The organism is Paraburkholderia sp. BR10141, assembly GCF_056155635.1.
This window is the reverse complement of the sequence record NZ_JBMIQH010000001.1, coordinates 444,730-545,733: the sequence shown is the minus strand read 5'-3', so window position 1 is coordinate 545,733 and position 101,004 is coordinate 444,730. Positions and strand designations below refer to the sequence as shown.

The window sequence follows — 101,004 nt, the reverse complement described above, 5'->3', positions numbered from 1 at the left end:
ACACACGACCGGCCAGAGGCAGGCGGTATGCGAACAATATCTGCCCAAGCCCGATGTTCCGGTATTCCGGCCTCGGTTTTTTTGCGGCTTCTGCCATGCTAGACCCCTACTATGTGTTAACACTAATTCGCAATTTTAGCGCCTTTTCATATCGCGCTGCAGCGAAATCGACGTCGGGTACGGCTGGTGGTGCGCGCAAGCAAAGGCACTCTGGGGAAGGCTCCGCGCCTTTTGCGCGGTCGCCCGTCAACTCAAATCGTTCTGATAGTAGTACCCGGTTGTGACATACCATCCGCGGCGCACCTCGACCGGCCGGTCTCCATAGGTATAGGACACGCGCTCGACCGACAGCAAAGGAAAACCTGCGGGCACCTTGAGAAGATCGGCCACCGAGGGCTCCGCGGCCACGGCGCGGATCTTCTCGGTTGCACGAATCATGCGCGTGCCGAATTCCGCTTCGAACATGGCGTAGAGCGGGCCTTTGTACTCGGCGAGGCGCTCGCTCGTGAGCCCGCGGAACACCCCGCCGGGCAGCCAGATTTCGTCGAGCACGGTGCTCTCGCCGTCGAACTGCAAGAGACGCCGGATCAGCACCACCGGGTCCGAGGGCTTGAGGTCGAGCTGCCGCGCGATCTCGGCCGAAGCGCGCAGGCGCCGGCACTCGAGCAGCTTGCTCACGTGCGGGTGCTCCGCGCCGTCATCGGCGAGTAATCTAAGAAAGCGAAACTGGGCGCGCTCTTCGTTGTGCGTTGCAACAAACGTGCCCTTGCCCTGGCGGCGCACCAGCAGATTGTCGGCAGCCAGCTCGTCGATCGCCTTGCGCACGGTCCCCTGGCTCACCTTGTAACGGGCGGCCAGTTCGACTTCGCTGGGGATGATTTCGCCGGGCTTCCATTCGCCGGACTCGAGGCTCTGGGTAATGAGCCCCTTGATCTGCTGGTACAGCGGACTGAAGGTCGGGGACGGCGGAACCGCGGGCGCAGACGCTTGAGCCCCGCTCTCGGGAGCGGTGGAATTCGCGTTACTGGCCGGGTTTGCACTCATGGCGCGCATTTCAACATAAAGCCCCCTACGCATCAAGCATTTTGCCTGCAATAGTTATGTCTTATATAAGACATAAGATACTGTTGACTTTGACCCTGACGACTCCTACACTCCCGATCGAGCAAGGGTTTGCGGGCGGCCTGCATGCTAATTTCAGGAGATGAAAAAGGCATGACGAAGAGGCGCCGCCGGCTGCATCCACCTCGTGGCGAATGCGCCGCGAGCCGCCTTGCACGATGCTGTTCCCTCACGCAGTAAAGGTTTCGATCCGCCCAGCCGGCACGCGTGAGTCGTTGCGCGCCGCGCGTCTGTGGTAGAGCCCGAGCGAGCTGTTGCAGGAGTCGGCACACGCGAAGCGGCCAGCGTCTGGTGTCCCTCGAAGGGCGCCCCGTTCACCTCTTGCCATGTTGCACAGGTTACCGGCACGGCGGTCCGTGCCGGCGGCGCACGCTTCACGGCTTGTCAGTCATGGTCGTTCCAGTGAAGCGCGCACGCCGGCGATCAAGACCGCCTGTTTCACCTACGCTTCGTGTATCGCGCATATAGAATGGCGTTTTACCCTGGCGTCTAACGCATCTTCCTGGAGATTTTCAATGGCTAAGCCCGCAAAGCGCGTTGCCGTCACCGGCGCCGCAGGTCAGATCGCTTACTCCCTGCTGTTCCGCATTGCGAATGGCGACCTGCTCGGCAAGGATCAGCCCGTCATCCTGCAACTGCTCGACCTGCCGCAAGCGCAAGCCGCCGTCAAGGGCGTCGTGATGGAACTGGACGACTGCGCATTCCCGCTGCTCGCGGGCGTGGTCATCACCGACGACCCGAAGGTCGCGTTCAAGGACGCCGACGTCGCCCTGCTGGTTGGCGCACGTCCGCGCTCGAAGGGCATGGAGCGTAAGGACCTGCTCTCGGCCAACGCCGAAATCTTCACGGTTCAAGGCAAGGCGCTGAACGACGTCGCCAGCCGCGACGTGAAGGTGCTGGTCGTCGGCAACCCGGCCAACACGAACGCCTACATCGCCATGAAGTCGGCTCCGGACCTGCCGAAGAAGAACTTCACCGCCATGCTGCGTCTGGACCACAACCGCGCGCTCTCGCAACTGGCCGCCAAGTCGGGCAAGCCGGTAGCTTCGATCGAGAAGCTCGCCGTGTGGGGCAACCACTCGCCGACGATGTACCCCGACTTCCGTGTCGCAACGGCGGAAGGCCAGTCGCTGACCAAGCTGATCAACGACGACGAATGGAACCGCAACACGTTCATCCCGACGGTCGGCAAGCGCGGCGCGGCGATCATCGAAGCGCGCGGCCTCTCGTCGGCAGCTTCGGCCGCCAACGCTGCAATCGACCACGTGCGTGACTGGGTCCTCGGCACGAACGGCAAGTGGGTCACGATGGGTATCCCGTCGGACGGCTCGTACGGCATCCCCGAAGACATCATCTACGGCGTGCCGGTGACCTGCGAAAACGGCGAATACAAGCGCGTGGAAGGCCTCGAAATCGACGCGTTCTCGCGCGAGAAGATGGACGGCACGCTGGCTGAGCTGCTCGAAGAGCGCGAAGGCGTCGCTCACCTGCTCGGCAAGTAAGCCAGCTGGACGAACGGAACGCGCGTTTGACGCCCGTTCCGTTCTGCTTTATGGGCACGCGGGGCAGCCTCCGCGGCCCGCCTCGACCCGATCCGCATGCGCCTTGCCGGCAGGGCGCATGCGAATCCGGTATCTCCTACAAAACTCGACTCCCGACGCCGAAGATGCGCGCCATTCTGCCAGCCGAAGTGCTGTTTGACGGCGAAGCGCCGCCCGCCATCCTGCCCGCATGCGACCACTACGCGGGCAGTGAGAAGCTGATGCTCAAATCGCTCGCGCTGCAGCAGCAGTTGGGCCCGGTATTCGACATCACGCTCGATTGCGAAGACGGCGCGCAGGTCGGCCGCGAAGCCGAACACGCCGAACTCGTGGCGTCGTTCATCGGCGGCGAACACGACCGCTTCGGCCGCATTGGCGTGCGCATCCACGATTTCCATCACCCCCACTGGCGCGACGACGTGCGCATGATCCTGCGCGCCGCGAAGCGCGCGCCGGCCTTCATCACCCTGCCGAAGATCCGCGCCGTGGGCGACGCCGCCGAAATGACGGCGTTCATCGAGGCCACGCGCGTCGAGATGGGCATCGACAAGCCCATTCCCGTTCAATTGCTCGTCGAAACGCATGGCGCACTCGCGCGCGTGTTCGACCTCGCCGCGCTGCGCGGCGTCGAGTCGCTGAGCTTCGGGCTGATGGACTTCGTCTCCGCGCACGACGGCGCGATTCCCGACACGGCGATGCGCTCGCCCGGCCAGTTCGACCACCCGCTCGTGCGCCGCGCGAAGCTCGAAATCGCGGCCGCGTGCCATGCGTTCGGGCGCGTGCCCTCGCACAACGTCAGTACGGAAGTGCGCGACATGGACGTGGTGGCGAACGACGCGCGCCGCGCACGCAACGAGTTCGGCTACACGCGCATGTGGAGCATTCACCCGGCGCAGATTCCCGCAATCGTGGCCGCTTTCGCGCCGCGCGACGAAGAAATCGCGCTGGCCGCCGAAATCCTGCTGGCCGCGCAGCACGCACAATGGGGTCCGACACGCCACGGCGACACGCTGCACGACCGCGCGAGCTATCGCTATTACTGGTCCGTGCTGCGCCGCGCGCGCGCCACGGGCCGCGCCGTGCCGGCCGAAGCGGCGCCGCTGTTCGCGAGCGGGGAGCCGACGCGGGAGTCGGCCTGAAGGCGCGCCGGGAAGACGCAGAAAACGTTTTCAACCTACTGCGCCAAGGCAAACAGGCGCATCGCGCGCCACCTGGCGCAGCGACGGCAGTCACGGACAGTTACAGGCAGTTACTTGCGAACCACGGCGCAAACAACACCGGGCCGGAGAAATTGAAGTTCATGGCGATAAATAGGTGAAAATAGCGTCCGCTGCGCGCTTTCGGGGCGCGCGCAGTGCAAACGGCGGTTGCCTGTTCAACCGCGCACTGATCAACCGCTTTTAGATAGATAAAGGTTTGACACTCATGAAGAAACTGCTGATCGCCGCTGTCATCGGCACGCTGTCCTCGACGCTGATGCTGGCTGCCACCGACGCCGCCGCACAAGGCACGTCGACCACGACCGCCAAGAAGCCGGCTCCGAAGCATCGCATCATCAAGCGCAAGGCCAACCCGGCCAAGGAAGCGAAGATGGATCCGGTCCCGGAAGGCTCGGAGCACTGGAGCTGCGCTGAAGGCGCACAATTCGACCTGAAGGGCGACATGGCGCGTGACCAGATCGTCACCGTTCACTGGGCGAACAAGAACTACAACCTGCCGCGTCAGGTCACGACCACGGGCGCCGACCGCTTCCACGACGCCGCTACCGGCCTCGACCTCGTCGTGATCCCGACGAAGGCCATGCTGTTCTCGGACAAGGACAGCTCGCGTCTGGCCGACGAGTGCAAGACTGTTGCAATGCAGCAAGGCGCAATGGCGCCGACCCAGGCTCAAGCGCTGAACCCGGCTAACCGCGCTCCGGCAGCCGCCAGCGGCGCCGCGGGCCAGTAAGGACCGCAGGATCGCCTCGATGTCCGCCCTGATCTCCAACGTCAGGCCGCAGCCGGACCAGGTACTGGTCGATATCGTCGACTACGTGCTGGGCGGGTTTGCCAAAGACGGGGTTGACAGCGCGCTCGCGCTGACGACGGCCCGGCATTGCCTGATCGATACCCTCGGCTGCGGACTCGAGGCGCTCTCCTACCCCGCCTGCACCAAGTTGCTGGGACCGATCGTGCCGGGCACGATCGTCCCGCACGGTGCGAAAGTGCCGGGCACGCCATTCCAGCTCGATCCGGTTCAGGCCGCGTTCAACATCGGCGCGATGATCCGCTGGCTCGACTTCAACGACACCTGGCTCGCCGCCGAATGGGGCCATCCGTCAGACAACCTGGGCGGCATCCTCGCGACCGCCGACTGGCTCTCGCGCACCGCCGTCGCCCACGGCAAGCCACCACTCACCATGAAGCACGTGCTCGAAGGCATGGTGAAGGCGCACGAGATCCAGGGCTGCATTGCGCTGGAAAACTCGTTCAACCAGGTCGGTCTCGACCATGTGCTACTGGTGAAGCTCGCCTCCACCGCCGTGGTCGGACAAATGCTCGGGCTCACGCGCGACGAGCTGATCAACGCCGTTTCGCTCGCGATGGTCGACGGCCAGTCGCTGCGCACCTACCGCCACGCGCCCAATACGGGCTCGCGCAAGTCGTGGGCCGCAGGCGACGCCACCTCGCGCGCCGTGCGCCTAGCGCTCATGGCGAAAACGGGCGAGATGGGCTATCCCTCGGCGCTCACGGCAAAAACGTGGGGCTTCTACGACGTCTCGTTCAAGGGACAGCCGTTCAGGTTTCAACGCCCCTACGGCACGTATGTCATGGAAAACGTGCTGTTCAAGATTTCGTTCCCCGCCGAATTCCACGCGCAGACCGCTGCCGAAGCCGCGATGACGCTGCACGGCATGCTGGCGCAACGCGGCAAGACGGCTGGGGACATCAAACGCATCACCATCCGCACGCATGAAGCGGCCATCCGCATCATCGACAAGAGCGGCCCGCTTGCCAACCCGGCCGATCGCGACCACTGTATCCAGTACATGGTCGCCGTGCCGCTGATCTTCGGCCGCCTCACCGCCTCCGACTACGAAGACGACGTCGCGAGCGACCCGCGCATCGACGCGCTGCGCGCGAAGACGGTATGCGTGGAAGACCCGCAATTTACGAAGGATTATCACGATCCGGACAAGCGCTCGATCGCGAATGCGCTCACCATAGAGCTCATCGACGGCACGACGCTCGACGAGGTCGTCGTGGAGTATCCGATCGGCCACAAGCGGCGCCGCGAAGAAGGCATTCCGCTGCTGATCGAGAAGTTTCGAATCAACCTCGCGCGCCGCTTCCCCGCGAAGCAGCAGCAGGCGATTCTCGATGTCTCGCTCGACGAGGCGCGGCTTTGCGCCCTGCCCGTCAACGAGTACGTCGACATGTATGTGATCTGAGCAATCAGGCAGGTATCAGTGACAGCAGCAAACGAGCAGTAAGCGTTATTTCCGCGATTAAACGAAGGAAAACACTATGGCCCACAATCTCCACAAAACGCTAAAAGAATTCGACAGCGGTTCCGGCAAAGGCAAGTTCTACTCGCTGCCGCAACTCGGCAAGCAGCTTGGCGTGAAGATCAATCGTCTGCCGGTCTCGATTCGTCTGGTGCTCGAGTCTGTGCTGCGTAACTACGACGGCAAGAAGATCGCGGAAGAGCACATCGAGCAACTCGCGAACTGGAAGCCGAACGCCACGCGCGTCGACGAGATCCCGTTCGTGGTCGCCCGCGTCGTGTTGCAGGACTTCACCGGCGTGCCGCTGCTCGCCGACATCGCCGCCATGCGCGGCGTGGCCAAGCAGGTCGGAAAGGACCCGAAGGTCATCGAGCCGCTCGTGCCGGTGGATCTCGTCGTCGATCACTCGGTCCAGATCGACTACTTCCGCCAGAAAGACGCGCTCGACCTGAACATGAAACTGGAATTCCAGCGCAACAACGAGCGTTACCAGTTCATGAAGTGGGGCATGCAGGCGTTCGACACGTTCAAGGTCGTGCCGCCGGGCATCGGCATCGTCCACCAGGTGAACCTGGAATACCTCGCGCGCGGCGTGCACAAGAAGGCTGAAGGCGGCGATACCGTCTACTACCCGGACACGCTCGTCGGCACCGACAGCCACACCACGATGATCAACGGCATCGGCGTGGTGGGCTGGGGCGTGGGCGGCATCGAAGCGGAAGCCGGCATGCTCGGCCAGCCGGTGTACTTCCTCACGCCTGACGTGGTGGGCGTCGAGCTCAAGGGCAAGCTGCGTGAAGGCTGCACGGCAACCGACCTCGTGCTGACCATCACCGAAATGCTGCGCAAGGAGAAGGTCGTCGGCAAGTTCGTCGAGTTCTTCGGCGAAGGCACGGCGTCGATCGGCGTGCCCGACCGCGCGACGATCGGCAACATGGCGCCGGAATACGGCGCGACGATGGGCTTCTTCCCCGTCGACGAAAAGACGATCGACTACTTCAAGGGCACGGGCCGCACGCAAGCCGAAATCGAGGCGTTCGCGAACTACTTCAAGGCGCAGGACCTCTTCGGCGTGCCGAAGGCCGGCGACATCGACTACACGAAGACGCTCGTCCTCGACCTCGGCACGGTCGCACCGTCGCTGGCCGGTCCGAAGCGCCCGCAAGACCGCATCGAAATCGGCAACGTGAAGTCGACCTTCACGGACCTGTTCTCGAAGCCGGTCGCGGAAAACGGCTTCAACAAGAAGGCCGCCGACCTCTCCGCCGAATACGCGGCGGGCGACAAGGTCAAGCTGCACAACGGCGACGTGCTGATCGCCGCGATCACGTCGTGTACGAACACGTCGAACCCGAGCGTGCTGCTGGCCGCCGGTCTGCTCGCGAAGAAGGCCGTGGAAGCGGGCCTGACGGTCGCGCCGCACATCAAGACGTCGCTCGCGCCGGGATCGCGCATCGTCACCGAATACCTGACGAAAACGGGCCTGCTGCCGTACCTCTCGAAGCTCGGCTTCGAACTCGCGGCATACGGCTGCACGACCTGTATCGGCAACGCCGGCGACCTGACGCCCGAACTGAACGAATCGATCGTCAAGAACGACGTCGTCGCGGCTGCGGTGCTCTCGGGCAACCGCAACTTCGAAGCGCGTATCCACCCGAACATCCGCGCGAACTTCCTGGCCTCGCCGCCGCTGGTGGTCGCATACGCGATCGCGGGCAACATCACGCGCGACCTGATGACGGAACCGGTGGGCAAGGGCAACGGCGGCCGTGACATCTACCTCGGCGACATCTGGCCGACGAGCGACGAAGTCAACGCGCTGCTCAAGTTCGCGCTCGATCCGGACGCGTTCCAGAAGAACTACAGCCAGCTCACGAAGAAGGGCGACCTGTGGAGCAAGATCGAAGGCGAAGAAGGTCAGGTCTACGACTGGCCGAAGTCGACCTACATCGCCGAGCCGCCGTTCTTCGGCAGCGATTTTTCGATGACGCCGTCCTCGGGCGTGCCCGAAATCAAGGGCGCGCGCGCACTGGGCATCTTCGGTGACTCGGTCACGACCGACCACATCAGCCCGGCTGGCTCGATCAAGGAAGACTCGCCCGCAGGCAAGTGGCTGAAGGAAAACGGCGTGCAGAAGGCCGACTTCAACAGCTACGGCTCGCGCCGCGGCAACCACGACGTGATGATGCGCGGCACCTTCGCGAACGTGCGTATCAAGAACCTGATGATCCCGGCGAAGGCCGACGGCACGCGCGTGGAAGGCGGCCTGACGATCCATCAGCCGAGCGGCGAACAGCTCTCGATCTATGACGCAGCGATGAAGTACATCGACGCCGGCACGCCGACCATGGTGTTCGCAGGCGAAGAGTACGGTACCGGTTCGTCGCGTGACTGGGCAGCCAAAGGCACGCAGCTGCTGGGCGTGAAGGCCGTGGTCGCACGCAGCTTCGAGCGTATCCACCGCTCGAACCTCGTTGGCATGGGCGTTCTGCCGCTGCAGTTCAAGGGTTCGGACAGCGTTCAGTCGCTCGGCCTGACCGGCGAAGAAACGTTCGACATCGAAGGCCTGACGGACGACTTCAAGCCGCAACAGGACCTGACGCTCGTGATCCACCACAAGGACGGCAAGGACCAGCGCGTGCAGGTGCTGCTGCGCATCGACACGCCGATCGAAGTCGACTACTACAAGCACGGCGGTATTCTGCCGTTCGTGCTGCGCTCGCTGCTCGCGGCGTAAGTACGCAGTTTTTTGCAGGTGCCGCGCCCGGCAACGGGTGCGGTCACACTTGGAGCCCGACGCAAGTCGGGCTTTTTTTTCGACTGGGCTCCGGGTCGAGCTATTCGATCAGCTTGTTCAACGTCGCAAACTCGATCAGCGCCGCAAGCGACGACACGCCAAGCTTGTCCAGTACGCGGGTCTTGTAGGTGCTGACGGTTTTATCGGAAAGCCCAAGCCGTGCCGCGATACCCTTGTTGCTCAAACCGCGCGCTAGATACTGCAGGACTTCGACTTCGCGAGGCGACAGCCCGTTGAGCGCGACGTCGCGTCCGCCGCCGCAGCTACCCGCCGGGAAGCAGTCGTAGCCGAGCAAGACCGCCTTGACCACACCGCACAGTTCCTCCACACCGCGATTCTTGTTGACATAGCCGTTCGCGCCCGCGACGCGCGTGTGATTGGCCATGACCAGCTCGGGCTTCGCAGAGAGCACGAGAATGCGTGCGCCGGGCTGCGTCGTGCGAACGCCGCGGATCACGGAAAGGCCGTCGAGCTTCGGCAACTCGAGGTCGAGAATGACCAGATCGGGATGCAGTTGCTGGACGAGGCGCAGGCCCGCTTCGCCGTCGCTGCACTCGCCGACCAGTTCGTACTCCGTATTGAGCACGTTGGCGAGCATCTTCAGCACGATCGGATGGTCGTCGATGACGACGACGCGTTTCATTTTTTGTTCCATGGTGGCGTATTTGTTTGACCCTTCAGCGTGAATCTCACAGCCTGAACGACCTGGCGGCAATTGTGTATAGGAAAGTTCTGAAAGAACCCGCAAGAAACTGTCGCAGGGTTAACCCATTGCTCTCATAGTTTGAATTTAACTAACGCGTGAATTAAAGTAGAACGATGATCACGCGCACCCGCACCGCTGCTGCTGCGGCCCGCCCGCGAGGCCGGCGCCCCGCCGCCGCCGACCTCGACATGCGCGAGCGGCTGCTCGCCAGCGCCACGCAACTGTTCGGCGAGCAAGGCATCGCGGCCACCACCATGGCGCAGATCGCCGAGGCCGCCGGCGTGACGTCCGCGATGGTTCACTACTACTTCACGAATCGCGAAAAGCTGCTCGACGCCGTGGTCGAGGAGCGCATCGCGCGCTCCATTGCCTTCGTGTGGGAGAGTGTGGATAGCGCTGACAGTGACCTCGCGCAAGACCCTCACGCGCTCGTGGAAGAACTAGTCGCGCGGCTCTTCGACGTCACCGCGCGCATGCCCTGGCTGCCGCCGCTCTGGCTGCGCGAAATCGTCAACGAAGGCGGCCTGCTGCGCGAGCGCATGCTCAAGCGTCTGCCCACCGAGCAGTTGCAACGTTTTGCCGCGCGCGTCAACGAGGCGCAGCGCGATGGCAGCGTCAACGCCGAACTCGAAGCTCCGCTGCTGTTCATCTCGATTCTCGCGCTCGTCATGCTGCCGCTCGCCACTTCGAAGCTCTGGCAAAGTGTGCGCGGCTTTCCGAAGATCGAGCGCGAGGCACTGCATCGGCATGTGAGCGCGCTGTTGAGCGCGGCCTTGCGGCCCGCGCCGCAGACCACGCGCGCGCGCCGCACGACGGGCTCGACGGGGAGCCGCAAGGGGGACGCGTCATGAAGCGCCTCATTGCCGTCATATGCACCGCGTTGCTCGTGCTCGCCGCGTGTTCCAGGCATGGACCGGCTGGCTGGCAGGGCTATGCCGAAGGCGAGTACGTCTATCTCGCTTCTTCGCAGCCGGGCACGCTCACACACCTCGAAGTGCAACGCGGGCAGACTGTCGCCGCCAATGCGCCCGCCTTCGCGCTCGACTCCGTCGAGGAAGCGGCTGCGCGCGACGAGGCGCAGCATCGGCTGACGGCCGCACAGCAGCAGCTCGCCGACCTCCGGACGGGCAAGCGTCCGCCCGAAGTGCGCGTGACCGAGGCACAGCTCGCGCAGGCCGAGGCGAACGCGCGCAAGGCCGCGCTCCAGCTCACTCGCGACGAAACACAGCTTCGCGCGGGCGGTATTGCGCAGGCACAGCTCGACGATTCGCGCGCGCAGGCTGCCTCCACGGCCGCCCAGGTGCGCGAGTTGCAAAACCAGGTGCGCGTGGCGAATCTGCCGGGACGTAGCGCGCAAATCGCCGCCCAGGCCGCCGACGTCGAGGCCGCGCGCGCCTCGCTCGCACAGGCGCAGTGGCGGCTCGACCAGAAGCGCGTGAGTGTGCCGAGCGGCGGCCTCGTCTACGACACGCTATTTCGTGTAGGCGAGTGGGTGCAGGCGGGCAACCCCGTCGTGCAGATGTTGCCGCCTCAGAACGTGAAGGTGCGCTTCTTCGTGCCGGAAACGATCGTCGGATCGCTCGCGCCCGGTCGCAAGGTGAACGTGCGCTGCGACGGCTGCGCCGCCCTGGTGCCCGCCACCATCACGTGGATTTCGAACGCCGCCGAATATACGCCGCCCGTCATCTACAGCAACGAGAACCGCGCGAAGCTCGTTTTCATGATCGAGGCGCGGCCTTCCGCAGAAGACGCCGTGAAGCTGCATCCGGGCCAGCCGGTCGAGGTGACGCTTCAATGAGCACACCTGATCGATCCGCCGGCGACTACGCCATCGACGTGCGCAATCTCAACAAGCGTTTCGGCAGCAAGCATGTCGTCAACGACGTGTCGCTGCGTGTGGCGCGCGGCGAGATCTTCGGCTTTCTCGGCCCGAACGGCAGCGGCAAAACCACGTCGATCCGGCTCATGTGCGGGCTGCTCACGCCCGACTCGGGTTCGGGCACCTGCCTTGGCTACGACATCCTGCGCGAGAGCGCGCAGATCAAGCGTCACGTCGGCTACATGACGCAGCGTTTCTCGTACTGGGAAGACCTGACGATCCGCGAGAACCTCGACTTCGTCGCGCGCATCTACGAGATGCCGAACCGGCGCGAAGCCGTCGACCGCGCGCTCGAATCGCTCGGGCTCGCCAGCCGCGCGAGCCAGCTCACGGGTGCGCTTTCGGGCGGCTGGAAGCAGCGGCTCGCGCTCGCGGCCTGCATGCTGCACGAGCCCGAATTGCTGCTGCTCGACGAACCGACAGCGGGCGTCGATCCCACCGCACGCCGCGACTTCTGGGAGGAGTTGCACCGGCTCGCCGCGCGGGGCATTTCGGTACTCGTGAGCACGCATTACATGGACGAAGCCGAGCGCTGCCACAAGCTCGCTTATATCGCCTACGGCAAGCTGCTCACGCAGGGCACCGCGGCCGAGGTGATCGCTGAACAGAACCTCGAAACGTGGGCGATTCACGGCGAGCGGCTCAGCGCACTCGCCGCGCAGTTGCGCGACGCGCCGGGCATCGACCAGACGGTGGTGTTCGGCTCCGCGCTGCATGCGAGCGGACGCGATCACGCAGCGCTCGCCAAGGCGGTCGAGCGTGCCGTAGAAGGCCAGCCGCTGCGCGCGGAACGCATCGACACTGGTCTCGAAGATGTCTTCATCTACCTGATGAGCCATGCTCAGGACAATTACGGGGTCACGTCGTGAGCGCCTCGTTCCCGTTTTCCGTGGCGCGCTGGTGGAGCATCGTGCTCAAGGAGTTCCTGCAGCTCAAGCGCGACCGCATCACGTTCGCGATGATCGTGGGCCTGCCGATCATTCAGCTCACGCTGTTCGGCTATGCAATCAACACCGACCCCAAGCACCTGCCCACGGCCATCGTCGTGCGCGAAGACAGCGTGTTCGCGCGCAGCTTCGTCGCGGGCATGCGTAACTCCGCCTATTTCGACGTGATCGAAACGCTGCCTGACGATGCCTCGGCGCGTCATGCGCTCGCGCGCGGCACGGTGCAGTTCGTGCTCAGCATTCCTGTCGATTTCTCGCGGCGCCTGCTGCGCGGCGAGCGCCCTTCGCTGCTCGTCGAAGCCGACGCGAGCGATCCCACCGCCATCACCACCGCGCTCGCGGCGCTGCCCGGGCTTGTCGCGCCGGTGGCCGCGAAGGACCTCACCGGCCCGCTCGCGCATCTGAACGGCACCCCCGCCGCGTTCGACGTGCAGGTGCACCGGCTCTACAACCCCGAGGGCATCACGCAATACAACGTCGTGCCCGGGCTCATGGGCGTGATCCTCACGATGACAATGGTGATGATGACGGGTCTCGCCATCACGCGAGAGCGCGAGCGCGGCACGATGGAGAACCTGCTCGCGACGCCTGTGCTGCCCATCGAGGTGATGACGGGCAAGATCATTCCGTACGTGGCGATCGGGCTGATCCAGGCGACCATCATTGTGCTCGCCGCGCGCTACGTCTTTCACGTGCCGTTCGCGGGCGGTCTCGTCACGCTCTATCTTTCGGCGCTGCTGTTCATTGCCGCGAATCTCACGGTGGGCATCACGCTGTCGTCGCTCGCGCAAAACCAGTTGCAGGCCATGCAGCTGACGATGTTCTATTTCCTGCCGAGCCTGCTGCTCTCCGGCTTCATGTTCCCGTTCGGCGGCATGCCGCGCTGGGCGCAATGGCTCGGCAATCTGCTGCCGCTCACGTATTTCAACCGGCTCGTGCGCGGCATCCTGCTCAAGGGCAACGGCTGGACCGACTTGTGGCCGGCGGTCTGGCCGCTCGCCGTCTTTACGGTCGCGGTCATGGCGATCGCCGTGCGCTTTTACCGGCGCACGCTCGACTAGCGCGAGGCACACGACCATGACGCGCGACGCCACCGTTGCCCTCCTGCTTGTGCTCATGCTCGCGGGCTGCACCGTGGGCCCCGATTTCCACCCGCCTGCCGCGCCCGATGCCACGGGCTGGACGCGCGAGCCCGTGCCGGCATCCACCGCCAGCGCCACCGGCCCCGGCGGCGGCGCGCAGACCTTCACGGCCGCGGAACACGCCTCAAACGATTGGTGGAAACAATATGGCAGCGCGCAGTTGAATGAACTCGTCGATCAGGCCTTGCGCGCGAGTCCCACGCTCGACTCGGCGCGCGCCAGGCTCGTGGAGGCGCGCGAAAACTACAACGCGCAGGCAGGCGCGACGAACTTTCCCTCTGTCGATCTGAAACTTTCCGGCACGCGCCAGAAAGTCGATCTCGCCGCTTTCGGCATTACGCAAGTGCCGAATCCGCCGCCCTTTACGCTCTACAACGCTTCGGTCAGCGTCTCGTACGTATTCGACTTGTTCGGCGCCAACCGTCGCGCGCTGGAATCCACGTTCGCGCAGGTCGATTATCAGGCGTACGAAATGGAGGCGGCGCGACTTTCGGTGGCCGCCAACGTGGTGTCCACCGCCATCCGCCGCGCATCGCTGCAACGCCAGATCGATCTCACCACGCAACTCGCGCAGACGCAGGCGCGCCAGCTCGCGATCATGCAGGCACGCTACGCGGCCGGCGGCGTCGCGCAGATCGACCTGCGCAGCCAGCGCACCCTGCTCGCGCAAACGCGCGCCTCGCTGCCGCCGCTCGAAACGCAGCGCGCGGCTGCCGAGCATCAGCTCGCCACCCTGCTGGGCGTCGCGCCCGCGCGGTTCGCCGCGCCGCTCGATGCCCTTTCTCTCGATACGCTGCATCTTCCCGATACGGTTTCGCTCACTGTGCCTTCCACGCTGGCCCGCGAGCGTCCCGACATACGCGCCGCCGAGGCGCTGCTGCACCAGGCCGGCGCGAACGTGGGCGTAGCGACGGCGAATCTTTTTCCGCAGATCTCGCTCTCGGCAAGTATCGGGTCGGAGCGCACGCGTATCGAGGACGTCATCAGCGGACTGAACATCTGGAACGTCGGGCTCGGCCTCACGCAGCCGCTGTTCCATGGCGGCGAATTGCGCGCGAAGAAACGCGCGTCAGAAGCCGCCTATGAAGCCGCTTTCGCCGACTATCGGCAGACCGTTCTGCAGGCGCTGCAGCAGGTCGCCGACTCGCTGCAGGCGCTCCAGAACGATGCGACCGAACTGCAGGCGCGCGACGACGCCGCTCGCGAGGCCCAGGCCAACGCGGCGATCGCACAAACGCGCTACAACGCAGGCGGCGTGAGCGAGTTTTCGCTGATCGATGCGCAACGCCAGGCACTCCAGACCACGCTCGACCGCTCGCGCGTTCATGCGGATCGCCTGACCGACACCGCGGCGCTCTATCAAGCCCTCGGTGGCGCCCCGCTCCCCGGCACCGCGCCGCCAGGGCAAGGCAACGACACATCGGCGCCTGCCGCGACCGTCCGGTAACCTGGCCGCCCCACGCGGCAACCATCAACTCGCGGCGGCAACCATTCGTTTCCTTTCGCTTGCACCGCGCCTGCGCGACAATGACCCTCCCCCTGCTCCATCCGCAAACGAGAGACACGTATGAACCAGGCATCGCTGTCCCCCGCAAGTCTGTCCCCCAACGATCTCGTCGCGGCCGACGCGCTTGAGCTTTCGGAATGGATACGCCTGCGCAAGGTGTCCTGCCGCGAAGTGATGACGGCGTTTCTCGACCATATCGAGCGCGTGAATACGCCGGCGAACGCCATCGTCTCGCTACGCGAGCGCGCCACATTGCTCTCTGAAGCAGGCGAACGCGACGCCCAGCTCGCGCGAGGCGAGTACCTTGGCTGGATGCACGGCATGCCGCAAGCGCCGAAGGATCTCACGCCTACGGCCGGCATCCCGTACACGCAAGGCTCGCCGTTGTTCCGCAACGAAGTGCCCGCAGCGGATTCCCTGATGGCCGCGCGCATGCGCGCACAGGGCGCAATTTTCATCGGCAAGACGAATACGCCGGAGTTCGGCCTGGGCTCGAACACCTACAACACGGTCTTCGGTGCCACGCGCAACGCTTACGATCCCACGCGCAGCGCGGGCGGCAGCAGCGGCGGCACGGCCGTGGCGTTGGCGCTGCGCATGCTGCCCGTGGCGGACGGCAGCGACATGATGGGGTCGCTGCGCAATCCCGCGGGCTGGAATAACGTGTTCGGCTTTCGTCCGTCGCAGGGCCGCGTGCCCTCCGTGCCGGCGCACGAGCTGTTCTTCCACCAGCTCGGCTACGCGGGACCGATGGCCCGCACTGTGCCCGACCTCGCGATGCTGCTTTCTACCCAGGCGGGCTACGACGCGCGTGCGCCGCTTTCCATTGCCGAAGATCCCGCGCAGTTCGCGGGCTCGCTCGAGCGCGACTTTGGTTGCGCGCGCATCGGTTGGCTCGGCGATTACGACGGCTATCTACCCATGGAAGACGGCGTGCTCGCACTCTGCGAAACGGCGCTCAAGGACTTCGAATCGTTAGGCTGCAAGGTCGAAGCCGCGCGCCCCGACTTCGCCATGGAGCGCGTGTGGCAAACGTGGGTCACGCTGCGCCATTTCTCGTGCGCGGGCACGCTGGGCGCGCTCTATCGCGACCCGGAAAAGCGCGCGCTGCTCAAGCCGGAAGCGCAATGGGAAGTGGAAGGCGGCCTGAAGCTCTCGGGCGAAGACGTGTGGAACGCCTCGGTCACGCGCAGCCAGTGGTACAACGCGCTGCTCGCGCTTTTCGAGCGTTACGACTACCTCGTGCTGCCCAGCGCCCAACTCTTCCCGTTCGACGCGAGCGAGCATTGGCCGAAGTCGATCGCGGGCCGCACGATGGATACCTATCACCGCTGGATGGAAGTCGTAATCGGCGGCAGTCTCGCGGGGCTGCCTGTCATCAGCGTGCCTGCGGGCTTCAATGCGCAAGGCCTGCCGATGGGGCTGCAGGTGATCGGCAAGCCGCAGGCGGACCTCTCGGTGCTGCAACTCGCCCACGCGTACGATCAGGCCACGCAGTGGGTCAAGCGGCGTGTGCCGCCGCTGCTGCAGGCGTAGTGCGCAGAGGCAAAAAAAGGCAGCGCCACGGCGCTGCCTTTTTTTCATCGACATCTCAAGCCATCACGCCTTCACCGCGCGCGCTGCATTCCTGCCGCGCAGCCATTCGAGCGCGAGCAGCAGACACGTGGAGAACACGATCAGGATCGTGGCAAGCGCAGCGATCGTCGGGCTGATGTTCTCGCGGATGCCCGTGAACATCTGACGCGGCAAGGTGGTCTGGTCGGCGCCCGCGAGGAAGAGCGTCACGACGACTTCGTCGAACGACGTGGCGAACGCGAACAGCGCGCCCGAAATTACGCCCGGCGCGATGACGGGCAGCGTGATGCGGAAGAACGTCGTGACCGGATTGGCCCCGAGCGAAAGGCTCGCACGCACGAGATTGTGATTGAACCCCTGCAGCGTTGCCGCCACCGTCGTCACGACGAACGGCACGCCCAGCGACGCGTGCGCGAGGATCAGGCCGAGATACGTATTGGCGAGGCCGAGCGGCGCGAAGAACAGATACATGCCCACGCCCACCACCACCACGGGCACGATCATCGGCGAAATGAGCACGGCCATGAGCAGTGTCTTGCCGCGGAAATCGGCCTTGGTGATGCCGATGGCCGCGAGTGTGCCGAGCACGGTCGCCACGACTGTGGCGGCGGGGCCCACGATGAAGCTGTTTTTCGCGGCCATGCGCCATTCGTCGGACATCACGAGGTTTTCATACCAGCGCAGCGACCAGCCCGGAATCGGATAGACGAGGAACGTGCTCGACGAAAACGACAGCGGCACGATCGCGAGCACGGGCAGGATCAGATACAGCAGCGTGAGCACGACGAGCGCGCGCAGCGCGAAGTACCACACGCGTTCGACGGCCGACGTATGCGGCGCAAAAAGCGGCTTGGCAAATTTCATGATCGCGCCTCCCTTAGCCAAGGCTCAGTTGCGTGCGCGTGAAGCGCCCGTAGACGAAATAGAGCACCGTGGTCGCCGCGAGCAGCAGCGCGCCGAGCGCGCAGGCCATGCCCCAGTTGATCGACACGTTGGTGAAGTACGCCACGTAGTAGCTGACCATCTGGTCGCCCGGGCCGCCGAGCAGCGCCGGCGTGATGTAGTAGCCGATCGAGAGAATGAACACGAGCAGCACGCCCGCGCCCACGCCGGGGTACGTCTGCGGCACATACACGCGCCAGAAGGCCGCGAACGGATGGCTGCCGAGCGACACGGCCGCGCGCTGGTAAGTGGGCGGAATCGACTTCATCACGCTGTAGAGCGGCAGCACCATGAACGGCAGCAGGATGTGCGTCATCGAAATGTAGACGCCCACGCGGTTGAACAGCAGCGCGAGCGGATGCGAGATGAGGCCCGAGCCCATCAGCGCCTTGTTGACGAGGCCCTCGCCCTGCAAGATCACGATCCACGCCGCCACGCGCACGAGAATCGACGTCCAGAACGGAATCAGCACGAGGATCATCACGAGATTCGCGCGGCGCTCGGAGAGCGTCGAGATCCAGTAAGCGAGCGGGTAACCGAGCAGCAGCGCGAACACCGTGACGAACACGCTGATGACGAAGGTGCGCGCGAACACGTCGAGATAGATCTGCTGCTCGGGATCGGCGGCCACGATGCGGCCGAACGCATCCTGACGATGATCGAGCGAGGCGAGCAGATAGAACGGCGAGATGCGCGAGCTGTTCTTCGCAATGGCTTGCCAGTAGGTCACGTCGCCCCAGCGGTCGTCGAGCTCGACAATTTTGGCGCGCGTTTGCGCGGGAGTGAGCGTAAGCGGTTTGCCGTCGTCGTCGGCGAGCGGCATGGCGCGCGCCGTCTTCGCGACGAGCGAGCGGAAGCCCGCGATTTCCACGTTCAGGCGGCGCGCCAGCGCGCCCATCGCATCACCTTCCTTTACGACGGTGAGGTCCTGCGCAAGCGCAGCGTAAGCCGCGTCGGGTGGCGCGCTCTTGCGGTCCCAGCCGCGCAGCGCCGCGATGGTATGCGGCAGCGCTGTCGCCACTTCGGGGTTCTGCACCGCACGCGTGAGCAGTGCCGCGATCGGCACCACGAAAATCAGCAGCAGAAAGATCGCGAGCGGCGCGATCAGCATGAGCGCCATCGTGCGCTTCTTCGCTTGCGCCACGCGCAGTTCGCGCTTCAGCCGCGCGGTCTCCTCGCGTGCCGCGCCGGCAACGTTGGTCACGGTCGTCATCGTAGTCACACCTGGTCTCCCCCTGCCATGCTACAAAACGCTCCGGCGCTCGCACGCCGGAGCGTCTAGCCCACCCTTACTTCGCGGCCCACGAGGAGAAACGCTGCTCCAGTTCGTCGCCGTGGTCGGTCCAGAACGTGAGGTTCTCCTGGATGGCGTTCTTGCCGTTGGCCGGCGAATTCGGCAGGTTGGCAAGCGTCTTCGCATCGAGCGCCTTGATCGCGTTCGCGTTCACCGGGCCATACGCGATGTGCTGCGCATACTCCTGCTGCGGTTTCGGCGAAAGCGTGTAAGCGATGTACTGCTCGGCCAGCGCCTTGTTCGGCGCGCCCTTCGGGATCGCCCAGTAGTCGAGGTCGTAGATGCTGCCGGTCCACACTACCTTGAGGTTCTTGCCTTCGCGCTGCGCGGCGTCGATACGGCCGTTGTACGCCGTGGACATCACCACGTCGCCCGCGACCAGGAACTGCGGCGGCTGCGCGCCGGCTTCCCACCACTGGATGTTCGGCTTCAGCTCATCGAGCTTCTTGAACGCCCGGTCCTGACCGGCCTTCGTCGAGAGCACCTTGTAGACGTCCTGCGGCGCCACGCCGTCGGCCATCAGGGCGAATTCCATGTTGTACCGTGCGCCCTTGCGCATGCCGCGCTTGCCCGGGAATTTCTTCACGTCCCAGAAGTCGGCCCAGTTCGTGGGCGCGGTCTTGAGCTTGTCGGCGTTATAGGCGAGTGCCGTGGACCACACGAAGAAGCCTGCGCCGCAGGGCTGCTGCGCGGCCTTCATGAAGTCGCCCTTGTTGCCGAGCTTGGCCCAGTCGAGCTTCTCGTAGAGACCTTCATCGCAACCGCGCGCGATGTCGCCGGTTTCGACTTCCACCACGTCCCAGTCCACGTGCTTCGCGTCGACCATGGCCTTCACCTTGGCCTGCTCGCCGTTGTATTCGACGGCGGTGATCTTGTTGCCCGTCTGCGACTGGAACGGCTCGTTGAACGCCGCCTTCTGCGCATTGCCATTGGCACCGCCAAAGTTCACGACGGTGAGCTCCGCGGCATTCGCCACGCCGAACGAGAGTGCGAGCGCGGCCGCGACCGCTGCAACGCGCATGTTGCCGATCTGCTTCATGGTTGAGTCCCTTCTCCTTGGTGGTTTGTCTTGCCGGGCCCTTCGATGCGAGAAACGTGGCCCGATCGTCGAGACGCCTGCTTCGCGAGGCGACGGCGCGCGAGATTGCGCGCCGCGCCCGCACGCCTCAAGCGAACACGCGCAGATGCTCCGGCGCGAATTCGAGTGCGACCGGCTGACCGGGCGCGAAACCGTCGAGCGCCTCGGTGCCGAGCGGCACCTTCACGAAGCACTCGTCCTGCTGGGGCAAGCCACAGCGCATGCGCACGTGGTCGCCGAAATAGATCAGGCCGCGCGCTTCGCCCGCCAGCGCGTTCGCATCGTTACCCCTCGAGCCGTTCGCGAGCTTCATGCGCTCGGGGCGAATGCAGGCGATGGCTGAGGCGCCCGCCTGCGCACCCGCCACATTGCGGCCCTTCAGGCGCGTGCCGTCGGCGAGATGCATTTCGCAGTACTCGCCATCCACGGCGGCAATGGTGCCGCGCAGCCGGTTGCTGTCGCCGATGAAGTTAGCCACGAACTCGTTGCACGGCGACTCGTAGAGCCGGTCCACGCTGTCAAGCTGCTGCACGATGCCCTTGTCGAACACCGCCACGCGGTCCGACATCGTGAGCGCCTCGCCCTGATCGTGCGTGACGTAGACGAACGTGACGCCAAGCTTCTCGTGCAGCGACTTCAGTTCGTACTGCATATGTTCACGCAACTGCTTGTCGAGCGCGCCGAGCGGTTCGTCCATCAGCACGAGCTTGGGCTGGAAAACGAGCGCGCGGGCAAGCGCGATGCGCTGCTGCTGGCCGCCCGAGAGCTGCGCGGGATAGCGCCTGGCGAAACCTTCCATGCGCACCATCTTGAGCGCGTCGTTCACGCGCTGCGCCCGCTCGGCGGTCGGCACCTTGCGCACGCCCAGCGGATAGGCCACGTTCTGCTCGACCGTGAGATGCGGGAAGAGCGCGTAGTTCTGGAACACCATGCCGATGTCGCGCTTGTGCGGCGGCACGTTGTTGAGCAGTTTGCCTTCGAGACGGATCTCGCCGCCGGTGGGAAACTCGAAGCCGGCGAGCATCATCAGGCAGGTGGTCTTGCCGGAGCCGGACGGCCCGAGCAGCGTCAGAAACTCTCCCTGGTAGATATCAAGGTCAAGTTGTTTGACGACCAGTGTTTCGCCGTCGTAGGTCTTGCGCACGCCGCGAAAGCTGACGATCACATCCGAGGTCTTCATTCGCCCTGTCTCCTTTGCTTGCTCTTTTCCCGGCCGGCCTTCTGACGCGATTAAATAAATACGTCACAGGCATTAACCGAACCTGACGTGCGAATTACTATAGATGGTCCCGGCTCTATTCAATGGAGCCATTTCATTATTATCGATGGAACCACTTGGCCATGGTCATCCTGTCCGAATGGCTCGCTGCGCAACTCGACAAGGAAAGCGCCGAGCCCGCCTACCGTCAGCTGCTCCAGCTCATGCAGCAGGCCATCTTGACGGGTCGGCTCGCGCCCGGCACCAAGCTGCCCAGCTCGCGCACGCTCGCGGTCGACCTCGGCGTGGCGCGCAACACCGTGCTGCACGTCTACGACCAGCTGAGCGCCGAGGGCTACGTGATCTCGACCACGGGCAGCGGCACCTATGTCGCCGACACGCGCCCCGACTCGGCCGCCGTGAGCACGCCGACGCCAGCGGCCGCCCCCGCCGACGAGGACGACGAGGAGAACGGCGCCTCCCCGCGCGGCGACATGTCGATGCGCGGCCAACGGCTCATCGACGAGGCGGGCGTGTCCGCCAGGCAGTGGGGCGCCTTCATGCCGGGCGTGCCCGACGTGGCCGAGTTTCCGGCGCGCACGTGGAGCCGCCTGCAGGCCCGCCTGTGGAAATCGGCGAATCATGGTTTGCTTACCTACGCTCCCGGCGGCGGCTACCGTCCGCTGCGGCGCGCGCTTTCGGACTACCTGCGCGTGGCACGCTCGGTGCGCTGCACGCCGGACCAGATCATCATCACTACGGGTATTCACCAATCCATCGATCTCGCTGTGAGGCTGCTCGCCGACCACGGCGACACGGCGTGGGTCGAAGAACCGTGCTACTGGGGCGCGCGCAGTGTGCTGCAGTCCTCGGGACTGAAGCTCGCACCGATTCCCGTCGACGACGAAGGGCTCAATCCGCGTGAGCAGGACCTGCGCGACCCGCCGCGCATCGCGCTCGTCACGCCTTCGCATCAATATCCGCTCGGCATGGTCATGAGCCTCGCGCGCCGCCGCACGCTGCTCGAATACGCGCGCCAGCACAAGGTGTGGATCATCGAGGACGACTACGACAGCGAGTTCCGCTACGGCAGCCGGCCGCTCGCCTCGCTGCAGGGTCTCGACGAATCGGACCGCGTGATCTACGTGGGCAGCCTTGGCAAGCTGCTGTTTCCCGGCCTGCGCATCGGCTACATGGTCGTGCCCGAGCGGCTCGCCGCCACATTCCGCACGGGCGTGGCGGAGCTGTATCGCGAAGGCCAGCTCATGCAGCAGGCCGTGCTCGCCGAGTTCATCATGGATGGCTATCTCACTTCGCACGTGCGCCGCATGCGCACGCTCTATGGCGAGCGGCGCCAGTTGCTGATCGACGCGGTCACGCGCCACTTCGGCGATGCGCTGCCCGTTATGGGCGACGAAGCGGGCCTGCACTTCGTGCTCGGCCTGCCCGACCATGCCGACGACCGCGCCGTCGCTGCGGCCGCCTACGACGCAGGCGTGATCGTGCGGCCGCTTGCGGCCTACTATAGCGTGCGCCAGGACCGCAAAGGATTGCTAACGGGTTATGCGTGCGTGCCGCACGAGGAGATCGCGCCGGCCTTTGCGACGCTCGCGCAGGTCATCGAGGAACACGCGTTCGCGAGCCCGAAAAAGCTGCGGCGCGCCGGTTAGACCGAAACGCGCCGCTGCATCGAATTACCAAACCACGGCTTATTTCAGCCCGAAATCCACGCGCGTCGTCGCGCCCTTGTCGTCGATGCCCTTGGCGTCCAGCTTCGGCGCCACGATGAACACGCGGCTCGGATCGACCTTGCCTTCGAAGTACTGCTGCACCGCCTGCGCACGATCCTGAGCGAGATTGCGCAAGGTGGCGTCGTCAACGGGTGCGTGGTCGGCCAGCGCCTGCTTCATGTCGTCCACGGGCAGCGTCTTCGTGAGGCCGATCATGTTGTGCGGCTTCTTGAAGTCCGCATCCTTATAGGCCTTGGTGAGGTACTTCTCGTACTCCTTGTCGTCCACCTTGACCTGCGAGGTATCGACGCTCTCGCCGTTGCCCACCGTGTCCTTCACCTTCTGGAGCCGCACGAGGCGATCCACGTACTGCTCGCGCAGCGCGGGCGTGTCCACGGCCGGATCGACGCGGCCGATCAGATCGATCTTGATCGAAGGCTTGTCGTCGAGCGCCTTCACGATCGTGTCGAGCTTCTTCTGGTCGGCATCGGTGAGCGTTGCCGTGCCGGCCGCGAACTCGACATAGCCCAGGTCTTCGCCGCCACCCCCGAACGCATTGGCGAGCAGCGTGAACGGCGCGGTCACCGCCTTCGCGATGAGGTTGAGCACCGCCTTCCAGATCAGGCCGCCCAGGCTGAACTCAGGGTTGGAGAGCGAGCCTGACACCGGGATGTTCACATCGATTTCGCCCCTGCGGTTCTTGAGCAGCGAAATCGCGAGCCGCACCGGCAGCTTGGTGGCCGTGTCGTTGTCGATGTGATCGCCGAACGTGAGCTGGTCGATGAAGATATGGTTGTTCGCCGTGAGCTCGTCGTTCGCGAGCTGGTAGTGCAGATCGACGTTGAGCTTGCCCTTCGTGATCGGGTAGCCCGCGTACTTCGCCGAATACGGCGTGAGGTTCGTGAGCTCGATATCGTGCGCGCTGGCCGTGAGGTCGAGCGACGGCTTGTCGATGAGCGGATTCACCGTGCCCTTGATCGAGAGCGGACCGTTCGCCGCGAGCTTCGCGGAGACATCCACGGGCGCAGGCGTGGTCGACTGCGTGCCGAACGCGCCCACCGTGCCGTGGATCTGCACGAGATCGGCGGAGTAGTTCGGCTTGATGAAGTTGTCGGTATAGTTCACGCGGCCGTCCTGCAGCACGAGCTCACCGAAGTGCAGGCGCACGGGGTTCTTCGGCGGCTGCGCGGCCACGACCGTTGCCGGCGCGGAAGCCGGCGCCGGTGCGGAAGCCGTCTGCACGGGCGCGCTCGCCGCCTGCGGCGTGAGCGGCACCGGCTCGCGCTCGCCAGGCTTGCCGCTCTTGTCCTGCGTGAGCGACTGCGCGGCGCCCGTTTGATGCGCGACTACGTCCTTGAGATTGAGCTTGCCTTGCGCGTCGAGCAGCACGCGGCCATAGAAGCCTGCGAACGTCACGCGGCTCGCGTCCACGTCGGTGCCGCGCGCGTCGTCGTAGTTCGCCTTCAGGTTCGTGAGCGCGAGCGAGCGCCAGCCCGCGAACGGGCCGGATGTGGCCTTGTCGAGCATGCGCACGTCCACGAGCGCCGCATCGCCGCGATAGTTCGCCTTGAGCGCCTTGCCCTGCTCCACAGAAAGTTGCCCGTTCATGTTGAGCAGCGCGCTCGCGATCACCGCGTTGAGCTGATTGCCGAAATAAGGCTCGAACGCGGCGGCGTCGAGCCGGTTCGCGTCGATTTTCAGCTGCGCCGTGAGCGGCGTCGGGTTGATCTTGCCGCTCAGCGCGAGTGTGCCCTTACGGTTGACGGTCGCCTTCAGGTCGATCGGCAGCGGGTGCCTCAGGTCGTCGCTGATCTGCTGGATCTTCAGGTCGAACGGCGTGATGGCGAGCTTTACCGGCCGCGGCGTCGAAATGTCCGTAAAGTTGATCGTGCCGTTGTTCAGCGTGAAAGCGTCGATCGTGTAGCGCCAGGCCGGCCCTTCCTGCACCGACTTCTGCGCGGCGCGAATCGCCGTGCGCTCGGGCACCGCCTGCTGCGTGGAGGCGAGTTGCGCCAGGTCGACCTTGCCGTCCTTCTGGCGCTCGGCGTTCACCACGAGGCCGGTCACGTCGACCGATGCAATCTGCGCCTTGCGCGCATTGAGGTCGATGCCGCTTACCTGCACCGTGCCGCGGTCGAGCGCGATGGCAGGCGCCTTCGCGCCGCGCGCAGCGAGCTTGAGCGATTCGAGGCCGAGCGTGCTCTGGCCGACCTGCACGACGGCAGGCTGCTGCGCCCAGTCGGCCTTGAGCGTCGACGTGAGATTGAGCCTGCCGTCCAGAATCTGCGCGCTGCTCAGGTTGTCGATATACGGCTGCGCTTGCGGCAGACCCACGCGCTCGAGCGCGATGTTGGCTTCGGCGTTCTTGCCCGCGAGGCTCACCGTGCCCGACGCCTTGATCGTGCCGCCGTCGGTCGCATTCGTCGCAAACGTGAACGGCGCGCCGGCTTTGGCAGTCGTCGAGAAGTTCGTAAGCGTGGTGGAAAGCTGCGTGAGTTCGACGTTCACCGGCCGCGCGGGCAGATCGTCAGCAATGTGCACGGTGCCGTTCGTGAGCGCGAACTGGCGGATCGAGACATCGAGCGGCGCGGGCTTCGCTTCCTCGGGCGCCGCCTGCGCGCTCTGGGCGCCCGAGGCCGGCGCGGCGCTCGCGGCCTTGTTCGCGGCCTCGTTCGCGGCCGGCGCGTTTTGCGCGGCCGGCGCGCCCATCAGCTTCTCGATGCTCAGCACGCCTTGCTTGTCACGTGCGACCCACACGGTGGGCGCGTCGAGATGGATGTCGTCGAAACGATAGACGTTGCTGAACGGTTCGAGCGAGGCTGCCCCCACGTGCAGACTGCGCGCGCCGAAGAACGGCGCATTGGCGTTGTCGGTCGAGTCGAAGTCGTTCAGGTCGGTCGTGCCCGCCACACGCAGCGTGGGCTTCTCGCCCGACATCACGAAATCGAGCTTGAGGTTGGTCGAGAGTTTGCCGCTCTTCACTGTGACAGGCAGCTTCGTCGGCGCGTAGGTGAGGAGCTTCGGCACGTCGAGGTCGGTCAGGCGCAGCTCGACTTCCGACTCGCGTGTCGCGGAAAAGGGCTTGGTCCTGCCGTCGATGGCGAGCGTGCTCGCCCCGTCGATGCGCGCGCGCAGCATCGGCTGAACGAAGATATCGGTCTTGGAAGGCAGCGTGGCGATGAACGGAATGCCGAGCGACCAGCGGTCGATCACGTGCTTTTCGTTGAGCAGGCGATCGTCGAAGGTGATCTGGCCGTTCTCGATGCGGATGTTTGAAACCGAAAACTGCGTCGGCTTGCTGCCGGGTTTCGAGGGCGTCGAGAACTTCTCGATGAGGTCCGAGAAGTTGAAGTGCTGGGCGTCGAGCCGCACGATCGTGGCGCGCGGCGAGTCGAGCCGCAGTTCGTCGACGATGGGAGCCGCGCGAAAGATCGACGACCACGACGCCTGCACGACGGCGCGCGAGACATCGAAGAAGTCGCCGTTGCCGCCGCGCTCGCCGATATGCACACGGTCCGCTTCGAGGCGCAGCGTGTACGGATTGAGCGCGATGCGGCCGATCGTGACGGGCCGGTCGAGCTGCTTGCTCAACTGCTGCTCGGCAACATGGCGAATGATCGGCGGCGCGGCAAAGAAGCCGACCAGACCGAACACAATCAGAAAGATGACGACACCCGTGAGGATGTGCCGGGTGCGGGGCGCACGCGCGACCGCGCGCACCGACTGCAAGGAAGAGTTGAGCGACGCTTTGTTGAGGCTTGCCATGCTTGCTTGCGGATGAGGCGGCAACAGGCCCGCCGCGGGATGTGGGTCTGATGTCGGAAATCCGGGGATGCCGACAGCCGGAAGTATAGGTCCGATAGAAGATCGGACGACGGGAAAACGCCGCCCGCGGCGCAGGTATTGCGCAACAAGAAGTAACAGCGCAAAGGCGATGGCCCGGCGATTGCGTAACGTGCGCCGCGCGTATTGCGCGATGCATGAAAACGCGGGCGGAAAAGCCGGGCGTGGCGCGCTCGAGCGGGCTTATACGGCGCAAAAAAAACGTTGGCGGGACAGCGCCCCGCCAACGCTTCGTTCAGGCCGGTTCAGCGATTACTGCCGCTCGACGGCGGGCGGCTGCCAGCTGCCGTCGGTCGCTTGCGGCTTCGCGGCGTAGAGGCGCATCACGAGCCGGAAGTCGCCGTGCGGCGCCGGCACCCAGTTCGCGCCGCCGCGCGGCCGCTCGGCGCTCACCTGCACGTCGAGCGAGCCGTCGCGGTTGCGCCGTGCGCCGCTGCGGTCGCCGAACGCTACGCGCACGGGCGCGTCGGCGTCGAGCGCGCCGTCGGTGGTATAGGCCGTGATCGACCAGAAGCCGCGCACCGGCGGCAGCTGCTTCGCCGTGAAGTGAATCGTGTAGCGGTTCGCGCCGTTGAGCGCATGCCCGTCGCTGTCCTGGCTCACGCGGGCGCGCACTTCGTCGCGGGTCGTCGGCAGACCCGGCGACGTGTACGCCGCGTAGGCGCGCAGCGAGTAGTCGGGGCCGTAGTTGCCTGCGTCGTCGCCCACCCAGAGCCAGCCGTTGCCCGCCAGCAGGTTGGACGGCGGCGTCGCGGCGCGCGTGCGGCCATCGGCGAGACCCGCCTTGATGACCGCGGCGTCCTTCGCGCCCGAGGGCAGCTGCGCCGGGTCGCCCGGGTGTACGCCAATGTCGCCGAGAATCTTGAGCGCGTGCGCGTCGTCTGCCGTGGGCGGGTTGTCTTCCAGCGCCAGGGCGAGCCGGTCGAAGAAACCGTGCGCGTCGAGCGCCGCGACCTGGGCGGACGGTGTGCCCGGCGCCACCGGATCGCCGCTCTGCGTGGCGCCGGTCGGCTCGTTGCCGCGGCCGCCGCGAGCGCCGGCCTTGCCGCGCGCGCCGCGCTCGTCCCACCCGGACAGCGCTGTGACCTGCAGCCCGTGCTGCAGCCGCCGCACGGCCGCGATGTCGGCGCCGCCGCGTGTCTGGATGCGCGCGAGGAACCACACGTAGCGCGTCGACACGTCGACGCGCTTCACGCGCGCGGGCAGCGTGCCCTTCCAGCCGGCCGGAACAAATGCAATCGTTTGCGCTTTCAGTCCGCTGACACGTTCACCCGACTGCGCGCCGGCGGTCGACCAGACGACGTTCGTCCACATGTCGAGCGCGCGTGCGTCCATGTAGCGGCCGTGCGTGTCGGGCAGCGTGACGAGCACCGGCTCGCTCGATACGTCGAGCCAGCCGCTGGAAGTCAGCGTGTCGAGGTTGGGTTCGAGCGGGCTCGAGGCCCCGACGGGCGGCAGCGACTGCGCGTGGCGCAGCGTGTTCGGCGCGGCCTGGCCGGGCCCGCTGCCGGTGGCGGATTCGCGCGCCACGTCCATCAGCACGAGCGGATAGCCAAACACATAGGAGTCGGAGACTTCGTCCTTCATCCAGCCGTTGCTCTTCGGCGCAACGTCGCCCGGCGCCGAGGCGCATCCGGCAATCAGGGCAAGGCAGGCGAGCGCGGAGCAGCTACGGTACGTAGAGAATGCTCGATGTATTGTTGTCATTTGTTGGTTGTATTCGGTGCGGGCGGTCCATGAAGTGACGTCGACCGGCTGGCCACTCCGCGCGGCCCCCCCAAGGGCCGTAGTGAAATGCACGCGGCAAGGCGCCAATGCCGCCGGTTGGTATCGTATCGCTCGCGCATGGGCCTGAAAAGACTGTGGCGTGGAATATTGCCTTACAGGCGGAGAGCTTGCGCTCAGGACTTCCCTCTGAAACGAAAGGGGCGTAGTGTCGCGCCCCTTGACCTTCCCATGATGGGAACGTAGATACTGCGTAACATCGATGACAGCCAGTGCTCGCACCCCATCATGAATGAACCCCTCGTTGCAGAACGCACCGATACCGCCGTGGCCGAACTCGAAGTCCACGGCATGACGTGCGCCTCGTGCGCCATGCGCGTCGAGAAAGCGCTTGCAAAGGTCCCGGGCGTCACGCGCGCCTCGGTCAACCTCGCCACGGAAAAGGCCACCGTCGAGGCCAGCAGTGGCGTCGCGCCCGCCGCGCTCGTCGCCGCCGTCGAAAAGGCCGGCTATGAAGCCGTGCCCGTCGCCACGGAAGCCACGACGCTCGCCATCGGCGGGATGACTTGCGCGTCGTGCGCGAACCGCGTCGAGAAGGCACTTGCGCGCGTGCCCGGCGTGGCTGGCGTAAGCGTGAACCTCGCCACCGAGCAGGCCACCGTCAACACCCGCTCGCCGCTCACGGGCGAATTGCAGGACCTGCTCGTCGCCGCCGTCAAGAAGGCCGGCTATGAAGCCACGCCACTCGCCGCCGACGAAGGCGCCGCCGCCCCGCAGAAAGGCGCCGCCGCCAGCGACGAAGCGCGCCGCGAATGGCGCGCCGTGCTGATTTCGGCCGTGCTCACGGCCCCGCTCGTGCTGCCGATGTTCGGCCACTGGCTCGGCCTCGACTGGATGCTGCCCGCCGCGGCACAGCTGGCGCTGGCGAGCGTCGTACAGTTCGTGTTCGGCGCACGCTTCTACCGCGCCGCATGGAAGGCCGTGCGCGCCGGCGCGGGCAACATGGATCTGCTGGTCGCGCTCGGCACATCGGCCGCGTATGGCGTGAGCGTCTATGCGATGCTCGCTCACCCCGGCGACATGGCCCATCTGTATTTCGAGGCCTCGGCGGTGGTCATCACGCTGGTGCGCTTCGGCAAGTGGCTCGAAGCGCGCGCGAAGCGCCAGACCACCGACGCAATCCGCGCCCTCAACGCGCTGCGGCCCGATCGCGCGCGCATCCGCGTCGATGGCGCAAATGGCGCCAACGCAGAGGAGCGCGAAGTGCCGCTCGCCCAGGTTCGCGTGGGCACCGTGGTGGTCGTGCGCCCCGGCGAGCGTGTGCCCGTGGACGGGGTCGTGCTCGAAGGCCGCAGCCACATCGACGAATCGCTCATCACGGGCGAAAGCCTGCCCGTGCCGAAAGCGCCCGACGATCCCGTCACAGCCGGCTCGATCAACGGCGAAGGCGCGATGGCCGTGCGCACCACGGCCATCGGCGCGGAAACCACGCTTGCACGCATCATTCGCCTCGTGGAAAGCGCGCAGGCCGAAAAGGCGCCGATCCAGCGTCTCGTCGACCGCGTGAGCGCCGTGTTCGTGCCGGCGATTCTCGTGATCGCGGCCATCACGCTGGGCGGCTGGCTGTTCGCGGGCGCGAGCGCCGAAACGGCGATCCTCAACGCTGTAGCCGTGCTCGTAATCGCCTGCCCGTGCGCGCTCGGCCTCGCCACGCCCGCCGCGATCATGGCCGGGACCGGCGTGGCCGCGCGCCACGGCGTGCTCATCAAGGACGCCGAAGCATTGGAGACCGCCCACAACGTGAGCGTGGTCGCCTTCGACAAGACCGGCACGCTCACGCTCGGCCAGCCCTCGCTCACCGCGTTCGATGCGGCCGAAGGCCTCGAGCATGGCGAGGCGCTCGCGCTCGCCGCCGCCGTGCAGCGGCACAGCGATCACCCGCTCGCGAAGGCCGTGGTGCAGGCGTATGACGCCCAGGCCGAAGCCCAGGCGTCAGCCGCTTTGGCTGTCGCCGCCCATGCGCGCGCGGTGCCGGGGCGCGGCGTGGAGGCCGAAGTGAACGGCCGGCGCCTCGCCATCGGCAGCGGCCGCTGGCTCGACGAACTGGCGCTCGCCGTACCGCCCGCGCTCGCGGACCGCGCGCGTTCGCTCGAAGAGGCGGGCAATACGGTGTCGTGGCTCTTCGAGCCGCACGGCGGGGTCCTCGCCCTGCTCGCTTTCGGCGACACCGTGAAGCCCACGGCGCGCGAAGCCATTGCGAGCCTCGAGGCGATGGGCATCCGCAGCGTGCTCGTGACCGGCGACAACGCGGGCAGCGCGGCGGCCGTGGCCGCGCAGCTCGGTATCCGCGAAGTCCATGCGCAGGTGCTGCCCGACGACAAGGCGCGCACGATCCGCGACCTCAAGATCAGGAGCGGCGGTATCGTCGCGATGGCCGGCGACGGCATCAACGACGCGCCGGCGCTCGCCGCCGCCGACATCGGCATCGCCATGGCCACGGGCACCGACGTCGCCATGCACGCGGCAGGCATCACGCTGATGCGCGGCGACCCCGCGCTCGTTGCCGCCGCAATCGATATTTCGCGGCGCACGTGGCGCAAGATCCAGCAGAACCTGTTCTGGGCGTTCTTCTACAACCTGATCGGGATTCCGCTCGCCGCCTTCGGCCTGCTCAACCCCATGCTCGCGGGCGCGGCCATGGCGTTTTCCAGCGTGAGCGTCGTGACCAACGCGCTCTTGCTCAGAACGTGGCGAGCCCGCCGCTGACGGCCGCGCAGAGGATTGCACAGCGCGAGCGACGTATCGCGCGAAACATAACGAAAGGGCGCTTCATGCGCCCTTTCTTTGTGGCGATGTTATTTTGGGTTCCGAAATATCCCACAATCTGCACACCGAAATGGCGTAATCCATCGGTAATCTTTACGCGATTGTAAGGTTTTTCGGTTCTAGCCCTAAAGGATCGCGCGCGCGCGCCGTAATGCGTCATGCCAGCGCCTCGAAGGCGCAGGTTCCTTCTTTACAAGCTCTTTCCGGAACCGAATCCATGCTTTCACGCTTATCAAGCCGCGCGAGTGTCGGCGTGCGCCTCGCCTTGCTATCGTGCGTGCTCGTCGCAGCCATATTTGCCGCCTTCACGTGGGCGATCACGCATTCGGCGGCGACGCAGGTCGGCCACCAGGTGCGCTCGCGCATTGCCGAAAAGGATCAGGCGGTCGCCTCGTCGATCTCGCTCATCAACGGCGCGCTCGAAACCGAAGTCGACCGTGCCATGCAGCTCTTCGAGAGCTTCCTGCCCGGCGCCTTCACGCTCGACCCCACGCAAACGGTCGACATTGCCGGCAAGGCCACGCCGGTCTTCAAGTCCGGCGATCACGTGCTGAATCTGGACTTCACGATCCCCGACCAGTTTCTCGCGCGCAGCGGCGAAATCGCCACCGTTTTCGCGCGCAGCGGCGACGACTTCGTGCGCGTGACCACGTCGCTCAAGAAGCAGGACGGCTCGCGCGCGATCGGCACGCTGCTCGACCGCAAGGGCCCGGCGTATGGCCCGGTGATGGCCAACCGCACCTTTACCGGCCTCGCCCAATTGTTCGGCAAGCAGTACATCACGCAGTACAAGCCGATTCTCGACGCCAGCGGCCACGTGATCGGCGCGCTGTTCGTCGGCGTGGATGTGGGCGCGCAGATCGATGCGCTCAAGAGCGAGATCGCCAAGCTCAAGATCGGCGAGAGCGGCTACTACTTCGTGATGGACGCTTCGAACGGCCCGACGCGCGGCACCTTCCTCGTCCACCCGAGCGCCGTCGGCAAACACTACGACGACGCCGACGCGCCCTGGTCGCGCATGCTCGAAACGCGCGAAGGCACGCTCGACTACACCTCCGCCGACTCGACGCGAGGTGAAGGCGACGCGCGCGCCAAGTTCGTCTCGTTCGTGAGCGTGCCGCAGTGGCAATGGCTCGTGGGCGGCGTCGCCGTGCGCGACGAAATCATGGCCGACGTGAACGCCACGCGCGACCGCTTCGCGGCCATCGGCCTCGTGCTGGTCGCGCTGTTCGCCGCGCTGTCGATCTACGCGGCGCGCCGCCTCGTGAGCCGGCCGCTCGACGCCGCCGCGCACGCCGCCGGCCAGCTCGCCGCGGGCGACCTCACGGTGCGCATCGGCAACGACAGCCGCAACGGCATCGGACAAGGCGATGCAGCGCACGCGCAAGGCACGGCGGGTGCCGACGAGATCGGCCGCCTCACGCGCGCCATCGACGGCATCGGCGTGGGCCTCGCGCAGATCGTCGCGCAGGTGCGCAGCGCCACCGCGCAGATGAGCGAGGACACCTCGCGCATCGCGCAAGGCAGCGGCGAGATCGCTTCGCGCATCGCGAGCCAGGCGAGCAGCCTGGAGGAGACGGCGGCGAGCATGGAAGAGCTCACGTCCACCGTGCAGCAGAATGCCGATCACGCGACGCGTGCCAACACCGTGGTGACGAGCGCAGCCGAAGCCGCGCTCGACGGCGGGCGCGCCGTGAGCCGCGTCGTGGAAACGATGAACGACATCAGCCGCGCATCGCAGAAGATTGCCGAGATCACGGGTGTGATCGACGGCATCGCGTTCCAGACCAACATCCTCGCGCTCAACGCGGCCGTGGAAGCCGCGCGTGCGGGCGAGCACGGCAAGGGCTTCGCGGTGGTCGCGAGCGAAGTGCGCGCGCTCGCGCAGCGCAGCGCGGCGGCCGCGAAGGAAATTTCGGCGCTGATCACCGAATCGTCGTCGACGGTCGAAACGGGCTACCGGATCGCCGGCGAAGCGAGCACGACCATGCGCGGCATCGTCGCGCGCGTGGATGAAGTGCGCTCGATCATCGGCGAGATCAGCGTGGCCTCTCGCGAACAATCGGGCGGTATCGAGCAGGTCAATATCGCGGTTTCGCAGATCGGCGCGGCGACGCAGCAGAGCGCCGCGCTGGTGGGCGACGCCGAGCGCGCCGCCGCCGCGCTCAACGATCATGCAGCGGCGCTCGCCGAACTCGTCTCCGTGTTCAAGGTGCGCGAGTAACGCACGCGTAGCACCTTCAGAGCATGATTCGCAGTGCCCAACAAATGAAAAAGGCAGCGTCACAAAGACGCTGCCTTTTTTGTTAACGGCGCGACGCCCCGCTCATTGCCCCTGCTGCGGCTGGGCCACGGGCGGCGTGTAGCTCGCGCTCGCGCCCGGCGTGTCAGGGTCCGCCTCGTCGGGCGTCGGGGTCGGTGCGAGCGCCGGCGCCTGCGCCGGATACGAAGGCTGCGGGGCCTGCGCCGCCGGCGCGCTGGACGGCCCGATGATCGGTGGCAGGCCCATGATCGCGCGCGCGGCCGATTCCGCAGCCGCCGCCGAAGCAGCAGACGGCGCCGATGCCTCCGCTGGCACCGATGCCCCCGCCTCGGAAGCCGCAGCCGGCACGGATGCCGGTGCCGGCGCAGTGACGCGCGGCGGCGGCGCATGCCGCACCGGCGGGGCGGGAGGCGGCGCTTCGTGCTTGCCGAACAGTTTGTCCATCCACGCCCGCAGGTTCTCGCGGAAGGTTTCGAACGCGCCCGGCGTCACCTCGGTGTCGAAGCGCGCACGCGGATCGACGAGGCGCGAGCGCAACGCACGCTGGAAGAAGTCGCCGACGATCGGCAGTGCGCTGCGTGCGCCCTGCCCCCAGTAGTCGTCAAGCGTCACGCGGCCGTCGTCGAAGCCCACCCACGCGCCCGCCACGAGTTGCGGGTCCATCAGGATGAACCAGCCGTCCGTGTTGCCCTGGGTCGTGCCGGTCTTGCCTGCCACGTCGCCGCGTATGCCGAAGCGCGTGCGGATGGCCGAGCCCGTGCCGCGGTTCACGACGTCGCGCATCGTGTCGAGCAGCGTGCGGTCCGCCTCTGCCGAAAGCGCCCGCTCGGGCGAAGCGCTCTCGAACTGCGCGAGCACGTTGCCCTTGTGGTCCTCGATACTCGTGACCATGCGCGGTTCGAGGTACTCGCCGTCGTTGGCGATGGTGCTGTACGCGGAGACCATCTCCTTCAACGTGACCGGGCTCGTGCCGAGCGCGAGCGACGGCACCGGGGCGAGCTGGCTGTCGCGCACGCCCATCGCGCGCGCGAGCCGCGCGACCTTGTCCGGGCCCACCGTCTGCATGAGCTGCGCGGTGATGCGGTTGCGCGAGAACGCGATCGCGTCGCGCAGCGTCATCGGGCGATTGCTCGGCGGCACGTCGTCGGTCGGCTTCCAGATTTCGCCTCCCGCCAGCGGGATTTCCACCGGCTGGTCGATGAACGTGTCGCTCGGCTTTGCGCCCGCCGCGTAGGCCGCGCCGTACACGAACGGCTTGAACGTCGAGCCCGGCTGACGGCGTGCCTGCTGCACGTGGTCGAACGGTTCGTCGGTAAAGTCGCGGCTGCCCACCCACGCCTTGATCTGCCCGCTGCGCGGGTCGATGGCGAGGAAGCCCGCCTCCACCGCGGTCTTGCTCTTGCAGAGGTTGCGCATGAAGGTGCGGTCGCCGGCGAGCCGCTTGAGCGCGTCGGCGTCGTTCGCACCGGCGTCGCGTGCGCTCTTGTAGTCCTGCGTTTCGCGCATGAACGTCGCGAACAGGTCGTTGCCGGCCACGCAGCCGTTGCGTCCGCTCCATGCGCCGTTGGCGATGCCCTGGAGCTGGTTCGTGTGCTGGCGCAGCGCGGCGGTGGCCATCTGCTGGAGGCGCGAATCGATCGTGGTGCGCACCACGAGGCCATCCGAATAGATGTTGTAGTCGTTGCGGTCGGCCCACGAAACCAGCCACTTGCGCAGTTGCAGCGCAAAGTGCGGCGCGGGGCCGGGCGGCTCGGTCTGACGCTCGAAGTCGAGGCGCAGCGGCTTCTTCGAAAGCGTGGCGTACTGCGCCTCGCTGAGCTTGCCGTACTTCACCATCTGGCCGAGCACGGTGTTGCGCCGCGCGAGCGCGCGCTCGGGGTTGATCACCGGGTTGTAGTAGGCGTTGCCCTTGAGCATGCCGGTGAGCGTCGCGGCTTGCAGGATGTCGAGCTGATCCGCCGAAACGCCGAAGTAGGTGCGCGCCGCCATCTCGATGCCATAGGCGTTGTAGAGGAACGGCACCGTGTTCAGATACGTCTCGAGAATCTGCTGCTTGCTGTACACCGCCTCGATCTTGAACGCCGTGATCGCTTCCTTGATCTTGCGCGTGAGCGTGGGCGCGCGGCCGATTTCATCGGGATAGAGATTGCGCGCGAGCTGCTGCGTAATGGTCGAGCCGCCCTGGCGCTCGCCCGAGAACGTGTGCAGCGCCGCGCCCGCCGTGCGCTTGAAGTCGATGCCGTGATGCTCGTAGAAGCGGTGATCCTCGGTGGAAATCAGCGCATCGACCATGTGCGGCGAGATCTGCGCGAGCGGCACCCATTCGCGATTCGAGGGCTTGAACTCGGCGAGCACCTTGCCGTCGGCGGACAGAATCTGGGCCGGTTCGTCCACCCGCGCCTTGCGGATGTCGCCAATGCCCGGCGTGAACGGAATCAGCACGAGCACGTAGAGCACGACGAGCGCCGGCAACGCGCCAATCGTCATGAGCACACCGCGCCGCGTGGGATGCCGCACATGGTGGAGCGCACGCGCGAATGCGGGACGGACAAACCCGCCCAGCCGCGCGGCGGCAGGCCTCAGGCGGGACAACGACATCGCGATTCGATCGCGGATCAACGGCACGTAACGCTTCACGCGGCAGGTAGGGTCGGCTGGCAAAGCGTGAATCGTACCAAACTCGCAAGGCCGCTCCTGCTTCGGGCCGGGCGCAAGCCCAGCATCGCCCAAGTCGATGCCCGAGTCGATTTATGACAGAGAGATGAAATCATCCTTCCAGATCGAGGAAGAATCCTCTCCAGTCACAGCCGGTTTTTCCGGCGCCTGTCACTGCCTACACTCCTGTCGCTGTTGCAAACCCGCTTTTGCATACGCCGCGAAACAACAACGCTACAGGAACCTCGAATGAAGAACCCCCTCTCGCTCACCACCGCTGCCGCCGTGATCGGCGCCCTCGGCACGCTCGCCGCGCCCGCCGTCCACGCGCAAAGCTCGGTCACGCTCTACGGCCTGATCGACGCCGGCATCATGTACACGAACAACGTCGCGAGCGGCAAGTCGGGCGGCGCGCTCTGGCAGGCAACGAGCGGCAACGTGAACGGCAGCCGCTTCGGCGTGCGCGGCAGCGAGAACCTGGGCGGCGGCCTGCATGCGGTCTTCGTGCTCGAAAACGGCTTCAACGTGCAGAACGGCAAGCTCGGCCAGGACGGCCGCATGTTCGGCCGTCAGGCCTACGTGGGCCTCGCGAGCGACCAGTTCGGCTCGCTCACGCTCGGCCGCCAGTACGACTCGCTCGTCGACTTCGTCGCGCCGCTCTCGGCCACGGCGGGCACCTTCGGCGACACGGGCTTCGCGCATCCGTTCGACAACGACAACCTGAACCACTCGCTGCGCATGAGCAACGCCGTCAAGTTCACGAGCAACACGTATAGCGGCCTGAAATTCGGCGCGTTGTACGCGTTCTCGAACCAGACCGACTTTGCCGTGAACCGCGCCTACAGCTTCGGCGCCAGCTACACCAACGGGCCGCTCGCCATCGCGGCCGGTTATCTGCAGCTGAACGGCACCCAGGGCGCGACGGCAAGCAGCCCGGGCGCGGTGGATCTCGCGGAATCGACGGCCAACGGCAAGGGCGGCTTCGCGCTCGGCGCCGACCGCCTGCGTTCGTTCGGCGGCGGTATCAACTACACGTTCGGGCCGGCGACGGCGGGCTTCGTCTTCACGCGCAGCGAGTATGCGGGCACCAGCTCGTTCGGCTCGCAGGGCGGCGACATGAGCTTCAACAACTACGAAGTGAACGGGAAGTATCAGTTGAACCCGGCGTGGAGTCTCGGTCTCGCCTACACCTTCACGGACGGCCACGTGAGCAACACGACGACCTACGGCGCCGATCCGAAGTGGAATCAGGTGGACGCACAGGTCGTGTACCGCCTCTCGAAGCGCACCGACCTCTACGGCGAGGCCATGTACCAGCACGCCTCGGGACACAACTATGTGGCGTTCATCAACACGGCGGGCGGCGCGTCGACGACGGCCAATCAAGTGGTGGGCACGGTGGGGTTGCGCGCCCGCTTCTGATCGCGCTTCTCGTCACAACACGAGCGACAGCGCGATCGACACCCACACGGCAGCCGCGCCGCAGAGAAAGGCGCGGCGCGCCATCAGGAAGCGCGACTCGTCGTTGGGCTTCGCGGGCGAGGTGGCGAGCCAGGGCACGCTGCCGAGGCACGCGAAGCCCGCGAGCGCGATGCCGACGACCACCCGGTCGCCGATGCGCCAGGCCGACGGCTCGTGCAGTCCCCAGTAGCCCAGCGCGATCAGGCCGATCGAAAACATCGTCGAGGCGGCAGAACTGAGCGCCACCACCGATCCCGTCGGAGATTGCATGGATTGCCTCCCTGCGCGCTTCGCGCTGTCGGGCCATTATCGGCGGGCGGCCAGCACGCGGCAACGCCGCCGCGATCCGTTCATCCCGATGCGCACGCCCGCAGCGGCTTACGCGCTCGGCCGCACCATCTGGAACATCTCGCCGATCTGCGCGTAGTCGGCGCGATAGCCCGCGCGCATCACGGGCTGGGCCGCTTGCGTATCGAACAGGCCGTCCTTCAGGAATTCCTCGCGAATGTGCACACCCACCACCTGCCCCAGCGCGAGCCAGTTGTCCATGGGCGCGCCGTCCAGCGTGTTGAGCCGCACGACCTTCAGCAGCTTGCATTCGAGCGCGGCCGGCGACTCGGCCACATGCGGCACCGCCACGCTGCGGCCCGGCGCGGCCGTGAGGCCCGCGAGCGCGAATTCGTCGACGTCGGCGGCGACCGGCGCGGAGGTGCGGTTCATCTGCGGCGCCAGCGCCTTCGACGTGAGATTCCAGACGAACTCACCGGTCTCTTCGATGTTGCTGATGCTGTCCTTGCGGCCTTCGCTGCAGAACCCGATGATCGGCGGAAACGTGGCGAACGCGCCGAAGAAGCTGTAGGGCGCGAGATTGAGCGCGCCGCTTTTTGCGCGGCTGGAAATCCAGCCGATCACGCGCGGCGCGACGATCGCCTTGAATGGATCGTGCGGCAGGCCATGGCCCTGGGCGGGGTCGTAGAAGTAGGTATTGGACATGATGAGGCTTAGCGATTTCGAAGCGGCACCACTATGACACGAGCCGCGCGCGGCTGCCGACAAGCCAGTGGCTTGCAGCCGCCCCAAAACGCAGCAAGGCCGGCTCTCTTGCGAGAGCCGGCCTTGCTTGAAGACCTGGCCGTCTGACCGGAGAAACGCGTTGGACGGCGCGCGCCACCCGAAGCGTTTCAGCTTCGATCAGTCACGCGGCATGCCGAACGGCATGTAGTGCGAACGGCGAACGCGCTCGGCTTCGCGGTGGCGCGCTTCGTACGAGTATTCCGAATCCATCGGCAGATACGGCGACGCGAAGAGGTCGCTTACCTTTTGGAACAGGGCAAAGATGAAGCTCATGGCGACTCCCAGTTAGGCTGCGGTTCAGGGTTTTCCCTAAGACACAACGAATTATAGGGTTTTCCCTAGGGCAACGCTAGTGCAGCGCAGCAAAAAACTGCGACGCGCCGTCGCACGGGGTCGAGCGCAATCGATGCGTTGCAGCAATACAACGCATCGAGATTTCGGGTACAGGGGCAGGATCGCAGGGCGAAGCCGGTCAGCGCGTGGCTTTCTGGGCGCTTTTCGCGTGAGCCGCACGCGTGGAATGGGCCGCTGCGCGGTGCGCGGGCGCGGGCGAGGCCTTGGCGGCCACCGCCCTGGACGACACACGTGCGGGCGGCGGCGCCGGGGTTTCCGCGGCGGCGGCCGCAGTGGCCGCAGCAGCCGCGGCGGCGGCGGTTTGCGCGGCCATGCGCTGCGACAGGTCGTCGAGCGTGGACTGCTGCTTCAAGATGAATTGCTCGAGGCGCGCCTCGTCGGCGCGGGATTCGTTTGCGAGGCTGTCGAGCCGCACCGACTGCGCGATCCCGAACCCGACCGATGCGAGCACCGCCACCGACGCGGCGGCGAGCATCCACTTTTGTTGCCGCGACGAGGCGACCGCCATACGGCGCTGCTCGGCGAGCGCGCCCTGGAGCGCGTCGAGGCGCTGCGTCAGCGCGTCCGGCTCAGGGGCCGCGTGAGCCGCTTCGGACGCGAACCCAATGGGCTCCACGCGCTCGGCAGGGCCGGCGGCAAACGACGGCTCGGCGACAAAGGCTGCGGGACCCGGTTCCTGCACCACTCCAATGCCCGGCTCCACCGCTTCGGCCACGGCAGGAGCAGCAACTCGTTTCGCCCGCGGCGCGCGGCGCGCAGTCGTTGCAGCCGCAACAGGGCTCGTCGCACCCGGTTCGTCGGGGGCCGCTGCCACCGCTTGAGCCGACTCGGGGCTTTCGAAGCCGCTCAGCGTGCCCTGACGCACAGGGGCATCCGCTTCGGCAACGGCCGCGGGCCCGTCGACGGCAAGCGCGTGCGGAGCATCGGATTCGACAGCAAGCGGGGATTCAGTCACGTCGGACGGCGCAGACGTCGCGTGGGGCTGCCACGGCGCGTTGCGTTCGGGATGCGAAGAGCTCAAGGATGCGGTATCTGCGTAATCAGCCATGTGTCAGCGATGCGGTTCGCGTCGCGCGCCGGCCGGTCACGGCCGCTTGGCGACGTCCTCGTGTTCTGGTTCGAACGCGCATTGTCGCATGCCGGAACGCACGGCCAGGGGCTCTTCCCCGACTTACCCAGCCGGCATCGACCGACACCCCGCGCAGGTCAGCCAGGTGCGCAGTCGTGGGCGAGCGTGCTGCGCCGCCTGGAATGTCCCGCGCAGTTTGCGAATGCGTACAATCGCCGGCATTGCTCTTTCGATGCGACGCGCTTCGCCGCAACTTTTCGCCATGAACACACCTACGAGCGCAGCCAGCCTGCGCGAGCATTTCGACCGCGTCGTCCTGCCGATGTGGCGCGGCCCCGGCTTCAATGCCGAACTGCGCCTGCCCTACGAGGCACTCGATGCGGCCGGCGCGACCCCGCTGCCCGTCACGCGCTACCGCGCGATGGCATGTGCCCGCCAGCTCTTCGTTTTCTCCCAGGCCGGCGACGCCGCGCACGCGCAAACGCTCTTCGAAACGCTGCGCCACACATATCGGGACCCGCAGCACGGCGGATGGTTCTATAGCGTCGACGCAGCCGGCGCGCCGCTCGACACCACCAAGGACCTCTACACGCACGCCTTCGTGGTGTTCGCCACTGCGGCCTACGGCCAGCGCTTCGGCGCCACCGAGGCGCTCGACGTCGCGCGCGAAACGTCCTCGCTGATCGTCGACCGCTTCGCGGCCCGCGACGGCCTGCTCAACGCGGCGCTCGACGCGTCCTTCGCGAGCGTTACCGGCGGCCCGCTGCAGAATCCGCTCATGCACCTCACCGAGGCCTGGCTCGCGGCGAGCGAGGCGACCGGCGACAGCGCGTTCGACACGACGATCACGCGGCTCGTCGAGGCCCTCGCGCGCGGCTTCCTGCACGCGCCGACGGGCTGCATCGCCGAATTGCCGGTCGGCGCGGCGGACAACCGCCTCGAGCCCGGTCATCAGTTCGAATGGTTCTGGCTGGCTTCGCGTGCGGGCGCCCGGTTGGGCGCGTCGGGACTGGACGAAGCGCTCGCGCGCGCCTTCGTCTTTGCACAGAAGCACGGCGTCGACCCGGAAACGGGCGCCGTGGCGGCCGCGCTCGACGAGCAGGGCCGGGTGATCGATGCGACGCAGCGTATCTGGGCGCAAACGGAATACTTGCGCGCGCTCGCCACGCACGGCGACGCCGCGGTGCGCGCCGCGCTCGCGCCGCAGATCGGCCGCTTCGCGCCGCGCTTTCTCACGCCGCAGGGCTGGGTGGAATGCCGTAGCGCAAACGGTGACGTGGCGCGCGCGGACATGCCGTCCACGACGCCGTATCACCTCTTGACGGCCTATCAGGGCATGGGCGTTTGAGGCACAACCACGCGAAGCGCCGAGGCAGACGGGCGCAAGCCCGCCGCCAAGGCGCCCAGACCGCTCGAGTCGCTTAGGCCGCCAGCACCGCCGGCGAAATCTCGAACGCCGCCACGGCCTCGGAAAGCTGGCGCGTCTGCTGATGCAGCGAAGCCGCGGCAGCCGCGGCCTCCTCGACGAGCGCCGCATTCTGCTGGGTCATCTGGTCCATCTGCGAGACGGCCTGATTCACCTGATCAATGCCCGTGCTCTGCTCGAGCGACGAGGCGCTGATACCCGCCATCATCTGCGTGACGCGCGAAATCGAGTTCGACACCTCGCGCATCGACTCGCCCGCGCGCTCCACCAGCTCCGAGCCGCCGCGGATCTGCGAAACCGACTCGCTGATCAGCGTCTTGATCTCCTTGGCCGACTGCGCGCTGCGCTGCGCGAGCCCGCGCACCTCGCCCGCCACGACCGCGAAACCGCGGCCCTGCTCGCCTGCCCGCGCCGCTTCCACGGCCGCGTTGAGCGCGAGAATGTTGGTCTGGAACGCGATGCCGTCGATCACGCCGATGATTTCCGCGATCTTGTCCGAGCTTTGCGCGATGCCGCGCATGCGCTCGACCACCTCGCCCACCACGGCGCCGCCGCGTGCGGTCGCGTCGAGCGCCGCCTCGGCCAGCGCGTTCGCCTCGCGCGCGTTGTCGGCCGTGTTGCGCACCGTGCCCGTCAGTTCCTCCATGCTCGCCGCCGTCTGCTCCAGCGACGCCGCCTGCGATTCGGTGCGCGCCGAAAGATCGGCGTTGCCGGTGGCGATCTCGTCGGCGCCCACGTTGATCGAGCCCGCCGTTTCGCGCACGGTGTGGACCGTGCGCGCCAGGCTCGACTGCATCAGCGCAAGGCCCTGGAACAGCCGGCCGATCTCGTTCTCGCCGCGCGCGGCGATGCGCTCGTCGAGGCGCCCGCGCGCGATGCGCTCGAAATGGCGGCCCGCTTCCTCGAGCGGCTCCACTACGCCGCGGCGCAGCGCGAGGTGCACGCCGGTCGCGAGTGCGATCAGCAGGACCAGGATGACGATGCCGACGATCTGGAAGAGCGCGAGGCGCGCGTCGATCGAATCGAGCGACGCGCGGCTCGCCGCGGCGTTGAACTGCGTGAAAGCGTGCAGCTCCGCGAGATAGGCGTCCTGGTACGACTGCGTCGGCTGATCGAGGAAGGCCTGCAGATTGTTGCCGTTGAGGTCGTCGATCAGTTCGCCGAGCGCCTTGCGGTACACCTGATAGCGCTCGCCGAGCGCGGCGACCCGCGCGCGATTGTCGTCGTTGATCGGCGGGACGGCCATGAGCGCCGCGAACGTGGTGTCGGCGGCGGCCAGCTGGTCGCGCGCGTGATTGACCATATCGGTCGGCACCGTGCCGCCGCGGACCATGCGCGTGCCCGCGCGCGAGAGATTGATACGGGCGTCCATCAACTGCTGGGTGATGACGTTGGCGGCGCTAGCCTGCCGCAACGCCACCTTCGAGAGGTCGGCCACGTCGTCGTGCGTGCGCGTAAGCGACCAGTAGCCAAGTCCTGCGGTCACGAGCTGTAGTACGCAGAACGCGACGAGGACACACAACAGGCCGGATGCGACCTTGATCTTGCTGAACATCGGGACACCTGGATGGCAGTGAATGAGTGAGGCGCGAGCATGTGATCGCTCGGGCCCGCACTGCGTTTACGGCCACGCAAAGCCGGTTTTTGAGCCCTAAACGGTGAAAAAATGCCCCAAAATGCGCAACGGATCATTTCGGCAATGGTTACACGGTCATTCCATGCATTTCTCGCAACAATAGAATGCCGGCTGGACGCTTACGGCATATCGGATGAGGCCGCCGTGCTGCATGCCGACAAAGCCTGCCCGGCGACAACTTTCAAGGCGCTGAAGCAGATGAAGCCTTCTCGGCAAATGGAGGTTGTCGAGCTCATGTGTGGGCAGGGAAACTTCACGGCGGCCTTGCGCGGGCGATTGTTGCTGCCACTCCGCCGGAGCAACTCGAAATTGATGCTGGTACTCGTGGGAAACTGGGCAACGAAGTGTCAGAGCAGCTCGCTCATCTCGACCGTGAACTCGCAACGCTTCAAACTGGTGTAGCACAGACCGATGAACGCCATGGCATCGAGCAGCTACATCTCACGGTGTCAGCCGCTTATATTGCAACACTCCTCAGCAATGAGCGCGTGAGCCGTTGGCTATATGAGCATCATCGCGACTTTGCTGCGCAATTCGAAACCATCAGCCTGGAAGCTCGGAATGAACGCTTCAGGTCGGATTCGAGTGGACCACGGTCGAAAAATTTTCGCCGTATCGGGGAAAAGCGGCCTGGTGTTTCGTCGCAAAGGTAACTTGCATCGCCGTGTTAGCGCCAGTCGTTCGGCATGAGTCGAGCGACTGGACTACTCTCTGGCCGCAATTGACTTGGGGCAGTGCGAGGCAGGTACCCAGCCAAGTCACCTCTTTGGACGATTAGTACCACGGACGGGCGACGCAACCAGAGAATTATCACGACTCGGAGACGGAGCTGACGTCCTTGACACTTTAACGGTCCGCCCTCGAAGACGCTTTCCCTTGCCCCTCCGTAGAGCACTACAACTGCTTACAAATCTCACACTGGCCCGGTGCACCGCTGTGTCGATTGCGGCGTTCTTGCTGACACACCTCAACGGAGCGCGACATGAGCACCAATCTGAATTCCGGTTCACCGCAGCGTAGTCGCATTCATCCTTTGGTTGCTGGCGCAGCCGTGGCAGTCATCCTGGCCAGCGCTACAGGTATCGCGGCGATGACAGGCGTGCTTCCGACATCCCGAGCTGTGACCGCTCCTCCGACGCAAGCTATTCCGGTCGCTGCACAAGTCGCGAGCACACCGGTCGCTTCACCGCAATCGAGCGCGGAGCAGCGCGTGACCAGGGAGGAAGCGCCCGCCCAGCCGCGCGTCCATCATCACCATAGCGTGCCAGTTGAGCAGCCCCCGCGGTATGCGAACAACGACACATATCAATCGTCGGCACAACCGGCTCCGAGACCAGTCGCCGTTGACCCGAACGCCGGAGAAGTCGTCGCCGTCAATACGGTCCAGGAACCCGAGCCGACAACGGGTCTCGGGGCCGTAGGCGGAGCGGTCGCCGGCGGGCTGTTGGGAAATCAGGTCGGCGGGGGGCGCGGTCGCGTTCTGGCAACGATTGCCGGCGCCGTCGGCGGTGGCCTTGCAGGCAATGGCATTGAGCATGCTGTTCGCAAGGCGACGAGTTACCAGGTGCAGGTCAGAATGCAGGACGGTAGCTACCGGAACTTCAACTATTCAACGCAGCCACCGGTCCAGGTCGGCGAGCGCGTTCATGTCTCAGGTGACTCCCTGAGCGCGTCGTAATCAGCCTGTGTTAGCCTGGCGACCTGCGATTACCTGCTCAAGGATTGCATTCAGGGCGAGCACAACTAGATGGACGAACGCCGGGCGGGCGCAGCCTTCTCGGCCTTCGCCTTAAGCCTTCGAAGCAGGTGCTGCAGCATATGCAATCAAAAACTTGGAGCGGTCTTTCGCACCTGCGAGCCGAGCCGGCGCGCGGCCGCGACCACTCCAGGTCGCCCCACTCTTCGGGTCCTGGTATTTTGGAGCCTGTGGGCCGCGAGCATATTTTCCGGCTTTCGGCACTTTCTGCGTAGTGGCTGCCGACCTCGGTGCAGCGCTAGCGGCCGAGAACTTACTGCGGTCCTTTGCGCTCGTCGTCTTTGAGAATGAATCTGCGCGTCATCTCGTCCCTCCCTAGCCGGCATGCTTCAACAGCCGCCACGTGACCCGATAAACGCGGCGCTCTCCTGTACCTGGCGCCGGAGCAAGAACATCGGGCATGACTTGCCCTTTCGTCACTTCGACAGGCTTCACGTCGAAGCCCCTAGCTTCCCATGTCCCGGATACCGGGCAAATATCACCGGTCCGCACCTCAACACCCACGACAGATTCCTGCTCCGTTACTGCTGCGCCCCGCCTGGGTTCAAGGAAGTATTCCGACTCGTCAGGAATAACGCCGTCCCTGTATCGCGCGTCTTCCCACAACAGGCGCCAATGGGTGCCCACACGCTCTCTGCGAGATTCAGCCTCGTTCCATTGGCCATCGATGTTGGGCGCCTTTGTCTCCTTCACCAGATAGTTAAAGCAACCATTGTTCTCGACACTTTTCACGCCCAAAGGCACCAGGCCGAAGACCTTTTCCCGCTCGACTGTAACCGGCTCCCATATCCCGTCCACCGGTACGCGCTGCCCGGAACTGATGATGAGGTCCGTCGCCGCAGGCACTTCCGGAAGTTCGGCTGGAAAGACAGGATAGGACAATTGGTAAAACCGGTACCTGTAACTCTGGGGGGCTAGCAGCTCTCCCGGGCTCGAGTACCGGGCAGTCATGTGAGGAACGAAGGGCACCTCGAGCGGCGCGTAATCGCACCCATAGCGGGACGCAAGTAGCAGTCGATTGAGTGCCTCGACCTTGTCTGGGTAGGGCGCAGTCTGTGTGCCTCGCTCCCAGTAATCAGGGTGCGTGTACAGAAAGCTGTGGACCATACCGCTTTTGTCCATCACGACGTCAAGGGGTTCGCCGGTTCGCCATACGAATCGACGGCCCTTTCCGAGTTCTTCAACCCCCTTGTTGTAAAGACTTAGCGCTTCGTAGATGCCGGGAAGCAAATCGGCATCCATCCGCTCGGGGTCGCTTTTGGGCCAAGTTCTGACAGCGTTCTCGAATGCCTTGGCGAACACCCCCCATGCATCCCGTTTCTTTGCCCACAGCGAATAGCTCGTCAGTCGCTTCAGCAGCCAGAACACGCGGCGCCGTGTCCCGGAATCCTGCATGTCATAGTCCTTCGTGACGTTCCCCATCAAATCTACTCTTGTACGCTCGCGGCGGTACGAGACGCCGCGACGGTTTTACTGTTCGCTACCTTGGTTTGTATTTCGTCGCTGGCAAGCCGGCGTGTACGAGCCGAACCGGATATGTCATCTGAAAATTTACTGTACCCGTAGACGCCGCTTTGCCTTCACGCTCTCGCCAAGCCGCGTTATTTCGGCGGCGAGGGCGCCCAGGTCGACCACCAGCTGGCGGCCGCCCCCCTCGAGATATTGCGCAGGAATCTTGTCGCCGAACTGCTCTGCAATCTGGCCGGCCCAAGCCTTCGCGGTCGGCACCCGCGTGCCGAAATCTTTGGGCAGGTGTACGACGGCGAGGAAGCCGTTACCGTTCCACTCGTCCAGAACCGCCGACCGGATTCGCCATTCTTGCGCACTGTTCGGCACACTGCCAATTCCCCAAAACGCTGGCTGTCGTCCGCCGCCGGCCTTGCTGCCCCAGGAGGCGTGCTTCGAAGGGTTGCAGAATGCCCGATACAGCGTCTGTCCCGCGAGCTGGTCGGCGTCGAGTGCGGCAAGTTCGCCGTTAAATGTCGCAAGAGTGCTATGGACCATCTTGCCTTCAAACGCGGGGACTTCATCACTGACGGCCGCGAGGATGTCTGGCCAGCCGGCATCAATTTTAGGCTGGTACCTTGCCTTTATGCGTGCGTCGCTAACCGTCAGGCTTTACGTTCGAACTCCCAGACCAACAGGTAGCACAGCCCGATGAGCTGCATCGCGCGCTCATAGTCTTTGAGTTCACCGAGGAGGAAGGGGGGCCAGTTTGTGCTCTCAAATTCCCGGCCCTGGAATTTAGCGTATTCCTCGAAGTCAGCCACGATGTGGTCGAGTTCACTGCGCAATGGTGCGATCGGCTCACCCGCGGTGTAGCGAAGCAGTAGGAGTGCAAATCGGTTATTGGCGCGAAGCGAAGCTGCAATCGCTCGCTTCGAGTCCTCTGTCCCATTGGCTGGCAGATTGTTTGACCACGTGTCAATGGACCCGGTGAGAACACCCGATAACCACTCGAAGTATTGCTCGCTGATGAACCGTTGACGCCTGCGATTCGAAAACTCATCCATACGTGACCACCCTTACGCGCTGCTACCTCAGGCCTTGCGCTCGAACTCCCAAACCGCAGGTTGTGGCCGATATGCTCCGCTGTGGTCGGGAGCGAATACCTCGGGCATGGGCTCGCCCTGCTGCACCAGCACTCCGGGTACATTGTGCCCAACGGCCTTCCACACTCCCGTTTCGGGGCAAGGTTGACCGGTGCGAACCTTCGAGGGCCCGGAAAACTCCGCGGCAGCGCGGTCATCCTTCTTCGAATCGAATTTTCGCGCGAAATCAACCAAATCTTTCGGATAGAGCATGTGGTCTCGGTACGAGTTGTCATCTAATTCAAGCAGGAATGAGACTGCGGCTGCTTCAATCGCCCAGTATCCGACGTACGCGCCGCCTTCGTCAGGATTCGCCTTCAAATGACTGTCATGCCAAGACGCGGAACGCATTGCTCGGTACCACCCGTCCAGATAGGACGTTATCAATGAAATACCTAGCTCGTCGGTATCGCTGTAAAGGCTGTTGATGACATCGCGATATTCCTCGTGGTACCACTTATCCACATCGATGCGACCGTCCATCCCATATGCAAACAGGTCTTCGTAGAGCGTATCCTGGGCCCGATACGACGGGTCGAGCATGGCAGCCAATCGAGGAAGCAGGTCCCGCCGATGAAGAAGGTGGCAGAGCGAGATGAGCTGAATGGCAGCCTCATACTCTTCAATCTCCCCGAACATGAACGGCGGATATGTCCTGTCCTTCTCCGCAACACGCTTCGCAGAGGTGTAGCGTTCAAGGCTGCTAACGACTTCTTCGAACTCGCTTCGCAGCAGGTTCAAGTCGGCGCCGCCCGTGTACCGCACAAGGAACCGCCTAAACGTCTCCCTTGCCACATAGCGAGCGCCAAGCGCGGCCTTGCCCTCCTCGCTGCCGCCGTTTGGAGGCATATGCGAAGACCATTGGGCGATTTCTTCGTCGATGAGGGGCAAAAGCCACTTGTAGTAAGCCTCGCCCAGAAAACGTTGACGGCGGATGAATTCGAAATCTGACATTGGAACCAATCCTGTGCGAGACATTTATCGCAAGCGTGCCTGCTTGCGCTGCACAGCTGCGGCGACCTCGGCATCGCGGTAATGATGGGTCGGCGGCAACTGATGGTCGGTATGGCCGTGTTCGTCGCCGGTCATTAGCGCCGCTTCGTGTCCAGCAGCGGCAGGCAAGTAAAAGGGCACATAAAGAATATGCCGAGAATAGCCGCTTCTTCGGATACTCCGAACGAGGTTGCCGCTTACCGCACCGGCGAGATTCTGGTCAATCCAGTCCTCACTCATTTGAACGACCTTCGCGGACCCAGTGCCGGGCGCCCGGGTGCCTTCGCCAGATGCCGCATCTGGGGAACTCTTGTTCGGCTGCCGACGCCCACCTGCCATTTTGCCACCAGGCGATGAAGCTGGAGGCTGAGTTCCCCCCGAGGACGCTATCGGCGGCTCAAGCAGTTCGTCAGCGGAGGGGCGAACCACATCCTTGATACGAGACGCCAACCCAAGTTTCGGCGACATGTTTCGCTTCGCCTCAGGTGTCGCCATTGGCCTATCGACCTTCGACGACTTTGCTTCAACGATGGCGTACGGCTTACCGTCGTTTGTTCCCGGGTTCGCTCGCCAAACCCCATCAATACCTTGGCCGTGAGCCTGTGGCGCAAAAAGCTTCGCGAGCTTGCCGTTGCCATTGAGCTTACCAAGCACCTCTGCACTTGGTGCCGCCGCCCAGTGTCCCATCACCCCTTGGTCATGAGACGCCCAACCCGAACCCCACCCGAGATGCTCATAGCAGTAATAGTCAGCGATGTGCTCGCCCAGAAGGCCGGTTATGCTGTTCGTGATGTCCGTGACAGCGAGCTTGGCATTCACGACCCCGGTGGACGGCGCAGAATTTGAGCGGTTGTGTCCCTGTTCTGCTTCGACGCCCACCTTACCGGGCTTCTCGGTCTCCTTGCGCAGCGCGACCGAGCCTTCCGCCGCCGAGTTAGGCTGCTTCTTCTTCCAGTGCATGAGCTTGCGCTCAACGAACTGGGTCAACCAGTACGGCAGGTTCGTCTCAACAAAGCCGAGCGCCTCGCCGAACGTGGTCTGAGCCGTCGGCGGCATCTCACGATAGAGCCACGACTTCTCGATGTGCTCGCGAGATTCGGTCAGCAGCTTCTTCAGCCCAGACGCGTCAAAGAGCTTGTCGACCAGTTCTTCCGGGCTCGTCGGGCAGTGCGCGCGTTGAAGCACCATCCGCAGAATGTCGAAGAGCAGCGGCCCGTAGATTTCGGACCTGTGGTTCACAAGCCTGAACGTGCGCTTCACGCCGGCACCGACCACGGGCACCCAGCCCACGACCGCGAACACCAGGTCGATGCCCGTCTCTATCTTCGTCATCTCGTCGGTGGCGCTGCGTGCATTCCACACGTTCCAGACACTCTCCGACGTGTCATAGACGTTCTGCGCGACATAGAAAAGCGGGAACGCGTTTGCCGCCATCGAGATGCCAATCTGCTCGACCGCGTCTTCGACGGCCTGTTGGTCGTTGTCGTTCATTGGATATCCGGGCGGCCCGAGAATTGATTGAAGAGGCTCGCGAGATTTTCCTGGTTGATGCCTACGTGACCACCGGCGCCAAGCTCCTTCAATACGTCAGCCTGGTCGAGCGTTTTCGCTGCAGGCAGCGCCTGTTGCGCGAACGGGCGTGCGTCCTCGCCAAAAAATGCCTTGGCTGTGCCTTCAGGGACGTCACGCAGTACAGCGTGGCCGTTGGCATCCAGCTTGCCTGCCAACGTCGTACCGTTCTCGAACATGACCTTGTACGGCGCGCCGGGTACAGGCTTGAGGTTGCTGTCGGTGAGGTTCAGCTCGAGCTTGTTGTGCAGGTCGCCCTTAGGCAATGTGGGCAGGTCGTAGGGACGGCTCGTGGGGCCGTTGAACGCGTGCTGCGCACCCTTGATGTCTATTTGCCCGGGAGCATGAATCTCGATGTTGCCATCGTGGATGCGGATGTATGCGCCTCCGGCTGTCAGCAGGACGCCCTGGCTCGCAGCCACTTCCACGTTTTCGGAGGCCGACAGCACCTTCACTGTCTTCTGCGCGGTCAGCTCGATGTTGTCCGAGTGCGCGCGAATCTCGACCTTGCCCTTCGCTGCGAAGAGCTTCATCCCTGCGTTCTGGACGAAGAGGCTGATTTTGTCGGTCACGCTCGCAAGCAGCGACTTGCCTGTGGCGATATGCGTGCTTTGACCGCTGACCAGGGTGAGCTGCTCGTCGGCGCTCACGTGCACTGACTGCTGCGTCGAGACGCCGATTCCCGCCGGGCTTGCCGCCAGGAGAATGGGCTCCTTGAACGCATTGGCCGAACCAGTGCCGCCGCCGGCAGTACGCCCCCCGCTCGCCTGGCCCTGGACGCAATCAGTCGACGCTGCGGTGAAGGCTTTGAGCGCGTCCTGGCCTGCTTGCAGGCTTTCGGCCTGATGCGTCGTGCTCGCGCTGCTGAGCGATTCGAGAAGGTTGCCTGCGCCTGACAACTGCCCTCGTGCGGCGCTTACGTCAAGTTGCTGCGCGTTCGTGCCTGCGGCTGTGTGAGTCGAGAGGAACAGCCCGCGGTTCGCGCGCAGCGCGCCGTACGCGTCAGTGCGCAACTCGAATCCGCTGCCGAGATAGCTGCCGCGCGTGTTCCCGTCCTGGGCGATGAGGTAGCCCATGTGGAGCATGGAGTTGCCAGGGGACGACAGCAATTGCAACCGATTCTGTGCTGTCGCGTCGTCCATCACGAGCTGGTTGAAGCCGCCCGCGCCACCGTATTCACGCGACCGAAAGCCGGAGAGGATGCCATTCGAGTGCCAATGCGGCTGCGTCGCGCCGTTATAGACACGCCCTGTCGCGATGGGCCGGTCGCAATCACCGCCGACCCAGTCGATGGTCACTTCTTCGCCGATGCGGGGCACGTGGACGCTACCGTAGCCGCTTCCGGTGTCCGAGAAGGCGGCGCGCACCCAGCATGTCGAGGCGGACGCCTCACGTCGGTCCCAGTGCATGCGCACGAGGATGCGGTTGAGCGAATCGGTGTAGACCTCTTCGTTCTCCGGGCCCGTCACCGTTGCCGTCTGAAGGTGCATGACCGGCTTGCGGTGTTCGAACGGGCTGCGAAACGGAACCTTCAGTCGCTGCGCCTCGACCTCGACGAGAAAGAAGCCATCGCTGCCATCGCCGACGGAATCTTCGACCGAGAACGTAGCTGCGCACTGCTCATAGGTAGCGCGAACCGCCGCCAGACGTTCAGAGAGGCTATGCGGGAACGCGTGAGTCTCGCTAACCGGGATATTGTTCCGGATGTACCACGAGGCTTCGATGACCGCGAACTTCCGGTCCTCGCCGTCGTCCTGCTCGTGCGCGGGATGGTTGTCCAGCGAGAACCAGCGGCCGACGTCGATGCTGCGCAGGCCTCCGACGCCAAAAAAGCGCTTCGCGCGCGACTCCCACTCTTCCAGCTTGAGCTTGGTGAGCTTGTCGCCACGGTCGCTTTCCTGCCAGCTATAGGCGCCTGTGTATTCGTAGACCTCCGCCTGTTCCGGCAGGTCGCCTTGATTCGCGACAGTCGGAAACGAAGTCTCCTTGGTGGTGCCAGGATTCTTGTAGTCAAAGGTGCGCGAGCTGTAGCTCGTGCTTTGCAGCGTACGCGTGCCGGACCACTGCACAAGCGCTTCCGTCTGGCTGGAGGTACCGGCGCGGTAGAAGTCGACCTCCTGGGGCGACATGGCCTTGAGCGAATAGAGGTCATCGGTCACGACAAGCGTGTGCGACTTACCATCGTCGGCATGCTCGAAGTAGTAGAACCAGCCTTCGGACTCGAGCAACCGGTGCACGAAAGTCCAGTCGTCCTCGTACTGAACGCAGAATGACCGAACCGGTGATGCGTTTTGAATGTCAAACCGGAACGCCCCGGCCGCCTGCGGATGCATCTGAAAAACAGATTCGAGGATAGCCTCTACTGACTTGTCCTGGAAAACCTGCGCGTCCTTGCGGAACTTGAGGAAATGCAACCATGAGGAGTAGCCCAGTTGGTAACTCGTTAGCTCCCCGTCGGCGCCAAGCCGGCGCGCGGTATGCACGTAGCCATGCTGCGGGCGATAGGACTTGTCGGCACGCTGAAGCCAGAGAGTGACCGGCTGGGCGATAAGAGACTTCAGCTCGAGCGAGCTGTTCGTCGAGACAGCGTCGATGACGTATTCGAAGTTACGGCCAAGCCGTGAGGTACCCGTCACGATTTGCGGCAATAGCGCATTCGCCCCCGCAGGGGAGTCGAGTTTTACGAGCCGGTCAGCCTGGAATAATGCAGACTGCATAAATGAGATAATGTCCTGCGCTCCCATTTAGATTTTCCTTGTCGGGGCATCCCTTAAAGTCGACCGAAATCATAAGGGGATTTTTCCGGCTCGACAATTCCGTCTGATTGAAGCCCTCGACATTTAACATTCCCTGATGAAAACGTCATGACCGCGGCGCTCACACTTTGGGCGCCAAGCATTGACTGGCGGGCCTCAGCGGCCTTGGTGTTCTCCTTTTGATATTCCTCTAGCAGTCGAGTTGGGGCACGCGGCGGTACGCCGGCGTATCCGTCCTCGTGGAAAAATCGCCACACGCGAGTCGTTTGATGACGCATCTCACGGGCGCCTCAGAAAATCGGTGGTGAGTATTTCGTCATTAGAGGCCTCTCTTGAAGAATCGCGCGGAGGCGCAACTATCTCCGTACTTTGCAAGTCCATCACACAGCCATAATCTAACTTCCAGGAACTGGACCGTGCGCCTGATTTTCCGAATTGGCCTAATCTTGCTGTCAGTACTCGCCGCGCTAGTTGTTGCGGGAACAGGCTACGAAGCGCTCCAGCGGTACCTCGCGGCGAAGAACCATCAACCGCCGGGTGAGATGGTGAACATCGGCGACCGGCGCATACAGCTCAACTGCACTGGCAATGGCTCTCCGACGGTGGTGTTCGAATCCGGCCTGGGCATTAGCGGTTCGCTGGACTGGTCGGCCGTCCAGCCATCCGTTTCGAAGGTCACCCGCGCCTGTTCATATAGTCGCGCAGGAATCATGTGGAGCGACCGCAGCTCAGAAGCACAAGATGGCAAATCGGTTGCTGAAGATTTGCATCGCGCATTGCAGGTCGCCGGGGAACGCGCCCCCGCCGTGCTAGTCGGTCAGTCGCTCGGTAGCGCTTACATCATGACTTATACAAGGAGCTATCGCGTTGCAGAGAACGTTGGACGTTCCACACGGAAGACGTTAATCTGGAAGCACTTCATGAACAGTCTGACCACCGTCAAGGAGCTGGCACATGGAAGTGAGCACCGAAGCGCTTGTTGAGATGCTGTGTGAAGTCGAGGCAGAAGACCCAATCGACTATGCGGACCTACCGTTCGGCGAACAGGAGCTACGACGCCTTGTCATGTGCTCGCTGGTAGAACGGCACCACGTTGTAGAGGCGGCGATGTCGGACTCGGACCTCCATGCGCTGTACCTGCTGAGCACCGCGAAGCTTGTTCTCGAGAACACGGTGCTCCACGCTCGTCTGCTTTTGCTTCAGGGACAACAGGTCGACATTCAGTCGCTCCTCGCTCCGTTCACCCTCAAGGGCAAAAAATAATGAGGTGGAAGGCATACCGAGAAAGGAGCTCGTTTTGTCTCCTCCTCAGTACGCAGCCAAGGCACCGCCTTCCCAAACCTAGCTGTGCAGAAACCGGTGCACGGCCCGTCAAACGCAGTATGCGAAGCCTGCCGCGAATATGCTAGTCCGAGGTCGTCTCTTGAGCCCTGAGTTCAATCCATGTTGGCTGGTGCCTGACGCTCGCAAGAAACACGGCGAGGTCACCACGGGCTATAGATGCCGTCACATCGCTTTCCCGCGGCGCGAGACCTGGATAAAAAATGGCCCACCGGTAGTGGGCCTAGTCCATTCCACGTGATACATGGAGGAGACGCTTGAAAAGCGAGTATCGCCAGCGTACGCATCTCCTACACGCGAACGCCTGCTGACCAGCTGACGTTTAAGTCAGCCACTGTTTGATGTTGGCCGCCATGACATTTGTCGAAATGCCATAGCGGTCGTGGAGCGTCGGCAGTGCACCGGCGTCGAGAAACTCGTCGGGCAGCGCGACCTGTTTGAACGTACAAGAAACGCCGGCGCTCAAGAGCGTGGTTGCGACAGCTTCACCCAAACCGCCTATAACCGTATGGTTCTCAGCGACGACGACCATGCGCCCCGTCCGCTTCGACTCGCGGATGATGGTCTCCGTGTCGAGCGGCTTGATGGTCGGAACGTGCAGCACTGCAACGTCCACCTTGTCCGACGCCAGCGCTTTCGCAGTTTCCAGCGCACGCATTGTCATGATGCCCGACGAGATGATGAGGACGTCGTTTCCGTCACGCAGCATTTTTGCTTTGCCGAGTTCGAACCGGTAGTTGTATTCGTCGAGCACTGCCGGCACGTTGCCCCGCAGGAGACGAGCATACACAGGTCCTTTGTGTGCAGCGATGGCCGGTACCATCTGCTCGATATCAAGTGCATCGCAGGGGTCAATCACCGTCATGTTCGGCATTGCTCGCATGAGTGCCAAGTCTTCGGCGGCCTGGTGGCTTGGCCCATAGCCGGTCGTCAGGCCCGGCAAGGCGCAAACGATTTTGACATCGAGGTTGTCCTCCGCGATGGTCTGGTGAATGAAGTCGTACGCCCGCCGCGTCGCGAATACTGCATAGGTGGTGACGAACGGCTGCGCTCCTTCGTGGGCGAAGCCAGCGGCGGCACCCATGAGAAGTTGCTCTGCCATGCCCATCTGGTAGTACCGCTGCGGAAACTCCTTCGCGAAGATATGGAGGTCGGTGTACTTGCCCAGGTCGGCCGTCATGCCAATGACATTCGTCTTCGCGCGAGCCAATTCGACAAGTGCATGCCCGAACGGCGCGGAGCGTGTCACCTGGCCTTCGCCGGCGATGGACGCAATCATCGCCGAGGTCTTCAGACGAGGCTTTTTATCGACGACCGAGTTCATGCTTTGCTCCCTGCAAAAGTCTCATCAAGTGCATCCAGCGCCAGCTTCCATTCATGTGCGTCCACCCGGATGAAGTGGTTCTTCTCCCGTTGCTCGAGGAACGGTACGCCGCAGCCCATCTTCGTGTCGCACACGACGATTCGCGGCTTTGCCTCCTTCAGGTTTCGAGCGTTGTCGAAGGCCGCCTTCACGGCATTGATGTCGTTTCCGTTTACGCGTTGCACGTACCAGCCGAACGCTTCGAGCTTCGGTACGAGCGGCTCGAAAGCCATGATTTGCGTCGACGGGCCGTCGGCCTGCTGGTTATTGACGTCGACCATCGCAATCAGGTTGTCCAGCTTCCAGTGCGCTGCCGAGAGGAGACCTTCCCAGATGGCTCCTTCGTCAAGTTCGCCGTCGGAGAAGAGCGTGTAGACGAACGATTTAGAGCCTTTGCGCTTGAGTCCGAGACACCGGCCCACGGCAATCGTTAGCCCCTGGCCGAGCGACCCACCGGACATCTCCATCCCCGGGGTGTAGCTCGCCATTCCGGACATGGGCAGACGGCTGTCGTCGCTGCCGTAGGTCTCCAGTTCTTCTTCGGGAAGAATGCCCGCTTCGAACAATGCAGCGTAGAGCGCGATCGCGTAATGACCATTCGACAACAGGAATCGGTCCCGGTCCTCCCAGTCTGGCTCCGCCGCGCGGTAGTTCATCGCGCCGAAATATGAAACGGCCAGAACGTCAGCGATGTCGAGCGCTTGGCCGATATAACCCTGGCCCTGTACTTCGCCCATTAGCAAAGCGTTACGGCGGATGCGGTATGCGCGCTCAGCGAGCGACACATCCTCGATGACGGTTGTACTCATTTACTCGTCTCCTGGAAAGAGTTCGTTCAGCGATTGACAGTCTTTGCGGGCACGAAGAACACCAGAACCGCGCCCAGAACGACAGCCGTCGAAATGAAGATGAGGCCTGCTGTCGCGTGGCCGGTGAAGTCATTTAGCCATCCGACAATGGCGGGCGAGAAAAAGCCGGCCAGATTCGCGAAACAGTTGACCGCGGCAATTCCGGCCGCAGCGGACATACCGCTGAGAACAGCAGTAGGAAGCGCCCAAAACAATGACGACGACGCGAGGATGCCGGCAGCAGCGATGCTCACGCAGATAATCGAGGGACCCACGCTTCCGAGCATCGGCAGTGTGGCGAAAGCGGCGGCAGAAACCAGCATCGGAATCGCCAGATGCAAACGGCGTTCGCGGCGCTTATCGGCGCTACTTCCGAGTAACGGCAACGCGATGATGGCGCAAATGTACGGAATCGCGGTCAGGACACCAACCCACAGCGGGTCCGCGACACCTGTGCGACGGATGATTGTCGGCAGCCAGAAGGTGAGGCCGTATTGACCGAGAACTACACAGAAGTAGATTCCAGCCATTAGCCAGAGACGACGGTCGCGGACAAACGCACGGATGGACACGTGCTCGGTGGCCGCCGTACGGTCGCTTTCCACGTTGCGCTTGAGAAGTGCCTTTTCGTCATCGGACAGCCATTTCGCACTGGCGATTCCGTTGTCGAGATACAGAAAAATTGCGATGCCAAGGAGCAACGACGGGAGTGCCTCCAGCATGAAAAGCCATTTCCATCCTGCAAGTCCCTGGGCTCCCTGGAAGGAATGCATAATCCAGCCGGAAAGCGGGCCACCGAGGATGCCAGCCATTGGAATCGCCATGAAAAACATCGAGAGCGCTTTTGCGCGCCGGGCGGCCGGGAACCAGTAGGTCATGTACAGAATCACGCCCGGCGCGAACCCCGCTTCCGCGACGCCGAGCAGGAAGCGCAGTACATAAAACGTGGTCGGCGTCTTCACAAACAAAAAGCTTGCGGAAATCACCGCCCAGGTCAGCATGATGCGCGCGAGCCAATTTCGCGCGCCGACTTTGTGCAGAATGAGATTGCTCGGGACTTCGAAGAGGAAGTAGCCCAGAAAGAAAATGCCTGCACCGATGCCATAAATGGTTTCAGAGAAGCGCAGGTCGTTGAGCATCTGCAGCTTTGCAAAGCCCACGTTCACCCGGTCGAGATACGCGCCGAGGTAACAAAGCATCAGAAAGGGAATGAGGCGACGGGCGACTCTTGCGTAAGTTCGCGCCTCAAAGTCTGATGAGTCGCTCGAAGCCGAGAGGTCTGCACCGATTCCCGGTGTGGCCAGTCTGGATTTCATGGGTTGTCTCCTGTCGTCCGAGCTCGTCACGGTGACGGGCTCAGCGCCATGTCTCTGTGCCGCTTTGGCGGCAAGACGCCCCGGCTAGGCCAAGTGCGTCGTATGTTTATGCAATGTCGGAAGCGAAAGAGGGCACGTCACTTCAATGGATCAGCATGCCGCCGTTGACGTCGAGCGTGATGCCGGTCAGATAGGTGGAGAGGTCGCTTGCCAGGAACAGGCAGGCATTGGCGATGTCGTTTGCCTCGCCGAGACGCCCCAGTGGGATGCCCTTGATGATGTCTGCGCGCATCTCAGGGGTCAGCTTGTCGCCCGTGATGTCCGTCTGGATAAGGCCGGGCGTAATGGAATTGACGCGGATATGGTCGCCGCCGAATTCACGAGCCATCGCCTTGGCAAGCCCGAGAACGCCAGCTTTCGCTGCGCTGTAGTGCGGGCCGCCGAAAATGCCGCCGCCGCGTTGCGCGGAAACGGAAGACATGCAAACGATGCTGCCACGCTGCTGCTTCTTCATGTGCGGGATGACGGCCTGTGACATATACAGCGTCCCCAGCAGGCTCACGCCGACGACTGCGTCGAAGTTGTTCTTCGAGATTTCGAGTGTCTTGATGGGCTGCGTAATCCCGGCGTTGTTTATCAACGCGTCGATTCGGCCGTATTTAGCGGCGACAGCATCTGCTGCGGCGACGCAGGCTTCCTTGTCGGTGACGTCGCACGCCAGACCGAGATGACCTTCCCCGAGGTCACGCGCAGCGCTTTCCGCGTCCGCGAGGTTCAGGTCCAGAATTGCAATGCGCGCGCCGTGTGCTGCCATCGCCTTTGCCGTCGCTTTACCGATGCCGCGTGCCGATGCCGCGCCCGTGACGATAACGACTTGATTCCCGAGCAACATGTGGGTGTCTCCATTGATGAACTAGGTGTAGGCGAAGTTTGTCCGCCGGCGAACCTTGCATCAACGCAGTTCCCCTCAACCGTAGCTGAGAAATTTTCAGCCCCCAGGGTTATCCCTGTGAGCCCACCTTGCAGCGTTCAATTTCCTCTTCAATCCAGGTCAAAAATTTTGCAACTCGGGGCAATTCGGCGTTCTGGCTAGGGTAAACGAGATGATGTGCGCCAACCTCGACCGAATGGCTATTGTCGAAGACCTGCACAAGTGCGCCGTCCTTTATCTTTTGCGAAGCCATCATCACGCTTTCCAGAGCAATTCCGAGCCCTAGCGAAGCTGTCTCGATGGACATGTAGGAACGGTCGAACGAGAAGTCGAACGTCTTGTTCGCACCAGCAACCCCGGCCCGCCCAAACCATTGCCGCCACTGAACGAGAGGCGTCTCCGAATAGACCAGCCGCTGGGCCAGCAGGTCATCTGGAGTCTTCACCGGATGCCGCTCGAGATAGGCCGGCGACGCCAGCGGGGCAATGAATTCGCCCCGGACCGTGCGCACTTCAAGGTTGCTCCATTCTCCATAGCCATGACGAATGTCGATGTCGTAATACCCGTTCGAAAACGATACGTTCTCGTATGAGCAGGCGACGTTCAACTGAACGTCGCCATTTGCTTCCTGAAACGAGGATAGCCGCGGCAATAGCCACATCAGGCCGAAACTCGGGCTCGAATGCACGCGCAGGATGTCGACTTCCTTCTGGCTCGAGGCACGCTCAGTTGCCCGGCTGAGGTCTGCCAGCGACCCCGTCACATCGGCAAGATATCGCTCCCCGGTCGGTGTCAGGACGAGACCACGACCTGTCCGTTGAAACAGGGATTGGCCAATCATTGATTCGAGGTTGCTTAACTGATGGCTGACGGCCGACGCCGTAAGGTCAAGCTCTTCCGCTGCCCGGTTGACGCTCTTCGTGCGTGCAATGCTCTCGAAAGCAATGATGGCCTTCAACGGAGGAATTCGCATGGTCAAATTTTTTTCAGTCGCGATTGAACAAAACTGCATTGCCTTCGGACGGTGGTCGCTGCCATCCTCGACATCAACGATACGGACAGGAAAACAGTTGAAATGTTACCCCGTGTCAGGTCACCCAGTGGCCTAAAACATTGCCTCATATAAATATGGCGCGGTGCAGCAACCGCACAGGAGACGTAGATGAATACCCTGAATTCCCCTCCCAGCAAGCGACGCGTCCGTCGCTACTTGGTCGCCCCCAGCTAAGGAGCGCGACCGGCACTGAGTTCGGCTCGCTGCATTTGTAGCCACTCAGTTAAGCCTCCGAAATTTGTCACTCACTGCAGGCGGCTCTCGCAACCTGCGGTTGGAGCCGTTCGTTCGCAGTTTTCGCGACGGAGATGCGCAATGTCTGAACAACCTACGTTGTTGCTCGCGAAGTCAATCGTCAAAAGCTTCGGGGCTACCAGCGTCCTCAAGAGCTTCGACCTGTCTGTCCGTCCAGGAGAGGTGCACGCGTTCCTTGGTGGGAACGGAGCCGGGAAGTCGACGTTCATCAAGATTATCTCTGGCCAGCATCAACGGGACGGGGGCACGCTTCAATTCGCCGGACGCGACCTCGGTGGCTCCTCAGCATCGCCCGCTGACACAGGGGAGATTGCGGTTGTGAATCAGGAGCTGGCACTGCTGCCGCATCTGTCGGTCGCAGAGAATATCGCCATGCCCCGGATGCATCGCGCGCTCGGAACTTACAGCGAGCGAGCATCACGTGCTCTCGCGATTGATGCTCTATCGCTGATTGACCCGCAGTTCGCACGGGAATCGGTTAGCCGTCTGGTGGGTGAGCTATCGCTTCACGAGCGACAGCTCGTCGAAATCGCTCGAGCACTCCGCTCTGGCGCGAGGCTGCTACTGCTTGACGAGCCGACAGCGAACCTCACTGCTGCCGAGACTGGGCGTCTTTTTGCGGTCATTCGAAGGCTGGTAGCGGAGACAAGTCTCGCCGTCCTGTTCGTATCTCATCGCATGCGCGAGATACGTCAGATTGCTGACGTTTGCACCATCATTCGCGACGGAAAAACAGCTGTCGACCGTGCGCCTCTCAATGCCATCACGGACCGCGAAATCGTCGACTATATGGGGCAATCCGTCGAGCCTGACCAACAAACCGAGGTCAGCCTGGAAGCTGCATCGGATTTGCGGGAAGGTCACGACACAAGTCACGACAACGGTGGCACCGCGGAAAGGCCCATCATTGTCCGCCTCGACGATATCGAACTCGAAATACGTCCGGGGGCCATTGTGGGACTCGCGGGCGCTCCGACCGGTCCTCTGGCTCTCATTGAGGCCCTAACGGGACTCGGGCAAAAATCGCGATGGGATATCGAGCGCGCGGGCGAACCGGTCAAGCATCGCGGGCCGTCAGGCGCGGCTCGCGCCGGGGTCGGCTATATATCTGGCGACCGTGCAAACAAAGGCATTCTCGCAACGCTTCCAATCATCGACAACCTGATGGCAGCGCGGCGCATCGTCGAGCGAAAAAAGATAGCTCGTGACGAAGAGCTTCGGCAGGGGCAAGCCCTCCTCGACGCGCTCAAGATACGTGCTGGTTCCCTATGGCACCTCCCTTCAACTTTGAGCGGTGGCACGCAGCAAAAAATCCTCGTTGCGCGCTGGCTGAATCTGAAACCGAAACTGCTGGTGCTCGAGGAACCCACGCGCGGAGTCGACATTCGGACAAAGCGGGAAATCTACGCACTCGTTCGCAAGCTCGCCAGACAGGGTACGGCAGTCGTCTGGTGGTCGACTGAATACCTGGAACTGGTCGAACTTTGTGACACGGTGCTCGCATTTGACCTTTCCGGGCGGCCGACTGGCGTACTTCGTCACACAGACGTTAGTGAAGAGAGCCTTGCTAGCGCTACAGGAATGGCCGCCTGAGTCATTGAACGTTTCGGATATCGAGGATTAAGTCAGGAGACAAAGCATGAAAGCAATGACACATTCAATACGGAGCGGTTCGAAGGATTCTGGCGGTGGTATCCGGCGCATACTGTCGACCTATCGTACCGAAATTGCTATCGCAATTGCCATTGTGGTCATCGAACTTGCTGTCGGCATGGTCGTTCCGGCCGCGCTGTCGATGGGAAATTTAGCGAATGTTACCCAGGCTGCGGCACCGCTCGTCATCATGGCGTTCGGTGTACTCCTCGTGATTATCACGGGTGGTATCGACCTGTCAGTCGGCTCAGTCTTTTCCCTGACAGGCATGGTCACCGGTCTCGCGATGTCACATGGCTATGGCGCAATCGTCAGCAGCATCGCAGGCCTGGCTGTCGGTTTCATCATCGGTTCGATTAATGGTGCACTCGTGACCTTCGTAGGTCTCGCGCCATTCGTCGTAACGCTTAGTACGTATGCCATTGCCGGAAGTCTGTCGTTCATCGTCACCGACGGCCACTCGCTACCTATCAACGACCCGAACTATTGGCTGCTCAACTCCGGAACATTGATTCCAGGAGTCATCAACTACGTGCTCTGGTGCGTGCTGCTGCTGATTCTTATCGAGTTTTTCCTGCGAAAGGTTGTAGCAGGGAGATGGCTCTATGCGGTGGGTAGCAGCAGCTCTTCCGCTCGTGTCATAGGTATTCCAGTTAACCGCGTTCGTTTGTCCGCGTATGTAATTTCGGGATTGCTCGCGTCATTTGCGGGCATCGTGAGCATCTCGTACATCAGTAATGCAGAGGCAACGGCGGGGTCCGCCCTGATGCTTCAGGCAATCGCGGCGGTGGTCATCGGGGGCGCAAGCCTCTTCGGCGGCACCGGGTCGGCCATCGGTGCGCTGCTCGGCGCGCTGATGATAACGATTATCCAGAACGGCGCGAATCTCATTGGCGTGAACAGTTTCTGGCAAGGCACCGTGACGGGTGTCGTGATTCTCATCGCGGTGCTTGTCGACCGCGTCACCAAAGCACGGCGATAAGCCGGCGGCACAACACTCAGCAAGGAGACAATGATGAACGTTTTTCGACTCGCCAAATTTCACCACCTTGGGAAGCCGTTGACCACGATGGCTGTCTGTAGCGCGCTGGCTTGCGTCGCGATGGCATCACAGTCGGCGCTCGCGCAGGCCAAACAGACGGTTGCGTACATCGCACCGTCCTTGGACATTTCGTACTGGCAATGGGTCGCGTACGGAGTGAAAGAGCGCGCGAAAGAACTGGGCATGAACTACGTGGAATTCACCTCCGAGAATTCTCCTGCCAAGCAGATGGACAACGTAAAGACGGCGCTGACGCGAGGCGTCTCCGCTATTGTCATGGGGCCCGTCAGTTCGACGAGCACGCCTCCGGTATTGAGGCTGCTAAAGGAAAAGTCTGTCCCCATCGCGTTTGCTGGCATCGGTCCACAGGCTGGACAGACCGACTATACGTCGGCGGTCACCGCCAATAATTATGAAACCGGCAAGGCACAGGGCTCGTATGTCTGCAAGCTGGCGAAGGAGCGCGGCGGTAACAAAATTGCGATGCTGTCGCTTCCGCAAGACCGCGAGAACGCGCAAAAATATATGAAGGGCGCAAAGGAATCGTTTGCTGCGGACGGTTGCGACCTGGTTCAGGTCCTTGAGACCCACGGTCTGACCGTCAACGAGGCTGTTTCGCAGGCGAACGACATTCTGACCGCCCACCCCGACGTTAAGGCCATCTACGGGATGTACGATGAAGCGGCGACGGGCGCGGCCAAAGCGCTTCAAACGCGGGGACTCACAGGTAAGGTTGCCGTTGTGACGGCGGATGGAAGCCCGACCACCATCAAGCTGTTGCGTGATGGTGCCGTCCAGGGAATTTTCCTGCAGGAAGCCGTTGGCCAGGGTATCGACGCCACCACTCAGGTGAACAACGCTTTAAACAAGAAGCCAACGACTCAGGAGCTGGCGCTTAAAGAGCCGCTCGTTACGAAGGAAACGATTGACCAGCCCACCACCCAGGCTACTGTGAAGCGCGTGTATCCGCCGTCGGCCGGCAGCTACTAAGCGCATTTGCTCGTGCGACAGCCGCCTGTGGACGAACGGGCGGCCACGTGCCTTGATTCAAACGTATTCGGAGACATTGTGGACAACCTTCCCATCATTGACCCGCATCATCATCTTTACGACCTGAAGAACGGCGACTATCCGTGGCTTCAGGGGCCCATGCTTGAGCGCGTTTTCGGTGATTACTCGGCGATTCGTGAGGACTATCTGATTGGAAACTTTCTGGCCGACACCAAGAACCAGAATGTCGTCAAGACGGTCCACCTGCAGGTCGAATATGACCATAATGACCCGGTGGCGGAAACGCGGTGGCTCCAGGGCGTGGCAGACAAGCACGGTTATCCGCACGGAATCGTCGCCTTTGCAGACTTGTCGTCACCGAAGGTCCAGGAGGTCATGGAGGCACATCTCGAATATCCGAACGTGCGCGGAATCCGACAGTGTCTTAACTTCCATCGTGACCCAGTCAAGACGTTCATTGACAGTCCGCACCTCATGAGCGACCCGCAATGGCGAGCGGGCTATTCCCTCTTGCGACGCTACAACCTGTCCTTCGATTTGCAACTGTACTGCACGCAGATGGAAGAAGCGACGGCGCTGACCCAGGCTTATCCCGATACTCCTGTCATTCTCAACCATACTGGCATGCCGGTGGACCGTATGCCCGCCGAAGTCGAAGGCTGGAGAAAAGGGATGAGGATGCTGGCATCCGCGCCAAACGTTTCGTGCAAGATTTCGGGGCTCGGGATGGCGGACTGGAAGTGGACAGTCGACAGCATTCGGCCGTTTGTTCTCGATGCAATCGATGCATTCGGCGTCGAGCGATGCATGTTCGCGAGTAACTTTCCTGTCGACAAGTTGTTCAGCAGTTACGATGCGGTCTTTGATGCCTTCAAGGCAATTACGAAGGACTTCTCTGAATCCGAGCGTCGTGCACTGTTCCACGACAATGCAGAGCGCGTCTATCGACTCTGATGGGCTACCGAGCATCTTTGGGGCGCGGTTTGCTGGCTCGCTGTCCTGGCACAGCCATCCGAGTCATCATGACCGGGTTTATGGTCGGCACCGCAGCAATAGTTTCGTGCCATGCTTCGCGCCCCAGTATATGCAAGACCAAAATAGGTGCGTGACGCGAAGAGCGCATGCAGTTCACGCGGTCGACGAGCTTGTGGACACCTAGACTCGTGGCAGCAGACTTTAACCGCAAGCTGTGCAACTGCAGGCGTGAGCCCGGCCGTTTTGTCCAAATAGTGTAAGTTTGTGTAATTGACGGCGGCAAGCCATTTAAATGAAGCTCGTGTCCTGAGCAAGGTGAGAAACGCTCTCCGACCGAGCGTTCATCGTGTCGAAGACGCGCACCCCGGGCGGGATATGCTTGCGCGGGCACCAAACCGAGGAACACAAACGGCCCAGCGAACCAGCGCAGCGGCGAAGACTGCGTTCATACGGGGGGAACCAGGACGCAAATGTTTCTCAACGTCGTCGAGTGCAAGTTTTAGAATTAAATCCCTAATAGTTGTTCACGCAACTACATCGGTTGCACGCGTGACGTAATACACTCAGACTATTGTTCAAGACACTTTCGCAATCAGTTTTGGAAGAGTTCGGATTGAGCAGAACGGACTTCCGTGGCCTTCTCCTCGCGGTCCGCTTGCGGGGGTGCCTGCATTGGCGGCACAAACAGGTATTTTCCGCAGACGGTCCACAGAACTAGAGCCGTCCAGCATGGTGCCCCGTAAAGTTTCGCCGTTCCTGGCCGATAAATGGATTCGTGAGGCAGCAAGGCGTCTTGCTTAACGTGCCTTCCTAACATGCACATGGGCGCCGCGCATCCATCCGGGATGCAAGCGAAGACCAAGAATACAGAGAGATAAAGATGGGGAATTCGGCTGCTCGCCGCTCGCCCGATTTGCGAGCAGATTCGCGGTCGTCAAGTCTTGCCAGCCACCCTGCGGACGTCTGGCACCTATTGCTAGCGTTCATGGTAACAACGCTCACCTGTCTCGCCAGCGGAGCGCTCAAAACCATGGCGGGAGAAATCGCGCCAATATGGCTAACCAACGCGGTGCTGCTGTCACAACTGATGGTTGCACCGCCTCGGCGACGGTATTCGGTTTTCGCCGGTGGTGTGCTTGGCAATCTGGCTGCCAATCTTTTCGTGGGCGAAAGTTTCGGCGTATCTGCGTCCTATTCGTCTGCCGACATCGTTGAGGTACTTATCGCCCTTGCCTTTGCACCACGCATCTCGACCGTTTCCGAGATGGTTCGGGCGAGGCCGCTCACGAGATTTGTGGCGGGCGGCGTACTGCTTGCGCCTGCGGTGTCGGGCGTCCTTGCGATGACGCTACTGCATGGACGACTAAGTGGGCGGCTGCTGCCTGACCTCGCCAACTGGTTTATTTCGGATGCCCTGAGTCTCGCCATCTTCACGCCTGCCGCGCTTGTTTTCTGGACTGGTGACGTGGCTCATTTGCTGCGCGCCGACCAGCGCCGCAAGACTGCGTTCCTGTTACTGGTGGTTTGCATTGCCACGGTAGGCGTGTTCGGCCAAAGCCGTTTTCCGCTCCTGTATTGGGCGCTCCCGCCCATTGTCCTGCTCGCATTTCAGGCAGACCTCGCAGGTGTCATGGTTGGCCTGCTTCTGTGCCTCGCAATCGCCGTCTCTTTCACCCTGCGCGGAACGGGCCCACTATGGGTCTTCCCCTATGAAACGATGCAAGGTCGTATCTTCGGCCTGCAGCTTTTCCTCGTCGCCGCATTGGGCATCGCTTTGCCCATCACCGCCACCCAGGCCCAGCGCAACCGGCTCTTCATGATGCTGCGTGACGGCGAACGTCGATATCGGGTGCTCGCCGAAAACGCGACTGATATCGTCATGAGTCTCGGGTTGGACGGCAGGCTGACCTACGTGTCCCCGCGTATCACCTCATTGTTGGGGCACTCGCCCGAGCACCTCACCGGTACACACCTGACCGACCTGGCGTTAGCCGATGACCGCGATGCGCTCGCAGCGGCCATAGCGAAAGTAGCCTCGGGTGAGGTCGAAGCTTCTGAAACCAGTCGCCTCCGACACATGAACGGTAGCGTTCTATGGATGGAGGCCCACCTGCGCTGCGTAATCGAACCGTTCTCGGGAAAGCCCGATTCTCTGACCGCTACGGTCAGAGACATCACTGAACGAACGCTATTGGAGAAACGTGCCGCTGAAGAAAGAGCCGAGTTACGCGGCCTCGCCTTCCGGGATGGACTGACTGGACTGTTCAATCGGCGCCATTTCGACCGCGAGCTGGCGCATCACTGGCAACAGGAGTCGCGTGCCGACAAGCGGGGATATCTGGCCGTCATCATGACGGACGTTGACGCGTACAAGAGCTATAACGACTTCTACGGCCATCAACGCGGCGATGAATGCCTGCGCATCGTTGCCGGAACAATTGCATCGTCGGCCGCGCGCTTTACTGACACCGTAGCGCGATATGGCGGCGAAGAATTTGCGTTGATATTGCGCGACACCGACCGGGATGGCGCACTAGTCGTAGCCGAGCGAATCCGACAGGCGGTAGAAAGCCTCCGTCTTCCGCACCGGGGGAGCAATTCCGGGATTGTTACCATCAGCCTCGGTGTCGCCGTCCTCCACACGAGCGATGGTCACGACCCGACGCTCCTGGTGGCTGCAGCGGACCGGGCGCTCTATGCCGCCAAACGACAAGGTCGCAATTGCACATGCGTGGCAGATGGAGTTGACGTTGACGAGGCGTCGGTAGACATCTAGCTTGCTCGAATACGCAGACAATCGTTTGCACGCGTGTTTGAAGTCCTGCGAACGCGCGACGACGTGGATTGGAGGCGGATGGTATGCCGAGCTGCGCAGCGTGACAGCCGGTGCTGAAGGTTCTCATACAATCGGCGTTGGGTTACGACGTCGGGCGAGGCCGTTTGCACATGGAGCAGGAAGAGTACAAAGGTTACGTGCTATGGGGGCACGCCATCGCGCAACAGAACTCCTTGCCCCGGTGCGTTATGCCGCAAGCGGCCCGATTACTCGGGAGCACAGACCGGTCGAGGCTTCCGTCATACTTGGCATCTTCGGCACGCCAGACGACGCGCAGGTGGCGGGACTGGCTTAGGCTCGCGCGTGGGTGGACTCGCACGGGTAGCGTGTGCCCGTGCAGACAAGCGCTTGCGGCGCTCAAAAGAACGTTTCGCGGCGTATAGCGGCGACGCTCGCGCCTAGGCGCAACAGGCTCGTGGACTGCTGCGCCGGGTCAGGCGCCAGCTTGATGACGGTACCCTTGCGCAGCACGACCCCGTCGGGCTCTGCACGAGGGGCGGTCGTCACGCGCATGACTTCGCCCTGCGCGCTGAACTGCACGAGCCCGGCACCGCGAAGCGCAGGCAGTGGACGCGGTGCGTCCGGTGGCGGCTGGCCGACATCCTGCGCAGATAGCCAGGCTGCGACGGTTATCGATTCGCTGAGACGCAGAAGTTGAAAAAGCCCGGCGCCGCGCGTAACCGGGACCTTAGCCCATCGCGGGCGCGTCGGCGTCAGGTCGCGGTGCCGTGCGCGTCCAGTAGCCGGCCGATGACATGAAGCAGGCGCCCTATCGGCGTGTGCTTCATCAGGAGGACGTCCCATAGGTTGCCTGTCGGACAGGGCGGTAGCGCAGCCGACAGCATCACAACGGGAATGGTCGCCGTCGCAGGGTCGGCCTTCAGCCACCGGCAGAAGGCAACGCCATCGACCGCCGGCATCATCCAGTCGGTGACGATGACGTCCGGGCGTCCGGCTGCCGTGACAGGCATAGCCGCGAGGCCGTTCAGCGCCGTGAGCACACGATAGCCCACCGCCTCGAGGAGTATCCGAAGCGGACGAAGGATGTTCGGGTCGTCATCAACCAGGAGAATCGAGGCCATTGCACAATGGAAGCAGAGGATACTGATACTCTTGAATTGTCTGCGCAAACGGTCTGCCGCCCGCCGCGGCGCACAAGCGCGACAGCGGAGCGACAGGGTTCCCGTGCCGGGCATGCCGGCGAGCCGGCGTCTGGCCGCTCTACGAGCAAGTCTTCCGAATCTTCGTCAACGCTATCCGGGCCGCTGTCAGCAGTCCGCGATGGAGCGGGGGCAGCCACTATGCGCGTCAATGGGAGGGCATGACACTCGCCCACTCGACGGTCTGGCAGTTGCATGCCGCTAGTATGCTCAGTGTCGGTAAGGCGCCCCGTCCTCGATGGACGATGATGGGCTGTCGCTCGGACCTCCCGCAAACAATCTTGCACCTAAGCCTTGAGTGCGGAAGCCAAGACACAGCACATAGGAATCCGAAGTTCCCCGGCATCGCGCCGATACGTCTGTCGACCATCGCGACCGAGAAATCCACGCCGGCGACGTCCGCACCACGGCGCCTGGCTGCGGCAGCGAGGTAGCCAGGCCCGCATGCGACGTCGAGAAAGCGCGTGCCACGCCCCACGCCAAGCGTCTCGAGCATCGCGCGGTTCGACTGGGCAGTCAAATCGCCGAAATACGTGTGATAGGCCTGCGCGACACGTTCCCAACCTTCGTGCTCGAATGCGCCGAAGTCGGCTGGTCCCATTTTTGTCTCCACTCTTTCAACACCTTAGCGCGTTGGGGCGCAGGGCTTCATGTTCCTCGCAAGGAGGATGGCAGCGCTTGAGCTGACGGGCTGACGGCGTGACGACCAGCGAAAATCACGCCGTGTTTGCAAAGAATTGACGACCAAGATGGGAAAATGGCGCCAAATGGGCTAGTTCCGTATACATTTTGCAATCAAATGCTTGCTGACAGGGGAGTCGTTCGTATGTAATTGAGCCCTTTTTGTATACGCAACTAATGTAAGTTGGCAGCTCGATTCGATTCACCTTGACTCGACGCTAAGGCTTCCTAGAGTGGTTAGGAAACCACTCGGGGATAGACCCAGGGAATGCGACGATGACAGATCTTGTGGACCGCGCACGCGGCGCTTTGCATGCCCAACCGTTCAGCGTGCTGCTCGGAACGGAACTGACACACGTGGGAGCGGACGAGCTGACCCTGCGCCTGCCGGTACGCGACGACCTCAAGCAGCAGCACGGCTACGTGCATGGCGGCGTGATCAGCTATCTCGCCGACAACGCGCTGACCTTTGCCGGCGCGCTGGCCCTTGGGCCGCGGGTGGTGACGGGGGAATACAAGATCAACTATCTGCGCCCGGCGCTCAAGGGCACGCTGATGGCGCGCGCCCGTGTAGTGCACGCGGGGCGCCACCAGGCCACCTGCCAGTGCAGCGTGTACGTGATGGAAAACGGCGACGAAAAGCTCGTGGCGCTGGCGCAGGGGACGGTGAACCGGCTCGCGGAAGGCAGCGGGCCGGAAGACAAAAGTCCGACGAACTGAAAAGTCTGCGCCGCAAAACAAAGCGCGCGAGGTGAAGCGGGTTTGTCCCGCCTCCCCTCGCGCGCTTTTTCGTGCGTCAGGCGCGCTTACTCTGCCGCGCGCGTTTTCTGCTGCTGCTCGCCCAGGCCCTCGATGCCAAGGCGCACCGTCTGCCCCGCCTTCAGGAACACGGGATTCGGCTTCACGCCCATGCCCACGCCCGGCGGCGTGCCGGTGGAGATCACGTCGCCCGGCTGCAGGCTCATGCACTCCGAGAGATAGGAAACCAGCTTCGCGACCGTGAAGATCATCGTGCGCGTGCTGCCGTTCTGGTAGCGATGGCCGTCGACTTCGAGCCACATGGAGAGGTTCTGCGGATCTGCCACTTCGTCGCGCGTGACGAGCCACGGGCCGGTCGGGCCGAAGGTGTCGAAGCCCTTGCCCTTGTCCCACTGGCCGCCGCGCTCGATCTGCCATTCGCGCTCGGACACGTCGTTGATCACGCAGTAGCCCGCCACGTAGTTGAGCGCATCGGCCTCGCTCACGTTCTTTGCGTGCTTGCCGATCACCACGCCCAGTTCCACTTCCCAGTCGGTCTTCTTCGAGCCGCGCGGGATCTCGATGTCGTCGTTCGGGCCGACGATGGCGCTCGTCCACTTGTTGAAGACGACCGGCTCGCTCGGCACCGGCATGCCCGACTCGGCGGCGTGATCGGCATAGTTCAGACCGATGCAGACCATCTTGCCGATGTGGCCCACGCAGGGCCCGATACGCGGATTGCCTTCGACGAGCGGCAGCGTTTCCGGGTCGATCGTGCGCAGTTGCGCGAGGCCGGCGTCCGAGAGCACGTCGCCCGCAATGTCGGCCACGTTGCCCGAGAGCGCGCGAATGCGGCCTTCGGCGTCGAGCAGGCCCGGTTTCTCGTGGCCCTTCGGGCCGTAGCGAAGCAGTTTCATCGTCTGTGTTCCTCGTGTGTCTGTGCGTTGCAGTCGGTCAGAATCGCCTGGGGCGATGGTTCGGGCCAACTAGTTCGACCATCCGCCGTCGATCACATGCGCCTGGCCGGTCGTGAATCCGGATTCGTCGGAAGCGAGGTAGAGCGCGAGCGCCGCGATTTCCTCGGGCTTGCCCATGCGCCCCATCGGCTGGCGCGCGACGAACGCGGCGCGCGCCGCGTCCACGCTCGTGCCCTGCGCCGCCGCCTGCGCGGCGATGCGCTCCTCCAGCGACGGCGACGACACCGTGCCCGGGCAAATCGCATTGCAGCGGACGCCGCGCGTCACGAAGTCCGCGGCCACAGCCTTCGTCAACCCTATCACAGCGGCTTTCGAGGCGCCGTACACGAAGCGGTTGGGCACGCCCTTCACGCTCGACGCCGCCGACGACATGTTGATGATCGACCCGCCGCCCTTCGCCAGCATGCCCGGCAGGAAGGCGCGGATGGTCCGGTACATCGCCTTCGCGTTCAGATCGAACGCGAAGTCCCAATCTTCTTCGCTCGCTTCCAGGATCGAGCCCGCGTGCACGAAACCCGCGCAGTTGAACAGCACGTCGATCGCGCCAAGTTCCTGCGCGAGCGCCGTGATGGCCGCGCCGTCGAGCACGTCGAGCTTGCGCGCCTCGACCGGCAGCGCTGCCAGCGCGTCGATGCGCAGGTCGGTGGCGATCACGCGTGCGCCTTCGCGCGCGAACAGTTCGGCGGCCGCGTAGCCGATGCCCTGGCCCGCCGCGGTGATCAGGGCCGTTTTGCCGGCCAGTCTTTGTACCATCTGCCACTCCAGTTGGAAGCGCGGCACGGCGATACCCCGTATTGCAGCAGGCCCCCATGCCGCGATCGAGCGAAGAAATCGCGGGAAGAAGTTGGGATGACGCAAACGGCCATTATGGCGACGCAGGCGCGCCTCGTGGCGTTCGGCGGACCTTTTCTAACCGGCTGGATGGTCCCCGAGCCCGGATTCAAGCCGATAGAAAGCCGCAGCGTTGCCGCCGAAAACGGCGGCGCGCTCGCCTGCGGAAAGTGCTTGTGTAAGCTGCTGCGCACTCGCGTACCAGCGTGCGTAATCGCCATTGAGGTTCAGCACCGGCCAGTCGCTGCCCCACATGAGGCGTTGCGGCCCGAACTCGGCAAGCAGATGCGCGACCCACGGCGCCAGCGTAGCGTCGTCCCAGCTGGGCGCGGCTTCGGTCGCGAGCCCCGACAGCTTGCAGTGCACCTGCGCAAACTGCGCGAAGCGCGTGATGGCGTGCGCCCACGCCGCAAAGCCGCTCTCGCCGCCCGCCGCGATCGGCGGCTTCGCGCCGTGATCGATCACCACGCGCAGCGCGGGATGCCGCGCGAGGAACGTCGCGAGCGCATCCGCGTGGCGCGTGAACACGAGCGCGTCGAAAGCGAGATCGTGCGCGATGAGCGCTTGCACGCCGCGCGCGGTATCGGCTTTCGCGATCCAGTCGTCGTCGGGCAGGTCCTGCAGCATCGGGCGCACGCCGCGCAGCTTGGGCTCGCGCGCGAGTTCGGCGATCAGCGTGGCGACGTGCGGATCGTCCAGCGGCACCCAGCCCACCACGCCCGCAATCGACGGCTCGTTGCGTGCAAGATCGAGCAGCCAGCGTGTTTCCTCGATAGTCGGCGCGGCCTGCACGACCACCGTGCGCGCCACGCCGCACGACGCGCGCAGCGGCGCGAGATCGGCGGGTCCGAACGCGCGATACAGCGCGGTCATCGAAGGCGTGAGCCAGCCGTAGTCGCCGCGTGCCGGGTCCCAATAGTGCTGATGGGCGTCGATCCGTTCGATCGTAGAGATGGTAGTCATGGCTCAAGCCTGCGGCAGCGGCGCGCGTGGATCGAGGAGACCTTTGTCGCGCAGCGCGAGCCACAACTCGCGGGGCAAATTCGTCTCGAACGAGGCGACGTTCTCGCGCACCTCCTGCGGGCTGCGTGCGCCGTTGAGCACCGTCGCCACGGCCGGGTGCGCATAGGGAAACTGCAGCGCCGCCGCCGCGAGCGGGGCGTCGTAGGTCCGGCAGATCGTATCGAGCCGCGCCACGCGTTCGACCACGTCCTGCGGCGCGTCGGCGTAGTTGAATTTGAGCTCGCCGAGCAGTCCGTGCGCGAGAATGCCCGAGTTGAACGCGCCGCCCAGCAGAATGCTCACGCCCGTCTTCTCGCACTCGGGCAGCAGGTCGTCGAGCGGAGCCTGTTCGAGCAGCGTATAGCGGCCCGCCAGCAAAGCGCAGTCGATGTCGAATTCCTGCATCGCCTCGCGTATCACTTCGCGCTCGTTCACGCCGAAGCCGATCGCCTTGATCGCGCCCGCCTTGCGCAATTCGTCGAGCGCCTTGAAACCGCTGTCGCGCAGTTGCCGCCAGTAGTGCTCGTTGCGCTCGCCGTGCGTGTAGCGGCCGATATCGTGCACGAGCAGGACATCGATATCGACTAAGCCGAGCCGCTGCTGGCTGTCCTCGAACGAACGCAGAATGCCGTCGCGCGTGTAGTCGAAAATCGCTTCGAAGGGCAGCGGGTTTTGCCAGCCCTCGCTGCCGTCGTACTCGTGCGTGCGCGGCACGAAATGGCGGCCCACTTTCGTGGAAATCACGTACTCGTTGCGCGGATAGCGCCGCAGCGCCGCGCCCAGCCGGTGCTCGGCCTTGGTGTGGCCGTAGTGCGGCGCGGTATCGAAAAAGCGGATGCCGGCTTCCCACGCGGCGTCGACGGTGGCTTGCGCCTCTTCTTCGGACAGGTCGCGATACAGGCCGCCGAGCGGCGCGGTGCCTAGACCCAATGCGCTGACTTCGAGCGCCGTGCGGCCGATACGGCGCCTGTGCGCCACCCTGGGATGCTGTTCTTGCGCCATGGCTCGTCTCCTCCTGGAGATGGTTGTTTCCACAACGAAATCATCCGACTGCGCGTTTCAGTTCGCGGCTTCGACGATCGGCACGCGCGCACTGGCGGGCAGGCATGCGGGGCCGACGGGCTCGAAGCGCTTGTACGTGAGGATAAACTCCTGGTGCCCGAGCGTTTCCGACTTCGAACGCTCGCCGCCCGCTACGGCCAGCGTGCGGTCGAACACTTCGCGCCCCACTTCGTCGAGCGTCGCGCGCCCTTCGAGAATGCGGCCCGCGTCCACGTCCATGTCGCCGGCGAGGTTGCGGTAGGTCAGCGGGTTCGCGCACACCTTGATGACCGGCGCAAGCGCAGAGCCCACCACCGACCCGCGCCCTGTCGTAAACAGGATCAGGTGCGCGCCGCACGCGATCAGCTCCGCGATTTCCGCATTGTCGCTGATATTCGGAAAGCCGAAGCGCGGCTCGCCATCGGGCACCACGTCGAGCAGATAGAGACCGCCCGTGGGCGGCACGTCGCCCGGCTTCACGATGCCGACGATCGGCGAGGCGCCGCTTTTTGCATACGCGCCGAGCGACTTCTCTTCCTGCGTGGTGAGGCCGCCGTCCGCGTTGCCGACGGCGAACGAACCGTGGCCCAGAATCGAGTAATAGCGCGCCGCCTTGGCCACGCACGCGACTATCGCCTCGCCCAGTTCGGGTCTTGCGGCGCGGCTTTTCATGTGGAATTCGCAGCCCACCAGCTCGCCGGTTTCCTCAAAAATGCAGGCCGAACCCGCTGCGATCAGCTGATCGAAGGCGCGGCCCACAGCCGGGTTGGCGGTGATGCCGCTCGTGCCGTCCGAGCCGCCGCAAATCGTGCCGACCACGAGTTCATCGAGGCGCATCGGCACTTTCTGTTGCGCGGCGAGTTGCGCACGCGCTTCGCGCACCCAGTCGAGACCGTACTGAATCGTGCTGCGCGTGCCGCCCTTTTCCTGGATCGTCAGGACTTCTACCGGACGGCCGCTCGCGCGCACCTGCTCCACGAGATAGTGCTTGTTCATGCTTTCGCAGCCGAGCGAAACGAACAGCACCGCGCCCACGTTCGGATGCGTGGTGAGCTGCTTCATCATCTTCTCGGCGTAGCTGTTGGGGAAACAGCCCGGAAAACCGATCAGATGCACCGGCGGCGCTTCTGGCTGCTGCAGCGCGGGCGGATCGTCGAACGCGCCAAGGGGTTCGCGGAACTGCGCGACGATTTCCTGCGCCACGTGGTGCGCGCATTCCACGAGATAGGCCACCGCAACCACGTTGCGTATGCCCTTGCGTCCGTCGTTGCGCAGCCAGCCTTGGAGCATGGGCGCGGCGGCTCGTGAAGGGGTGACGTTGCTATCGCTCATAACATGAATCCTGCTCGCGGCGCGTGCCGCATCATGGTGGCGTTACTTGTGCGGCACGAATTCGTGCCCCGCGTCGTGCGTGTAGGTCGGCAAGTAATCGCTTTCCAGGTTGTGCGTGTGCAGATGCTCGCCGCGCGCCACCGGCTCGCTTACGTGGCCGATGCGCGCGCCATAGCGCAGCACCTTCTCGTCTTGTGCGAGCGCGCGGCGCGCCACCTTGTGACCGAGTTCGATCGTCCTGGCGAGCGTCACACGCTCGCCTTCTATCTCTACCGTTTCGCCCGCTGCCAGACGCGCTGCCGCGATCAGGCAGTTGTCCTCGGGCGCGAGCAGAATCAGGCGTGCGTCGGTATGGGGTGCGTTGCCGTTCACAGATCGTCTCCGCGTTTAATCCTGCGCCCTTGTCGCCATCGAGCGAAATGCCGCCGCGCTCGCGACCTTGCATCTGCCTTTTCCCAACCTGACGACGCTGGCGTTTATTCACCAGTGAATGCATTATTCATATACGCACATTCGAAGGTCAAGCGATGTGCAGTGCAGCATGGGTCCGTGATTTCCCTGGGGACGATCGAATGGAAAAGAACACGAAGAAGAGCCAGATGGACAACGTGCCCGAGGAAGCCGACGAGAAAGACGACGCTGATCGCTATCGCGCGCCCGCGCTGGACAAGGGGCTCGACATCCTCGAACTGCTTGCGGAACAGCGCGCCGGCCTCACGCGCGCCGAGATCACGAAGGCGCTGGGACGCAACGCGAGCGAGATCTACCGCATGCTTGAGCGGCTCGTGGCGCGGCAATACGTTATCCGTTCGGAAGGCGGCGACCGCTATGCGCTGAGCCTGAAACTCTTCGCGCTCGCCCATCGTCACCCGCCCATGGAGCGCCTGATCTCGGAAGCGCTGCCGCTCATGCAGCGCTTCGCCGACGAAGCCGAACAGTCGTGCCATCTCACCGTCTACGACCGCGGCAACCTGCTCGTGATCGCCCAGGTGGACGGGCCGGGCACATGGGGCATCGCGGTGCGGCTGGGTTCGCGCGTGGGTCTCGTCGACACGAGTTCGGGCCGCACGCTGCTCGCCTGGCAAACGCCGGAGCAGCGCGCGCACATGCTCGCGGAGCATACGAAGGTGAAGGGCGAGGTGGCGATCGATCACGCGGCGCTCGAAGCCGCGTGCGAGCAGGTGCGCGAGGCGGGCTTCTCGCGCAAGGACAGTCAGCAGATTTTCGGCGTGACCGACGTGACGTTTCCGGTGCTCGGGCCTTCGGGTCAGGCGATCGCGGCGCTCACCTGCCCGTTCCTCAAGCGCATCGACGACTATGTCGCGCCCTCGCTCGACGAGGCGACGCAAATGCTGAGCGCGACCGTGCAGACCTTGTCGATGTTCCGCGAGGACGGCGCAGCCTGACGCCCGGTGGACTCAAGCCGGCCACGCAAAACGGTTAGAATGGCGGCCCTCTCAAAAAAACCTGTGCGCCGCGCGCGCCGCCGCAAACCGGCGGGCAAGCGGCTCACGCGCATTCGAAACCCATGGCGAAACTCCTGACCGATCAAGAATTCCAGCGCTTTTCCGAGCTTCAGCAGAAACAGGCGAGCTTCACGATCTCGGCCGGCGAAGCCGACGAGTTGCGCGATATCGTCGCGCGCGCGCAGAAAAAGCGCGACGACCGCGCCGACGCGATGAAGACCGTCGAAACCGCCATCGCGCAATTCGAGATCGCTCCCGAGGAGCTGTTCACGGCCGAGCAGATCGCCGAAGCCGCGCGCAATTTCGGCCTGATTCCGGCCACGCGCAAGGAGCGCGTGCTGCCGCCGTCGCTCACCTTCAACGGCAAGACGCATCAGTGGACCACGCGCGCGCTGCCCGACGAAATCCGCATGCCGCTGTTCGAGGCGTTCCAGGGCGGCCAGTCGGTGAAGGCGTTCATCGCCACGCCCAAGGACGCCGCGCGCTGCGCCGCGACCATCGCGCGGCTGGAGAAGGAAACCGGCGCGCAGTACGGCGAGGCCTGGCTCGAAGAGCTCGCACTCACGCGCGGCCAGATCGACGACGCGCTCGCGAAGCTGGCCGCCTAAGCAGCGAGGTGCGCCGGCTCAGTCGAGCGGCATGCGAAAGCCGACCACGCCCGGGTCTTCCGTGGGCGTGACGGTGAAGCCGCAGGCGCGCGCGAGGCCGATCATCGGCGCGTTCTCGCGCAGCGCCTCGCCGAGCAGCCAGTGCGTGCCGCGCGAGCGCACGTACTCGATGATGCGCGACATCAACAAGCGGCCAAGGCCGCCGCGCTTGAGATTCGACAGAATCGCGACCGCGAACTCGGCGGTCTCGTTGTCCGGATCGGCCACGGCGCGCACCACACCCAGCGTGCGCGGCTGGCCGTCCTCGCCATGCACCACCGCAATCAGCGCCATCTCGCGGTCGTAGTCGATTTGCGTCATGCGTGCGAGTTGCGTGTGATCGAAGCTGCGCACCGCCGAGAAGAAGCGCAGGCGCAAGTCGTCGGGTGTCATCGACTCGACGAACGTGCGGTGCATCTCCTCGTCTTCGGGACGGATCGGGCGGATCGTGAGGCGCTCGCCGTGCCAGTCGATGGTTTCTTCGAGCCGCCGCGGATACGGCATGATCGCGAAGCGGCTGCGCTTTTCCGCGAGCTGCAGGCAGGGCGCGACGACCACGACCGCCTCGGGCAGCACACGCAGCGTCAGACGCAAGCCCACGATTTCCCGCACCTCGCACACGAACTGCGATAGCTCGGTGAGCGCGGCCAGCGTCGGCTCGGGCGCCGCGTAGCGCGCATAGGGCGAGTGCGCGACGATGTCGCGCGAGAGCACGGGGTTCAGTGGCGGCAGGCTGTACACGCGCAGCGGCGGCGAAAAGTCGTCCGGCGAAGGCGCGGCGAAACGGAACACCGGGCCGAAGTTGTCGTCGTCGCGAAACTCGACCGACACATCCACCACGGGCTTCACACCGGGTTCGTCCTGCGCCTGCGTGGCGAGCCCGAACAAGGCCAGCAGTCTGCCCGCCTCCTCCCCTTTCAGCTCCGTGCGCCCGGCCGCCAGCGCCGCGCGCGCTTCGCCGTGCGCGGCCTCGATCGCGGCCGGGCCCTGCGCGGGCATGGTCTCCGGCGTCTGCATCAAGAGCTCGCGGCCCAGCCGGTAATCGACGAGACGGGCAAACGCGCGCGCCAGGCGCCGCGGCGTGGTGTGTACCGGAATGCCGTGCGCGTGCAGTTCGTCGCGCGTGGTTTCGTCCACCCCGCCGAAGAAGCACGCGAGCATGCCGCGATACGCGAAACGCTGTTGCTCGATCAGCGTGCGCGCCACCGCGTCCACCGGCGCGCTGTGGGTGGGCGCGTGCACGACGAACGCCGTGCCGCTCGAGCGGTGCGTGGCAAGCGTTTGCAGCGCGAGGCCGAAGTGCTCGGGCTTCGCGGTGTCGCCGAGCACGAGCGGATTGCCGGCCTGCGCGTGCGGCAGCGCGGCCTGGACGGCCGCCAGCGCTTCGTCGTTCCAGCGGGCGAGCGTGTCGCCGGCTTTCATGAAGGCGTCGCGCGCAAGTGTCGCCACGCCGCGGTCGCTCGTGATGAGCGTGGCCGTGTCGCTCGCGGCCACGCGGCCCACGCCGAGCGTTTCGATTTCGTCGAGCAGGTCGTCGAGCGTGTCGACGCGCACGAGACCCGCGCGCCGGAACGCCGCCGTGTAGAGCGCATCGCCCTTGTCGTCGCGGCCGCTTCTCAGCGCGAGCACAGGCTTGTTGCGCGCCGCCGCGCGCGCCGCCGACATGAACTTGCGCGCCGCGCGGATCGTGTCCACTTCGAGCAGGATCGCGCGCGTGCTCGGGTCGCTCGCGAGGTAGTCGAGCACGTCGCCCACGTCGACGTCGGCTTCGTCGCCGAGCGCGATCACGTGCGAAAAGCCCAGGCCGCGCGGCGCGGCCCAGCGCAGCACCGCGTTGGTGAGCGCGTTGGACTGCGACACCCAGGCCACGCCGCCCTTGCGCGCAATCGACGCTGCCGCGCCCAGCTGCGCGTTGAGCGCGGGCGTGAGCGCGCCGAGACTGCCGGGGCCGACGATGCGCAGCAGATGCGGGCGCGCCGCCGCCAGTGCGTGGCGCAGGTCGGCCTGATCGGCCTCGTCGCTCGCCTCGCCGACGATGATCGCCGCGCGCGTGCCCATGCCGCCCAAGCGATGCACGAGCGCGGGCCACGTGGCGGGCCGCGTGCAGATGATGGCGACGCCGGGCGCCTCGGGCAGGTCGCTTGCGTCGGCGAGCACGGGCCGGCCGTCGAAGGCTTCGAAGTCGCCCGCATGGCGCGGATTGACGGCCCACAGCGGGCTCGTGAAGCCGCCTTCGATCAGCCGCCGCCATACCATGCTGCCGATGCTGCCGGGGCGCTGCGAAGCGCCGATCACGGCCACGGATTTCGGCTGGAACACTGCATCGAGATTGCGTACGGTCACAGGCACTCCTCGTCGGTCGGACAGGCGCTTGCCATAGAGGCGAACGCCGGTTTGTCGTCTTTTACCGTTACGAGAAGAGGATAGGGCAAGCGCGCAGGCGCTGCGCGTATTTCGCCCGGCGCCTATGAGCGCAGATGCGGCGGCATGGCGCCGCACGCCGCCCTGGGCGTGTGGCACCAGGATGCACGAGAAGGACTTTGCCTGGTTTGTGAACGCGGCGCGAGCGCGCCGTGTGTGTTACATCGACTTGCGGAACGGCGCGCCCGAATGCTCGCGCAGCTCGTTGAACACGATCTTCGGCCAGGCCTTTTGCGCGACCTCGATTTCGGAGACGTGCGAGGCGAGATAGGTCGGCGCGTTCGACGCGTCGTAGGCCATGCGGGCCTCGTACGAATCGGTGAAGCGGCGCAGCTCGGCGGGATCGTCGCAGGTCACCCAGCGCGAGAGGCGATAGCGCGCGGGCATCAGGCGCACCGCAACCTTGTACTCGGCCGCGAGGCGGTGCGACACCACTTCGAACTGCAGCTGGCCGACCGCGCCCAGGATCGTCGCGCCGCCGTGGATCGGGCGGAACACCTGGATCGCGCCCTCTTCGCCAAGCTGCTTGAGCGCTTCGCCCAGTTGCTTCGCGCGCATCGGATCGACCACTTCGATGGTCTGGAAGATTTCCGGCGCGAAGAACGGCAGACCCGTGAATTGCAGGTCTTCGCCTTCGGTGAGCGTGTCGCCGAGGCTCAGCGTGCCGTGGTTAGGAATACCGATGATGTCGCCAGGGTACGCCTCGGCCACGGTCTCGCGGCGCTGCGACAGGAAGCTCACCACGTTGTTCGCGCGGAAGGTCTTGTTGTTGCGCGTGACCTTCAGCTGCATGCCGCGCTCGAAATGGCCCGAACACACGCGGATGAACGCCACGCGGTCGCGGTGCGCGAGGTCCATGTTGGCCTGCACCTTGAACACGACGCCCGTGAACTTCGGCTCTTCTGGCGAGACCGGTCGCTGCACGGCCATCCGCGGCGACGGCGGCGGCGCGAGATCGACCAGCGCGTCGAGAATTTCCTTCACGCCGAAGTTGTTGATCGCCGAGCCGAACAGCACCGGCGACTGCTCGCCCGCGAGGAAGGCGTCGCGATCGAAGGTGGGCGTCGCGCCCGTGATCAGCTCGACTTCTTCCTTGGTGCGCTTCCAGTGATAGCCGAAGCGCGCTTCGCCATCGGCGTCGCTGATGTGCTGCAGCGTTTCCACCGCGCCGCCCAGCGACTCCTGACCCGCGCGGAACACGCGTACCTGGTCGCGCTGGATGTCGTACACGCCCTGGAACTCCTTGCCCATCCCGATGGGCCAGGTGAACGGCACGGCAGCCACGCCCAGGTGCTGCTCGATTTCGTCGAGCAGGTCGAGCGGCTCGCGCACTTCGCGGTCGAGCTTGTTGATGAACGTGAGAATGGGCGTCTTGCGGCTGCGGCAGACTTCGAGCAGCTTGAGCGTTTGCGCTTCCACGCCGTTCGCGCCGTCGATCACCATCACGGCGGCGTCGACCGCCGTGAGCACGCGGTACGTGTCTTCCGAGAAGTCCTCGTGGCCCGGCGTGTCGAGCAGATTGATGACCGCGTCGCCGTACTCGAACTGCATGACCGAACTGGCGACCGAGATGCCACGCTGCTTTTCGATCTCCATCCAGTCGGAGGTCGCGAAGCGGCCGCTCTTCTTGCCCTTCACGGTGCCCGCGATCTGGATCGCGCCCGAAAACAGCAGCAACTTTTCGGTGAGCGTGGTCTTGCCCGCGTCCGGGTGAGAAATGACCGCGAACGTGCGGCGGCGTCTGAGTTCGGCTACTGACATGGATAGGGCGGGTATCACAGATGAATTCGGGCAACCGGGCCGCGCGGCGGGGGTTGCGGCGAGCGCGGCGGCGCTTGCGGGCGCGTTTTCAAGCAACGCTTACGGCGCGTGCGGCGAGCAGTGCGCTGCCTGCGACGCACGGCAAATAGCACGAGCGATCGGGAATGTCCCGCGGATGCCCGCGCAAAAAAGCGAAAAGGCGCCGGGACCGAATGATACACGGCATTCGCCCCGCCGACTAAAGGTTTGATGGGGTTCGAACGGGTTAGACGCGCTGGTTCGCGCCGCGTTGGCAAAGGTGAGCTTTTACAGGACCTCGATGCGAGCGCACCGTCGACAGCTTCGTGCACCCGCCGCGCTCGCGAGACGCCCCCGTTTTCACGAGAATTTCCTTTCGCCACAGACATGCAAGCGCTGCGTGAGCGTCCTGGTCCCGCTCGTTGCGGCATGCCGCTGCGCGCCGCGCGGGACCTGAGGTGAGCTTTTTCGGGACTCGATACGGTGCGGCCGTCACGGCGGGTGCTGCGCATCCCTTGGTGCAACGGCCTGGCAGGAATTGGCCCGTTATTCCTTGATGAGGAAGCGTTCGCGGTTCTTGCCCGCCAGCCAGCCCGGCGCGCGGCCACGGCCGCTCCAGGTCTCGCCGGTTTTCGGGTTCATGTAGCGGGCCGGCAGCGCCTTCTTGCGCGCGGGGCCTGCACGTCGGCTCGTGAAGCCCAGTTCTTCCGCGGTGATGTCGTACTCCGCGATTTTTTCCTTGATCTCGGCGATCGCCTGGTCAATTTCCTTTTCACGCGCCGCAGCCACTTCCTTGTGAAGCTTCTCCAGCTGGGCGGTCAGTTGCTTGTAGCTCGGCATGAAAACGCATCTCCAGTTCGGTCAAGAGAGTGCCATTGTGACCGGTTTGGAGCCCGTGCGACGATGCAGGCGCGCATTTTTACAACGCTATCGCAAACGTTGGCGTTACCGTTCGCGTTGCCCAAGCGATTCGTGCGACAGACGGCTTTCGAGCGCGCGCAGCGCTTCGTTGAGCCGCTTCACGCGCTGCACCTGCGAAGGCACGAGGTTCTCGCCGGAAACCGACTCGAGCCGGCCGCGCCAATAAGAGAGCGGAATACGGTCGCGCCCCGAGAGCCGCCCGATGATATGTTCGAGATGCTCAATGTCCTTTTCGAGTTGGTGATGATTCATCGCTGCCCCCGGTAATGACAAGTTTTATCGAGCGCGCACAAATAGCGCGCACTCACTTTCGTCGCATCGCCGCTTTTCCGCACGCCGCGGATAATCGGTCGGTTTGGTAATCGCGCCGGCTGACCGTGCTAAATGCACGCCGCAGCGGATTGACTGCTTTTGTTCGTACTGTCAGACCAGAATAAAGCCAGCGCGACCGGCTATCCGTTGGATACCGCACGGAATTCCAGAGGCCGCTCGTCCACGCTCGCGGTTGTATCCGCATCCATATCGAAAGGCAGATTAACGGGGGCTATTGCGCCTGTATATTCCTCAATTGTGGAACGCTATGCGGAGCGCATTTTGCTGCCATCAGTCTTTCACAATACGAACAACGAGAATGGCGTGAAAACAAACGAATCACAATACGATCGCCTGCTGCACCTTATTTACGACACACTCGATAATCCTTGCGCCTGGAAGGATTTTTGCGCGCAATTGCGCGAAGCGACTGGGGTGGCGTCAGTTCATCTGTACGCCTTTGACCGGCAGCGCGATCTATTTTCCTGGAGCGACGGTTTCGCACTCACCGGCGCGGAACCGCTGGAGCGCATCCGGCCGCTGTACCGCGACGATGCGCGCCTGGCATGGCTGCGCGCTTACCCGCCGGGCAAGTGGCTGCATTGCGGCATCGAGCTCGACTGCGCGGACGGCGACTGCTCAGCCGGGTTCGAGCTCTGCCCGCTCGAGGCAGGCCATCGCTGCGCGGCGCTGTGCAAGCTGATCGAACAGAACGGCCTCGCCGTTATGCTCGCGTGCCGTGTGGACGCCCAGGCCGGGCCGCTCCCGGGCGAGCACCGCGAGCTGCTCGAGCGGCTCACGCCGCACCTCGTGCGCGCGGTGCGCCTGTACCTGCGCCGCTTTGCCTTGAACGCCGACACGCTTGCAAACCGCTCACGTCCGCCAGCCATGCTCGTGAGCGCGCTGGGCGAGGTGCTCCATAGCAACGAGGCCGCACAGCGGCTCCTGAAGGCGACCTCGCTCGTGCGGGTGCGCGGTCGGCGCATCACGCTCGCGGCGCCCTATCACGCGCGCCTGCTCGAGGACATCGCCGTGAGCGAGGCGCGCCTGCGCAACCGCATGAGCGGCGCGCGGGCTGCGGCGGCGCGCTTTCGCGCGTTGCGTATCGTAGGGGCTGCCGACGGCACGCTCGCGCCGGATGCGCCCGATGCTGCGGCCGCAACGGACCCGCATGGCCAAACCCATGATGGGCGGGGCCGCGCGCAGGCCTCGGCGAGCCAGCAGGAGGTGCTCTACGCGTTCTACAACGTGGTGACGGCCGACGACGCCTCGGTCCCGGAATTGCGCGCTTTCGCGGCGCTGACCTTCTATCACCCGCGCTCCGCGCCGCTGGTCGACGAGCGGGTGCTCGCGACGGCCTTCGATCTCTCGCCGGCCGAATGCCGTATTGCGCTGCTGCTTGCGGAAGGTCTCACGCAAAAGGAAATCGCCGCGCACGTCGGCGTGAAGCACGACACCGTGCGCAAACAATTGCAATCGATCTTTCAGAAGACGGCGACGCGCCGCCAGCCCGACCTGCTGCGCCTTTTGCTGAACCTGCCGGCGCGCGGACCGAGCGCCGCCGCCGAGGGCTGAGCGGGGCGCGAGAGGCTTATTGGGCCTTGCGGCAGGCGAACACGAGCGTGTAGTTGCCGTTGTCGGTCGAGGTCGCGACGGTGTCGTAGCCTGCGCCGGCGCAACGGGCACGCGCCTGCTGCGCGCAGGAATCGCGATCGCCCGAGGCCGGGCATTGCACCTGGATCGTCGGACGGCCGTCCGACAGGAACAGCGGCGGCCCGCTGCTGCACGCAGCCAGCCCTGCGATCAAGGTCAACGCGCACGCCGCGAACGGCAATCTGCGCAAACGGAACAACGACGAACCAGGACGAGTCATTTGGAGCACCCCTACGGGCTTCTAGTTTTTCGACGTTGCGATTGTGCCATGCCGCGAGCCATGTGCGATGCATCGCCGCGAGTGCCGCGCGCACGCGCTCAGGGCGCGGTCGAGAGCGTCTTGTACGGCAGCGCGCCTCGCGCGTCCGAACTCACGCGCACGAAGACCTGCTCGACGTCGGGAATCGCGGCGAGCCGGCGCTCGAGCGCCGCGCTGTCGAAGCCCGGGCCCACGCAGCCTTCCGCGTAGACGAAACGGCGCTGCACCGTGATCCAGATGCTCGTGCCCGCAAACAGGGCATCGCCTTGCAGTTGCTGGCGAATCGCCGCTGCAATGTCCGCATCGTAAAGATACGAGTTCGGCTTCGAGCACTTGTGCGCGAGCCAGCAGGTCGTGCCGCGCTCCACGCGATAGTGGGCGTCGTCGTCGGCTTCGGCTTTCGTCATCAGCGGGCCGAGCGGCTGCGGACAGGCGCTGATCGCGTTCGACAGCGCGAAGAACGGGTCGTTGTACCAGTTCTTGCGCTGGGTATCCGGCGCGTTCGTCGTGTTCTCGGCCTTTGAGCCGGGCGCGGAAGCGCCGGCTTGCGATTGTGCGAACGCTGCGCCCGCCCAAATGCCCGCGAAAACGCCCACGCAAACAAGCGCCGCCGCAAGCCGCGCTGTCTGCACCGCCCGCACGCGCCACGCACCTGGCCCGCCATTACCGATTGCACTCATTGACTGGCACCTCTGCGGCTCGCTCTTCTGCGCAACGATAGGACCGAGCGGCCACGCTCGCAATAACGAGATAAATCCTTTCGTTACAATCGCTGCGACGCACCACGGCCTCGCCGCACGAAAGGACGCAGCGAAAGCCATCACACACGCAGCAAGCTGAATCGCGCAACGCGATCGATCCGCAGGAGACTCCATGTCGTTTGTTATCGTTCTCGCCGCCCTCGCGTTCCTCATGCTTGCCGCGTACCGCGGCTACAGCGTGATTCTCTTCGCGCCCATCGCCGCGCTCGCCGCGGTCCTCCTCACCGAGCCCGCCGCTGTTGCACCCGTCTTCTCGGGCATCTTCATGGAAAAGATGGTGGGCTTCGTGAAGCTCTACTTTCCTGTGTTCCTGCTCGGCGCGGTATTTGGCAAGGTGATCGAACTATCGGGATTTTCCGAGGCAATCGTGCACGCCGCCATCCGCTATATCGGCCGCTCGCGCGCCAACGCCGTGATCGTCGCCGTCTGCGCGCTGCTCACTTACGGCGGCGTTTCGCTCTTCGTAGTGGTGTTCGCCGTCTACCCGTTCGCAGCCGAACTCTATCGCCAGAGCGATATTCCGAAGCGCCTCATGCCGGGCGCCATTGCGCTCGGCGCCTTTTCGTTCACGATGGATTCGCTGCCCGGCACGCCGCAGATCCAGAACATCATTCCCACGACGTTCTTCAAGACCACCGCGTGGGCCGCGCCTGCGCTCGGCGTGACCGGTTCGCTCTTCATCATCGTGGTGGGCCTCTCGTACCTCGAATGGCGCCGCCGCAGCGCGATGTCGAAAGGCGAAGGCTACGGCACCTCGCTCGTGAACGAGCCGGAACACGTGAAAACCGAGCACCTGCCCAACCCGCTGCTCGCCGTCGCGCCGCTCGTGCTGGTGGGCGTGGCGAACTTCCTGCTCACGCACTGGATTCCCGTCTGGTACGGCGACACCGTGACCGTGCCGCCCGAAGTGCTGCCCGGCATTCATACGCCGGTCACGGCCACCGTCAAGCAGGTCGTGGCGATCTGGGCGGTTCAGGGCGCGCTGCTCGCGGGTATCGTGCTCGTGATCGTCACGGCGTTCGGCCGCGTGAAAGACCGCTTCGCGAACGGCACGAAGGCGGCCGTGGCCGGGGCGCTGCTGGCTTCGATGAATACCGCCTCGGAATACGGCTTCGGCGGCGTGATTGCGGCGCTGCCCGGATTCATCGTCGTGAGCGATGCGCTCAAGAGCATTCCGAATCCGCTCGTGAACGCCGCCATTTCGGTGAGCGCGCTCGCGGGTATCACGGGGTCGGCATCGGGCGGCATGAGCATCGCGCTCGCGGCCATGTCGGATCTCTTCATCAAAAACGCACAGGCAGCGCATATTCCGATGGAAGTGCTGCACCGCGTGGTGGCCATGGCCAGCGGCGGCATGGACACGCTGCCGCACAATGGCGCGGTCATCACGCTGCTCGCGGTTACGGGGCTCACGCACCGCGAGTCGTATCGGGACATTTTTGCGGTGACGGTGATCAAGACGCTGGCCGTCTTCTTCGTCATCGCTGTGTACTATGCGACGGGGATTGTTTGAATTTCTTTCTCCGGAAACTCAAGTTGCAGCGTGTCCAAATCATCCGAAACAAGGGCGGCAAACCCGTGCCGCCCTGCCCGCCCCGATTTCATTCAGAAAAGTCCTCCGGAATTTCCTTTGCCGCGCTCTGATAAAGAATCATCACGAGAGGAATTCTGGGCTCTGCCGTGGCGTCGGTTCGTCGTCCCGTCACCTCGCCCGTGACTTCGGTCGTATACTCCGCGACCACTTCGCCAAAGGTATTGCGCTGGATTGCCACTTTCTGGCCCGCCTTTACCTTGTCATTGACTTTGACCAGCAGTTCGACGAATCCACCGTGCGTCGACATGACTGAGTGGCCGCTGTTGCCGACGAAGGTCCCGACGTCTCGCCCAGTGCGCCCCATCGGACCCGATACGATGTTGTAGCGCTTGAGCACGTTCATCGTGCCTTCGACGAACGACGGAATCATGTCGAAATCGAAAACGCGCGCGGAACCGATCTCGGGCGTGATTGCGGGAATCCCCACGTTGATGAATGCATTGGCAAGCAGCGTGGGATAGGCGGGGTTGTCGAAGATCTGCTTGATCGGAAAAAGCTCCGCCATGGCTCGCGCCTCCGGCAATTCCATTCTGGCCAGATTGAAGGACGTCAAATCCATGCCGGTCGTGGCCGTATGAAAATCGAGTGCGTAGTCGGTGTTCGGCCTCAACAGCCGGTTGAACAGCAGTCCCGCATGCCGGCTCGGCGCGCTGCCGCCATTCTCGTTGCCCGGCCATTCGCGGTTGATGTCGATGAGGCCGATTCCAAGTGCGGAATTGGGCCATCTGCGCTCCATTGCCTCGAGCGCGGGGCGCGATACGTCGAGCACCGCCAGCACGGTGCCTGACATCTGCGCGGGGTCGAGCTGGCTTATCACGCTGTGGATGGTATGCACGGGGCTCATTTCATCGCCATGCACCCCGCTGATCAGCGCGACGCGCTTGCCCGGCTTCGCACCGTGGACAACGATCACCGACACATACCAGTTCTGCCCCGTCGGCATTTGCACGCCCTGAAAGTAGAACTTGTGTGTCTTGCCACGCTCGAGGTCGCCGACGTCGAGCGCGCTGATGACCTTCTTTGCCTGGATCACATCGCCGGTATAAACCGTCCCCGTCCCTTGCGGGCCCCCGGCGGTCGGCGCATTGGCGCCTTGGGCATTTGCGGCCTCGCTTTGCGAGACCAATGCGGATGTTGCGCCGACCAGCGCAACGGCCTTCTTCATGAAGTCGCGACGAGCGACAACATCTTCCGATTCGTCTTGCATGATGGCGAGGTCCTGACGTAGTGGGGAGAGATCAGTCAACGGCGCCTCACGGATTACCGGTTACCGCGAATGGCATTGCGATAATGCCGGCTACGCTGGCGGCCGCCAGGCACTCTGTGGGGACTCGTGCCGCCGCCGATTACGGCGACTGTCGGTCAGTTCAGAACATCTGCTAACGTCTGCATTCGTTTCCGACTAGTGACTTCGAACAGGCCTCCTGCTCAGCCTTTCGAAGCTCGCCGCCAAAACCGCGCTCCCGCCTTTCGCACGTCTGCGAGGGCGCGTCGACATGCATTCTCCCCCGAAGCGCGGAAGCTTGCTTCCCCCATGCGAAAGCCCCCCTCAGAGCAGTTCAGCTGACCCGCCGGGGCCCCTGCGGCCCACTTCAGCACTGCCGCCCCTGTCGTACGTGCGCCTTCGTACATTCCTGACCTCGCAATCCGGAACGCAGAAGCTATATTTGTAGACCTGATGTTCGGCACGCGCATCGCACGCCATGCCGCATCGGCTGAGTTAACGCACCGGACAATAATCAGGATAGCGAACAAATGTTCCGTGGATAGCGACTGAATTGCCTGTGAGGAGCCGGCGATGTCCAAAACGATAGTCTTTTGCGCAGACGGCACGTGGAACGGCCCCGAAGATCCGGCAGGAAAAGGCGACGGTGCCGCGCCTGACGCCGCGGCAGGGTGCCAGCCGGGACTGACCAACGTATGCAAGCTTTTCGCGTGGCTCGATGGAAACCTGCTGCCCGAAGGAAGCAACTGGGGTGGCCTCGAGATGGAAAAGGCGCTTGCAGACGCCAACGGCACACCCGTACAGATCGCGAAATACATTCACGGCGTCGGAAATTCCCAGCAACTGCTCGATAAAGTCGCTGGCGGCGCATTCGGGGTCGGCGTCGTCGCTCGAATCGCGCGCGGCTATACGTATATTTCGCGCAATTTCGAGCCCGGCGACGGCATCGTGATCGTCGGATTCAGCCGCGGCGCGTACACTGCGCGAGCCCTTGCGGGACTGATTGCGGGACAGGGTCTGCTTCGGCCGGATCTCGCCGCGATCGACGATCAGAAACGTTACGACACCGCGGTGGCAGCGTGGTATCGATGGAGACACGGCCACGAAACGACGTTCCAGAAGATCGCAGACTGCGTGACGGAGTTCTTGACGATCCATCGCGCCTTCTCCAACCCGAAGCCTTTGGACGCCAACTCGTTCGTGAACGCAAAAGTCACCGCCGTGGCGGTTTGGGATACGGTCGGTTCACTCGGCATTCCCATCTACTACGAGGGTTCCGCCATCGATCTGTTCCGGTTCTGCGATCTGACGCTCAACCCGGACATTGGCCTCGGCGTGCACGCGGTTTCGCTCGACGAGCAACGCAGACCGTTCGAACCGACCTTGTGGAATCCCAACCCGAACGTGACGCAAGCGCTCTTTCCCGGCGGTCATTGCGATGTCGGCGGCGGCTACCCCGATCACGGCCTCTCCGACGGCCCGCTAGTCTGGATCGTCGACAGGTTGCAGCACACTGACGTGGGATTGAAGGTCGCCCTTCATCCGCCCGTTGCCGTCCAGTCCAACCCCTTGGGGCCGCGACACCGCGAATGGGTAGAGGACCGTGCCTGGCTGGCCGCCGGAGTGGGACCGCGGGCGTTCCCGGCAGGCATGGTCGTCAACGACAACATACGGCAGCGGATGAACGGTCAACCCGAAGATCTTTTTGGAGCCAACGGCCAGCAGCCGAACTACTCACCGGGTAACTTGCCCGCACGCTAAGCGCAATGTCTTCCGCAGACCGAACGCTCGCAGCGCGCCCTACACTTCGAGCCATTCCTGGCGAACGCGCACATCGGCCTTCAACTGCTGCGGCGTCCCCTCGAACACGATCTGGCCGTGCCCCATGACGTACACGCGCTGCGAGATATCGAGCGCGATGGCCTGCTTCTGCTCGACGAGCAGCACCGAAATACCGCGCGCCTTCAGCGTCTTCAGGTACTCGCCCACCTGCGCGACGACGAGGGGCGCGAGCCCTTCGGTCGGCTCGTCGATGATGATGAGGTCGGGGTCGCCCATGAGCGTGCGGCACAGCGTCAGCATCTGCTGCTCGCCGCCGGACAGCAGGCCCGCTGGCGTGTCCTCGCGCTCCTTCAGGCGCGGGAACATCCGGTACATGTCGTCGAACTGCCAGCGCGCCTTCTGGCGCGAACGGATGCGCTTTTCGCCGAGCATCAGGTTCTGCCGCACGGTGAGCGTCGGGAAGATATCGCGGTTCTCCGGCACGTAGCCGATGCCCCGGTGCGCAACCTCGAAGGTGCGCAGTCCGCGCACTTCCTCGCCGCGCAGCAGAATCTGCCCCTCGCACCGCACGAGCCCCATGATGGCTTTGGCGAGCGTCGAGCGGCCCACGCCGTTGCGTCCGAGCAAGGCGACGATCTCGCCCTCGCCCACCTGCATCTCGACGCCGTGCAGGATATGGCTCTTGCCGTAGTACGCATGCAGGTCGCGCACCTGAAGCATGGAATTCGCGGTCGCCATCAATGTGCACCTGCGGGTTCGTCCAGCGTGGTGCCCAGATAGGCTTCCTTCACGCGGCGGTTGTTACGGATGGCTTGTGGCGTGTCCGTGGCGATCACCTCGCCGTACACGAGCACCGAGATGCGGTCGGCGAGGCCGAAGACGACGCTCATGTCGTGCTCGACCATCACCAGCGTCTTGCCGACGGTGACCCGGCGAATCAGCTCCACCGCATGATCCGACTCCGAGCGGCTCATGCCCGCCGTGGGTTCGTCGAGCAGGATGACTTCGGCGCCGCCCGCGATCGTGATGCCGATTTCGAGGGCGCGCTGCTCGGCGTAGGTCAGCAGTCCGGCAAGCGTGTCGTGGCGGCCCTGCAGGCCGATCAGTTCGAGCACTTCTTCGGCGCGCTCGCGCGCGTCGCGCAATTGCTCGAGCCGATGCCAGAACGAATACCGGTAGCCGAGCGACCACAACACGGAGCAGCGCACATTCTCGAACACCGAAAGGCGATGAAAAATGTTCGTCACCTGAAAGCTGCGCGAGAGCCCCATGCGGTTGATCTTGTACGGCGGCAGCCCGCCGATCTCGACGCCGTTGAGTTTGACCGTGCCTGAACTCGGCGCCATGCGCCCCGAAATCAGGTTGAACGTGGTCGACTTGCCCGCGCCGTTGGGACCGATCAGCGCATGACGCTCGCCCTGCGCGATACTCAGGTCGACGCCGCGAATGATCTCGGTGCGCCCGAAATTCTTGCGCACGTCACGCAATTCCAGTGCGGCCGTCATACGTTGCTCCCCGCGATTTCCCGTTGCACGCCGTCCCACGCGTCGCGCACCCGCGCGCCCGCGAGGCGTCCCGCCTGTGCGCCCACGGCCCACAGCACCGCGGCGACAGCCCAGGGCTTCCACGACGCCGCATCGAAGTTCAGGCCGAAGAACGCCATGGCCGTGCCGTTGTCGCTATCGATCTGCACCTTGTAGACGAGTTCGACCGTCAGCACGAGCGCCGCAAGCAGAATCATCCCGGCGCCCAGCGCCGCCGCATAGGACGGCAGCATGCGATGCAGCTTGCGAACCGCAATGAGAGGGACCTGCTTCATCAGCAGGCTCGACACGCCGCCCGGCACGTACATGACCACCAGCACGAAGAAAAGGCCGAGGTACAGCAACCATGCCGGCGTGAGATTGGACAACGCGACCGCGAATAGCACGAACAAGATGGAACCGATGATCGGCCCGAAGAAGAACGCCCCGCCGCCGATGAACGTCGCGAGCAGCACGCCGCCGGACTGTGCGGCGCCGACATTCTCCGCCGTCACGATTTCGAAGTCGATCACCGAGAGGCCGCCCGCAATGCCGGCGAAGAACGCCGAGAGGACCATCACGAAAAAACGTACGCGCTGCGTGTTGTAGCCGACGAATTCCGCACGCTCGGGATTGTCGCGCACGGCGTTGGCGATGCGGCCGAGCGGGGTCTGCGTCCATGCGTACATGGCGATCATCGACACGAGACACCACACCGCGATCAGGTAGTACACCTGGATCGCCGGGCCGTACGTGATGCCGAGCACCGCATGGCCAACCGTGCGATTGGTCGGCACCCCGCCTTCGCCGCCGAAAAAGCCGGGAAACATGAGCGAACTCGCCGCCACCATTTCGCCGATGCCGAGCGTGATCATCGCGAAGGTGGTGCCCGACTTGCGCGTGGTCACGTAGCCGAACAGCACGCCGAACAGCATGCCGCCGAGTCCGCCGACGAGGGGCAACATCGAAACGGGCAACGGGAAATGGTTCGCGCCGATCTGGTTGAGCACATGCGCCGCCACGAATGCGCCGAGCCCGGAGTACACCGCGTGCCCGAACGAGAGCATGCCGGTCTGCCCGAGCAACATGTTGTACGAGAGCGCGAAGATGATCATAATGCCCATCTGCGAGAGCAATGCGATCGCAAAGCCGCTGGAAAACACGAGCGGCAGCACCAGCATGATGAGCACCGTGGCGCCCCAGATGATCCAGCGCAGCGAATGCGCGGACTGCAGCCATCCGTGGCGTTGCATGGCCGAACCGGCGCTGGCCTCAATGAGCGGTTTCATCGGTCAGCCCTCCCGCTTGCCGAGCAACCCGCGCGGTCGCAGGATCATCATGAGCACCATGAGCAGATAAGGCAGAATCGGCGCGACCTGCGAGACCGGCATGCGCAACAGCGACGAGAGCGTCGTGCTGTCCGGGACCGTCACGCCGACGAGTGAGAACAGATCGGAGAGCGAGGCATCGATCGTGACGGCGAAGGTCTGCATGATGCCGATCAGCAGCGAGGCGATGAACGCGCCCGGCAGCGAGCCCATGCCACCCACCACGGCGATCACGAATACGATGGTGCCGACCGACTCGGCCATCGAAGGCGACGTGACGAACGCGTTGCCGCCGATCACGCCGGCGAGGCCCGCCAGCGCGGCGCCGCCGCCGAACACGAGCATGAACACGCGCTGCACGTTGTGCCCGAGCGCCTCGACCATTTCCGGGTGCGTGAGCGACGCCTGAATGACGAGGCCGATGCGCGTGCGCGTCAGTACCAGATACAGCGCCACGAGCATGGCGATCGAGATGAGCATCATGAAGGCGCGATACTTCGGAAACTCCGACGTGTACACCTTGAACAGCGCCCCGTTCAGTTCGGGCGGAATGGCGTACGGCACCGCGGCCAGCCCCCAGACCAGCTTGACGCCCTCCACGATCAGATACGACAGGCCGAAGGTGAACAGCAATTCCGCCACGTGCCCGTACTTGTGCACGGTGCGCAAGCCGAAACGCTCGACGAGCGCGCCGACACACGCCACGAGCACCGGCGCCGCCACGAGCGCGGGCCAGAAACCGATCTTGCTGGCAATGGTGTAGGCGAAGTAGGCCCCGAGCATGTAAAAGCTGGCGTGCGCGAAATTGAGCACGCCCATCATGCTGAAGATCAAGGTGAGGCCCGAGGAAAGCATGAACAGCAGCAGCCCGTAGCCGATGCCGTTCAACAGAGAGATGGTCAGGAATTCCACTGCCCGATGATCCTTGTGAAGTGTCGTAGCGAGAGCACGTTCAGCCCGGGCGCTTCATCTGGCAAGTGGTCGGCTGCGTTGCCGCGGTCGGCCCGAGCTGGACGTCGGTGCGCCAGCCATAGCCGGTGTTCTCCTGGTCGTACTTTACCGTTTTGCCGTCCGCCTTGGTCCATGTCGCGATCACGAGCGATTGCTGCGCCTGGTGATCGGCGGCACGCATCGCGACCGGACCGTTCATGCCGTCGACCGTCATGCCCTCCATGGCCTTGGCCACCTTGACGGGATCGGTCGACTTCGTCGCGTTGATCGCCTTGCTCAGCATTTCGATGCCGGCATAGGCCGTGGCCAGGTAGTAGTCGTCGTTGTACTTCTTCTTGTAGCCCTCGATGATCTGCCCAACCACCGGCGGATTGTTCGCCGTGTTCGGGCCGAACACGCCCACGTACTTCACGTGGTCGGCGCCGGACGCGCCCATGGCGGTCGGCACGCCGGTCGTGCCCGCGTAGTAGGTATAGAAGTTGGCCGTCACGCCCGCGTCCTTGCTCGCCTTCACGAGCAATGCGAGGTCGCTGCCCCAGTTGCCCGTGATCACCGTGTCGGCGCCGGACGCCTTGATCTTGGTAGCGTAAGGCGAGAAGTCCTTCACGCGCGCGAGCGGATGAAAATCGTCGCCGACGATCACGATATCCGGGCGCTTGCTCTTCAGGTCCTCGCGCGCCACGCGCGAGACGTCGTGGCCAAACGAGTAGTCCTGATCGATGAGGTAGACCTTCTTGATGTCCTTGTCGCGCGCGAGGAACGTGGTGAGCGCATCCATCTTCATGTCGGCGTTGGCGTCGAAGCGGAAGTGCCAATAGTCGCACTTCGCGTTGGTCATGGCCGGGTCCACCGCCGCGTAGTTCAGGTAGACGATTTCCTTGCCCGGATTGCGCGAGTTGTACTTGGCGACCGCATCCTCCAGCGCGAGGCCCACCGACGAGCCGTTGCCCTGCACGATATAGCGGATGCCCTGGTCGGCGGCCTGGTTGAGCAGGGTCAGGCTCTCCTGCGGCGAGAGCTTGTTGTCGAATCCGACCACCTCGAACTTCGTGCCGTTTGCCCAGTTGTGCTCGTTGGCGTATTCGGCCGTGTATTGCCAGCTATGCAGCTGATTCGTTCCGAGCGACGCCATCAAGCCTGACAGCGGATCGATGAAGGCAATCTTGACCGTTTGCGCTTGCGCGGCCCCCGCTAACAACGCCGACGATACCACCGCACCAACCAGCAACGAGCGCAACATCCTCATGGACTGTCTCCTTTGTTTGGGCATTGCTTATCGAGCGTGAATTTTCTGTCCGACCGTGCGATTTTTCGCTATATCACCACATTCCAGACGCTAATGACAGCACTCCAGGGAAATCGCTGACGCGAGCCGGCATAGCGAGTCATTGCGACTGGCTTACGGTTAGCCTGGGTCCGTTGGCGATCGCTCAAGCGCGCGTTCGGGACCTCAGGCCCGGCGCAACCGGGGCTTGCCGCCCGCCGTCCGCCGCGCAGGTTCGAGAGAAGGAGAGCGTTCGGTCAGGGCCGGCGCAGCATGATCGTCGTCGAGCTTTGCGCCCTTGAATTGCTGTCGATAGGCCACGGGCGTCAACGCTTTCGTGGCCTTGAACTGCCGGTTGAAATTCGCGGCGTTGGGAAACCCCGAGCGGGTGGCGATCACCGAGATGGGCATCTGCGCGTCGGTCAACAACCGGCAGGCATGGCCGATTCGCACCCGCGCGATGTACTGCCCCACGCTTTCGCCCGTGTGCTGCACGAAATGCCTCGTCAGCGTGCGTTCGGAAAGACCCGCGGCTTTGGCGAGCGTCGACAGCCGCAAGGGTTGCGCGAACTGCGTTTCGATCAGCGCAAGCACCCGGTTCAGCTGCTCGGGCTCGTAGCCCGACGACGCGCCAACGCGGCCTTCGAACGCGCTGGGCGTCGCCAGCTGGGTGGCAGGCACGTCGGTCAGCCAGACGAGGATCTCCAGCACAGCAGCCAGACGCCCGCGCGGGTCCGCAGACAAAAGACGGTCCAGATAGCCGCGCATCTGCGTGCCGGCGCCTTCTTCGAAGACCAGTCCGCAGGCCGCGCGGCGCAGCAGGTTGCGCAGGTTCGCGTATTCCGGGCAAACGTCGGCGAGGCGCTGCACCCAGCCGCCTTCGAACCAGATGACGATGGCAACCTGCGAGTCCGCCGGGTCGATCGAGCGATTGGACGACCAGGTGTGCGGCATGTCCGGCGGGACCAGGACGAGATCGTCGGCGCCATAAACGGTGACCGAGTCGCCGATATAGCGCTTGCCCTGGCTGTTCATCGTCAGCGTGAGTTCGTATTCCGGGTGGTGATGCCACTCGAACGGAATGCGCGGCAAGCGCCGGTGGTAAACCCGCACCGAACAGCGGCTACCAAAGTCGACGTGCTCGTACGCTGCTTTCATGGCCGAATCTACAAAAACATTGACTTGATAATATCACCGGCCAAAGCTGCGCCGGCGTACGCTCGCATCATTCGAAATCACCAGGATGGAGACAACGACATGGCTTTGCATATCGACGACCTGCCCGCGGCTATCCGCAAGGCCAAGCAGGAATTGCGGGAAATGCTGCCCAACTATCAGGCCGTGTTCGCGGAGGTCGAATCGGCCATGCACGAAGAGGCGCATCGCATCGCCCAGCTTCGCGACCGGGGTGAGCCCGTCATCCCCGAAATCGCGTTCGCGGACATCGTCGGCAACCGCGTGAGCGCGGAGCAGATCGCGCACGTAAAAGCGCGCGGCGCGTGCGTCATCCGCAAGGTCTTCGACCGCTCGCTCGTGGAGCGGTGGGACAACGACATTGCCGACTACGTCGCGCGCAACGGTCTCGACCGCAAGCTGCTGCATCGCGCCGAAGACAAATACTTCGGCCAGTTGGCCTCGAGCAAGCCGCAGATCTACGGCGTCTACTGGTCGATGCCGCAAGTGCTGGCGCGCCAGTCGCCGGAGCTCACACAGGCGCGCGTGTTCCTGAACCGGCTGTGGCGTACCGAGAGCGAAGGCCGCGTGCATTTCGACCCGGATCACGTGCCGGTTTATGCAGACCGGCTGCGCCGCCGGCCGCCCGGCTCCGGGTCGCTGGGACTTTCCGCGCACTGCGACGGCGGCTCAGTCGAGCGCTGGATCGAAGCGAACTTCCGCAAGGTCTACCGCCACGTGTTCACCGGAAACTGGCGCGACTATGACGCGTTCGATGCGGCGTGGCGCACCGCGGTCGAGGAGATTCCGTCACCCGCTGTTTGCTCGATGTTCCGTACGTTTCAGGGCTGGACGGCGCTCACGCAGCAAGGCCCCGGCGACGGCACGCTGCAACTCGTGCCCATCGCGAACGCGATGGTCTACATCCTGCTGCGCGCCCTGCAGGACGACATCCCCGACGACGACCTGTGCGGCGCGATGCCGGGCCGTGCGCTCTCGATCAAGCCGGAGTATCATGCGCCGCTTTTCCACGCGCTTTCTTCGATTCCCTTGATGCAACCGGGCGACACCGTGTTCTGGCATAGCGACGTGATTCATGCCGTGGAGGACGCGCACCACGGCAAGGGCTACAGCAACGTGATGTACATCGCTTCGGCGCCGTCCTGCGCCAAGAACGACGCGTATCTCGCGCGGCAGCTACCGAACTTCCTCGAAGGCAAGAGCCCGCCGGATTTCCCGACGGATCACTTCGAAGTCGATTTCGTCGGGCGTGCAACGGTGGCAGACCTGACGCCGCTCGGACGCGCGCAGATCGGGCTGAAGCCCTGACCATGGGTCAATCGGTCTTGTTCAGCGCATTGCGTACCGCAACGGCAAGCTCGTCGTATCGATAGGGCTTGCTGATGAGCGCGACACCTTCGTCGAGCTTGCCGTCGTGGAAAATCACGTCGCGCGTATAGCCGGAGGCAAACAGGACTTCGGCGTAATACGGCGGCCCGCTCGCGATACGAGCCAATTCGCTGCTTCGCACCGTGCCCGGCGTCACGACATCCGTGAACAGCAGGTCGAAGCGCTGGCCGCTCTGGATCAGCTTGAGCGCGCTTTCGCCGTCTTGCGCGGAGACCACCTTGTAGCCGAGCTGGGCCAGCATTTCGATCGCGGCAATGCGAACGTCGGCATCGTCTTCGACGACGAGAATCGTCTCGCCGCCTCGCTCCTGTCTCGCAACGGTCGGCTTGTAAGCGTCGTATTCCGCTTCCAGGCTTCGCGGGAAATAGAGGTTGACGGTCGTGCCCTGGCCTTCTTCGCTTTCGATGAAGACGTGGCCGGAACTCTGCGCCACGAATCCGTGCACCATGCTCAAGCCCAGTCCCGTTCCCTGGCCCTCGGCCTTCGTGGTGAAGAACGGCTCGAACACGCGCGCTTTCACGTGGTCGGGCATACCGCTTCCCGAGTCGGAGACTTGCAGGCGTACATATTCGCCCGCCGGGACGCCATCGCGCAGCGCCAGTTCGTCGTTGCCCGCATCGATGTTCGCGAGACAAACGCAGATGCGTCCGGGTCCGTCGATCGCATCGCGCGAGTTGATGACCAGATTCAACAGCGCACTTTCCAGCTGGCTTCGGTCGGCGCAGATATTCCAGCTTTCCTGCGCAGGCACGATGGCGAGTTCGATCGTCTCCGGCAACGTACGGTGAAGCATCTCGGCGATGCCTTCGACCAGCCGGACGGGATTCAGAACGGCCGGCGCGAGCGGTTGTCTGCGTGCAAAGGCCAGCAGTTGCGCGGCGAGTTTCGCGCCGCGCGACACTGCGTTGCTGACCGCCGCCACGCGCCGCTCGAGCGCGGCGTTGCCGCGCGTCGAAAGCTCGATGAGCTGCAGATTGGCGGAGATGACCTGCAGGACGTTGTTGAAGTCGTGCGCCACGCCGCCCGTGAGACTGCCGATCGCCTCCAGCTTTTGCGCCTGACGCAGCCGCTCCTCCATTGCCACGCGCGCCCCCACTTCCTCGGCGACGCGCTGCTCGAGTGTCTGGGTCAGTTGCAGCAGCGCGTCTTCGGCCACCTTGCGCTGCCTCTCCGCCAGGATTTTCGCGGTCGTTTCGAACACGATGGCAATGACGCCGGCCGGCCGCTCGTCATCTTCGAAAACCGGGCTGTAGCTCAGGTCCATCCAGACGTCTTCGGCGTGCCCCTCGCGATACAGCACGAGCTGCTTGTCCTGGAAGGCCAGCGTTCCGCCGGCGAGGCACGTATCGACGACATTGCGGTTGAACGCCGCCACCTCTGGCCAGCCGGTTTCGACCGGTTTGCCGAGCAGGAACGGATGCCGGCTGCCCGCGAAAACCGCGTAGGCGTCGTTATAGACCATCGTGCCTTCGTGTCCCCAAAGCATGACGAGCGGAGAAGGCGAGGCGAGGAGCATATTGATCGCGGCGACGAGGCTCGCCGACCACGTTTCGCGAGGGCCGAGCGCCGTGTCGCTCCAGTCGAATGCGGCGATGCGCTCGGCCATTTCGCCCGGCCAGCGGTTTGAGGGGCGCGCGATCGGCGGTGGAACTTCCTTGTTCATGACGCGACTCGGCTCCCAGGAGACGCTGGTGGAGATCGGAACTGCGAGGCTCGTGGAAATTCGAGGCTGCGCACGAGTCAGACGCTGCGCGCAATTATTGTTCCGGCTCCCGACGGGAGCCTGGACCGCCACAAAGGGTAGCCGGCGCCAAAGCGGCAGTCGGTCAGAGCGGCGTCACAGGCAGGCCAGCAAGTCTTCGAGCCGCACCGGTTTCGTCATACATTTTTCGAAACCGGCTGCCGCCGCCCTGGCCGTGATATCCGGGTCGACGTGTCCCGATAGCAGAACGTACCGGGTATGTGACAGAGCGGGGTTGAGCCGAAGCTGCCCCACCAGTTCGCCGCCGCTCATGTCGGGAAGCTTCCAGTCCACGAGAGCGAGCTCGGGAAGGAACGACCCGGCAACGAGCAGGGCCTCTTGTCCATCGGCGGCGCATCGGGCTTGATGACCTTCGAACTCGACGAGCGCCGCAAGCGCATCTGCGACGTCGCGGTTGTCATCGACCAGCAAGATTCGTTTTGGCATCGGGCACAAAAAAATGGCAGGAGAGTGAGCGCGACACAGGCAGAACCCGCACCGCGGTTCGCCTTCGAGTGTACCCGGATTCCGCCTATGACAAGCGCCCGCGCCATCTCACGCCAGGGTCGGAGTCCCGCATGCTCCATCACGCGAATTTCCTCGTTGTACTGAGCAATGTGCTTTGCTCCGCGACAACGCGGCAAGTGCTTAACTCGTTGTTACCAATCTCGCAGCGCCGTTGCACCTGTGTCAGAGGGGGGCGCCTAGACTCGGAGCCGTGCTCATCAAAAAACGCACGCAGCGTGCGAAGGAGTGGCGATATGAAGAGGACGATTCTCGGCCTGGTCCTGGGCGCAACGGCGTTGGCGGCTTCTACCGCTGCATTGGCCCACGTGGATGTGGCCGTGGGCGTTGGCGTGCCAGGCGCGGCCTATGCGGCGGCTCCCGTCCAGACCGACTGGCGGGGCGACGACGACTGGCGCGCGCGGCGTTGGCGGGAACACGAATGGCGCGAGCATGAACGTCGTGAGCACGAATGGCGCGAGCGGCAGTGGCGCGAACGCGAATGGCACGACCGCGACCGTTGGAACTACTGACGCCGGTCAGCGCAGGGCGTCCAGCAGCGCCTGAATGGGATGGCGCAGCTGGCGCCCGCGCAAGCGCTTCACCTGGCAGCGGCACGAATAACCCGTCGCGAGCAGTTCTTGCGCGCCCTGCGTCGCCGTCGATGCCGCATCGACATGCCGCGCCCACGATTGCTCGAAGATCGTTTCCGAGGTCGCGCGATTGCGCGCCTCGTGGCCGTAGGTGCCCGACATGCCGCAGCAGCCGCTGGCCGGCGTCGCGAGCGCGAGGCCGGCCGCCGCGAAGACGTCTTTCCATAGGAGCGTAGCGGCGCTCGCGTTGGTGCGCTCAGTGCAATGCGGCAGCAGGCTGAACGAGCCGGACACTCGCGGCGTTGTGGCGCACGAGCGCAATGCGCCGATCAGCCATTCCTGCGGCAACTGAACGTCGGGCACAG

Annotated in this window: 84 protein-coding genes and 2 pseudogenes (1 of these 86 only partly in view); 34 read left to right on the top strand and 52 right to left on the bottom strand. The window is 64.0% G+C overall.

The genetic code is table 11. The features are described from left to right. Both ACOJB8_RS02530 and ACOJB8_RS02525 read right to left on the bottom strand, forming a co-directional pair. Nucleotides 1–97, bottom strand: a pseudogene (locus ACOJB8_RS02530) (succinate dehydrogenase, cytochrome b556 subunit); the annotation flags it as partial. Nucleotides 98–246: 149 nt separating this feature from the next. Next, nucleotides 247–1,044, bottom strand: coding sequence for a GntR family transcriptional regulator (locus tag ACOJB8_RS02525; RefSeq protein WP_342946963.1), 798 nt, complete (start codon nt 1,042–1,044; stop codon nt 247–249). Nucleotides 1,045–1,637: 593 nt separating this feature from the next. Here ACOJB8_RS02525 and ACOJB8_RS02520 point away from each other — a divergent pair. From ACOJB8_RS02520 to acnA, 5 genes are all read left to right on the top strand, one after another. Continuing rightward, nucleotides 1,638–2,624 carry a malate dehydrogenase gene (locus ACOJB8_RS02520; protein WP_069261397.1) on the top strand — a complete coding sequence of 329 codons (987 nt, stop codon included), beginning with the start codon at nt 1,638–1,640 and terminating at the stop codon, nt 2,622–2,624. Nucleotides 2,625–2,788: 164 nt separating this feature from the next. After that, on the top strand, nt 2,789–3,802 hold the full coding sequence (locus tag ACOJB8_RS02515) for an HpcH/HpaI aldolase/citrate lyase family protein (protein WP_368728113.1): 1,014 nt from the start codon (nt 2,789–2,791) through the stop codon (nt 3,800–3,802). 286 nt (nt 3,803–4,088) lie between these two features. Beyond that, nucleotides 4,089–4,613, top strand: a complete 525-nt coding sequence (locus ACOJB8_RS02510) for a hypothetical protein (protein ID WP_069261399.1) — start codon at nt 4,089–4,091, stop codon at nt 4,611–4,613. Between the two features lie 19 nt (nt 4,614–4,632). Beyond that, on the top strand, nt 4,633–6,096 hold the full coding sequence (locus ACOJB8_RS02505) for a bifunctional 2-methylcitrate dehydratase/aconitate hydratase (protein ID WP_475010933.1): 1,464 nt from the start codon (nt 4,633–4,635) through the stop codon (nt 6,094–6,096). 76 nt (nt 6,097–6,172) lie between these two features. Next, complete coding sequence (gene acnA / locus ACOJB8_RS02500; RefSeq protein ID WP_069261401.1) at nt 6,173–8,890, top strand: aconitate hydratase AcnA; 2,718 nt, start codon at nt 6,173–6,175, stop codon at nt 8,888–8,890. A 100-nt stretch (nt 8,891–8,990) separates the two neighbouring features. Here the strand turns inward: acnA and ACOJB8_RS02495 are convergent, their stop codons facing one another. After that, nucleotides 8,991–9,593: a response regulator transcription factor gene (locus ACOJB8_RS02495; protein WP_069261842.1), complete on the bottom strand. Its 603-nt coding sequence runs from the start codon at nt 9,591–9,593 to the stop codon at nt 8,991–8,993. A 176-nt stretch (nt 9,594–9,769) separates the two neighbouring features. Between ACOJB8_RS02495 and ACOJB8_RS02490 the strand changes: the two genes are divergently transcribed. From ACOJB8_RS02490 to ACOJB8_RS02465, 6 genes are all read left to right on the top strand, one after another. Then, nucleotides 9,770–10,507: a TetR/AcrR family transcriptional regulator gene (locus ACOJB8_RS02490; RefSeq protein WP_368605159.1), complete on the top strand. Its 738-nt coding sequence runs from the start codon at nt 9,770–9,772 to the stop codon at nt 10,505–10,507. Next, nucleotides 10,504–11,454 carry an HlyD family secretion protein gene (locus tag ACOJB8_RS02485; protein ID WP_475010931.1) on the top strand — a complete coding sequence of 317 codons (951 nt, stop codon included), beginning with the start codon at nt 10,504–10,506 and terminating at the stop codon, nt 11,452–11,454. Before ACOJB8_RS02490 ends, ACOJB8_RS02485 begins: the two co-directional genes overlap by 4 nt. Further along, entirely contained in the window at nt 11,451–12,404 is a 954-nt protein-coding gene (locus tag ACOJB8_RS02480; protein ID WP_069261404.1) for an ABC transporter ATP-binding protein, read from the top strand. The genes ACOJB8_RS02485 and ACOJB8_RS02480 overlap by 4 nt, the downstream gene beginning before the upstream one ends. Continuing rightward, on the top strand, nt 12,401–13,543 hold the full coding sequence (locus ACOJB8_RS02475) for an ABC transporter permease (protein WP_368616480.1): 1,143 nt from the start codon (nt 12,401–12,403) through the stop codon (nt 13,541–13,543). Before ACOJB8_RS02480 ends, ACOJB8_RS02475 begins: the two co-directional genes overlap by 4 nt. A 16-nt stretch (nt 13,544–13,559) precedes the next feature. After that, nucleotides 13,560–15,071, top strand: coding sequence for an efflux transporter outer membrane subunit (locus tag ACOJB8_RS02470; protein ID WP_368605158.1), 1,512 nt, complete (start codon nt 13,560–13,562; stop codon nt 15,069–15,071). A gap of 120 nt (nt 15,072–15,191) precedes the next feature. Continuing rightward, nucleotides 15,192–16,667: an amidase gene (locus ACOJB8_RS02465; protein WP_475010928.1), complete on the top strand. Its 1,476-nt coding sequence runs from the start codon at nt 15,192–15,194 to the stop codon at nt 16,665–16,667. 63 nt (nt 16,668–16,730) lie between these two features. Here the strand turns inward: ACOJB8_RS02465 and ACOJB8_RS02460 are convergent, their stop codons facing one another. The 4 genes from ACOJB8_RS02460 to ACOJB8_RS02445 all read right to left on the bottom strand — a co-directional run bounded on the left by ACOJB8_RS02460 (nt 16,731) and on the right by ACOJB8_RS02445 (nt 21,200). After that, nucleotides 16,731–17,570 (bottom strand): ABC transporter permease, encoded by an 840-nt coding sequence (locus ACOJB8_RS02460; RefSeq protein WP_069261408.1) that lies wholly within the window; start codon nt 17,568–17,570, stop codon nt 16,731–16,733. A 13-nt stretch (nt 17,571–17,583) separates the two neighbouring features. Then, a complete protein-coding gene (locus ACOJB8_RS02455) occupies nt 17,584–18,861 on the bottom strand; it encodes an ABC transporter permease (protein ID WP_368616723.1) in 1,278 nt (425 codons plus the stop codon). A 76-nt stretch (nt 18,862–18,937) separates the two neighbouring features. Further along, nucleotides 18,938–19,963 (bottom strand): ABC transporter substrate-binding protein, encoded by a 1,026-nt coding sequence (locus ACOJB8_RS02450; protein WP_342918844.1) that lies wholly within the window; start codon nt 19,961–19,963, stop codon nt 18,938–18,940. 145 nt (nt 19,964–20,108) lie between these two features. Beyond that, a complete protein-coding gene (locus tag ACOJB8_RS02445) occupies nt 20,109–21,200 on the bottom strand; it encodes an ABC transporter ATP-binding protein (protein WP_475010925.1) in 1,092 nt (363 codons plus the stop codon). Nucleotides 21,201–21,355: 155 nt separating this feature from the next. Here ACOJB8_RS02445 and pdxR point away from each other — a divergent pair, with 155 nt between their 5' ends. Then, complete coding sequence (gene pdxR / locus ACOJB8_RS02440; protein ID WP_141710535.1) at nt 21,356–22,888, top strand: MocR-like pyridoxine biosynthesis transcription factor PdxR; 1,533 nt, start codon at nt 21,356–21,358, stop codon at nt 22,886–22,888. 39 nt (nt 22,889–22,927) lie between these two features. Here the strand turns inward: pdxR and ACOJB8_RS02435 are convergent, their stop codons facing one another. Further along, on the bottom strand, nt 22,928–26,713 hold the full coding sequence (locus ACOJB8_RS02435; protein WP_475010923.1) for a DUF748 domain-containing protein: 3,786 nt from the start codon (nt 26,711–26,713) through the stop codon (nt 22,928–22,930). A gap of 330 nt (nt 26,714–27,043) precedes the next feature. Next, nucleotides 27,044–28,498, bottom strand: a complete 1,455-nt coding sequence (locus ACOJB8_RS02430) for a DUF1254 domain-containing protein (protein ID WP_069261414.1) — start codon at nt 28,496–28,498, stop codon at nt 27,044–27,046. Nucleotides 28,499–28,804: 306 nt separating this feature from the next. Between ACOJB8_RS02430 and ACOJB8_RS02425 the strand changes: the two genes are divergently transcribed. Next, complete coding sequence (locus tag ACOJB8_RS02425) at nt 28,805–31,282, top strand: heavy metal translocating P-type ATPase (RefSeq protein WP_475010921.1); 2,478 nt, start codon at nt 28,805–28,807, stop codon at nt 31,280–31,282. 277 nt (nt 31,283–31,559) lie between these two features. Continuing rightward, the gene (locus ACOJB8_RS02420) at nt 31,560–33,566 is read left to right on the top strand and encodes a methyl-accepting chemotaxis protein (RefSeq protein WP_342946953.1); all 2,007 of its coding nucleotides are present in this window, start codon (nt 31,560–31,562) and stop codon (nt 33,564–33,566) included. A gap of 102 nt (nt 33,567–33,668) precedes the next feature. Here ACOJB8_RS02420 and ACOJB8_RS02415 read toward each other — a convergent pair whose 3' ends face one another. Then, nucleotides 33,669–36,203, bottom strand: coding sequence for a penicillin-binding protein 1A (locus ACOJB8_RS02415; RefSeq protein ID WP_342946952.1), 2,535 nt, complete (start codon nt 36,201–36,203; stop codon nt 33,669–33,671). Between the two features lie 306 nt (nt 36,204–36,509). On the opposite strand from ACOJB8_RS02415, the gene ACOJB8_RS02410 reads away from it, so the two are divergent. Further along, nucleotides 36,510–37,682: a porin gene (locus ACOJB8_RS02410; RefSeq protein ID WP_475010918.1), complete on the top strand. Its 1,173-nt coding sequence runs from the start codon at nt 36,510–36,512 to the stop codon at nt 37,680–37,682. A 12-nt stretch (nt 37,683–37,694) separates the two neighbouring features. Here ACOJB8_RS02410 and ACOJB8_RS02405 read toward each other — a convergent pair whose 3' ends face one another. The 4 genes from ACOJB8_RS02405 to ACOJB8_RS02390 all read right to left on the bottom strand — a co-directional run bounded on the left by ACOJB8_RS02405 (nt 37,695) and on the right by ACOJB8_RS02390 (nt 40,104). After that, on the bottom strand, nt 37,695–37,991 hold the full coding sequence (locus ACOJB8_RS02405) for a hypothetical protein (RefSeq protein ID WP_028202877.1): 297 nt from the start codon (nt 37,989–37,991) through the stop codon (nt 37,695–37,697). Nucleotides 37,992–38,099: 108 nt separating this feature from the next. After that, nucleotides 38,100–38,714, bottom strand: a complete 615-nt coding sequence (locus ACOJB8_RS02400; RefSeq protein WP_069261419.1) for a flavin reductase family protein — start codon at nt 38,712–38,714, stop codon at nt 38,100–38,102. Between the two features lie 198 nt (nt 38,715–38,912). Beyond that, the gene (locus ACOJB8_RS02395; protein WP_165822904.1) at nt 38,913–39,068 is read right to left on the bottom strand and encodes a hypothetical protein; all 156 of its coding nucleotides are present in this window, start codon (nt 39,066–39,068) and stop codon (nt 38,913–38,915) included. A 199-nt stretch (nt 39,069–39,267) separates the two neighbouring features. Continuing rightward, complete coding sequence (locus tag ACOJB8_RS02390; protein WP_475010915.1) at nt 39,268–40,104, bottom strand: hypothetical protein; 837 nt, start codon at nt 40,102–40,104, stop codon at nt 39,268–39,270. Nucleotides 40,105–40,480: 376 nt separating this feature from the next. Between ACOJB8_RS02390 and ACOJB8_RS02385 the strand changes: the two genes are divergently transcribed. After that, complete coding sequence (locus tag ACOJB8_RS02385) at nt 40,481–41,566, top strand: AGE family epimerase/isomerase (protein ID WP_342946948.1); 1,086 nt, start codon at nt 40,481–40,483, stop codon at nt 41,564–41,566. A 73-nt stretch (nt 41,567–41,639) separates the two neighbouring features. Here the strand turns inward: ACOJB8_RS02385 and ACOJB8_RS02380 are convergent, their stop codons facing one another. Continuing rightward, entirely contained in the window at nt 41,640–43,199 is a 1,560-nt protein-coding gene (locus tag ACOJB8_RS02380) for a methyl-accepting chemotaxis protein (protein WP_475010913.1), read from the bottom strand. 317 nt (nt 43,200–43,516) lie between these two features. On the opposite strand from ACOJB8_RS02380, the gene ACOJB8_RS02375 reads away from it, so the two are divergent. After that, the gene (locus ACOJB8_RS02375; RefSeq protein ID WP_342946946.1) at nt 43,517–43,933 is read left to right on the top strand and encodes a plasmid partitioning protein RepB C-terminal domain-containing protein; all 417 of its coding nucleotides are present in this window, start codon (nt 43,517–43,519) and stop codon (nt 43,931–43,933) included. 329 nt (nt 43,934–44,262) lie between these two features. Then, the gene (locus tag ACOJB8_RS02370; protein WP_342946945.1) at nt 44,263–44,958 is read left to right on the top strand and encodes a glycine zipper 2TM domain-containing protein; all 696 of its coding nucleotides are present in this window, start codon (nt 44,263–44,265) and stop codon (nt 44,956–44,958) included. 111 nt (nt 44,959–45,069) lie between these two features. Here ACOJB8_RS02370 and ACOJB8_RS02365 read toward each other — a convergent pair whose 3' ends face one another. From ACOJB8_RS02365 to ACOJB8_RS02335, 7 genes are all read right to left on the bottom strand, one after another. Continuing rightward, complete coding sequence (locus ACOJB8_RS02365) at nt 45,070–45,240, bottom strand: H-NS family nucleoid-associated regulatory protein (RefSeq protein WP_475010910.1); 171 nt, start codon at nt 45,238–45,240, stop codon at nt 45,070–45,072. 111 nt (nt 45,241–45,351) lie between these two features. Beyond that, entirely contained in the window at nt 45,352–46,458 is a 1,107-nt protein-coding gene (locus tag ACOJB8_RS02360) for an Imm72 family immunity protein (RefSeq protein WP_475010909.1), read from the bottom strand. Nucleotides 46,459–46,587: 129 nt separating this feature from the next. Beyond that, the gene (locus ACOJB8_RS02355; protein ID WP_342946943.1) at nt 46,588–47,040 is read right to left on the bottom strand and encodes a hypothetical protein; all 453 of its coding nucleotides are present in this window, start codon (nt 47,038–47,040) and stop codon (nt 46,588–46,590) included. 107 nt (nt 47,041–47,147) lie between these two features. Further along, nucleotides 47,148–47,549, bottom strand: a complete 402-nt coding sequence (locus ACOJB8_RS02350) for a PoNe immunity protein domain-containing protein (protein ID WP_342946942.1) — start codon at nt 47,547–47,549, stop codon at nt 47,148–47,150. A gap of 27 nt (nt 47,550–47,576) precedes the next feature. Next, on the bottom strand, nt 47,577–48,581 hold the full coding sequence (locus ACOJB8_RS02345; RefSeq protein ID WP_475010907.1) for a PoNe immunity protein domain-containing protein: 1,005 nt from the start codon (nt 48,579–48,581) through the stop codon (nt 47,577–47,579). A 24-nt stretch (nt 48,582–48,605) separates the two neighbouring features. Further along, nucleotides 48,606–50,111 carry a hypothetical protein gene (locus ACOJB8_RS02340; protein WP_475010906.1) on the bottom strand — a complete coding sequence of 502 codons (1,506 nt, stop codon included), beginning with the start codon at nt 50,109–50,111 and terminating at the stop codon, nt 48,606–48,608. Beyond that, complete coding sequence (locus tag ACOJB8_RS02335; protein WP_475010904.1) at nt 50,108–52,933, bottom strand: type VI secretion system Vgr family protein; 2,826 nt, start codon at nt 52,931–52,933, stop codon at nt 50,108–50,110. Before ACOJB8_RS02335 ends, ACOJB8_RS02340 begins: the two co-directional genes overlap by 4 nt. 428 nt (nt 52,934–53,361) lie before the next feature. On the opposite strand from ACOJB8_RS02335, the gene ACOJB8_RS02330 reads away from it, so the two are divergent. Together ACOJB8_RS02330 and ACOJB8_RS02325 are read left to right on the top strand one after the other, a co-directional pair. Then, entirely contained in the window at nt 53,362–53,928 is a 567-nt protein-coding gene (locus ACOJB8_RS02330) for an alpha/beta fold hydrolase (RefSeq protein ID WP_475010902.1), read from the top strand. Then, nucleotides 53,900–54,208: a hypothetical protein gene (locus ACOJB8_RS02325; RefSeq protein ID WP_475010901.1), complete on the top strand. Its 309-nt coding sequence runs from the start codon at nt 53,900–53,902 to the stop codon at nt 54,206–54,208. Before ACOJB8_RS02330 ends, ACOJB8_RS02325 begins: the two co-directional genes overlap by 29 nt. A gap of 400 nt (nt 54,209–54,608) precedes the next feature. Here the strand turns inward: ACOJB8_RS02325 and ACOJB8_RS02320 are convergent, their stop codons facing one another. The 5 genes from ACOJB8_RS02320 to ACOJB8_RS02300 all read right to left on the bottom strand — a co-directional run bounded on the left by ACOJB8_RS02320 (nt 54,609) and on the right by ACOJB8_RS02300 (nt 59,717). After that, on the bottom strand, nt 54,609–55,610 hold the full coding sequence (locus tag ACOJB8_RS02320; protein WP_475010899.1) for a transketolase family protein: 1,002 nt from the start codon (nt 55,608–55,610) through the stop codon (nt 54,609–54,611). Further along, on the bottom strand, nt 55,607–56,458 hold the full coding sequence (locus ACOJB8_RS02315; protein WP_069261430.1) for a transketolase: 852 nt from the start codon (nt 56,456–56,458) through the stop codon (nt 55,607–55,609). The genes ACOJB8_RS02320 and ACOJB8_RS02315 overlap by 4 nt, the downstream gene beginning before the upstream one ends. 26 nt (nt 56,459–56,484) lie before the next feature. After that, nucleotides 56,485–57,813 carry an MFS transporter gene (locus tag ACOJB8_RS02310; protein WP_069261431.1) on the bottom strand — a complete coding sequence of 443 codons (1,329 nt, stop codon included), beginning with the start codon at nt 57,811–57,813 and terminating at the stop codon, nt 56,485–56,487. A gap of 142 nt (nt 57,814–57,955) precedes the next feature. Next, nucleotides 57,956–58,705 (bottom strand): SDR family NAD(P)-dependent oxidoreductase, encoded by a 750-nt coding sequence (locus tag ACOJB8_RS02305; RefSeq protein WP_069261432.1) that lies wholly within the window; start codon nt 58,703–58,705, stop codon nt 57,956–57,958. A 109-nt stretch (nt 58,706–58,814) separates the two neighbouring features. Beyond that, entirely contained in the window at nt 58,815–59,717 is a 903-nt protein-coding gene (locus ACOJB8_RS02300) for a LysR substrate-binding domain-containing protein (protein WP_069261846.1), read from the bottom strand. A gap of 396 nt (nt 59,718–60,113) precedes the next feature. Between ACOJB8_RS02300 and ACOJB8_RS02295 the strand changes: the two genes are divergently transcribed. The 6 genes and pseudogenes from ACOJB8_RS02295 to ACOJB8_RS02270 all read left to right on the top strand — a co-directional run bounded on the left by ACOJB8_RS02295 (nt 60,114) and on the right by ACOJB8_RS02270 (nt 67,865). Further along, the gene (locus ACOJB8_RS02295; RefSeq protein WP_342946936.1) at nt 60,114–61,646 is read left to right on the top strand and encodes a sugar ABC transporter ATP-binding protein; all 1,533 of its coding nucleotides are present in this window, start codon (nt 60,114–60,116) and stop codon (nt 61,644–61,646) included. A 46-nt stretch (nt 61,647–61,692) separates the two neighbouring features. Continuing rightward, complete coding sequence (locus ACOJB8_RS02290; protein WP_342946935.1) at nt 61,693–62,688, top strand: ABC transporter permease; 996 nt, start codon at nt 61,693–61,695, stop codon at nt 62,686–62,688. Between the two features lie 30 nt (nt 62,689–62,718). After that, nucleotides 62,719–63,738, top strand: coding sequence for a substrate-binding domain-containing protein (locus tag ACOJB8_RS02285; RefSeq protein ID WP_342946934.1), 1,020 nt, complete (start codon nt 62,719–62,721; stop codon nt 63,736–63,738). Nucleotides 63,739–63,816: 78 nt separating this feature from the next. Next, nucleotides 63,817–64,713: an amidohydrolase family protein gene (locus tag ACOJB8_RS02280; RefSeq protein ID WP_342946933.1), complete on the top strand. Its 897-nt coding sequence runs from the start codon at nt 63,817–63,819 to the stop codon at nt 64,711–64,713. Between the two features lie 1,006 nt (nt 64,714–65,719). Then, nucleotides 65,720–67,510 (top strand): sensor domain-containing diguanylate cyclase, encoded by a 1,791-nt coding sequence (locus ACOJB8_RS02275; RefSeq protein ID WP_342946932.1) that lies wholly within the window; start codon nt 65,720–65,722, stop codon nt 67,508–67,510. Nucleotides 67,511–67,680: 170 nt separating this feature from the next. Then, nucleotides 67,681–67,865: pseudogene (locus ACOJB8_RS02270) on the top strand (hypothetical protein). Between the two features lie 62 nt (nt 67,866–67,927). Here ACOJB8_RS02270 and ACOJB8_RS02265 read toward each other — a convergent pair. The 3 genes from ACOJB8_RS02265 to ACOJB8_RS02255 form a co-directional block, all read right to left on the bottom strand. Continuing rightward, complete coding sequence (locus ACOJB8_RS02265; RefSeq protein ID WP_342946931.1) at nt 67,928–68,110, bottom strand: hypothetical protein; 183 nt, start codon at nt 68,108–68,110, stop codon at nt 67,928–67,930. 173 nt (nt 68,111–68,283) lie between these two features. Continuing rightward, on the bottom strand, nt 68,284–68,652 hold the full coding sequence (locus ACOJB8_RS02260) for a response regulator (RefSeq protein WP_475010893.1): 369 nt from the start codon (nt 68,650–68,652) through the stop codon (nt 68,284–68,286). Between the two features lie 226 nt (nt 68,653–68,878). Next, complete coding sequence (locus tag ACOJB8_RS02255; protein ID WP_475010948.1) at nt 68,879–69,226, bottom strand: class I SAM-dependent methyltransferase; 348 nt, start codon at nt 69,224–69,226, stop codon at nt 68,879–68,881. 461 nt (nt 69,227–69,687) lie between these two features. Between ACOJB8_RS02255 and ACOJB8_RS02250 the strand changes: the two genes are divergently transcribed. After that, nucleotides 69,688–70,131 carry a PaaI family thioesterase gene (locus tag ACOJB8_RS02250; protein ID WP_069261437.1) on the top strand — a complete coding sequence of 148 codons (444 nt, stop codon included), beginning with the start codon at nt 69,688–69,690 and terminating at the stop codon, nt 70,129–70,131. 86 nt (nt 70,132–70,217) lie between these two features. On the opposite strand, the gene ACOJB8_RS02245 is transcribed toward ACOJB8_RS02250, so the two are convergent. The 6 genes from ACOJB8_RS02245 to ACOJB8_RS02220 form a co-directional block, all read right to left on the bottom strand. After that, the gene (locus ACOJB8_RS02245; protein WP_028202870.1) at nt 70,218–71,066 is read right to left on the bottom strand and encodes an ureidoglycolate lyase; all 849 of its coding nucleotides are present in this window, start codon (nt 71,064–71,066) and stop codon (nt 70,218–70,220) included. 69 nt (nt 71,067–71,135) lie between these two features. Continuing rightward, nucleotides 71,136–71,879, bottom strand: coding sequence for an SDR family oxidoreductase (locus tag ACOJB8_RS02240; protein ID WP_475010889.1), 744 nt, complete (start codon nt 71,877–71,879; stop codon nt 71,136–71,138). 156 nt (nt 71,880–72,035) lie between these two features. Next, a complete protein-coding gene (locus ACOJB8_RS02235; protein WP_475010887.1) occupies nt 72,036–72,920 on the bottom strand; it encodes an amidohydrolase family protein in 885 nt (294 codons plus the stop codon). A 3-nt stretch (nt 72,921–72,923) separates the two neighbouring features. Further along, the gene (locus tag ACOJB8_RS02230) at nt 72,924–73,961 is read right to left on the bottom strand and encodes an aldo/keto reductase (protein WP_475010884.1); all 1,038 of its coding nucleotides are present in this window, start codon (nt 73,959–73,961) and stop codon (nt 72,924–72,926) included. Nucleotides 73,962–74,018: 57 nt separating this feature from the next. Further along, nucleotides 74,019–75,332 carry a UxaA family hydrolase gene (locus ACOJB8_RS02225; RefSeq protein WP_342946926.1) on the bottom strand — a complete coding sequence of 438 codons (1,314 nt, stop codon included), beginning with the start codon at nt 75,330–75,332 and terminating at the stop codon, nt 74,019–74,021. 42 nt (nt 75,333–75,374) lie between these two features. Next, nucleotides 75,375–75,704 carry a UxaA family hydrolase gene (locus ACOJB8_RS02220; RefSeq protein WP_069261443.1) on the bottom strand — a complete coding sequence of 110 codons (330 nt, stop codon included), beginning with the start codon at nt 75,702–75,704 and terminating at the stop codon, nt 75,375–75,377. Between the two features lie 200 nt (nt 75,705–75,904). On the opposite strand from ACOJB8_RS02220, the gene ACOJB8_RS02215 reads away from it, so the two are divergent. Both ACOJB8_RS02215 and ACOJB8_RS02210 read left to right on the top strand, forming a co-directional pair. After that, nucleotides 75,905–76,738, top strand: coding sequence for an IclR family transcriptional regulator (locus ACOJB8_RS02215; protein ID WP_256094445.1), 834 nt, complete (start codon nt 75,905–75,907; stop codon nt 76,736–76,738). A 122-nt stretch (nt 76,739–76,860) separates the two neighbouring features. Next, nucleotides 76,861–77,406 (top strand): hypothetical protein, encoded by a 546-nt coding sequence (locus ACOJB8_RS02210; protein ID WP_475010880.1) that lies wholly within the window; start codon nt 76,861–76,863, stop codon nt 77,404–77,406. A gap of 18 nt (nt 77,407–77,424) precedes the next feature. On the opposite strand, the gene ACOJB8_RS02205 is transcribed toward ACOJB8_RS02210, so the two are convergent. From ACOJB8_RS02205 to ACOJB8_RS02190, 4 genes are all read right to left on the bottom strand, one after another. After that, on the bottom strand, nt 77,425–79,788 hold the full coding sequence (locus ACOJB8_RS02205) for a bifunctional acetate--CoA ligase family protein/GNAT family N-acetyltransferase (RefSeq protein WP_475010878.1): 2,364 nt from the start codon (nt 79,786–79,788) through the stop codon (nt 77,425–77,427). Between the two features lie 237 nt (nt 79,789–80,025). Beyond that, nucleotides 80,026–81,627: a peptide chain release factor 3 gene (locus tag ACOJB8_RS02200; RefSeq protein WP_069261446.1), complete on the bottom strand. Its 1,602-nt coding sequence runs from the start codon at nt 81,625–81,627 to the stop codon at nt 80,026–80,028. A gap of 564 nt (nt 81,628–82,191) precedes the next feature. Further along, nucleotides 82,192–82,485: an H-NS histone family protein gene (locus ACOJB8_RS02195; RefSeq protein ID WP_069261447.1), complete on the bottom strand. Its 294-nt coding sequence runs from the start codon at nt 82,483–82,485 to the stop codon at nt 82,192–82,194. 105 nt (nt 82,486–82,590) lie between these two features. After that, nucleotides 82,591–82,818, bottom strand: a complete 228-nt coding sequence (locus ACOJB8_RS02190) for a hypothetical protein (RefSeq protein WP_069261448.1) — start codon at nt 82,816–82,818, stop codon at nt 82,591–82,593. Nucleotides 82,819–83,202: 384 nt separating this feature from the next. Between ACOJB8_RS02190 and ACOJB8_RS02185 the strand changes: the two genes are divergently transcribed. Continuing rightward, nucleotides 83,203–84,453, top strand: coding sequence for a helix-turn-helix transcriptional regulator (locus tag ACOJB8_RS02185; RefSeq protein ID WP_475010876.1), 1,251 nt, complete (start codon nt 83,203–83,205; stop codon nt 84,451–84,453). Nucleotides 84,454–84,469: 16 nt separating this feature from the next. Here the strand turns inward: ACOJB8_RS02185 and ACOJB8_RS02180 are convergent, their stop codons facing one another. Both ACOJB8_RS02180 and ACOJB8_RS02175 read right to left on the bottom strand, forming a co-directional pair. Next, a complete protein-coding gene (locus ACOJB8_RS02180; protein WP_475010873.1) occupies nt 84,470–84,751 on the bottom strand; it encodes a hypothetical protein in 282 nt (93 codons plus the stop codon). Between the two features lie 98 nt (nt 84,752–84,849). Continuing rightward, a complete protein-coding gene (locus ACOJB8_RS02175; protein ID WP_475010870.1) occupies nt 84,850–85,470 on the bottom strand; it encodes a BON domain-containing protein in 621 nt (206 codons plus the stop codon). A gap of 193 nt (nt 85,471–85,663) precedes the next feature. Between ACOJB8_RS02175 and ACOJB8_RS02170 the strand changes: the two genes are divergently transcribed. After that, a complete protein-coding gene (locus ACOJB8_RS02170) occupies nt 85,664–87,064 on the top strand; it encodes a GntP family permease (protein ID WP_342946919.1) in 1,401 nt (466 codons plus the stop codon). 88 nt (nt 87,065–87,152) lie between these two features. Here the strand turns inward: ACOJB8_RS02170 and ACOJB8_RS02165 are convergent, their stop codons facing one another. Then, nucleotides 87,153–88,352, bottom strand: a complete 1,200-nt coding sequence (locus tag ACOJB8_RS02165) for a M14 family metallopeptidase (RefSeq protein ID WP_406951560.1) — start codon at nt 88,350–88,352, stop codon at nt 87,153–87,155. A gap of 591 nt (nt 88,353–88,943) precedes the next feature. On the opposite strand from ACOJB8_RS02165, the gene ACOJB8_RS02160 reads away from it, so the two are divergent. Then, nucleotides 88,944–90,131 (top strand): DUF2235 domain-containing protein, encoded by a 1,188-nt coding sequence (locus tag ACOJB8_RS02160; RefSeq protein ID WP_475010864.1) that lies wholly within the window; start codon nt 88,944–88,946, stop codon nt 90,129–90,131. Nucleotides 90,132–90,170: 39 nt separating this feature from the next. Here ACOJB8_RS02160 and ACOJB8_RS02155 read toward each other — a convergent pair whose 3' ends face one another. The 6 genes from ACOJB8_RS02155 to ACOJB8_RS02130 all read right to left on the bottom strand — a co-directional run bounded on the left by ACOJB8_RS02155 (nt 90,171) and on the right by ACOJB8_RS02130 (nt 96,376). Next, entirely contained in the window at nt 90,171–90,890 is a 720-nt protein-coding gene (locus ACOJB8_RS02155) for an ABC transporter ATP-binding protein (protein WP_475010860.1), read from the bottom strand. Continuing rightward, complete coding sequence (locus ACOJB8_RS02150; protein WP_368616514.1) at nt 90,890–91,657, bottom strand: ABC transporter ATP-binding protein; 768 nt, start codon at nt 91,655–91,657, stop codon at nt 90,890–90,892. Before ACOJB8_RS02150 ends, ACOJB8_RS02155 begins: the two co-directional genes overlap by 1 nt. Continuing rightward, nucleotides 91,654–92,928 carry a branched-chain amino acid ABC transporter permease gene (locus ACOJB8_RS02145; RefSeq protein WP_475010947.1) on the bottom strand — a complete coding sequence of 425 codons (1,275 nt, stop codon included), beginning with the start codon at nt 92,926–92,928 and terminating at the stop codon, nt 91,654–91,656. Before ACOJB8_RS02145 ends, ACOJB8_RS02150 begins: the two co-directional genes overlap by 4 nt. 39 nt (nt 92,929–92,967) lie before the next feature. Next, entirely contained in the window at nt 92,968–93,915 is a 948-nt protein-coding gene (locus tag ACOJB8_RS02140; protein WP_475010856.1) for a branched-chain amino acid ABC transporter permease, read from the bottom strand. A 40-nt stretch (nt 93,916–93,955) separates the two neighbouring features. After that, complete coding sequence (locus ACOJB8_RS02135) at nt 93,956–95,200, bottom strand: branched-chain amino acid ABC transporter substrate-binding protein (RefSeq protein ID WP_342946916.1); 1,245 nt, start codon at nt 95,198–95,200, stop codon at nt 93,956–93,958. A gap of 204 nt (nt 95,201–95,404) precedes the next feature. After that, nucleotides 95,405–96,376, bottom strand: a complete 972-nt coding sequence (locus tag ACOJB8_RS02130; RefSeq protein ID WP_475010854.1) for a helix-turn-helix domain-containing protein — start codon at nt 96,374–96,376, stop codon at nt 95,405–95,407. Nucleotides 96,377–96,475: 99 nt separating this feature from the next. Between ACOJB8_RS02130 and ACOJB8_RS02125 the strand changes: the two genes are divergently transcribed. Beyond that, nucleotides 96,476–97,720 carry a DUF1479 domain-containing protein gene (locus ACOJB8_RS02125; RefSeq protein ID WP_475010852.1) on the top strand — a complete coding sequence of 415 codons (1,245 nt, stop codon included), beginning with the start codon at nt 96,476–96,478 and terminating at the stop codon, nt 97,718–97,720. A 7-nt stretch (nt 97,721–97,727) separates the two neighbouring features. On the opposite strand, the gene ACOJB8_RS02120 is transcribed toward ACOJB8_RS02125, so the two are convergent. After that, nucleotides 97,728–99,464: an ATP-binding protein gene (locus ACOJB8_RS02120; RefSeq protein ID WP_475010850.1), complete on the bottom strand. Its 1,737-nt coding sequence runs from the start codon at nt 99,462–99,464 to the stop codon at nt 97,728–97,730. Between the two features lie 174 nt (nt 99,465–99,638). After that, nucleotides 99,639–99,974, bottom strand: coding sequence for a response regulator (locus tag ACOJB8_RS02115; protein ID WP_475010847.1), 336 nt, complete (start codon nt 99,972–99,974; stop codon nt 99,639–99,641). A gap of 329 nt (nt 99,975–100,303) precedes the next feature. Between ACOJB8_RS02115 and ACOJB8_RS02110 the strand changes: the two genes are divergently transcribed. After that, complete coding sequence (locus ACOJB8_RS02110) at nt 100,304–100,579, top strand: hypothetical protein (protein WP_069261463.1); 276 nt, start codon at nt 100,304–100,306, stop codon at nt 100,577–100,579. A 6-nt stretch (nt 100,580–100,585) separates the two neighbouring features. On the opposite strand, the gene ydiJ is transcribed toward ACOJB8_RS02110, so the two are convergent. After that, nucleotides 100,586–101,004, bottom strand: partial view of a D-2-hydroxyglutarate dehydrogenase YdiJ gene (gene ydiJ / locus ACOJB8_RS02105; RefSeq protein ID WP_475010845.1) — the end only. Its footprint extends 2,632 nt past the window's final position; only the last 419 of its 3,051 coding nucleotides appear in the window; its start codon lies beyond the right edge, outside the window — the gene reads right to left on this strand; its stop codon occupies nt 100,586–100,588.

Coding starts and splice junctions, on each gene's coding strand:
- ACOJB8_RS02525 (WP_342946963.1), bottom strand. CDS start 1,044: ATGAGTGCAAACCCGGCCAGTAACGCGAATTCCACCGCTCCCGAGAGC.
- ACOJB8_RS02520 (WP_069261397.1), top strand. CDS start 1,638: ATGGCTAAGCCCGCAAAGCGCGTTGCCGTCACCGGCGCCGCAGGTCAG.
- ACOJB8_RS02515 (WP_368728113.1), top strand. CDS start 2,789: ATGCGCGCCATTCTGCCAGCCGAAGTGCTGTTTGACGGCGAAGCGCCG.
- ACOJB8_RS02510 (WP_069261399.1), top strand. CDS start 4,089: ATGAAGAAACTGCTGATCGCCGCTGTCATCGGCACGCTGTCCTCGACG.
- ACOJB8_RS02505 (WP_475010933.1), top strand. CDS start 4,633: ATGTCCGCCCTGATCTCCAACGTCAGGCCGCAGCCGGACCAGGTACTG.
- acnA (WP_069261401.1), top strand. CDS start 6,173: ATGGCCCACAATCTCCACAAAACGCTAAAAGAATTCGACAGCGGTTCC.
- ACOJB8_RS02495 (WP_069261842.1), bottom strand. CDS start 9,593: ATGAAACGCGTCGTCGTCATCGACGACCATCCGATCGTGCTGAAGATG.
- ACOJB8_RS02490 (WP_368605159.1), top strand. CDS start 9,770: ATGATCACGCGCACCCGCACCGCTGCTGCTGCGGCCCGCCCGCGAGGC.
- ACOJB8_RS02485 (WP_475010931.1), top strand. CDS start 10,504: ATGAAGCGCCTCATTGCCGTCATATGCACCGCGTTGCTCGTGCTCGCC.
- ACOJB8_RS02480 (WP_069261404.1), top strand. CDS start 11,451: ATGAGCACACCTGATCGATCCGCCGGCGACTACGCCATCGACGTGCGC.
- ACOJB8_RS02470 (WP_368605158.1), top strand. CDS start 13,560: ATGACGCGCGACGCCACCGTTGCCCTCCTGCTTGTGCTCATGCTCGCG.
- ACOJB8_RS02465 (WP_475010928.1), top strand. CDS start 15,192: ATGAACCAGGCATCGCTGTCCCCCGCAAGTCTGTCCCCCAACGATCTC.
- ACOJB8_RS02460 (WP_069261408.1), bottom strand. CDS start 17,570: ATGAAATTTGCCAAGCCGCTTTTTGCGCCGCATACGTCGGCCGTCGAA.
- ACOJB8_RS02455 (WP_368616723.1), bottom strand. CDS start 18,861: ATGACGACCGTGACCAACGTTGCCGGCGCGGCACGCGAGGAGACCGCG.
- ACOJB8_RS02450 (WP_342918844.1), bottom strand. CDS start 19,963: ATGCGCGTTGCAGCGGTCGCGGCCGCGCTCGCACTCTCGTTCGGCGTG.
- ACOJB8_RS02445 (WP_475010925.1), bottom strand. CDS start 21,200: ATGAAGACCTCGGATGTGATCGTCAGCTTTCGCGGCGTGCGCAAGACC.
- ACOJB8_RS02435 (WP_475010923.1), bottom strand. CDS start 26,713: ATGGCAAGCCTCAACAAAGCGTCGCTCAACTCTTCCTTGCAGTCGGTG.
- ACOJB8_RS02430 (WP_069261414.1), bottom strand. CDS start 28,498: ATGACAACAATACATCGAGCATTCTCTACGTACCGTAGCTGCTCCGCG.
- ACOJB8_RS02425 (WP_475010921.1), top strand. CDS start 28,805: ATGAATGAACCCCTCGTTGCAGAACGCACCGATACCGCCGTGGCCGAA.
- ACOJB8_RS02420 (WP_342946953.1), top strand. CDS start 31,560: ATGCTTTCACGCTTATCAAGCCGCGCGAGTGTCGGCGTGCGCCTCGCC.
- ACOJB8_RS02415 (WP_342946952.1), bottom strand. CDS start 36,203: ATGTCGTTGTCCCGCCTGAGGCCTGCCGCCGCGCGGCTGGGCGGGTTT.
- ACOJB8_RS02410 (WP_475010918.1), top strand. CDS start 36,510: ATGAAGAACCCCCTCTCGCTCACCACCGCTGCCGCCGTGATCGGCGCC.
- ACOJB8_RS02405 (WP_028202877.1), bottom strand. CDS start 37,991: ATGCAATCTCCGACGGGATCGGTGGTGGCGCTCAGTTCTGCCGCCTCG.
- ACOJB8_RS02400 (WP_069261419.1), bottom strand. CDS start 38,714: ATGTCCAATACCTACTTCTACGACCCCGCCCAGGGCCATGGCCTGCCG.
- ACOJB8_RS02395 (WP_165822904.1), bottom strand. CDS start 39,068: ATGAGCTTCATCTTTGCCCTGTTCCAAAAGGTAAGCGACCTCTTCGCG.
- ACOJB8_RS02385 (WP_342946948.1), top strand. CDS start 40,481: ATGAACACACCTACGAGCGCAGCCAGCCTGCGCGAGCATTTCGACCGC.
- ACOJB8_RS02380 (WP_475010913.1), bottom strand. CDS start 43,199: ATGTTCAGCAAGATCAAGGTCGCATCCGGCCTGTTGTGTGTCCTCGTC.
- ACOJB8_RS02370 (WP_342946945.1), top strand. CDS start 44,263: ATGAGCACCAATCTGAATTCCGGTTCACCGCAGCGTAGTCGCATTCAT.
- ACOJB8_RS02360 (WP_475010909.1), bottom strand. CDS start 46,458: ATGGGGAACGTCACGAAGGACTATGACATGCAGGATTCCGGGACACGG.
- ACOJB8_RS02355 (WP_342946943.1), bottom strand. CDS start 47,040: ATGGTCCATAGCACTCTTGCGACATTTAACGGCGAACTTGCCGCACTC.
- ACOJB8_RS02350 (WP_342946942.1), bottom strand. CDS start 47,549: ATGGATGAGTTTTCGAATCGCAGGCGTCAACGGTTCATCAGCGAGCAA.
- ACOJB8_RS02345 (WP_475010907.1), bottom strand. CDS start 48,581: ATGTCAGATTTCGAATTCATCCGCCGTCAACGTTTTCTGGGCGAGGCT.
- ACOJB8_RS02340 (WP_475010906.1), bottom strand. CDS start 50,111: ATGAACGACAACGACCAACAGGCCGTCGAAGACGCGGTCGAGCAGATT.
- ACOJB8_RS02335 (WP_475010904.1), bottom strand. CDS start 52,933: ATGGGAGCGCAGGACATTATCTCATTTATGCAGTCTGCATTATTCCAG.
- ACOJB8_RS02325 (WP_475010901.1), top strand. CDS start 53,900: ATGGAAGTGAGCACCGAAGCGCTTGTTGAGATGCTGTGTGAAGTCGAG.
- ACOJB8_RS02320 (WP_475010899.1), bottom strand. CDS start 55,610: ATGAACTCGGTCGTCGATAAAAAGCCTCGTCTGAAGACCTCGGCGATG.
- ACOJB8_RS02315 (WP_069261430.1), bottom strand. CDS start 56,458: ATGAGTACAACCGTCATCGAGGATGTGTCGCTCGCTGAGCGCGCATAC.
- ACOJB8_RS02310 (WP_069261431.1), bottom strand. CDS start 57,813: ATGAAATCCAGACTGGCCACACCGGGAATCGGTGCAGACCTCTCGGCT.
- ACOJB8_RS02305 (WP_069261432.1), bottom strand. CDS start 58,705: ATGTTGCTCGGGAATCAAGTCGTTATCGTCACGGGCGCGGCATCGGCA.
- ACOJB8_RS02300 (WP_069261846.1), bottom strand. CDS start 59,717: ATGCGAATTCCTCCGTTGAAGGCCATCATTGCTTTCGAGAGCATTGCA.
- ACOJB8_RS02295 (WP_342946936.1), top strand. CDS start 60,114: ATGTCTGAACAACCTACGTTGTTGCTCGCGAAGTCAATCGTCAAAAGC.
- ACOJB8_RS02290 (WP_342946935.1), top strand. CDS start 61,693: ATGAAAGCAATGACACATTCAATACGGAGCGGTTCGAAGGATTCTGGC.
- ACOJB8_RS02285 (WP_342946934.1), top strand. CDS start 62,719: ATGATGAACGTTTTTCGACTCGCCAAATTTCACCACCTTGGGAAGCCG.
- ACOJB8_RS02275 (WP_342946932.1), top strand. CDS start 65,720: ATGGTAACAACGCTCACCTGTCTCGCCAGCGGAGCGCTCAAAACCATG.
- ACOJB8_RS02260 (WP_475010893.1), bottom strand. CDS start 68,652: ATGGCCTCGATTCTCCTGGTTGATGACGACCCGAACATCCTTCGTCCG.
- ACOJB8_RS02255 (WP_475010948.1), bottom strand. CDS start 69,226: ATGCTCGAGACGCTTGGCGTGGGGCGTGGCACGCGCTTTCTCGACGTC.
- ACOJB8_RS02250 (WP_069261437.1), top strand. CDS start 69,688: ATGACAGATCTTGTGGACCGCGCACGCGGCGCTTTGCATGCCCAACCG.
- ACOJB8_RS02245 (WP_028202870.1), bottom strand. CDS start 71,066: ATGAAACTGCTTCGCTACGGCCCGAAGGGCCACGAGAAACCGGGCCTG.
- ACOJB8_RS02240 (WP_475010889.1), bottom strand. CDS start 71,879: ATGGTACAAAGACTGGCCGGCAAAACGGCCCTGATCACCGCGGCGGGC.
- ACOJB8_RS02235 (WP_475010887.1), bottom strand. CDS start 72,920: ATGACTACCATCTCTACGATCGAACGGATCGACGCCCATCAGCACTAT.
- ACOJB8_RS02230 (WP_475010884.1), bottom strand. CDS start 73,961: ATGGCGCAAGAACAGCATCCCAGGGTGGCGCACAGGCGCCGTATCGGC.
- ACOJB8_RS02225 (WP_342946926.1), bottom strand. CDS start 75,332: ATGAGCGATAGCAACGTCACCCCTTCACGAGCCGCCGCGCCCATGCTC.
- ACOJB8_RS02215 (WP_256094445.1), top strand. CDS start 75,905: ATGGAAAAGAACACGAAGAAGAGCCAGATGGACAACGTGCCCGAGGAA.
- ACOJB8_RS02210 (WP_475010880.1), top strand. CDS start 76,861: ATGGCGAAACTCCTGACCGATCAAGAATTCCAGCGCTTTTCCGAGCTT.
- ACOJB8_RS02200 (WP_069261446.1), bottom strand. CDS start 81,627: ATGTCAGTAGCCGAACTCAGACGCCGCCGCACGTTCGCGGTCATTTCT.
- ACOJB8_RS02195 (WP_069261447.1), bottom strand. CDS start 82,485: ATGCCGAGCTACAAGCAACTGACCGCCCAGCTGGAGAAGCTTCACAAG.
- ACOJB8_RS02190 (WP_069261448.1), bottom strand. CDS start 82,818: ATGAATCATCACCAACTCGAAAAGGACATTGAGCATCTCGAACATATC.
- ACOJB8_RS02180 (WP_475010873.1), bottom strand. CDS start 84,751: ATGACTCGTCCTGGTTCGTCGTTGTTCCGTTTGCGCAGATTGCCGTTC.
- ACOJB8_RS02175 (WP_475010870.1), bottom strand. CDS start 85,470: ATGAGTGCAATCGGTAATGGCGGGCCAGGTGCGTGGCGCGTGCGGGCG.
- ACOJB8_RS02170 (WP_342946919.1), top strand. CDS start 85,664: ATGTCGTTTGTTATCGTTCTCGCCGCCCTCGCGTTCCTCATGCTTGCC.
- ACOJB8_RS02165 (WP_406951560.1), bottom strand. CDS start 88,352: ATGCAAGACGAATCGGAAGATGTTGTCGCTCGTCGCGACTTCATGAAG.
- ACOJB8_RS02160 (WP_475010864.1), top strand. CDS start 88,944: ATGTCCAAAACGATAGTCTTTTGCGCAGACGGCACGTGGAACGGCCCC.
- ACOJB8_RS02155 (WP_475010860.1), bottom strand. CDS start 90,890: ATGGCGACCGCGAATTCCATGCTTCAGGTGCGCGACCTGCATGCGTAC.
- ACOJB8_RS02150 (WP_368616514.1), bottom strand. CDS start 91,657: ATGACGGCCGCACTGGAATTGCGTGACGTGCGCAAGAATTTCGGGCGC.
- ACOJB8_RS02145 (WP_475010947.1), bottom strand. CDS start 92,928: ATGCAACGCCACGGATGGCTGCAGTCCGCGCATTCGCTGCGCTGGATC.
- ACOJB8_RS02135 (WP_342946916.1), bottom strand. CDS start 95,200: ATGAGGATGTTGCGCTCGTTGCTGGTTGGTGCGGTGGTATCGTCGGCG.
- ACOJB8_RS02130 (WP_475010854.1), bottom strand. CDS start 96,376: ATGAAAGCAGCGTACGAGCACGTCGACTTTGGTAGCCGCTGTTCGGTG.
- ACOJB8_RS02125 (WP_475010852.1), top strand. CDS start 96,476: ATGGCTTTGCATATCGACGACCTGCCCGCGGCTATCCGCAAGGCCAAG.
- ACOJB8_RS02120 (WP_475010850.1), bottom strand. CDS start 99,464: ATGAACAAGGAAGTTCCACCGCCGATCGCGCGCCCCTCAAACCGCTGG.
- ACOJB8_RS02110 (WP_069261463.1), top strand. CDS start 100,304: ATGAAGAGGACGATTCTCGGCCTGGTCCTGGGCGCAACGGCGTTGGCG.